This window comes from Brevundimonas sp. CEF1 (assembly GCF_051353055.1).
Taxonomy (GTDB): Bacteria; Pseudomonadota; Alphaproteobacteria; order Caulobacterales; family Caulobacteraceae; genus Brevundimonas.
On record NZ_CP195593.1, the window covers coordinates 403941 to 513519 of the forward strand.

113 protein-coding genes and 3 tRNA genes (2 of these 116 only partly in view) are annotated in these 109579 nt (G+C 66.7%); 52 read left to right on the forward strand and 64 right to left on the reverse strand.

Features of this window, described 5'->3' with window-relative positions:
* Positions 1-2162 carry the 5' portion of a WD40/YVTN/BNR-like repeat-containing protein gene (locus ACR9FL_RS02020; protein WP_436356898.1) on the reverse strand. 115 nt of this gene lie to the left of the window's left edge, so only the first 2162 of its 2277 coding nucleotides appear in the window; the start codon lies at positions 2160-2162; its stop codon lies off the left edge, out of view.
* 288 nt (positions 2163-2450) lie between these two features.
* Here ACR9FL_RS02020 and ACR9FL_RS02025 point away from each other — a divergent pair, with 288 nt between their 5' ends.
* The 10 genes from ACR9FL_RS02025 to ACR9FL_RS02070 all read left to right on the forward strand — a co-directional run bounded on the left by ACR9FL_RS02025 (position 2451) and on the right by ACR9FL_RS02070 (position 14253).
* Complete coding sequence (locus ACR9FL_RS02025; RefSeq protein WP_436356899.1) at positions 2451-5009, forward strand: glycoside hydrolase family 3 protein; 2559 nt, start codon at positions 2451-2453, stop codon at positions 5007-5009.
* Entirely contained in the window at positions 5006-5881 is an 876-nt protein-coding gene (locus ACR9FL_RS02030; RefSeq protein WP_436356900.1) for a 2-dehydro-3-deoxygalactonokinase, read from the forward strand. Before ACR9FL_RS02025 ends, ACR9FL_RS02030 begins: the two co-directional genes overlap by 4 nt.
* Positions 5878-6522 (forward strand): 2-dehydro-3-deoxy-6-phosphogalactonate aldolase, encoded by a 645-nt coding sequence (locus tag ACR9FL_RS02035; protein ID WP_436356901.1) that lies wholly within the window; start codon positions 5878-5880, stop codon positions 6520-6522. Before ACR9FL_RS02030 ends, ACR9FL_RS02035 begins: the two co-directional genes overlap by 4 nt.
* Positions 6523-6561: 39 nt before the next feature.
* Positions 6562-8142 carry a GH39 family glycosyl hydrolase gene (locus tag ACR9FL_RS02040; RefSeq protein ID WP_436356902.1) on the forward strand — a complete coding sequence of 527 codons (1581 nt, stop codon included), beginning with the start codon at positions 6562-6564 and terminating at the stop codon, positions 8140-8142.
* The gene (locus tag ACR9FL_RS02045; protein ID WP_436356903.1) at positions 8139-9776 is read left to right on the forward strand and encodes a family 43 glycosylhydrolase; all 1638 of its coding nucleotides are present in this window, start codon (positions 8139-8141) and stop codon (positions 9774-9776) included. The genes ACR9FL_RS02040 and ACR9FL_RS02045 overlap by 4 nt, the downstream gene beginning before the upstream one ends.
* A 237-nt stretch (positions 9777-10013) precedes the next feature.
* Positions 10014-10757, forward strand: coding sequence for a hypothetical protein (locus ACR9FL_RS02050; protein ID WP_436356904.1), 744 nt, complete (start codon positions 10014-10016; stop codon positions 10755-10757).
* Positions 10758-10790: 33 nt separating this feature from the next.
* Complete coding sequence (locus ACR9FL_RS02055; RefSeq protein WP_436356905.1) at positions 10791-11291, forward strand: hypothetical protein; 501 nt, start codon at positions 10791-10793, stop codon at positions 11289-11291.
* Positions 11292-11352: 61 nt separating this feature from the next.
* On the forward strand, positions 11353-11907 hold the full coding sequence (locus ACR9FL_RS02060) for a hypothetical protein (protein ID WP_436356906.1): 555 nt from the start codon (positions 11353-11355) through the stop codon (positions 11905-11907).
* A 25-nt stretch (positions 11908-11932) separates the two neighbouring features.
* On the forward strand, positions 11933-12445 hold the full coding sequence (locus ACR9FL_RS02065; RefSeq protein ID WP_436356907.1) for a hypothetical protein: 513 nt from the start codon (positions 11933-11935) through the stop codon (positions 12443-12445).
* A gap of 218 nt (positions 12446-12663) precedes the next feature.
* A complete protein-coding gene (locus ACR9FL_RS02070; RefSeq protein ID WP_436356908.1) occupies positions 12664-14253 on the forward strand; it encodes a hypothetical protein in 1590 nt (529 codons plus the stop codon).
* Here the strand turns inward: ACR9FL_RS02070 and ACR9FL_RS02075 are convergent, their stop codons facing one another.
* From ACR9FL_RS02075 to ACR9FL_RS02095, 5 genes are read right to left on the reverse strand one after another with little or no spacing between them, the layout of a single operon-like run.
* A complete protein-coding gene (locus ACR9FL_RS02075) occupies positions 14254-15219 on the reverse strand; it encodes a hypothetical protein (RefSeq protein ID WP_436356909.1) in 966 nt (321 codons plus the stop codon).
* Complete coding sequence (locus ACR9FL_RS02080; RefSeq protein WP_436356910.1) at positions 15216-16340, reverse strand: GNAT family N-acetyltransferase; 1125 nt, start codon at positions 16338-16340, stop codon at positions 15216-15218. The genes ACR9FL_RS02075 and ACR9FL_RS02080 overlap by 4 nt, the downstream gene beginning before the upstream one ends.
* Positions 16337-17539 carry a hypothetical protein gene (locus ACR9FL_RS02085; RefSeq protein WP_436356911.1) on the reverse strand — a complete coding sequence of 401 codons (1203 nt, stop codon included), beginning with the start codon at positions 17537-17539 and terminating at the stop codon, positions 16337-16339. Before ACR9FL_RS02085 ends, ACR9FL_RS02080 begins: the two co-directional genes overlap by 4 nt.
* On the reverse strand, positions 17536-18408 hold the full coding sequence (locus ACR9FL_RS02090; RefSeq protein WP_436356912.1) for a HesA/MoeB/ThiF family protein: 873 nt from the start codon (positions 18406-18408) through the stop codon (positions 17536-17538). The genes ACR9FL_RS02085 and ACR9FL_RS02090 overlap by 4 nt, the downstream gene beginning before the upstream one ends.
* On the reverse strand, positions 18405-19331 hold the full coding sequence (locus tag ACR9FL_RS02095) for a hypothetical protein (protein ID WP_436356913.1): 927 nt from the start codon (positions 19329-19331) through the stop codon (positions 18405-18407). Before ACR9FL_RS02095 ends, ACR9FL_RS02090 begins: the two co-directional genes overlap by 4 nt.
* Positions 19332-19501: 170 nt before the next feature.
* Here ACR9FL_RS02095 and ACR9FL_RS02100 point away from each other — a divergent pair, with 170 nt between their 5' ends.
* Positions 19502-20110 carry a TetR/AcrR family transcriptional regulator gene (locus ACR9FL_RS02100; RefSeq protein ID WP_436356914.1) on the forward strand — a complete coding sequence of 203 codons (609 nt, stop codon included), beginning with the start codon at positions 19502-19504 and terminating at the stop codon, positions 20108-20110.
* A gap of 28 nt (positions 20111-20138) precedes the next feature.
* Here ACR9FL_RS02100 and ACR9FL_RS02105 read toward each other — a convergent pair whose 3' ends face one another.
* Both ACR9FL_RS02105 and ACR9FL_RS02110 read right to left on the reverse strand, forming a co-directional pair.
* The gene (locus tag ACR9FL_RS02105) at positions 20139-20684 is read right to left on the reverse strand and encodes a class GN sortase (RefSeq protein WP_436356916.1); all 546 of its coding nucleotides are present in this window, start codon (positions 20682-20684) and stop codon (positions 20139-20141) included.
* A 65-nt stretch (positions 20685-20749) separates the two neighbouring features.
* Entirely contained in the window at positions 20750-22885 is a 2136-nt protein-coding gene (locus ACR9FL_RS02110; RefSeq protein ID WP_436356917.1) for a marine proteobacterial sortase target protein, read from the reverse strand.
* 167 nt (positions 22886-23052) lie between these two features.
* Between ACR9FL_RS02110 and ACR9FL_RS02115 the strand changes: the two genes are divergently transcribed.
* Positions 23053-23781 (forward strand): helix-turn-helix domain-containing protein, encoded by a 729-nt coding sequence (locus ACR9FL_RS02115; RefSeq protein ID WP_436356918.1) that lies wholly within the window; start codon positions 23053-23055, stop codon positions 23779-23781.
* Between the two features lie 12 nt (positions 23782-23793).
* On the opposite strand, the gene ACR9FL_RS02120 is transcribed toward ACR9FL_RS02115, so the two are convergent.
* Positions 23794-25500, reverse strand: a complete 1707-nt coding sequence (locus ACR9FL_RS02120) for a M1 family metallopeptidase (RefSeq protein WP_436356919.1) — start codon at positions 25498-25500, stop codon at positions 23794-23796.
* Between the two features lie 283 nt (positions 25501-25783).
* A complete protein-coding gene (gene rpmB / locus ACR9FL_RS02125) occupies positions 25784-26080 on the reverse strand; it encodes a 50S ribosomal protein L28 (protein ID WP_105564371.1) in 297 nt (98 codons plus the stop codon).
* Positions 26081-26296: 216 nt separating this feature from the next.
* On the opposite strand from rpmB, the gene ACR9FL_RS02130 reads away from it, so the two are divergent.
* Positions 26297-26812: a DUF3617 domain-containing protein gene (locus tag ACR9FL_RS02130; RefSeq protein ID WP_296172358.1), complete on the forward strand. Its 516-nt coding sequence runs from the start codon at positions 26297-26299 to the stop codon at positions 26810-26812.
* A gap of 28 nt (positions 26813-26840) precedes the next feature.
* On the opposite strand, the gene ACR9FL_RS02135 is transcribed toward ACR9FL_RS02130, so the two are convergent.
* From ACR9FL_RS02135 to fdxA, 5 genes are all read right to left on the reverse strand, one after another.
* Positions 26841-27245 carry a MerR family transcriptional regulator gene (locus tag ACR9FL_RS02135; RefSeq protein ID WP_436356920.1) on the reverse strand — a complete coding sequence of 135 codons (405 nt, stop codon included), beginning with the start codon at positions 27243-27245 and terminating at the stop codon, positions 26841-26843.
* Between the two features lie 16 nt (positions 27246-27261).
* The gene (locus ACR9FL_RS02140) at positions 27262-29247 is read right to left on the reverse strand and encodes a TonB-dependent receptor plug domain-containing protein (RefSeq protein ID WP_436356921.1); all 1986 of its coding nucleotides are present in this window, start codon (positions 29245-29247) and stop codon (positions 27262-27264) included.
* A 42-nt stretch (positions 29248-29289) separates the two neighbouring features.
* Entirely contained in the window at positions 29290-29964 is a 675-nt protein-coding gene (locus tag ACR9FL_RS02145) for a cation transporter (protein WP_436356922.1), read from the reverse strand.
* Positions 29965-30074: 110 nt separating this feature from the next.
* Positions 30075-30635, reverse strand: coding sequence for a CarD family transcriptional regulator (locus ACR9FL_RS02150; RefSeq protein WP_105564399.1), 561 nt, complete (start codon positions 30633-30635; stop codon positions 30075-30077).
* Positions 30636-30947: 312 nt separating this feature from the next.
* Complete coding sequence (gene fdxA, locus ACR9FL_RS02155) at positions 30948-31289, reverse strand: ferredoxin FdxA (protein ID WP_184270003.1); 342 nt, start codon at positions 31287-31289, stop codon at positions 30948-30950.
* A 169-nt stretch (positions 31290-31458) separates the two neighbouring features.
* On the opposite strand from fdxA, the gene ACR9FL_RS02160 reads away from it, so the two are divergent.
* Entirely contained in the window at positions 31459-32082 is a 624-nt protein-coding gene (locus tag ACR9FL_RS02160; RefSeq protein ID WP_436356924.1) for a YceI family protein, read from the forward strand.
* Between the two features lie 44 nt (positions 32083-32126).
* Here ACR9FL_RS02160 and ACR9FL_RS02165 read toward each other — a convergent pair whose 3' ends face one another.
* Entirely contained in the window at positions 32127-32417 is a 291-nt protein-coding gene (locus tag ACR9FL_RS02165) for an RNA-binding S4 domain-containing protein (RefSeq protein WP_436356925.1), read from the reverse strand.
* Complete coding sequence (locus ACR9FL_RS02170) at positions 32414-34912, reverse strand: helicase-related protein (RefSeq protein ID WP_436356926.1); 2499 nt, start codon at positions 34910-34912, stop codon at positions 32414-32416. The genes ACR9FL_RS02165 and ACR9FL_RS02170 overlap by 4 nt, the downstream gene beginning before the upstream one ends.
* A 262-nt stretch (positions 34913-35174) precedes the next feature.
* Between ACR9FL_RS02170 and ACR9FL_RS02175 the strand changes: the two genes are divergently transcribed.
* The 5 genes from ACR9FL_RS02175 to ACR9FL_RS02195 all read left to right on the forward strand — a co-directional run bounded on the left by ACR9FL_RS02175 (position 35175) and on the right by ACR9FL_RS02195 (position 36361).
* Positions 35175-35251, forward strand: a tRNA-Arg gene (locus ACR9FL_RS02175).
* 147 nt (positions 35252-35398) lie between these two features.
* Positions 35399-35563, forward strand: a complete 165-nt coding sequence (locus ACR9FL_RS02180; protein ID WP_436356927.1) for a hypothetical protein — start codon at positions 35399-35401, stop codon at positions 35561-35563.
* Positions 35560-35745: a hypothetical protein gene (locus ACR9FL_RS02185; protein ID WP_436356928.1), complete on the forward strand. Its 186-nt coding sequence runs from the start codon at positions 35560-35562 to the stop codon at positions 35743-35745. Before ACR9FL_RS02180 ends, ACR9FL_RS02185 begins: the two co-directional genes overlap by 4 nt.
* Positions 35742-36092 carry a hypothetical protein gene (locus ACR9FL_RS02190; RefSeq protein WP_436356929.1) on the forward strand — a complete coding sequence of 117 codons (351 nt, stop codon included), beginning with the start codon at positions 35742-35744 and terminating at the stop codon, positions 36090-36092. The genes ACR9FL_RS02185 and ACR9FL_RS02190 overlap by 4 nt, the downstream gene beginning before the upstream one ends.
* Positions 36089-36361, forward strand: a complete 273-nt coding sequence (locus ACR9FL_RS02195; protein ID WP_436356930.1) for a hypothetical protein — start codon at positions 36089-36091, stop codon at positions 36359-36361. Before ACR9FL_RS02190 ends, ACR9FL_RS02195 begins: the two co-directional genes overlap by 4 nt.
* Positions 36362-36789: 428 nt before the next feature.
* On the opposite strand, the gene ACR9FL_RS02200 is transcribed toward ACR9FL_RS02195, so the two are convergent.
* From ACR9FL_RS02200 to rhmD, 10 genes are all read right to left on the reverse strand, one after another.
* A complete protein-coding gene (locus ACR9FL_RS02200; RefSeq protein WP_436356931.1) occupies positions 36790-37164 on the reverse strand; it encodes a hypothetical protein in 375 nt (124 codons plus the stop codon).
* Complete coding sequence (locus ACR9FL_RS02205) at positions 37161-37700, reverse strand: glycoside hydrolase family protein (protein WP_436356932.1); 540 nt, start codon at positions 37698-37700, stop codon at positions 37161-37163. Before ACR9FL_RS02205 ends, ACR9FL_RS02200 begins: the two co-directional genes overlap by 4 nt.
* 291 nt (positions 37701-37991) lie before the next feature.
* Positions 37992-38312: a hypothetical protein gene (locus ACR9FL_RS02210; RefSeq protein ID WP_436356933.1), complete on the reverse strand. Its 321-nt coding sequence runs from the start codon at positions 38310-38312 to the stop codon at positions 37992-37994.
* A complete protein-coding gene (locus ACR9FL_RS02215) occupies positions 38309-38752 on the reverse strand; it encodes a hypothetical protein (protein WP_436356934.1) in 444 nt (147 codons plus the stop codon). Before ACR9FL_RS02215 ends, ACR9FL_RS02210 begins: the two co-directional genes overlap by 4 nt.
* Positions 38753-38805: 53 nt before the next feature.
* Positions 38806-39153 (reverse strand): hypothetical protein, encoded by a 348-nt coding sequence (locus ACR9FL_RS02220; protein WP_436356935.1) that lies wholly within the window; start codon positions 39151-39153, stop codon positions 38806-38808.
* 26 nt (positions 39154-39179) lie between these two features.
* Complete coding sequence (locus ACR9FL_RS02225; protein WP_436356936.1) at positions 39180-40016, reverse strand: hypothetical protein; 837 nt, start codon at positions 40014-40016, stop codon at positions 39180-39182.
* Positions 40016-40453, reverse strand: a complete 438-nt coding sequence (locus tag ACR9FL_RS02230; protein WP_436356937.1) for a hypothetical protein — start codon at positions 40451-40453, stop codon at positions 40016-40018. Before ACR9FL_RS02230 ends, ACR9FL_RS02225 begins: the two co-directional genes overlap by 1 nt.
* Positions 40454-40527: 74 nt before the next feature.
* Positions 40528-41283 carry an SDR family NAD(P)-dependent oxidoreductase gene (locus ACR9FL_RS02235; protein WP_436356938.1) on the reverse strand — a complete coding sequence of 252 codons (756 nt, stop codon included), beginning with the start codon at positions 41281-41283 and terminating at the stop codon, positions 40528-40530.
* Positions 41280-42143 carry a fumarylacetoacetate hydrolase family protein gene (locus ACR9FL_RS02240; RefSeq protein ID WP_296172412.1) on the reverse strand — a complete coding sequence of 288 codons (864 nt, stop codon included), beginning with the start codon at positions 42141-42143 and terminating at the stop codon, positions 41280-41282. The genes ACR9FL_RS02235 and ACR9FL_RS02240 overlap by 4 nt, the downstream gene beginning before the upstream one ends.
* Positions 42144-42155: 12 nt before the next feature.
* Positions 42156-43349: an L-rhamnonate dehydratase gene (gene rhmD / locus ACR9FL_RS02245; RefSeq protein WP_436356940.1), complete on the reverse strand. Its 1194-nt coding sequence runs from the start codon at positions 43347-43349 to the stop codon at positions 42156-42158.
* 150 nt (positions 43350-43499) lie between these two features.
* On the opposite strand from rhmD, the gene ACR9FL_RS02250 reads away from it, so the two are divergent.
* Genes ACR9FL_RS02250 through lldD form a run of 3 tightly spaced genes read left to right on the forward strand, consistent with a single transcriptional unit; the run spans position 43500 to position 46250 of the window.
* Positions 43500-44297, forward strand: a complete 798-nt coding sequence (locus ACR9FL_RS02250) for an IclR family transcriptional regulator (protein ID WP_436356941.1) — start codon at positions 43500-43502, stop codon at positions 44295-44297.
* Positions 44298-44323: 26 nt separating this feature from the next.
* Positions 44324-45100 carry an SDR family NAD(P)-dependent oxidoreductase gene (locus ACR9FL_RS02255; protein WP_436356943.1) on the forward strand — a complete coding sequence of 259 codons (777 nt, stop codon included), beginning with the start codon at positions 44324-44326 and terminating at the stop codon, positions 45098-45100.
* A gap of 10 nt (positions 45101-45110) precedes the next feature.
* Positions 45111-46250 carry an FMN-dependent L-lactate dehydrogenase LldD gene (lldD, locus tag ACR9FL_RS02260; protein WP_436356944.1) on the forward strand — a complete coding sequence of 380 codons (1140 nt, stop codon included), beginning with the start codon at positions 45111-45113 and terminating at the stop codon, positions 46248-46250.
* 10 nt (positions 46251-46260) lie between these two features.
* Here lldD and ACR9FL_RS02265 read toward each other — a convergent pair whose 3' ends face one another.
* The 4 genes from ACR9FL_RS02265 to ACR9FL_RS02280 all read right to left on the reverse strand — a co-directional run bounded on the left by ACR9FL_RS02265 (position 46261) and on the right by ACR9FL_RS02280 (position 50806).
* On the reverse strand, positions 46261-47676 hold the full coding sequence (locus ACR9FL_RS02265) for an amino acid permease (RefSeq protein ID WP_436356946.1): 1416 nt from the start codon (positions 47674-47676) through the stop codon (positions 46261-46263).
* Between the two features lie 111 nt (positions 47677-47787).
* The gene (locus tag ACR9FL_RS02270; protein ID WP_296172427.1) at positions 47788-48321 is read right to left on the reverse strand and encodes a PadR family transcriptional regulator; all 534 of its coding nucleotides are present in this window, start codon (positions 48319-48321) and stop codon (positions 47788-47790) included.
* A gap of 20 nt (positions 48322-48341) precedes the next feature.
* On the reverse strand, positions 48342-48773 hold the full coding sequence (locus ACR9FL_RS02275) for a nuclear transport factor 2 family protein (protein ID WP_436356948.1): 432 nt from the start codon (positions 48771-48773) through the stop codon (positions 48342-48344).
* A 20-nt stretch (positions 48774-48793) separates the two neighbouring features.
* Positions 48794-50806: an FAD-dependent oxidoreductase gene (locus tag ACR9FL_RS02280; RefSeq protein ID WP_436356949.1), complete on the reverse strand. Its 2013-nt coding sequence runs from the start codon at positions 50804-50806 to the stop codon at positions 48794-48796.
* Between the two features lie 306 nt (positions 50807-51112).
* Here ACR9FL_RS02280 and ACR9FL_RS02285 point away from each other — a divergent pair, with 306 nt between their 5' ends.
* Positions 51113-52378, forward strand: coding sequence for a dicarboxylate/amino acid:cation symporter (locus ACR9FL_RS02285; RefSeq protein ID WP_436356950.1), 1266 nt, complete (start codon positions 51113-51115; stop codon positions 52376-52378).
* A 228-nt stretch (positions 52379-52606) separates the two neighbouring features.
* Here the strand turns inward: ACR9FL_RS02285 and ACR9FL_RS02290 are convergent, their stop codons facing one another.
* Entirely contained in the window at positions 52607-55429 is a 2823-nt protein-coding gene (locus ACR9FL_RS02290; protein WP_436356951.1) for a M14 family metallopeptidase, read from the reverse strand.
* Between the two features lie 306 nt (positions 55430-55735).
* Between ACR9FL_RS02290 and ACR9FL_RS02295 the strand changes: the two genes are divergently transcribed.
* A protein-coding gene (locus ACR9FL_RS02295) for an IS3 family transposase (protein WP_134581407.1) occupies positions 55736-56925 on the forward strand; the annotation gives its coding sequence in 2 pieces (ribosomal slippage) (positions 55736-55988 and positions 55988-56925; 1191 coding nt in all).
* Positions 56926-56977: 52 nt separating this feature from the next.
* Complete coding sequence (locus ACR9FL_RS02300; RefSeq protein WP_436356952.1) at positions 56978-57778, forward strand: tyrosine-type recombinase/integrase; 801 nt, start codon at positions 56978-56980, stop codon at positions 57776-57778.
* Between the two features lie 94 nt (positions 57779-57872).
* Here the strand turns inward: ACR9FL_RS02300 and ACR9FL_RS02305 are convergent.
* Positions 57873-57962: transfer RNA gene (locus ACR9FL_RS02305), tRNA-Ser, on the reverse strand.
* Between the two features lie 147 nt (positions 57963-58109).
* Between ACR9FL_RS02305 and msrA the strand changes: the two genes are divergently transcribed.
* The 3 genes from msrA to ACR9FL_RS02320 all read left to right on the forward strand — a co-directional run bounded on the left by msrA (position 58110) and on the right by ACR9FL_RS02320 (position 59935).
* Positions 58110-58760: a peptide-methionine (S)-S-oxide reductase MsrA gene (gene msrA, locus ACR9FL_RS02310; RefSeq protein WP_296177630.1), complete on the forward strand. Its 651-nt coding sequence runs from the start codon at positions 58110-58112 to the stop codon at positions 58758-58760.
* Positions 58760-59101 carry an MmcQ/YjbR family DNA-binding protein gene (locus ACR9FL_RS02315; RefSeq protein WP_436356954.1) on the forward strand — a complete coding sequence of 114 codons (342 nt, stop codon included), beginning with the start codon at positions 58760-58762 and terminating at the stop codon, positions 59099-59101. The genes msrA and ACR9FL_RS02315 overlap by 1 nt, the downstream gene beginning before the upstream one ends.
* A gap of 384 nt (positions 59102-59485) precedes the next feature.
* A complete protein-coding gene (locus ACR9FL_RS02320) occupies positions 59486-59935 on the forward strand; it encodes a hypothetical protein (protein ID WP_436355898.1) in 450 nt (149 codons plus the stop codon).
* A 234-nt stretch (positions 59936-60169) separates the two neighbouring features.
* Here ACR9FL_RS02320 and ACR9FL_RS02325 read toward each other — a convergent pair whose 3' ends face one another.
* The 8 genes from ACR9FL_RS02325 to flgF all read right to left on the reverse strand — a co-directional run bounded on the left by ACR9FL_RS02325 (position 60170) and on the right by flgF (position 66697).
* Positions 60170-61987 (reverse strand): DUF885 domain-containing protein, encoded by a 1818-nt coding sequence (locus ACR9FL_RS02325; protein ID WP_436356955.1) that lies wholly within the window; start codon positions 61985-61987, stop codon positions 60170-60172.
* A 69-nt stretch (positions 61988-62056) separates the two neighbouring features.
* Complete coding sequence (locus ACR9FL_RS02330) at positions 62057-62557, reverse strand: hypothetical protein (RefSeq protein WP_296177913.1); 501 nt, start codon at positions 62555-62557, stop codon at positions 62057-62059.
* A gap of 8 nt (positions 62558-62565) precedes the next feature.
* Positions 62566-63003 (reverse strand): hypothetical protein, encoded by a 438-nt coding sequence (locus ACR9FL_RS02335; protein ID WP_436356956.1) that lies wholly within the window; start codon positions 63001-63003, stop codon positions 62566-62568.
* Positions 63004-63040: 37 nt separating this feature from the next.
* On the reverse strand, positions 63041-63508 hold the full coding sequence (locus ACR9FL_RS02340; RefSeq protein WP_296177910.1) for a hypothetical protein: 468 nt from the start codon (positions 63506-63508) through the stop codon (positions 63041-63043).
* Between the two features lie 122 nt (positions 63509-63630).
* A complete protein-coding gene (gene flgH / locus ACR9FL_RS02345; protein WP_436356957.1) occupies positions 63631-64353 on the reverse strand; it encodes a flagellar basal body L-ring protein FlgH in 723 nt (240 codons plus the stop codon).
* Positions 64354-64364: 11 nt separating this feature from the next.
* A complete protein-coding gene (gene flgA, locus ACR9FL_RS02350) occupies positions 64365-65138 on the reverse strand; it encodes a flagellar basal body P-ring formation chaperone FlgA (protein WP_436356958.1) in 774 nt (257 codons plus the stop codon).
* Between the two features lie 15 nt (positions 65139-65153).
* Entirely contained in the window at positions 65154-65942 is a 789-nt protein-coding gene (gene flgG, locus ACR9FL_RS02355) for a flagellar basal-body rod protein FlgG (RefSeq protein ID WP_105564639.1), read from the reverse strand.
* A 17-nt stretch (positions 65943-65959) separates the two neighbouring features.
* Positions 65960-66697, reverse strand: a complete 738-nt coding sequence (gene flgF, locus ACR9FL_RS02360) for a flagellar basal-body rod protein FlgF (protein WP_436356959.1) — start codon at positions 66695-66697, stop codon at positions 65960-65962.
* Between the two features lie 179 nt (positions 66698-66876).
* Here flgF and ACR9FL_RS02365 point away from each other — a divergent pair, with 179 nt between their 5' ends.
* The 13 genes from ACR9FL_RS02365 to ACR9FL_RS02425 all read left to right on the forward strand — a co-directional run bounded on the left by ACR9FL_RS02365 (position 66877) and on the right by ACR9FL_RS02425 (position 77485).
* A complete protein-coding gene (locus ACR9FL_RS02365) occupies positions 66877-67527 on the forward strand; it encodes a flagellar basal body-associated FliL family protein (protein ID WP_296177915.1) in 651 nt (216 codons plus the stop codon).
* 2 nt (positions 67528-67529) lie between these two features.
* Positions 67530-68588 carry a flagellar motor switch protein FliM gene (gene fliM / locus ACR9FL_RS02370; RefSeq protein WP_436356960.1) on the forward strand — a complete coding sequence of 353 codons (1059 nt, stop codon included), beginning with the start codon at positions 67530-67532 and terminating at the stop codon, positions 68586-68588.
* 1 nt (position 68589) lies between these two features.
* Positions 68590-69174 (forward strand): DUF6468 domain-containing protein, encoded by a 585-nt coding sequence (locus ACR9FL_RS02375; protein WP_436356961.1) that lies wholly within the window; start codon positions 68590-68592, stop codon positions 69172-69174.
* A gap of 111 nt (positions 69175-69285) precedes the next feature.
* Positions 69286-70233 carry a MotE family protein gene (locus ACR9FL_RS02380; protein WP_436356962.1) on the forward strand — a complete coding sequence of 316 codons (948 nt, stop codon included), beginning with the start codon at positions 69286-69288 and terminating at the stop codon, positions 70231-70233.
* Positions 70234-70362: 129 nt separating this feature from the next.
* On the forward strand, positions 70363-70602 hold the full coding sequence (locus ACR9FL_RS02385; RefSeq protein WP_296174412.1) for a DUF3297 family protein: 240 nt from the start codon (positions 70363-70365) through the stop codon (positions 70600-70602).
* 265 nt (positions 70603-70867) lie between these two features.
* Positions 70868-72283, forward strand: a complete 1416-nt coding sequence (locus tag ACR9FL_RS02390) for a M28 family peptidase (RefSeq protein WP_436358107.1) — start codon at positions 70868-70870, stop codon at positions 72281-72283.
* 12 nt (positions 72284-72295) lie between these two features.
* Positions 72296-72380: transfer RNA gene (locus ACR9FL_RS02395), tRNA-Leu, on the forward strand.
* A 28-nt stretch (positions 72381-72408) separates the two neighbouring features.
* A complete protein-coding gene (locus ACR9FL_RS02400; protein WP_296174380.1) occupies positions 72409-72717 on the forward strand; it encodes a hypothetical protein in 309 nt (102 codons plus the stop codon).
* A gap of 22 nt (positions 72718-72739) precedes the next feature.
* Positions 72740-72871 (forward strand): hypothetical protein, encoded by a 132-nt coding sequence (locus ACR9FL_RS02405; protein ID WP_296174377.1) that lies wholly within the window; start codon positions 72740-72742, stop codon positions 72869-72871.
* A gap of 77 nt (positions 72872-72948) precedes the next feature.
* Positions 72949-74643 (forward strand): alkaline phosphatase family protein, encoded by a 1695-nt coding sequence (locus ACR9FL_RS02410; RefSeq protein WP_436356963.1) that lies wholly within the window; start codon positions 72949-72951, stop codon positions 74641-74643.
* A gap of 150 nt (positions 74644-74793) precedes the next feature.
* Positions 74794-76248, forward strand: coding sequence for a pyruvate kinase (pyk, locus tag ACR9FL_RS02415; protein WP_296174373.1), 1455 nt, complete (start codon positions 74794-74796; stop codon positions 76246-76248).
* A gap of 9 nt (positions 76249-76257) precedes the next feature.
* On the forward strand, positions 76258-77298 hold the full coding sequence (locus ACR9FL_RS02420; protein WP_436356964.1) for a DNA adenine methylase: 1041 nt from the start codon (positions 76258-76260) through the stop codon (positions 77296-77298).
* Between the two features lie 37 nt (positions 77299-77335).
* Positions 77336-77485, forward strand: coding sequence for a hypothetical protein (locus ACR9FL_RS02425; protein ID WP_436356965.1), 150 nt, complete (start codon positions 77336-77338; stop codon positions 77483-77485).
* Between the two features lie 129 nt (positions 77486-77614).
* Here ACR9FL_RS02425 and ACR9FL_RS02430 read toward each other — a convergent pair whose 3' ends face one another.
* From ACR9FL_RS02430 to ACR9FL_RS02475, 10 genes are all read right to left on the reverse strand, one after another.
* Complete coding sequence (locus ACR9FL_RS02430; RefSeq protein WP_436356966.1) at positions 77615-78265, reverse strand: ribonuclease HII; 651 nt, start codon at positions 78263-78265, stop codon at positions 77615-77617.
* Positions 78266-78342: 77 nt separating this feature from the next.
* The gene (locus ACR9FL_RS02435; RefSeq protein ID WP_436356967.1) at positions 78343-78948 is read right to left on the reverse strand and encodes a hypothetical protein; all 606 of its coding nucleotides are present in this window, start codon (positions 78946-78948) and stop codon (positions 78343-78345) included.
* 67 nt (positions 78949-79015) lie between these two features.
* The gene (locus tag ACR9FL_RS02440; protein ID WP_436356968.1) at positions 79016-79633 is read right to left on the reverse strand and encodes a DNA-3-methyladenine glycosylase I; all 618 of its coding nucleotides are present in this window, start codon (positions 79631-79633) and stop codon (positions 79016-79018) included.
* Between the two features lie 235 nt (positions 79634-79868).
* Entirely contained in the window at positions 79869-80837 is a 969-nt protein-coding gene (locus ACR9FL_RS02445; RefSeq protein WP_436356970.1) for a TraB/GumN family protein, read from the reverse strand.
* Between the two features lie 82 nt (positions 80838-80919).
* Complete coding sequence (locus ACR9FL_RS02450) at positions 80920-81078, reverse strand: hypothetical protein (RefSeq protein WP_296174360.1); 159 nt, start codon at positions 81076-81078, stop codon at positions 80920-80922.
* A 29-nt stretch (positions 81079-81107) separates the two neighbouring features.
* Positions 81108-81269: a hypothetical protein gene (locus ACR9FL_RS02455; protein WP_436356972.1), complete on the reverse strand. Its 162-nt coding sequence runs from the start codon at positions 81267-81269 to the stop codon at positions 81108-81110.
* Between the two features lie 61 nt (positions 81270-81330).
* Entirely contained in the window at positions 81331-81531 is a 201-nt protein-coding gene (locus ACR9FL_RS02460; RefSeq protein ID WP_292033751.1) for a helix-turn-helix transcriptional regulator, read from the reverse strand.
* Positions 81528-81980, reverse strand: a complete 453-nt coding sequence (locus tag ACR9FL_RS02465) for a hypothetical protein (RefSeq protein ID WP_436356974.1) — start codon at positions 81978-81980, stop codon at positions 81528-81530. The genes ACR9FL_RS02460 and ACR9FL_RS02465 overlap by 4 nt, the downstream gene beginning before the upstream one ends.
* Before the next feature lie 102 nt (positions 81981-82082).
* Entirely contained in the window at positions 82083-82874 is a 792-nt protein-coding gene (gene ygfZ, locus ACR9FL_RS02470; protein WP_436356975.1) for a CAF17-like 4Fe-4S cluster assembly/insertion protein YgfZ, read from the reverse strand.
* Positions 82875-82953: 79 nt separating this feature from the next.
* Positions 82954-83499: a hypothetical protein gene (locus ACR9FL_RS02475; protein ID WP_436356976.1), complete on the reverse strand. Its 546-nt coding sequence runs from the start codon at positions 83497-83499 to the stop codon at positions 82954-82956.
* Positions 83500-83638: 139 nt separating this feature from the next.
* Here ACR9FL_RS02475 and pelA point away from each other — a divergent pair, with 139 nt between their 5' ends.
* The 4 genes from pelA (at position 83639) to ACR9FL_RS02495 (ending at position 88121) form a co-directional block, all read left to right on the forward strand.
* On the forward strand, positions 83639-84940 hold the full coding sequence (gene pelA, locus ACR9FL_RS02480; RefSeq protein ID WP_436356977.1) for a pectate lyase: 1302 nt from the start codon (positions 83639-83641) through the stop codon (positions 84938-84940).
* 90 nt (positions 84941-85030) lie between these two features.
* Positions 85031-85987, forward strand: coding sequence for a glycosyltransferase family 9 protein (locus ACR9FL_RS02485; protein WP_436356978.1), 957 nt, complete (start codon positions 85031-85033; stop codon positions 85985-85987).
* 65 nt (positions 85988-86052) lie between these two features.
* On the forward strand, positions 86053-87390 hold the full coding sequence (locus tag ACR9FL_RS02490; protein ID WP_436356979.1) for a dihydroorotase: 1338 nt from the start codon (positions 86053-86055) through the stop codon (positions 87388-87390).
* Positions 87387-88121: a prephenate dehydrogenase/arogenate dehydrogenase family protein gene (locus ACR9FL_RS02495; RefSeq protein WP_436356980.1), complete on the forward strand. Its 735-nt coding sequence runs from the start codon at positions 87387-87389 to the stop codon at positions 88119-88121. Before ACR9FL_RS02490 ends, ACR9FL_RS02495 begins: the two co-directional genes overlap by 4 nt.
* A gap of 39 nt (positions 88122-88160) precedes the next feature.
* Here the strand turns inward: ACR9FL_RS02495 and ACR9FL_RS02500 are convergent, their stop codons facing one another.
* The 3 genes from ACR9FL_RS02500 to ACR9FL_RS02510 are packed head-to-tail and all read right to left on the reverse strand — an operon-like array spanning position 88161 to position 90077.
* Positions 88161-89081 carry an alpha/beta hydrolase gene (locus ACR9FL_RS02500; protein WP_436356981.1) on the reverse strand — a complete coding sequence of 307 codons (921 nt, stop codon included), beginning with the start codon at positions 89079-89081 and terminating at the stop codon, positions 88161-88163.
* A 31-nt stretch (positions 89082-89112) separates the two neighbouring features.
* Positions 89113-89793, reverse strand: a complete 681-nt coding sequence (locus ACR9FL_RS02505; RefSeq protein WP_436356982.1) for an SdpI family protein — start codon at positions 89791-89793, stop codon at positions 89113-89115.
* Positions 89790-90077: a metalloregulator ArsR/SmtB family transcription factor gene (locus ACR9FL_RS02510; protein ID WP_436356983.1), complete on the reverse strand. Its 288-nt coding sequence runs from the start codon at positions 90075-90077 to the stop codon at positions 89790-89792. Before ACR9FL_RS02510 ends, ACR9FL_RS02505 begins: the two co-directional genes overlap by 4 nt.
* Positions 90078-90196: 119 nt before the next feature.
* Between ACR9FL_RS02510 and ACR9FL_RS02515 the strand changes: the two genes are divergently transcribed.
* The gene (locus ACR9FL_RS02515) at positions 90197-90955 is read left to right on the forward strand and encodes a 3-oxoacyl-ACP reductase (protein WP_296177221.1); all 759 of its coding nucleotides are present in this window, start codon (positions 90197-90199) and stop codon (positions 90953-90955) included.
* A gap of 83 nt (positions 90956-91038) precedes the next feature.
* Here ACR9FL_RS02515 and ACR9FL_RS02520 read toward each other — a convergent pair whose 3' ends face one another.
* From ACR9FL_RS02520 to ACR9FL_RS02535, 4 genes are all read right to left on the reverse strand, one after another.
* Positions 91039-93057, reverse strand: a complete 2019-nt coding sequence (locus ACR9FL_RS02520) for a recombinase family protein (protein WP_436356984.1) — start codon at positions 93055-93057, stop codon at positions 91039-91041.
* A gap of 336 nt (positions 93058-93393) precedes the next feature.
* A complete protein-coding gene (locus ACR9FL_RS02525; protein ID WP_436356985.1) occupies positions 93394-93645 on the reverse strand; it encodes a sigma factor-like helix-turn-helix DNA-binding protein in 252 nt (83 codons plus the stop codon).
* On the reverse strand, positions 93642-94082 hold the full coding sequence (locus tag ACR9FL_RS02530) for a hypothetical protein (protein WP_436356986.1): 441 nt from the start codon (positions 94080-94082) through the stop codon (positions 93642-93644). The genes ACR9FL_RS02525 and ACR9FL_RS02530 overlap by 4 nt, the downstream gene beginning before the upstream one ends.
* Complete coding sequence (locus ACR9FL_RS02535) at positions 94079-94459, reverse strand: hypothetical protein (RefSeq protein WP_436356987.1); 381 nt, start codon at positions 94457-94459, stop codon at positions 94079-94081. The genes ACR9FL_RS02530 and ACR9FL_RS02535 overlap by 4 nt, the downstream gene beginning before the upstream one ends.
* 138 nt (positions 94460-94597) lie before the next feature.
* On the opposite strand from ACR9FL_RS02535, the gene ACR9FL_RS02540 reads away from it, so the two are divergent.
* Complete coding sequence (locus tag ACR9FL_RS02540) at positions 94598-94828, forward strand: helix-turn-helix domain-containing protein (RefSeq protein WP_289647897.1); 231 nt, start codon at positions 94598-94600, stop codon at positions 94826-94828.
* Positions 94829-95531: 703 nt separating this feature from the next.
* Here the strand turns inward: ACR9FL_RS02540 and ACR9FL_RS02545 are convergent.
* Entirely contained in the window at positions 95532-96614 is a 1083-nt protein-coding gene (locus ACR9FL_RS02545) for an IS110 family transposase (RefSeq protein WP_436356235.1), read from the reverse strand.
* A gap of 324 nt (positions 96615-96938) precedes the next feature.
* On the opposite strand from ACR9FL_RS02545, the gene ACR9FL_RS02550 reads away from it, so the two are divergent.
* Both ACR9FL_RS02550 and ACR9FL_RS02555 read left to right on the forward strand, forming a co-directional pair.
* Positions 96939-97730, forward strand: a complete 792-nt coding sequence (locus tag ACR9FL_RS02550; RefSeq protein ID WP_436356988.1) for a DNA adenine methylase — start codon at positions 96939-96941, stop codon at positions 97728-97730.
* A 30-nt stretch (positions 97731-97760) separates the two neighbouring features.
* Complete coding sequence (locus ACR9FL_RS02555; RefSeq protein WP_436356989.1) at positions 97761-100115, forward strand: DGQHR domain-containing protein; 2355 nt, start codon at positions 97761-97763, stop codon at positions 100113-100115.
* 105 nt (positions 100116-100220) lie between these two features.
* Here the strand turns inward: ACR9FL_RS02555 and ACR9FL_RS02560 are convergent, their stop codons facing one another.
* On the reverse strand, positions 100221-100940 hold the full coding sequence (locus tag ACR9FL_RS02560; RefSeq protein WP_436356990.1) for a hypothetical protein: 720 nt from the start codon (positions 100938-100940) through the stop codon (positions 100221-100223).
* A gap of 109 nt (positions 100941-101049) precedes the next feature.
* Positions 101050-101220, reverse strand: coding sequence for a hypothetical protein (locus tag ACR9FL_RS02565; protein ID WP_436356991.1), 171 nt, complete (start codon positions 101218-101220; stop codon positions 101050-101052).
* Between the two features lie 123 nt (positions 101221-101343).
* Here ACR9FL_RS02565 and ACR9FL_RS02570 point away from each other — a divergent pair, with 123 nt between their 5' ends.
* The 3 genes from ACR9FL_RS02570 to ACR9FL_RS02580 all read left to right on the forward strand — a co-directional run bounded on the left by ACR9FL_RS02570 (position 101344) and on the right by ACR9FL_RS02580 (position 104592).
* A complete protein-coding gene (locus tag ACR9FL_RS02570) occupies positions 101344-103113 on the forward strand; it encodes a hypothetical protein (RefSeq protein ID WP_436356992.1) in 1770 nt (589 codons plus the stop codon).
* A gap of 265 nt (positions 103114-103378) precedes the next feature.
* Entirely contained in the window at positions 103379-104095 is a 717-nt protein-coding gene (gene parS, locus ACR9FL_RS02575) for a type II RES/Xre toxin-antitoxin system antitoxin (protein WP_436356993.1), read from the forward strand.
* Positions 104092-104592 carry an RES family NAD+ phosphorylase gene (locus ACR9FL_RS02580; protein ID WP_436356995.1) on the forward strand — a complete coding sequence of 167 codons (501 nt, stop codon included), beginning with the start codon at positions 104092-104094 and terminating at the stop codon, positions 104590-104592. Before parS ends, ACR9FL_RS02580 begins: the two co-directional genes overlap by 4 nt.
* A 15-nt stretch (positions 104593-104607) precedes the next feature.
* Here the strand turns inward: ACR9FL_RS02580 and ACR9FL_RS02585 are convergent.
* The 3 genes from ACR9FL_RS02585 to ACR9FL_RS02595 form a co-directional block, all read right to left on the reverse strand.
* Positions 104608-105794, reverse strand: a protein-coding gene (locus ACR9FL_RS02585) for an IS3 family transposase (protein ID WP_138141362.1) whose coding sequence is annotated in 2 segments (ribosomal slippage) — positions 104608-105533 and positions 105533-105794 — 1188 coding nt in all. Because the reading frame shifts where the segments join, the coding sequence is not laid out codon by codon here.
* A 171-nt stretch (positions 105795-105965) separates the two neighbouring features.
* Positions 105966-108629 (reverse strand): AAA family ATPase, encoded by a 2664-nt coding sequence (locus tag ACR9FL_RS02590; RefSeq protein WP_436356996.1) that lies wholly within the window; start codon positions 108627-108629, stop codon positions 105966-105968.
* Between the two features lie 786 nt (positions 108630-109415).
* Positions 109416-109579, reverse strand: partial view of a TraB/GumN family protein gene (locus tag ACR9FL_RS02595; protein ID WP_436356997.1) — the end only. Its footprint extends 739 nt past the window's final position; only the last 164 of its 903 coding nucleotides appear in the window; the start codon falls outside the window, past its right edge; the stop codon is at positions 109416-109418.

The following is a 109579-nucleotide window of genomic DNA, read 5'->3' on the forward strand; positions in this document are numbered from 1 at the left end:
TCATTGACCCTGATCCAGGTGCGCCCGCGATCATCGGAACGGAAGACGCCACGCACCGCGTCGCGCGTGCCGATGGCGAACAGGGCGGGATAGGTCTGGCCGGACGGCGCCATGCCGAAGTCCAGCATCTCGATCGCCAGGTCGCCGTCGACGCGCTCGAAGGTCTGCCCCCCGTCGCGGCTGTTGTAGAGACCCGCGCGCGACACATACCACAGGTCCCCGTCGTGGCTGGGCGTGGCCTTCAGCGGGAAGGCCTGTTCGCGCCAGGTCGGGCGGTCGGCGGCGCTGGCGGCGGGCAGGCCGCGCGAGGGCACGCGGGCGAAGCTCTCGGCGCCGTCCACGCTGACGAACCATTGGCCGGTGCGAAAATCGAAGGCGTAGAAGAGTTGGGCGTCCCGGCGATCGGCCACGGGTCGGAGCAGGGGCGGCAGCCCGACGCAGGGCTTCCAGCTGAGGCCGCGATCGCGCGACCAGACCACCTGGGGCGTGGCCAGGACGAAGGTCGCGCCGTCGGCGGAGACCGTGATCGGCGCGTCGCGATAGAGGTCCATGCGCGGATTGTCGGCGATGATCGGGGTTTCGCCGGAGGCGGGGCGCGGACGCCCCAGCGGCTTCCAGCGGCGTCCCCCGTCATCGGACCAGGCCAGGGTCGAGCCGTCATGTCCCTCGGAGCCGACGCCCTCGTGCGGCGTGCCGCTGCGGACCACGATGGCGGGGGCCGCGCCCGCATAGTCGATCTGATTGGTGTTGGCGAAGACCGGCGTGGTGAACTGCAGGTCCGGTGAACGGGTCAGGTCCTCGTGGGCGAAGCCCGAGATGTCGCCGAAGCCCGTCAGCAGGCGCGGCCCCTCGGGCGGGCTGGTCAGGGTGATGACGGCGGTCTGTTCGATGCCGTCGACCCAGGGCGTCCAGTCGGTTGGACGGTTGGCGTCGGCGGCGGACAGGTTTTGGGTCTGATAGACGGTTGCCCCGGTCGCATAGATCAATCGATCAGGATCGAATGGGTCCAGCGCCAGGGCGGCGATCCACCAGCCGAACTCCGGCGCGTCATTGCCCCAGTAGAGATAGGGGGTGGCGCGGACGTCGCGGCGCGAGCCTTCGCGCAGGCTGGTCCAGGAACGGCCGTCGTCGGTGCTGCGCCAGATGGTGTCGCCCGGCGCCCAGCGGTTCATGCTCGAAACCATGATGACGCCGGGCCGGGTCCTGTCCAGCGCCAGCCCCATGAAGCCGCCGGCGCGATCATTGTCAGGGCGGGGCGGTGAAATGTCGGTCCAATGATCGGTGCGGGTATCCAGCCGCCAGACCGCGCCGTCCGTGATCCCGTTGGGACCTATGCCCAGGGTGCAGGTGACATAGAGCCGGCCGCGCGGGTCCAGTTCGGCCTTGGCCGCCGACAGCTCGGATCGCGGCCCGCCCGTGACGGGACGCCAGGTCCGTCCCGCATCATCCGAGCGATAGAGGGCGTGATCATGCGGATCGGCGACGCCGACGAACAGGGTCTGGGACGCCTGGCCGCGCACGCCGCTGCGGGGATCGAAAACGACGAAGCTGAGGCCGCCGTGCGTGCCGCGCCCGGTCGGGGTTCCCAGTCCCTTGAGCGGAAAGGATGCGACCTTGGTCCAACTGACGCCGCCGTCGGTCGAGCGCTGCAGGCCGTCGTGGCGCGAGCCGAAATAGAGGATGCGGTTGTCGTTGGGGTCGATGGCCAGGCGCTCGCCCAGCCCGCGTCCGTCCTCATTGCCGCCCATGCGGAAAGGAACTTCGGTCCGGGTCCAGGTCTCGCCCCGGTCGCTGGAGCGCAGCATGGCGCCGGGATCGTCGCGATGGACGCCGACAGCGGCGTGGACCACGTCCGCGTCCACAGGGTCTGCGGCGATGCTCTCGACGCCGAAGTCGGACGAGCGCGGGCTGGCGTCCTGCAGGGGCCGCCACTGATTTTGCTCGGCGTCGAAGCGATAGGCGCCCCCCATGTCGGAGCGGGCGTAGGCCAGGCCGCGCTCGACAGGGCTGAAGACGATGCCGGGGATGAAGCCGCCCGCGCCCACCGCGACGCTGCGCCAGCTGTACGGCGTCGCCTCGGCCCTGGCGGCCCGCGCCGTCGTCAGGGCGCCGAGCGCCAGCGTCAGGGTTGCGGCGGCTCTGCGGGTGATCTCTGCCGTCATGCCGTCTTTCCTCCCCAGGACCGGAGACGTGCGACGTCTCTCGTTGATAGCGCTAACGTTGGCAGTTGACATGATTGTCACAGGTGCATCAAGTTGCGTCTGTAAAAATCAGGGCGTCGGTCAACGATGTCTCGGGAGCGAACTTCGGGTTCAGTCGGATGGTCGCGGCGTGATGGCGTCGGCGCCCTGGTCTTTTGCATTATCCTGAGCGAACTGCCGGCGCGGTCGTCCTGATCGCGCCGGGCTTTTCGTCCTATCCTTGGCCTGACAGACCGGACGGACCTGCCCATGACCTCGCGCTTTCTGATTTCACGCCCCGGCGCCGTGTCCGCCCTGGCCCTGAGTCTGGCGCTGTCGTCCGGCGCTTGCGCCGCCACGGCCTCGACGACGCCGCGTGCCGCGCCCGTGAACCATGTCTCGGCTGAAGCGACCATCGTCACCGAGGCGTCCCGCGCCCACCCCGACCTGTGGCCCCGTGCGGCGTCGCCTGCCGCCATGTCCGATGCCGCGACCGAGGCCTTCGTCACCGATCTGATGAGCCGGATGACGCTGGAGGAGAAGGTCGGCCAGACCATTCAGGCGGACATTGCCTCGATCAAGCCGGAAGACCTGCTGCGCTATCCCCTGGGTTCGATCCTGGCCGGCGGCAATTCCTCGCCGGGCGGCGACGAGCGCGCTTCGGCGCAGAAGTGGGTGGAGCTGGCCCAGGCCTTCCGCCGCGCCACGGCCGAGCGGCCGGGCGCCAGAATCCCGATGATCTACGGCATCGACGCCGTGCACGGGCATAACAACATCGTCGGCGCCACCATCTTTCCGCACAACATTGGTCTGGGCGCCGCGCGTGATCCCGATCTGATCCGCCGCATTGGTCAGGCGACCGCGCTGGAAGTCGCCGTCACCGGGGCCGACTGGACCTTCGGCCCGACGCTGGCCGTGCCGCGCGACGACCGCTGGGGTCGGGCCTATGAAGGCTATGCCGAGAACCCGGAGGTGGCGCAGAGCTACGCCGGACCGATGACCCTGGGTCTGCAAGGCGCCCTGTCGGCCGATCATCCGCTGACGGCGGGCCATATCGCCGGTTCGGCCAAGCATTTCCTGGCCGACGGCGGCACCACGGGCGGCAAGGATCAGGGCGACTTCGCCGGGACGGAACGCGAACTGATCGACACCCATCTGTCCGGCTACCCCCAGGCCATCGACGCCGGGGTCCTGTCGATCATGGCCAGCTTCTCCAGCTGGAACGGGGTCAAGCACAGCGGCAATGAGACCATCCTCAATGACGTGCTGCGCGGCCCGTTGGGCTTCGACGGCTTCGTCGTCTCGGACTGGAACGCCCACGGCCAGTTGCCGGGTTGCTCGAACGAGAGCTGCGCCCTGGCGATCAACGCGGGCATTGACATGCTGATGGCGCCCGACAGCTGGAAGCCGCTCTATGAAAACACCCTGGCCCAGGCGCGTTCGGGCGAGATTCCGATGGCGCGTCTGGACGAGGCGGTGCGCCGCATCCTGCGGGTCAAGGTCAAGACGGGCCTGTTCAACGACGCCCGTCCGGTCGAGGGACGGTTGAACGCGCTGGGCTCGCCCGCTCATCGGGCGCTGGCGCGAGAGGCCGTGCGCAAGTCGCTGGTCCTGCTGAAGAATGAGAACGCGGTCCTGCCGATCCGGGCCGGGGCGCGGGTTCTGGTGGCGGGACAGGCCGATGACATCGGCCAGGCCTCGGGCGGCTGGACCCTGACCTGGCAGGGCACGGGCAACAGCAACGCCGACTTCCCCAACGGCCAGTCGATCTGGAGCGGCCTCGACGAGGCGGTGAAGGCGGCGGGCGGCCAGGCTGTGCTCAGCCTCGACGGCGCCTTCACCCAGAAGCCGGACGTGGCCATCGTCGTCTTCGGCGAGACCCCCTATGCCGAATTCCAGGGCGACGTGGACACGCTGGACTACGTGCCGACAGGACCGCTGGAGACTTTGAGGCGGCTGAAGGCGGCGGGCGTGCCGACGGTGTCTGTCTTCCTGTCAGGACGGCCGATGTGGACCAATCCCGAGATCAATGCGTCTGACGCCTTCTTGGCTGCATGGCTGCCGGGGACAGAAGGCGGCGGCGTCGCTGACGTCCTGATCGGCGACGCGGCGGGCAAGCCGCGCCATGACTTTTCAGGCACGCTGTCCTTCAGCTGGCCCAAGGACGCGACGGGCGAGCCGCTGAACGTCGGCCAGCCCGGCTATGATCCGCAGTTCGCCTATGGCTACGGCCTGACCTATGCGCGGGGCGGTCGTGTCGGCGCCCTGTCCGAGGCCAGCGGCGTGGTCGGGTCGACCAGCAGCCTGGATCGCTACTTCGTCGACGGGCGTTTCGTGGCGCCCTGGTCGCTGATGCTGCGCGATGACGGCGGCGAGTTCCGCCTGGGGAGCGAGAGCGTCGGCTCCAGTCCGCGTGGCGGCGTCAGCGTCCGCTCGACGGACGGCGCCGGGCAGGAATCGGCCCGCGCCCTGAGCTTCGGCGGCGCGGGCGGCCACGCCGTCATCTCGGCCAGCCCGGTGGACCTGACGCGGCAGTCCAACGGCGAGATGGCGGTGGCCTTCCGCTATCGCATCGACAGCCGTCCGCAGGCCCCGGTTCTGCTGACGCTGGGCACCGGACGCGTGGACGTCACCGCCATCTTCAACGCGGCGCCCCTGGGCGAGTGGCGGACCTTGAAGGTCCGCCTGTCCTGCCTGCGCGACCACGGCGCTGACATCGCCGCCGTCGATCAGCCCTGGGGGCTGCGGACTGCGTCGGCTTTCGGCGTGACGGTCGAGGACATTCGCCTCGGCTCGAATGAGGGCGACACGGTGTGCCCGGCCCCATGACCGCCCTGATCGGCGTCGACTGGGGCACCACTCGATTGCGGGTGATACGGATCGACGCCGAGGGACGCGTGCAGGATCGTCGCGTCGATCCGCGCGGCGCCGGAACCCTGTCGAGCGAGGACTTTCCGTCTGTTCTGGCCGAGGTCGGCGGCGACTGGCTGGAGGCCGCGCCTGTCTTGATCTGCGGCATGGCCGGGGCGCGGCAGGGCTGGACGGACGCGGGCTATCTGCCCTGTCCCGCCCGGATCGAGGATGTGGCGCGGCATGTCGTCTGGCCTGAACCGGGCCGTCGCATCGGCATCGTGCCGGGCCTGGCCCTGCGCCTGCCGGAACTCGACGACGTCATGCGCGGCGAGGAGACCCAGGCGCTGGGTCTGTTCGGAGCGGGCGAGGGCGGCCTTCTGATCGCGCCGGGCACCCACAGCAAGTGGATCGAGGTCGCAAACGGCGCCGTCACGGCCTTCCGCACCTTCCTGACCGGAGAGCTGTTCGCCGCCGTCCGCGCCGCCACCTTGCTGGGACGGGGCATGGGCGACCCAGGTCAGGACGAGGCCGCTTTCGACCAGGGCGTGCTCAAGGCCCTGGCCGATCCGGCGGTGACGGCCAATCTGTTTTCGGTTCGCGTTCGACATCTGTCAGGCGCCCTGGGGGACGAGGCCACGGCCGACTATCTGTCGGGCCTGCTGATCGGCGCGGAGGTCGCCGCCGGACGCGGTCATAGGGGGCGCAGCGTCATGGTCGTCGGCGAGGATCATCTGGCGGAACGCTATCGCCGCGCCCTGGGGCTGGCGGGCTTCACAAACATCGGTCTGGCGTCGGCGGAAGCCGCGACGGCGGCGGGCCTGCATCGTATCTGGAAGGCGATCCCATGAGCACAGCTATTTCCGCCGCCCTGTCGGCCATGCCTCTGGTCGCCATCCTGCGCGGTCTGACGCCGGACGAGGCGGTGGATGTCGGCGAAGCCCTGGTCGGCGCCGGTTTCACCTGTCTGGAGGTGCCGCTCAACTCGCCCGATCCCCTGGTCAGCATCCGTCGGATGCGCGACGCCCTGCAGGGGCGCGCCTTCGTCGGGGCGGGGACGGTGCTGAACGTGGAGGCGGTGAAGGCGGTCGCCGACGCCGGCGGGCAACTGGTCATCTCTCCCAACACCAACGCCGAGGTGATCGGCGCAACCAAGACCGCGGGCCTCTTCTCCATGCCCGGCTTCTTCACCCCGAGCGAAGCCTTCGCCGCGCTCGACGCCGGTGCGGACGTGCTCAAGCTCTTTCCGGCGGAGCTGGCGGGCCCGGCGGGACTGCGCGCGGTTCGGGCGGTCCTGCCGTCGACGGCCGCCGTCTATGCCGTCGGCGGGGTCGAGCCGGGCAATGTTCGGACCTGGCTGGACGCGGGCGCCGCCGGCTTCGGCATCGGTTCGGCCCTGTTCAAACCGGGACGATCCGCTCGCGACGTCGCCGAAGCGGCCGAGGCCTTCGTCGCGGCGATGCGCTCGCAAATGGCCGACCGGGGGGCCTGAGGGGCGATGTCGTCGAAGTCAGGCTGGAGGCGAGCGGTCATGGGCGCGATGGGCGGCGCGCTCGTTCTGGGCGGCATGGTCGGTCCGGCCGGGGCCGAGGCGCGTCGCGCCATCACCATAGACGCCGCCGGCCCGACGAAACCGCGCGACCGGATGGCGACCTTCTCGGTCGGCTCCGACTATCCCGGCGTCCTGATCCGCGACGACAGTCTGGCGCAACTGCGGCTGGCGCGGGCCGAGCTCGGCTTTCGCTACATCCGCTTTCACGACATCTTTCACGATGAGCTGGGGACCTATCGAGAAGTGGACGGTCGACCTGTCTATGACTGGAGCCGGATCGACTACCTGTATGATCAGCTTCTGGGCATGGGGCTGAAGCCCTTCATCGAACTGGGCTTCACGCCCGACGCCATGAAGACCTCGGATCAGACCCTCTTCTACTGGAAGGGCAATACTTCTCACCCCGAACCAGAGAAGTGGACGGCGCTGGTCGACGCCTTCACCCGCCACCTGATCGCGCGCTACGGTATCGAGGAGGTGCGGACCTGGTATTTCGAGTTCTGGAACGAGCCGAACCTGGACGGCTTCTGGGAAAGGGCTGATCAGGCGGCCTATTTCGATTACTATGCTCGCACGGTTCGCGCGATCAAGGCGATCGACCCGGCGTTGCGAGTGGGCGGTCCCGCCACCGCCGGAGCCGCCTGGGTTCCCGAGTTCCTGACCTATGCGGATCAGCATGACCTGGCGGTCGATTTCGTCACCACCCATACCTATGGCGTCGAAGGCGGTTTCCTGGATGAGAAGGGCGAGGGCGACAACAGGCTGTCGCGTGATCCCGACGCCGTAGTCGCCGACGTGCGCAAGGTGCGCGGGCAGATCGAGGCCTCGTCGCGTCCGGGCCTGCCGCTGTTCTTCACCGAGTGGAGCAGCAGCTACAATCCGCGCGACCCGATCCACGACGACTATCTGAGCGCGGCCTACATCCTGACCAAGCTGCGTCAGAGCGAGGGTCTGGCGCAGGGGATGAGCTATTGGGCCTATTCGGATCTGTTCGAGGAACCGGGGCCGCAAACACGGCCGTTCGACGGCGGATTCGGCCTGATGAACCCGCAAGCTATCCGCAAGCCGGCCTGGTTCGCCTTCAAATATCTGAACGCTCTGGGCGAACGCGAACTCGATACGGGCGACGCCCAGAGCATAGCGACGCTGAAACAGGATGCGATCCAGGTGCTGGCCTGGCACTGGGTCTTGCCCGAGCAGTCCGTCAGCAACCGGCCCTTCTTCCGCCAGGTGCGGCCGGCGGCGCAGGCGGCGCCGCTGCATGTTTCGGTGACGGGACTGACGCCCGGCCGCCATGTCGTCAGCATTCGTCGGACGGGCTTCAGATCCAATGACGCCTATACGGCCTATCTGGAGATGGGGCGGCCGGACAGCCTCGCCCCCGCCCAGGTCGAGGCGTTGCAGGCCCTGTCCGCCGACACGCCCCTGTTGCAGGCGGTCGAGGCGGACGCCGAGGGCCGCGCATCCCTGATCGTGCCGATGCGCGAACAGGACGTGGTGCTGATCGAAGTGGACGCCCGGTCCTCGTCGGTAGAATCTCGCCAGGGGGCGGTGCGATGAGTCTGGGTCGACGCAGCCTGTTCAAGGGCGCCTTCGCGGGCGCGGTGGCGTCGGGTCTCGCGCCGGCGACGGTAAATGCGGCTCAATCCGCCAGCCTCCCCGCCGTCCGCTGGGGGCGGGGCGTCGAAGGGCGGCGCATCGCCGATCTGGGCGACGGCTTCTTCCAGAACCCGATCGTCGCCGGGGACCATCCCGATCCCACCATCCTGAAGGATGGCGACGACTACTACATGACCTTCTCGTCCTTTCTGTCCTATCCCGGCCTGGTGATCTGGCATTCGACGGATCTGGTGAACTGGGCGCCGATCGGCCCGGCCCTGCACAGGCGTCTGGGCGTCATCTGGGCGGTGGACCTGGTCAAGCATGACGGTCGCTACTTCATCTATATTCCCGCCGACCCTTCGAACGAGGGGTGGAGCATTTTCGTCATCTGGGCCGACGACATTCGCGGCCCCTGGAGCGATCCCATCGATCTGGGCGTCAAGGACTGCAATGATCCGGGTCACGTGGTTGGCGAGGACGGGCGGCGCTATCTGTTCACCAACGGCATCCGCAAGATCCGGCTGACCGACGACGGCCTCGCCACCGATGGGGATCTGGAGCAGGCCTATGCGCCGTGGCGCTATCCCGACGACTGGGTGGTGGAGAATTTCGCGCCGGAGGGACCCAAGCTGCTCCGGCGCGGGGACTGGTTCTATCTGGTCACGGCAGTCGGGGGCACGGCGGGGCCGGCGACCGGGCACATGGTGATCGCGGCGCGCTCGCGCTCGGTCCACGGCCCGTGGGAAGACTGCCCACACAATCCCCTGGTGCGCACGGCCGACGCGGCCGAGCCGTGGTGGTCGCGCGGCCACGCCACCTTGGTCGAGGGTCCGGGCGGCGACTGGTGGATGGTCTATCACGGCTATGAAAACGGTCGGCGAACCCTGGGGCGTCAGACCTTGCTGGAGCCGATCGTCTGGACACCCGACGGCTGGTTCCAGGCCATGGGCGGTGATCTGTCCCGTCCTCTGCCCAAGCCCCGAGGCGGTCGTGCGGGTCCCGCCGCGCCGGCGCTGAGCGATGACTTCTCGACGAACCGCATGGGGGTGCAGTGGGCCTTCCATGCCGAAGCGGCCGACGTGGGGGATCGCGCCGCCTATGGGCCGGACGGCCTCTGTCTGCAGGGGCAGGGGGCGTCGCCGGCCGATTCGTCGCCGCTGGTCTGCATTGTGGGGGACCCCGTCTATGAGGCGGAACTGTCCATAGAACTGCGCGGCGACGCGGAGGCGGGGCTGCTGCTGTTCTATAATCACAAGGCCTTCGTCGGCGTTGGCTTCACGCCGCGCACCCTGAAGACCTTCCAATTTTCCGAAGAGTTGCAGTGGATGCGGGCGCCGCATGAGGCGCGCCGGATACGCTTCAAGGTTTCAAACGTCGACAATGTGGTGACCTGGTTCCACTCCTACGACGACGGCGCGACCTGGACCCGCAACGAGATGCGGATGGAGGTCTCGGGCCTTCATCACAATGTCTTCGGCGGCTTCCTCAGTCTGCGTGTGGGAGCCTATGTCGCCGGAACAGGCGAGGCGATCCTTCGGGATTTCCGCTATCGCGCGACCGGCGGGCAAACGGCGTCGGCCTCGCCCGCCTGATCGCCGAGCGGCTCAGTCCTGTAGTCATCCCATGACGAGAGGCGACAACGGCGTTCCCGCCGCGATGGAACGCGGCTGGCATCGGCTGGGAGGAAAGGTCGCATAGAGAAGCTCGGGGCGGAGTTGATCAACCGGGTTGCCATCGATTGTGAACAGTGTTTAATTTGTCGTGCGTCCGGTACGCCATGAGCGTCAGAGGCGGTCGATCCCTGTTCCTGCCTTCGGAGTGAACCTCGCATGCAAGCTTCCAAGACGGTCATTACGCTGTGCCTGGCGGCCGCCGTTTCGGTCTCCGTCGTCGTGCCGGCTTCGGCCCAGTCACTGATCGAGATCCAGGACGTGGATCGTGACGCGGTTCCGACCGGGACGCCGGCCGCCTTCACCGTCGCCTTCCCGGACGCCCAGCGCAACGAAGCGACGCGGGAGATCGGCGAGGACTCCTACAGCTTCGTGCCGCTGGGCTTCATTCCCTTGTCCGACACGCGGGTCGCCTTGGTCAGCACGGGCACCAATGCGTGCACAGGGCAGGCCTGCACCGGTCTGAACGCGGTCCACTATCTGTCCCATGACGCCGGGGCGCCGCGTCACCCCTACAGCCTGCAGGGCGAGTGGCTGGATGTCGGCGCTGTCGGGGTGGTGGGCAATCCCGCCTTGCAGTGGGGCTGGACCAGGGCGATCGCCGATAATCCGGTGCTCTTTACCGAGGCCGGCGGCGTCTGGCAGGGGCGGGTTTGCGGCTATGCGGTTCTGACCGAGCTGACCCCGTCCGGCCCCAGGGACATCGCGCGCATCCAGACCTCCTTCTCGGACGCCAGCAGCGATGACGGCGATCCGGGCGTCGAGGGGGTGATCACCTCGGCGGACAAGGGGCGCAGCTTCACGGTGTCCTACAGCGGCTCCGCCCGTTTCGACGAAACCTACAAGCGCGGCGCCGACGGCCAATACCGGCTCGAGGGTCAGAGCCGGGTGACGGCCTGCTGAACGACCTCGTCGTCGAGCACCAAGGAGATTTCCATGCGTATATTGATGACCAGTCTGGCAGCCGCTGTTTCTGTGACGGCCACGGGGGCTTTCGCCGCAGACGTCTGCACTTCGCTGGACAAGGGCGAGCTGTCGGTCGGACAGACGATTTCCCAGCAGCGTCAGCAGCAGTTGATGGCGGATGCCCCGGTCGGGACGCTGCATTGCGGCCGCACCGGTTGCACGGCCCTGGCCGAGGACGGGGTGAGCTACAGCTGGCGTCGCGACGGTCGCATCGTCGGCAAGAAGATCGAGCTGTCCGATCCGTCCGATCTTCCCGGATGGCGCGGCCAGATCGATCAGGGGCTCGCCGATCGTCTGGGACAGGCGACCTGCACAGCCTTCACGCTTCAGGAGGAGGAACTCGATGGCGGCTACTCGCTGAAGAGCGCGCCGCTGTCGACGGCGCAGGGCCAGACCATCGTCGCCACCCTCTTCGGACGCGGCGAGGGCGATGATCCGCTGACGATCGAGATGCGCGCCGTCGAGCCCTGATCTTCGCCGAAGTCCGCCTGGATCGGGGCGGATCGGCGGCCCTTAGATCGAAGGAATTGGAATGATCCGAAAAACCGCCTGCGCCGCTGTCGGCGCTTTTTCGCTGGCTGCGTCGCTCGCAGCCTGTTCACAGGCTGAAGAGGCCGGGCGCGCCGAGGCGGCCCCGGCGGCGGCGAACGCGCCGGCCAAGGACGCCGAGGCGCCGCCCCTGTCGGCCTATGTCGGCAAGCATCCGACCGAACCGGTCCAGGGCGTCACCTTCTTCCAGCATCCGGCCGTTCGCGCCGCGATCGTGGCGTCGGGCGCGGACCGCGACATACAGAAGGCCATTGTGTTCGACGACAATGTCGTGGGCGTGGTGACGGAGACGCGCGGACGTCTGCTGCTGCACGGCTATGATCCGGCGGGCGCGGGCGCGACCAACTGGGCCATCCTGATGATCCCGGACGGCAGCAAGGCGGCGGTCTGCTATTCCACGGGCATCGTCGGCTATGAGAAGGGCGCCGACTGGTATTTCGAAGGCGATCTGGCCTTCACCCTCTATACGCCCTGTCCCGCCGAGGAAGGCGACATGGAGACCCTGAGCAACTGGCCGATCGGCCCCATTCCGGGCTGATGCCCGGCGACTGGAGACCTATCGGATGGGGGCTCGTTCCTTTGGCGGCGGACTGATTGCGGCCCTGGCTCTTGGCGCGGCCCCTGTCGTGGTCGCTCAGACCCCAGGCGGCGATGAGGCGAGCGCGAGGGCCCTGATGCGGGAGTGGGTGAGCGCCAGTCCCGAGCATGCGAGGCTGCAGTTCGACCTGGTCAAGGCGCAGGCGGGGCTGGCGGTTCGGATCGAGCGGCTGGTCGTGATCGGCGCGCGGTGCGACCTCCTGACCGAGGAGGATGGGCAACTGATCATCGCCAACGCCCGCGCCGAAATGGAGTTCGACCAGTCCGTCCTGCTCGAGGACCAACAGAGGGCGTTTGCTCTCTATCACGAAGGTCTGCGGCAGGGCGCGCTCGTGGCCGCCGATCCGGGCCTGCCTCGACCGGACGAGTGCGAGGAATTCGCCAAACCGGGCGGCGCCCTGATCAAGCTGCTGACCTGGACCGGGCGGCGGCAATTCATCAGTCCTGGCGTTGTCGCCAGTCCCAGAACCATTCCCTGAGGCGGCGGCGCGTGCAGCGCCTTTTGCTGAAATCCGAGCCGCGGCCGTCGGGCGCGTTGGCTATGATTTTCGGTGATGTCGTGCATTATTGATCGATGTCTAATTCTTTATCGTTCTTGATGGAGGTTTGTGTGCCGGGGCGTCGGCGGACGAAAAAGGCGAACAGGGTCGCGGCTGTGCTGCTGGCGGCGGCGTGGGGGCTGACCGGATGCAGTGGGGTGGGACAGTCCGTCTGGGACATGGCGCGAGGCCATGTCGGGGCCGACGCGACCCTTCTTGAGACGCCGCTGTTGTCCGAGGAGGCGCGCGCACGAGGGGCCTTGTTGTTCGCCTTTGGCGACTATGGCGGGCTCGACACCGACGCCATGCGGACGGTGGCCGTGCCGTGGAAGCTGGCCGCGGCGGCCCTGGTCATGGACCAGGCGCCGGAGGATGTTTCACAGGCGTCGTTGCGACGCATCCTGGCCAACTACGGCTTCCTGTATCCGGCCGAAATCGTCAACTGGCCCGAAGGGGCGGGCGCACCGCCGAAGCCCGAGGCGGTGCTGGGGATCGCCCTAGGCATGGGCCGGCGTAGCCTGCCGCCCATTGAGCTGCAGATCGGCAACATCGGCTGTGCGGCCTGTCATGCGGCGCCGACCTATGGCGCGGACGGACGCCCGGCGCCGGATCGGGTCTGGCTCGGCGCCCCCAATCCGTCACTGGATCTGGAGGCCTATACCCAGGGCCTCTATGCGGCGCTGCAAGGCGGCGTGGCCGAACCCGAACGCCTGATGGCGACCGTGCGTCGGCTCTATCCGGACTTGAGCGAACGGGAGGCGGCGACACTGCGGTCCTTCGTCTTGCCGCGCGTGCGCGAGCGGATGGCGGCCATCGCGGCGACGGGGCAGGGGGTTCTACCCTTCTCCAACGGCCTGCCGGGGGCGACCAACGGGGTGGCGGCGCTGAAGCTGCAGCACGGCCTGCTGGCGGATGATCCGGACGCCATGACGCGCGAGACGGGCTTTACCTCCATCCCCCATCTGGCCGATCGCGCCTGGCGCAGCGCCCTGCTGTGGGACGGCGCCTACGCCCCGCCGGGACAGGACAGGTTCCGGGTCATGCAGGAGGCGGACCTGACGGACGCCCATCGTGATCAACTGGCGGCGATCACCGCCTATTTCACGGTCCCCAGCATGGGCGTGTCGGGCGCGCAGGCCCGGCGGCATGTTCCCGATGTGGAGACGGCCTGGGCCTATCTGCAGACGGTGCGCCCCCAGCCCTTCCCTGGGCGGATCGACCCGACGCGCGCCGTCGCGGGACGGGAGGTCTTCCAACGCATCTGCGTCGCGTGTCACGGGACCTATGCCGAGACGGCGCAGGGGCCGCGACTGGTCCGTTTCCCCAACTGGGCGGGCCTGGTCGGCACGGACCGGACGCGCGCGGATGCGATCACCGAGACCCTGGTGGCGCGGGTCAACGCTTCGCCGATGGGGGGCTCGATCTCGACGGCGGCGACCGGCCTCTATGCCGCGCCGCCCCTGACGGGTTTGTGGCAAAGCGCGCCCTATTTGCACAACGGTTCGGTCCCCAGCCTGGCCGCCCTTCTGGGCTTGGAGGAGAGACCGGCGCGGTTCCGCCTCGGGGGGCACGCCATGGATCTGGAACGCGTGGGGATCGCCTATCCAGACGGCTATCAGCCTTATGCGCAGTCCGTCTGGGTGGACACCCGCAAGCCTGGGCTGAACCGTCAGGGCCATGAGGCGCCGTTCGCCGACCTTAGCCGCGAAGACCGCCTGGCCCTGCTGGAATACCTGAAGCGGCTGTGATCAGACGATGAGGTCGGCGACCGCCCGGCGTGCAGGCGGCGCCAAGGCGTCGTCGGCGACCCGGCCGATACGGAAGGCGGTGATCAGACGGGCGCCGGGGGGCTGTCCGAACCACGCCGCCAGAGCAGAGGCCGCCGCCTCGTCGTCGGCCAGAACCGTCATGGGCGCTGCCGACAGGCCCTGCCGCGTCATCTCCAGCCAGACGCGATGCCAGCGACGACCGGTTTCGAACGGGGGCTCGTCGACGGGGCGATGGAACAGGGCGACTGCGGCGCTGGACTTCACTACGGCGGCCTCGCCGGTCAGGGCGCCCGCCAGACCCAGCCGATCCAGAAGCTCGAACAGGCCCGGCCTCAGCACAAGGCTCGCGCCGAGGGCTTCGAGGCCGGACATCTGCATGGCCCGAGCGTTCAGTCCGTCAACAGACCACAGGGGATGGCGCGGCGACAACCGCATCCAGGCCAGAAGCTCGGCGCGGAACCCGCCGTGGCGAAAGGCCCTCAGACTGGCCTGATCATTGAGGCGCGCGATCTGTTCGATAGCGGCGCGGTCGCGCAGCAGGGTCAGGTCGGGCGCGGCCAGGACCAGGGCGTCCAGCGCCGTTTCGGCGCGGTCGGCGGTGAACGGGCCGCGATAGGTGCGGCGTCGGGTCAGGAAGGGCGCGAGCGGGTCCGGCCCCGCCGCCTCGCCTACGGTCAGGCGGGCGACCTCGCCGTCCGCAGGGGGCGCCAGCTCCATGCCCAGTCCGTGCCGGCCGGCGGCCAGGATGAAGCCCTCGACCGCCGCGCCATGACTGGCGGCGACATCGCGGCCGCTGGGGTCGCCGACCGGCAGGGTGCGGTCCGGCGCCTGTATCGCTGCGACCGTGGCGTCGTCGATGCGGCGCCACTGGGTGGGCTGGATGTTGTGGACATTGGGTGACAGGGCGGCGTCCGCGACGATGGCGGCGAAGGTTTCGGGGGTCATGCCGCTGCGTCGTCCAGAACCTTGCGGAACAGGTGGGTGCGGTGCAGCCGCTCGCCGCCGATGCGTTCGAACTGGCGCAGGCTGGCGCCGTTGACGTCGGCGATCCAGGTGCCGCCGCACTCGCGATAGCCGCGCTTCTGCAAGGCGCCGATGACGCGCCACAGCATGGCGGGATTGACGCCCTGGCCCTGGGCCTCGGGCATGACCGAATAGAGGATCAGCACCGCACGGCGGGGCCGGAACTGCATCTTCAACCAGGCCCACAGGGCGCGCGGGCCATAGGCGGCGCCCGCATCGCGCACGAAGGGGTTGAGGTCGGGAATGCAGATGACCACCCCCATGGGGCGCCCCTTGTAGTGGATGACAGAGGACAGAGCGGGGTCCAGAACCCACATCATCTCGCCGGCCTGGAACTGGAACTCCTCGGCGGTCAGGGGAACGAACATGGGGTTGGCGTCAAAGCCGCCGTTCAGGCACAGGCGCGCCTCTTCCATCCGTGGCTTGAAGCGCCGTCGGTCGATAGGGGCGAAGGACCAGTCGTCGGACGCCAGAATGGCGCGCGCGCCGGGGTTGAGCAGGCGATCGCGGTCCACTTCGCCAGGGCGGAAGCGGAAGGTCGACATGGGAAACTCGGCCGCATAGCCCATGGCCTCCAGCCGGCCGGCCAGATAGGGCGGCGACCAGACCATGTCGGTGAAGGGGGCGTGCTCGAACCCCTCTGTCACCAGGCCGATCTGCTGCATGGCGGTCAGGTTGAACGGCCCCGCGATCTCGGCGTCGCCATGTCGGCGGGCGAAGGCCTCGACGCCGTCGAACAGCAGGCGCAGAGCCTCGGAGTCGTCGGCGGCGTCCAGGAAGCCGAAATAGCTGCGCGACAGGCCGTGGCGTTGGTTCGACGCCGGGTGCCGATGCGCCGTGGCCCTCGCGACCGGCTTTCCGTCGCGCAGCACGACCAGAGCTTCGAGGTCGCCGCCGTCCTTCAGCAGAGGATTCCTGCGCGGGTCGAGATAGCGCTGCAGGTCCGACCGCATCGGCGAGACGTAGGGCGTGTCCTTTGGATAGACGACGAAGGGCGTGCGGAAGAAGGCGTCGAAGTCGCCTCGGACCAGGGTCAGGCTCATGCGGGGGCTCCGGCGCGGCGGGCGGCGACCAGGGCCGCCATCTTCTGGAACAGGGCCATGGCCCGTTCGTCCTCCTCGGCGCGAGTGGAACCGCCCAGGGCGATCAGGGCGATGCGCAAGGGCGCGACGCTGATCAGGACAGCGTGGGTCGAGGCGTGGCGCCGCAGCAGATCGCGAAGCTGCTCATGGGCGTCGCGTTCTGTTCCAGAGGGGGCGTGGCCCAGACGGGTCAGGTCCATCACCACGTCATCCGCAAAGGCGACGCGCAGCAGGGCGGGATCATAGGCGGACAGGTCCGCGCCCTCGGCCAGCACCAGGCCCTGCAGGGGCGCGGCGCGCGACGCCGTGTCGATGAAGCGCCCCAGGTCATTGGTGTCGGCCGCCGCCAGGGTCTGTTCGAACAGACGGCGTTGCTGGTCGCCGCCGCCGGATTGCAGGCGCAGCAGGACCGACAGGGCCAGCAGGGCCGCGACGGTCACCGCCAGCACGCCTTCGGCCTCCAGCAGAGAGCCGGGCGGGCGAAGGCGCAGCAGGGCGCCGGCGAGCAGGACGGAGGTGGCGGCGGCCAGGGCCAATTCCTTGAGGGCGTCGATCCAGCGCCGCGGGGCGCTGGCCCCGGCGGCGGCGGCATAGGCCAGACCCAGCATGCCCAGGGCGCTGAGGCCGAAGGGCGATACCAGGCCGAAATCCGTCAGCGCCAGCAGGCCCGTCGCCATCAGGGCGCGGCCGTAGGAATCCAGCGCCGCGTTCTCCATCGGGGCCAGGCCGGAGCGGTCGCGGAACAGGATCAGGCCCAGAACCAGGGCCAGGGCCAGGGGCACATAGAGGGCCAGGTTGAAAGCGCGCTCCAGCCCCGATCCGGCCAGAACGGCGGCGATCACGCCCAGGACGGTCCCGCCCGCAATGACCAGCTTGATCGGCAAGGGCGCGTGGCGCCGCAACAGGTTCTCGGCCAGCAGGAGCGCGCCCAGCGGCAGGGCGCAGGCCAGGATCAGGCTGGCCAGACCAAAGCCCTCGAGGCCCGTCGCCTTGGCCAAGGCGCGGCAGGCGTAGAACAGCCCCGCCAGACCGAAGACCAGCATCAGCACGTTCTGGACCGTGGTGCGGCCCTTGCGGCTGGCCAGCACCAGAGCCACGGCCAGCGCCCCCAGGGCGCCGAAGCCGTCGACCAGCATCTGGATGTCGGCGGCGGCGATCATGCCAGCAGACGCCGCATCATCCGGCGCACCAGCCAGCCCTTGGCCCAGGCCGCCGGGCCGGGCAGGGGCCGCTCGACCCGCGCCTCACGCACGTTGAGGAACCAGCCGCGGCAGTCGGTGCGCGTGCGACGTCCCATGATCAGCGACAGGGCTTCGCCGGCCATCAGGGCGCCGGCGGTGACGACCATGGGGGCGAAGCTCATGCGCTTGCGCTTGCCCGCCGCCATGTCGGCGGCGGCTTGCAGGTCGACATGGGCGTGGGATGAAGAATGGGTCAGCACCCATTCGATCTCCTTCAGAAAGGCGTCGCCGGCCTGGTCCGACGTGATCTCGCGCCACGGCGTGCCGCGGGTGGGATAGCCGAGCCGGTCTTCGGGGCGGGGATCGTCGGGCCGCACCAGGATGACCGAGGGCAGGGGCGAGGCGTAGGCGTCGATGACGCTGGCGCCGCACCCTTCGGCCACGCGATACAGCTCGACCGTCGCCGCCACGTCGTCACAGCCGTTGACGATGACGGGATAGTCGCGCGCCAGCGTCTCCAACTGATCGGTCCATTCGGCGCCCAGAACCGTCAGCTGCAGGTTCGGATTGATCTTCAGCAGGGCCTCGGCCGTGACCTCGGCCTTGGGGCGGTCCACCGTGTCGGTGAAGGCGAAGACCTGGCGGTTCAGGTTGGAGACCTCGAAGGTGTCCAGGTCGGCGATGGCGATGCGCCCGACCCCGGCGCGCACCAGCATCTGCACGCAGGCCCCGCCCATGCCGCCGACCCCGGCGACGAAGACGGCGCTGTCCCTTAGGCGCGCCTGTTCCTGCTCGCTGACGAAGCCCAGGTTGCGGGTGGTCATTTCGGCATAGAAGTCGTCGGTCATCGGGCCTCTTTCCAGGGTCTGAGGACGCCCCAGGGGCGGCTGGCCGAAAGCCAGTAGATCAGCGGCAGGACGGCCATGCGCGCCGCCATGATGACGACCAGACCGCCCAGCCCCATGGCGGTCGTCGGCGGGGCCACCTTGCGCAGATAGCGGCCGGCCGCCGTCATATCGATGCGGCCGATCTGGATCAGGTCGTCGCCCCGGCCATAGTCCAACTGATCGCGGCAGAAGGCGTTGTAGGCCTCCATGCGGTGCGGCGCGGCCTGCGCGAAGGTCTTCTTCAGGGCGTCGGAGCCGCCGGTGTAGGCGTCGGTGATGACGAAGCGCGCCTCGTCGAAGCCCGCCTCGGGCCCGACGCCGAAGGCCGCCCTGTGCCGGGTCATGATCTGCCGCGCCAGGGTCAGGTGATCGAAGCTGCGGCGCACGCCGGGGCGCGGCGAAGGGAAGACGTCGGAAAAGGTCTCGGCCACCATGCCGACGACGGCGGGCACCTGGCTGACGTTGGAAATCCACAGGGGGCGGCCTTGCCCAGCCAGAAACATCAGGACGCAGGTCAGGCCGTAAAGGGTGGCCGACATGCCGCGTCCCCGGAACGAGGGATCGACCATGACCAGGCCCAGATGCATGACCTGGGTCGAGCGGCCTTCCAGTTCGGCCTCGAGCAGAGACAGGATGTTGAAGGCGACGGGACGGGCCGCCGCGCCCCTGCCCTGATAGACGAGGGTGACGACGCAATTTCGCAGGCGTTCGGCGTCGCCGCCCAGCACGCCGTAGCTCAAGGAGGCCTGATCCAGCGTCGTGGCGGCCACTGTTCGCAGGTCCGCCGTCAGGGTCTCGATCTCTGGTCCCGACAGGGCCAGGCCGGGGCGCTCGACGATGTGCGTCGTCAGATCCCGACCCGAGCGCCAATGAAGATTGATCATGCCACCGTCATTCGAGGGACGGCCCGCGCACGTCCGCCAACTTTACTGGAAGGGTCGCCCGCACCGCGTCAAGGCGAACGAGCATAGCTGCAACTGAACGTCGATCAATAAAATATGAAAACAGATGTTTCTTCAGCTTTCCCAAAGCGGGATTCTGCTATGCACGGTCGATGGGCAGACGTTCGGATCATACGCGGCAAGAGCTGGAGCACCTGTTTGTGGTCGAGGGCCACAAGCACATGGCCGAGGTCGGCTTCGCGCGCTTTTCCGCGCGGGAGGTGGCCAAGCGGATCGGCTACTCGATCGGCACCCTGTACAATGTCTTCGGCACCTTGGATCAGTTGCTGATCGCCATCAATACGCGGACCTTTCAGCTTTGGGCCGAGGAGGTGCGAGAGGCGCTGGAGCGGAGCGGGCCGGATCGAATCCGGTCTCTGGTCGAGGCTTATTTCGGCTTCGCGCGCGCCAATCCTCACAGTTGGACGGCGATCTATGATCATCACCTGCCGCCCGATCTCGCCCTGTCCGACGCGCAAAACCTGCTGCGCGGGGGGCTGACCCAGATCATCGTGGACGAGGTGGCCGCTGTTCTGCCGCCTGGAGCGCAGGCCGATGCGCCGCGTCTGGCGCGCTCGCTGATCGCGGTGGTTCACGGGCATTGCGTCTATGATCTGAACGGCAGCTTCGCCCTGATGGGGATCGAGCAGCCGATGGAGTTGGCGCTGGAACGGGTTCGCGAAAGCCTGGCCCATGCGGGCGCGTCGCTGGCGTCGGACTGAGGTCAGTCGCCGGGTAGGCCCATCAGCGTCATCCTTGCGAATCCGCCTGTGCGATGGCGACGTAGCGCCAAGGGCCGCGCGTGCTCGCCTCAAAGGGCCAGCAGGTGCTCAGAACCAGGGTGGGGGCGACGGCGTGGGGGGCGACGGCGAACCGGTCGTTGCGGACCACATAGCCCCCCTGCAGACGGAATGAGACGCGGTGGCCGTCGGTGGTTTCGACGATCACGACATCGCCTGGCTGGAGCGCCTGCATGAAGCTGAAGTGGGTGTCGCGATGGGCCGCGACGACGGCGGTTCCGGTCTGACCCAGGGCCGCGCTGCCGGGGACGAGGGTCGGTCCGAAGGCCAGGGCCTCGCCCGAACCGCCGGACAGGATGACCTGGGAGACCCCCAATCGCGGCACGCTGATCCGCGCGACCGGGACGGTGTCGGCCCAGGGCCAGGCCTTGACCGGAGCGCCGGTCGATTGCGATCGGGCGAATGCGCGTTCCAGCAGCACCTGAGCCAGAAGCGCCTTGACGGGAATGACGGCGCCCTGACCGGCCAGGCACAGGCCGGCGATCGACAAGGCCATGAGGGCGGCCGTCGGGAGGGCGCGCCAGCGGCGCCCTCCCTTGGCTGAGGCGAGAGGGGTCGGTTTCACGACCGCGCCCGCCGACGGCGCAGGACCATCAGTCCCAGACCGCCGATCAGCGCCAGCCCCAGACCGCTCCACATGGACAGAGCCCATGCGGTCGCCGTTTGCGGCAGGTCGAAGGGGACGCCGGGATCGTCGGTCGAAGCTTCGGTCGACCGATCACTGTCCGGCGCCGGGGCGCCGAATATGCGGTCGAAATCCCAACCCGCCGGCAGGTTCAGCGGCAGTTCTTCCTCGGTCAGGCGTGCGCCTTGGGGTCGCGAGGGCGTGCGATCAACGGCGACCAGGCTGGTCTCACGAGTCACGATCGAGAAGTCGAGACCCAGTTGGGCGATGGTCTGGGCGGCCTCCTCGGCGCTGATCTGATCCAGGCGCTGGCCGACCTCGGCGTCGGTGATGCGGCGCCGGGCCCAGAGCTTGGCGACGCCCACGCCTTCTACGGCCTGGTTGAGATGGACGCGGCGGCTCCAGGGACGTCCGTCCAGCAGGCCGGAGACGGTGATCGATCCGCGCAGGTTCGAGGCGCGGGCCAGCAGGACCAGCGGCTCGCCTTCGTAGAGATCGGGCAGATCGGCGGGGGCGAACTGGGCGTCGCCGCCGTGGGTGACCACCCGCAGGTCGGTCAGGACCGGGCGGGTCAGGCGATCCAGCAGAGCCGTCATGCGCGCGATGACCTCGCGGGTGTCGCCGATGTGGGTGTAGGTCCCGCGCCCGACCTCGGCCATGCGGTTCATCAGGAAGGTGTTGGGCGCGCTGCCGATGCCGACCATGAAGACGCGGCTGCGACCCCGGTTCGAGCCGAGCGCGGCGAGCATCTGGTCTTCATTGCTGATCGAGCCGTCGGTCAGAAAGATCACCTGGCGCACGCGCCCCACGTCCTCGGGCGTGTCGTCCACCAGGGCGGCTCTCAGCGCCGGCAGCATTTCGGTGCCGCCGCTGGCCTCAAGCTGATCGGCGTAGCGCAGGGCCAGAGCGATCTGGTCGCGCGTCGCCAGGACCGGCTTGTCGAACAGCTCGGTCATGCTGTCGTCAAAGCGAATGACGTTGAACCGGTCGGTGGGGGAGAGGCTGCGCAGGGCCAGCTTCAGGCTCTCCTTGGCCTGGCGCATGGAGTCGCCCGACATCGAACCGCTGTTGTCGATGACGAAGACCAGTTCGCGCACCGGCGGGGTCCGGCGACGGTTGCTTTCCGGCGGTGAAATCAGCGCCATCAGATAGTCGTCCGACCGCACGCGTTGCCGGAACAGCTCCACGCCGGGGGCGGTTTCGGCGGAACGCCACCTCAGCTCGAAGTCGCGATTGGACGGCGCTGATCCGTCCTTGAGGGTGATGGTCCGCGTCGATCCCGCGCCTTCGACGATCTGGATGGCATGATAGGGGCTGACGACGCCGGTCGTGGCGAAGCCGGGGTTGAGGCGAACGGTGATGGAGACCGGATTGACGTCCGCATGGCGGCGTGGGTCCAGCACGGGGGCGCGGGTCGCGGCCGCGTCGGCCGCCGACGTGCCGGGCGGGGCGTAGCGCGGTCCCACGACCAGAGGCAGGCGGAAGCTGTACTCCCCCGAAAGGCGGCGCACCGGAGCCTGGTATTCGATCTCGATCAGGACGGTTTCGCCCGGACCGATGTTGGCGACCCGGTTGGTGAACATATTGGGGCGCTGCTGTTCGACCAGACCGGCGGCGCGGCCTTCGGCCTTGGCCTGTTCATAGATTTCGCGGGCGGCGGCGCGGCGGTTGATCTCGCCGATGATCACCCTCTGGCCGACGACCATCTTCAGGCTGTCGACGGCGCCGTCTTCGGGCAGGGGATAGAGATAGATGGCCTCGACCCAGTCGCGACTGGTGTTGCGGAAGGCCTGGACCACTTTGACGCGCGCGGTCAGGCCGGTGACGGTCACGTCCATGTCCGTGCCCAACTGCACGGCGGAGGGCGTCGCCCCGTCCCTGGTCCGCAATAGAAGGGCGCCGGAGGTGATTTCGTCGTCCGGCGCGAGCTGTCGCGCGTGGGCGAGCGAGGCGAAGCTGAACATCATCACCGACAGGACGACGGCTGACAGCCCGGCGATCAGGGAGGCGCGACCTCGGCGGCGCCGGGAGGGAGGGCCAGGGCGGCGCCTGGCGGCGGGGGACGGGATCATGGGAATGCTCCTTGATGGAGCCTTTTCACTAGGTAGTCGGCGGTGCGGACAGCCACGCGAAATCGAGGCAAATCTCCGCCGTGGTCCGCACGCGCGGGCGCGCTCGGACCTTCAATTGACGCCATGTGCGGAAATGTGCGTATTTTGGCGTCAGTCAGGGGAGAGCCATGGACGACGCCGAAGCGCAGATGATCGCCCGCCGGGTTCGCGAGGAACTGGCGCGGCGGCGGCTGTCTCGCCAGGCCCTGGCGGACATGGCGAGGGTCAGCATCTCGACGCTGGAAAAGGCGCTGTCGGGGCGTCGCGCCTTCACCCTGGCCACGGTGGTTCGGCTCGAGCAGGCGCTGGGCGTCCCGCTGCAGAAGACCTCGACGCCTTCGGTCGATCCGCTGGCCGCCTCTCCGGACAGTCTGGGGGCCTATTCGCAGAATGCCGTGCGTTGGCTGGAGGGCCGCTATCTGACGCTGAGGCCGTCTTTCGGGACGCCCGGCGACATCTACGCCTATGCGACGATCATCCAGTGGGATGCGGAGCAGGGTTGCCTGATGTTTTCAGAGTCCGAACGCCTGGACAGTTCGTTTTCGCAGAACGGCAAGGTCTCGCTGCCGCACCTGTCCGGCCACATCTATCTGGTGACCAATGTGGAGGGGCAGTATCGCCTGGCCGTCCTGGGCCGCCCCACGATCCAGGGCGCCCTCTACGGCATCCTGACGACCCTGATGGTCGGCCACGGATCACAACTAATACCCGCCGCCGCGCCTTTTGTTCTGTCGCGCCTGAAGACGGAAACCGAGATCGCGTTCGGCCGCATCACGCCGGAGCATCCGGACTATGTGCGATACCGTGCGGAACTGGATCTGGTTACCGCCGACGGGTTCGCGCATTTCCCCAAATGATCAACGCCGCGGTCATGAGGCGGGGGCGGATTGCGACGCCTTCCAGACCTCGAGGTATTCAAGACGGCGCAGCACCTTGGAGCCGGGGTCCAGCAGCACGTGGGCGCGGGCGGGCGCGGTGAAGCTGGCGCGGCCGTTGGTCATCGGCAGGGTGCGGGTCTGGCCGTCCACCTCGACCTCGACGGGCAGGGGGAAGGGGCGGCCGTTCCCGGTCTTCCATTCCAGGCTGACGCGCTCGCCGTCGCGGGTCATGACCAGATCGGGCAGGGCGGCGTGATAGAGGTAGGCGTCGAAGAACCAGCCGAGGTCGCGGCCGGTCACCTGATTGACGATGGCGATGAACTCCGGCGTCGTGGCGTAGCGGGGCGCGAAGTTGCCGGGTTTCGGATCGGGGCGGCCATAGACCAGCCGGCGCAGGCTCTCATAGAAGGCCTCGTCGCCGATGTAGAGGCGCAGGGTGTGGGCGATCAGGGCGCCCTTGTAATAGAGGTCTAGCCCCGGCCCGGTCTCGCCATTGTAGACCGTGCCCGCGTCCTGCGACTTGCCTGAGACGACGGGGAAGCGGTTGGCCAGCGTCAGCCGCATGGTCTGCAGTTCGGACTGCATGGCGCGCTCGCCATTCAGCCAGCGGGCGTAGAGGGGCTGCATATAGGTGCCGAAGCCCTCGTGCAGCCACATGTCGTCCCAGTCGGCGTTGGTCAACTGATTGCCGAACCATTCGTGCGCCAACTCGTGCTGAAGCAGCCAGTCGTAGCCCTTGCCGTCCAGCTTGTAGCCGTTGCCGTAGGCGTTGATGGTCTGGTGCTCCATGCCCAGGTGCGGGGTCTCGACCACGCCCATCTTCTCGTCGCCGAAGGGGAAGGGGCCGATGGTGGCTTCATAAAAGTCGAGCTGTTTGGGGAACTCGGCGAACAGGGCGGCGGCCTTGGCCGGATCGGTCGAGGCCAGACGCCAGAAGCGCAGCGGAATCACATTGCCGAAGCGGCTGGGGTAGTCGGCGGCCATCTCCACGAAGGGACCGACGTTCAGGCTGATGGCGTAGGTGTCGGGCTGGCGCGCGGTCCAGTTCCAAGTGGTCGTGCCGTCGCCGTTGTCGGTCTTGCCCAGGAAGCGGCCGTTGGCGGGGGCGCTGAGGCTGGACGGGATGGTGATGTGCAGATTCACCCGGTCCGGCTCGCCCTGCGGATGGTCGATGCAGGGCCAGAACAGGTCGCAGCCCTCGCCCTGAACCGCGCTGGCGATCCAGGGCTGGCCGTCGGGCGTCTTGGCCCAGACGAAGCCGCCGTCCCAGGGGGCGCGCTGGGCCTGATGCGGGCGACCGGAATAGGCGATGCGGACAGAAGCCGTCTGGCCCGCCGTCAGGGGCTGGGCCAGGCGGATGGTCAGGCGACCGTCGGGGTTGGACCAGCCCGTGATCGTTTGGCCGTCCACGGTGACGGAGGCGATGGTGAACAACGCATCCAGTTCGACCACGACGGCGGCAGCAGGGGCTGTGGCGGTGAAGTCGAGGACGGCGAGGCCCTCGATCGACTGGGTTTCGGGCAGGAGCTTGAACGACAGGTCCGCCTTGTCGAAGCGCAGGGCCAGTTGTTCCGGCGTGCGCGCCGTGCCGCTGGACAGGGTGAAGGGCGTCGAATCGCGGGCCTGGGCGGCTTCCTGGGCGAGAGCAGGCGCCGACAGCAGGGCGGTGGTCAGGCAGAGGGCGGCGGTCAGGCGCAAGGCGGTGGCTCCGGCAGATGTCGACATGACCGTAGCGGGGGAGCGCTACGCTGCAACCTTTTGTCAGCGCCGTCTTTCCTTTCAGTCATTCCGGGGCGCGAAGCGAACCCGGAACCCAGGCGGCGGATATTTCACTGTCCATGTCGCTGGGGCAGGCGTCTGGGCCCCGGATCGTCCCTCCGGGCCGTCCGGGGTGACGGCGGTGGGGGAGGGGCAAGCAGGCGCGCAAAGAAAAAGGCCGGTGTTTCCACCGGCCTCTTCAAATCTGGTCAGACGACGCTGCTTAGGCGGCGGTCTGTTCAGCCAGCTTGGCCTTGACCTGACGCTTGATGCGCAGGGCGGCGACCGACAGCTTTTCGTCGCGAGCCTTGACGATGAAGGCGTCCAGGCCGCCCTTGTAGTCGAGGGTGCGCAGCGCGGCGTTCGAGATGCGCAGCGAGAAGGTTTGGCCCAGCGACTCGGAAGCCACCTTGACCGTCTTCAGCGACGGCAGGAAGCGGCGCTTGGTCTTGATGTTCGAGTGGCTCACATTGTGGCCGACCATCGGGCCGATACCCGTGAGTTCGCAACGACGCGACATCTTAAGATCCTCAAGGTCACATCCGCGAACGTGTGCGGACGCATGAAACAGGTGCACGCAGCGGGCGGACCCCTGCGAGAGAGGGGGCCGTATAGAGGAATGACTCGGAGGCCGTCAAGGCTGGAGTCGAGTCAGGCTGGGGATTGAGGCGAGGATGACCGCCGAGGATCGTCATTGTTCAGCCCGCGTTCAACGACCTGCTATAGAGAGGATCGCATGAAGACCTATCGGAAGCTGCTTACCATGAAGACGCTGCCTGTTTCGTTCGTTCGCGTTCTGGCCCGTGTCGCGGCCGTGGCCGCCCCCGTTGTCGCCGGCGCCGTCATGCTGGGCGCGCCGGCCGCCGCGCCTCAGGCTCAGACGGCGGCCCCGGCTCAGCCGGTCCTGCCCGGCTATTGGGAATACACCACCAGCGCCCTGGGCAGCCGCGACACCGAGCAAAAGTGCGTGCGCCCCAGCGAGATCAACCGCTTCTTCGGCGGGCTGTCGACCAACCGCTGGAAATGCACCTATCCGACGCGTCAGGTCGGCGACGGCCGCGCTCGGTTTGAAGGCACCTGCCAGGACAAGAAGGGCCGTCGCGTCAATGTGCGCCTGAACGGCACCTATCAGACCGAGAGCTTCACCTTTAACGGCGGCGCGCAACTGATGCGCGGCACCCCCTATATCCCGGCCAGCATCACCGCGCGCCGACTGGCCGCCCAGTGCCCGGCAGGGGCGGAGTATTTCTGAGGCTGTCGCGCGGGGCTGACGGGGCGGTCTAGCGCCGTTCCCTCGGCCCGAGGGCCTCGATGATCAGGCAGTCCGAGATCGTGCCCTTGCGGCATTGCGTCAGCAGGGCAGAGAGTTCACGCCTGAGGGCTTCCAGATCAGCGATCTTGCGTTCGACCTCGGTCAGATGGGCGCGCGTCAGTTCGTCGACCGTGGCGCAAGACTGATCGCGACGATCCGACAGGGCCAAAAGATCGCGCACCTGCTCGATCGAGAAGCCCAGGTCGCGGGCGCGGCGGATGAAGGAGAGGCGGTTCAGCTCTGCCTCGCCATAGGCGCGGTAATTGCCCTCGGTGCGGGCGGGCGCAGCCAGCAGACCGATGCGCTCGTAATAGCGGATGGTCTCGACCTTGGTCTCGGTCCGCCATCCCAGTTCGCCGATGCTCAGCGTCACGCCCGCCTCCGTATGGTCAGTGCCCACCGCCGAAGCGGATGCGCACCCCGCCGTTGACGGTGAAGCCGTCGGTAGGACCCCAGGCCTCCGTCGTCCAGCGGCCGTCGTTGGCGCGCTGGGGCAGCAGCAGGGGGTGATGCTTCGTCACCCGTTCATTCAGAAGGTTCTCGGCGTTCACGAAGAGGCTGTACCGCCCCAGGATGATCTCGCCCAGCAGTCCGACCTCCAGATAGGAGGGGCTTTCACTGCGCCAGGGGTTGTCCTCCAGCGCCTGCTTGCCGGTGTAGTAGACCTCCAGCCCCAGTCGGCCCTTGTCGTGCTCCTCCCACATGGCGACGAAGCCGGCGGTGTGGCGCGGGGTGACAGGGGTGTCGCGGCGCGACAGGCCGTCGTCCTCGGGCTCGCTTGCATCGACGAAGACATAGCTGCCGGTCAGGGTGAAGGGGGCGCGGCGATACCGCAGCAGAGCCTCAACCCCGCGCGTGCGGGTCACGCCGTCGACATTGATCAGGCGGATGCGTTCTGGCCCGTCGTCCACGGCGCGGACGGCGTCGTCCAGATCGGAACCGAACAGGGTCAGGTTGGCCTCGATCGGCCCCTGGCGATAGCCGACGTCCAGCGAGGCGGTGCGGGCGACCTCCTCCTTCAGGCCCTCCAGTGGCCGCAGGCGCGACAGGCCGGTCGCCTCGGTCACGTCAACGAAAGGCGTCGGGGCGAAGAAGCCCTGACCTGCCGAGGCCCGCACGGTCCAGCGGCCGGGGCGATAGAGAACCGGCAGGCGCGGGCTGAATTGGCCGCCGTATTCACTGTGCTGATCGAAACGGGCGCTGCCGGCCAGCGTTAGTTTGGGCGTCACCTCATGTTCTACCTGGGCGAAGACGCCGGGGACCGTGTGGGTGTAGTCGAAGCCGGAGAAGGTCCGGCTGTCATAGCTGTCGGCCTGAACCGCCGCCCCGGCCAGCCAGGTGGTGGCGCTGATCTCTGAGCCATAGGCGGCTTCCAGGAAGCCGGTGTCGTGACGGTCCTCTTCGAAGACCTCGCCGAACTGATGGTCATGGGCCTGGGTCATGGCCGAGGCGCGCAGGTGAAGCGTGCCGGGGCCGACTGGCCGGCTGGCGACCAGACCGGCGTCGAAGCGGTCGGTGTCTTGGGCCTGAACAAAGGGGCGGCCGTCGGGCGCGGTGCGGCCCGGCTCGGTTCCGCCGCTGCGGGTTTCGGCCATGGCGCCGAGGGTCAGGAAGGCCTCGCCGCCGTTCTCGCCCTGCCAGAACAGGCGCGGCCGCAGGGACCAGCGCTCATAGGCGGCGATGTCGCTCCAGCCGTCGCCGTTTAGGTCCTGACGGCTTTGGCGATGATAGCCCCCGACCAGCGACCGACCCCAGGCTCCGTTGAAGGGCGCCGAGGCGTAGGCTGTCAGGTCCTGTCCATCGCGGCTGGTGATGTTGGCGAGGACTTCCGCCTCGGCCTCGTCGCCCGGACGGCGCGACACCAGGTTGATGACCCCGCCGAGCGCCGAGGGGCCATAGAGGGCCGAGGCCGCGCCCTTGATCACCTCGACCTGACCCAGGTCAGTCGGCGGAATCTGCAGCACGCCCAGCGACGACGCCTGACCGCCGTACAGGGGCAGTCCATCGGCCAGAAGCTGGGTGTAGCGGCCGCTCATTCCCTGCATGCGGATGTTGGCGGCGCCCAGAGCCGGCGAGGTCGTCTGCACCCGCACCCCGCCGGTCTCATTGACCAGCATGGCGATGTTGCCAGGCGTCATCAGCAGCTTTTCCTCGATCTCCTCGCGGCCGATGACCTCGACGCGGATCGGCTCGTCCTGGATGCGTCGGCCGGATCGGGTGGCCTGGACGATGACGTCCTCCACCTCGGTCGCCTCGTCATGATGGTCGTCGTGATGTTCCTGCGCCAGGGTCGGAGAGGCAGCGGCAGACAGAACGGCGGCGACCGCCGCAGGGATCAGATGGCGGCCACGAAGTGAGACGAAGGAAGGGGACACGCAGGCTCCGAAGCGATCAGGAAGCGGGAAAGGAAATGGGGATCAGGCGACCGGTTTGTGCCGGGATGCGACCTTGAACGAGCGGGGCGCCGGCGTCGCACGCACGGTCTTCAACTCGGCGCGGGCGTGGCGGATCACCTGCCAGCCGCCTTGTAGGGCCAGCCCCGCCATGACGGCGGCGACCAGCAGGTCGGGCCAACGCGTACCGGTGCCGAAAACGCCCCACGCCGCCAGTATGACCGCCAGATTACCGATGGCGTCGTTGCGTGAGCAGATCCACACCGAACGCATGTTGGCGTCGCCCTTGCGGAAGCCGAACAGCATGACGGCGGTTACGAGATTGGCGATCAGGGCCGCCAGACCGATCACGCCCATGACCTCGGCCGCCGGCGTCTCGCCGCGCCAGACGCCCCACAGGGTCGCGCCCGCCACCCAGCCGCCGAAGACCAGCATGGTCGCGCCCTTTACCAAGGCCACACGCGCTCGCCAGACGAGGGCCAGACCCACGACGCCCAGACTGATGCCGTAGTTTGCGGCGTCGCCCAGAAAATCGAGCGCGTCCGCCTGCAAGGCCGCCGAGCCTGACAGCAGGCCTGCCACGCCCTCGACCGCGAACATCCCAGCGTTGATCGCCAGCGCCAGCCAAAGCGCCAGCCGCCACCGTCCCTCGGGAGGCCGGTCCGTCTCGCACAGGGTGTCCCCGCAGCAGTTCGCCATGCGCGCGTCATGCACCCTGTAGCGGCTACAGGGTCAAGGCTGCGCATCGCCCATAGAAAAAGGCCCGGCGTTTCCACCGGGCCTTGATCGTCTCAGCTCGTCGCCGTGGGTCAGGCGGCTTCGGCCTCGGCCTCGGCGGCGGCCAGTTCAGCGGCGGTCGGGACCGGCTTCTTGGCGCTCAGCGACTTGGCGAGAAGGGCGACGGCGGCGTCCTTGTCGATGCGGTTGGCGGCGGCGACTTCGCGGGCCATGCGGTCCAGGGCCGATTCGTAGAGCTGACGCTCCGAATAGGACTGTTCCGGCTGGGTGTCGGCGCGGTGTAGGTCGCGAACCACTTCGGCGATCGAGATCAGGTCGCCGGAGTTGATCTTGGCTTCGTATTCCTGGGCGCGGCGCGACCACATGGTGCGCTTGACGCGAGCGCGGCCCTTGAGGGTCGTCAGGGCCTTGGTGACGGTGTCGTCGGCGGCCAGGGTGCGCAGACCGGCGGTCTTGGCCTTCTTGGTCGGGACGCGCAGGGTCATCTTTTCATGGTCGAAGGTCACGACATAGACCTCCAGCGACATGCCGGCGACTTCCTGAGTCTCGATGGCGGCCACCTTGCCGACGCCGTGCGCGGGATAGACCACCGCATCGCCAACCTTGAATTCCAGACCGGTCTTGCTCGTCATGTCATTCCTTTCCCGGAACAGGAGCCAGGCGAGGCGCTGAGCGCGGCCGATGGGCGAAAACAACCCCGCCGCCGGAAACTGGTCCCGTCGGTTGGGCGGTCAGGTCACACATCAGAAGCGAAAGCGGATCACCGAACCTCTGGCCGACCCCGTCTGTTCGGCGGGGGACTGTCGCAAACGCGGGCGGCGCGCATGACTGCGGAACCGCCCGTTTCGAATAGGGAGGAACCTATCATAAAATTAGGAAATCTCAAAACATCCACAGGACGACTGAGCGGTTCCGGCACTTTGTGACCGGATTGTGTTCAGGACTTAGGAGCCCTTGCCGGGCTTGGTGCTGAAGTATTTCTCGAACTTGCCGGTCTCGCGCTCATATTGCTCGCGGTCGGCGGGGGGCGTGCCCTTGACCGTGATGTTGGGCCAGACCTTGGCGTATTCCGCGTTGACCTGCAGCCACTTGCCGTCGGGCTCGTCCTCGGTGTCGGGGACGATGGCGTCGACGGGGCATTCCGGTTCGCAGACGCCGCAGTCGATGCATTCGTCGGGGGCGATGACCAGGAAGTTCTCGCCCTCGTAGAAGCAGTCCACGGGGCAGACCTCGACACAGTCCATGAACTTACATTTCACGCAGGCGTCGGTGACGATGTAGGTCATGGCGGTCGGGCGGGCTCTTTGGCGCAATCAGGGTCGAGGGCGGGCAAATGGCCCCCTCGGAACCAACTGTCAACCGAAGGCGCTGTCGCGGTCATGCCGCCTCGGCTTGACGGCGGGGTCCCTATTCGCATCTGGTCGGATTACAGATCAGCCCTGAAAGGACGTCTTCATGCGTTTCGCCCCTCGCACCGCTCTCGTCGGCGCTCTCGCTTTCAGCCTGCTGGCAGGCGGCGCCGTGGTCGCCCAGTCGGCCATGACCCGCGTCCCTGCCGAGGTTCAGGCGGGCGCCTACAAGCTGGACCCCAGCCACGGCAAGATCACCTGGTCGGTCGATCACCTGGGCTTCTCGAAATACTATGGCCAGTTCGTCAATGTGTCGGCGGAGCTGACGCTGGACCCGGCCAATCCCTCGGCTTCGACCCTGACGGCGACCATTCCGCTGACCGATGTGGCCCCGAACGACGACGGGTTGAAGCGCCACCTGCAGACGGCGGACTTCTTCGATACCGCCAATCACCCGGTCGCCACCTTCCGCTCAGTCCATATCATGATCGACCCGAGCGAGCCGAACGAGGCTGTGGTGCACGGCGAACTGTCCCTGCGCGGCGTGACCAAGCCCGTGACCATGGAGGTTGAGTTCAACCAGGCGGGCCAGACGCGCGGCGGTTACAAGGCCGGCTTCGACGGTGAGGCGACCATCAAACGTTCCGACTTCGGCATCACCTATGCCCTGCCGGGCGTGTCGGACGAGGTGGAACTGCATATCGAAGGCGAGTTCGTGAAGCAGGGCTAAGGCATTGCCTTGGGTGAATGCGCTTCGCGCGGCTTGAGCCCAGTTCAGTCTATGAGAACGTAGAGGGCGCGGGCTTCCTCGGGAGGGCCGCGCCTTTCGCCCAATTGCAGCACGCGCACGGCGATCAGCCGCCCGCCCTGGGCGAACAGGATGTCGTCGCCGGGGTGGACGCTGCGGCTGGGCTTGTCGAGGCGGGTCTGGACGCCGTGATGGGTCAGGCGGATGGCGCCGCGCTCGACCATGTCGGCGGCCAGACCGCGGGTCTTGGCGAAGCGGGCGCGCCACAGCCACAGGTCGATGCGGCAGCTCTGCACGGCCTCGTGCGTAGGGGTCACGTGGAGGCGGCCTTGCGTCTCGGACGGCGCTTGCGGCGCGGGGGTGCGGGCGGTTGGGTCAACTGGGCCAGGGCGGCGAAGGGCGAATCCTTGGGCGGCGGCGCGGGCTTGCCCGGACGCGGAGCCTTGTCGGCGCGGGGAACGCGAAGGGCCGCTTGAACCTGCTTCGTCTGTTCGGCGGTCCAGCCGAGTTCAGTCAGGGCCTCCTGCGGCAGCGGGGTCTTGCCTGCCGCGCGTGACAGCTCGGCGAAGCGTTCCAGTGTTTCGACCGGCGCGGTCCATGATCCGACGGCGCGACGACCAAAGGCGGCCAGCGCGCGGGGCGACGGCGCGGAGGCGGGCAGGGGCGACAGGGCCTCGCCGCCGGGGCGGAAGGGCTCGGTCACAAAGGCCTGGGCCAGCAGCCGGGCGCGGGGCTTGAGCGCGCCGGGCAGCCAGACGGAATGGGCGCCGATGCGGATGGCGAAGGTCTTGACCGTGCGCCGCTCGTGCTGGCTCAGGGCGGCCAGATCCCGTTCCACGTCTACGCGCGGAATGACGCCGCCCGCCTCGATCAGGCGAAACGCCAGACCGCGCGGCAGGCCGGTCAGGGCGCCGCTGTCCACCGCCTGACGCAGGCGACGCAGCTCGCGCAGGGCGCGGCCCGCCTCGGACGCCAGCCAGGCCTCTATGCGCCGCTGCGCCCGTTCACGCGCCGGAACCGGGCCGAGGTCGCCCAACAGCCGCACGCGCGGGGCGAAGGGATCGTCGTTGAGGATGCGGGCCGTCAAAGCGCCCTTCCACAGCACGTCGCCGCCGCCTGAACGCGGATTGGGAATGACGCTGAAGGCCTCGTCGGCCTCCGCCGCCAGCTTGCCGAGGCGCCGCGCGATCTCTGGTCCGACGGCGCGCGTCGCGGCTTGACGCAGGGCGCGATCGGCCAGCGCCGAGCCGCCGGCGTCGGGGGTGAAGCACACGCCCTCCAGATGACCGACGACCTCGCCCTCGACCGTGACCTCGCCGTCGTCGGCCACGCCCGCCAGGGTGTCCGAACGCACGTTCAGCGCCCGCATCAGGGCCGTGGTGCGCCGGTCGACGAAACGCGCCGTCAGCCGTTCGTGCAGGACGTCGGACAGGCGCTCCTCCAGCGCCTTGGTCTTGTCGCGCCAGCCTTGCGCCTGATCCATCCAGTCGGGGCGGTTGGCGATATAGGCCAGGGTCCGCACGCCCGCGAGGCGCGCCGACAGCTGGTCGATCTGGCCGTCGTCGCGGTCCAGATCATTGAAGCGCGGGGCGACCCAGTCCTCGGTCAGGCGCCCGCGACGGCTGGTCAAGGCGGTGAAAATTTCCTTCGACAGGCGCGCGTGTTCGTCCAGGGTGGTCTTTTGGAAGTCCGGCAGTTGGCAGGTCTCCCATAGCCGCATCAGGGCGCCGCGCGACCGGGCGACCTTCTTGACGTCCTCATCGACCGCGAAGCGCCGCAGCAGGGTTTCGTCCAGGGCCTGGGCCGTCAGCCGCAGCCCGAAGCGTTCAGGGCTGACGGTCAGCGAGCGCAGTAGGTCGGGCAGGGTGTCGAAATCCAGTCGCCCGTGGCGCCACTCGGCGGCCTCGACCGGATCGAAACGATGGCTGACCACCTGTTCGAGGATGTCCTCGTCCAGGTCCTCGGCCTCGCCGGTGACGCCGAAGGTGCCGTCGCGCAGGTGGCGCCCGGCGCGCCCGGCGATCTGGCCGATCTCGGACGCGTGCAGCCAGCGGGTGCGCGTGCCGTCGAACTTCCTGAGCCCTGCGAAGGCGACGTGGTCGACGTCCATGTTCAGCCCCATGCCGATGGCGTCGGTGGCGACCAGGAAGTCCACCTCACCCGACTGGAACAGCTCGACCTGGGCGTTGCGGGTGCGCGGCGACAGGCTGCCCATGACCACGGCGGCCCCGCCTCTCTGGCGGCGCAGCAGTTCGGCGATGGCGTAGACTCGTTCCGTTGAAAAGGCGACGACGGCGCTGCGGCGGGGCAGGCGGGTCAGCTTTTTCGACCCGGCATAGGAGAGGGTGGACAGGCGCTCGCGCGTGACGATCTCGGCCTCGGGGACCAGGACGCGGATCAGCGGGGCCATGGTCCCGGCCCCCAGGAACATGGTCTCGAACCGGCCGCGCGCGTGCAGCAGGCGCTGGGTGAAGACGTGGCCGCGTTCCGGGTCGGCGACCAGCTGGATTTCGTCGACCGCCAGAAACTCGACCTGGCGCTCCAGCGGCATGGCCTCGACGGTGCAGACGAAATAGGCCGGGCGCGGCGGGACGATCTTCTCCTCGCCGGTGATCAGGGCGACGGCGGCGGCCCCCCGCTGCTTGACGATCCGCTCATAGATCTCGCGCGCCAGCAGGCGCAGCGGCAGGCCGATCATGCCCGAGGCGTGACCCAGCATCCGCTCGACCGCCAGATGGGTCTTGCCGGTGTTGGTGGGGCCCAGGATCGCCGTGACGCGCGATGGGGCCAGACCTGCGGAACGATCACTCATGTCAGCTTCAAGGTGGAGAAGCACGGCGGGTTTCTCAAGCGAAACCGCGCGACGAGGAAAGAATGAACAGAAGCTTTCCAGCGCCTGGAACGGGCGCGAAACGAATCATGACCGAATCAGCGACACGGCCCGATTCAGGATTTGTTCTCCACAACATATTGTAGCTTAACGGGGATTAATCGCTAGGAGTTTCTTGCCGGGTGGATAACTGCGGCGCGGCGTCTTTCCCTGACCGCCGCGACCCGCTAGGGACGACGGCAACGGCCCCGTAGCTCAGCTGCATAGAGCAAGGCTTTCCTAAAGCCGAGGTCGCAGGTTGGAGTCCTGCCGGGGTCGCCATGTATTTGGCGCATGTCGTTGAAATTACTAGACTAATTCGGTGCCGATGATGTTCAACCCCACAGCGGACCCCATGCAGTGATGGGCTTGTTCTCTTTACGTTCTCAATTGTAGGAGTCCCTCGGGTCGGCAACCTCGGAGGATGACATGGACACGCAACCCTGCGGCCCAGACGAAGCGTTTGCCCGCGAGCTGGCTGAACTGGACCGGGAGCTTGAAGCCCGATCCGAACCTCAGATGCCCGAGAAAACCGTCAGCCTTCTAGCGGGCCTGATCGCGGGCATGACCCATGTCGGGAGGCCGGCGCGATGACCGGTGCCAACGACGCCTACCTGGCGGACTTGATGTTGCAGTTGGTCGGCCTCGACCTGACCAGCGCCGACGGGCGGGCCGGGGCAGGGGCCATCCTGCGCGAGATCGAGACCCTGGCGCCGGGGTCGATAGCGAGGATGCAGGCCGGACTGGAACGTCGGCGCGGCGTCCAGTTGCAATGACCCCCAAGACTGTTAGCGATCTGGTCGATGGCGGTGTCCGCGTCACCCGATCATGCCAATGGTGCACCGATTTCGGAGAGGTGGACCTCCAGCGCATCGCGCGTGAGAAGGGGCCAGACTACCCCATGCTCGACCACCTACCGCTCTGCACCAATGGCGACTGTAAGGGGATGATCCGCTTTCAGGCTCACCGGGGCATGCGCGCAGATTGGCTGATGACTCCGGAAGGCTATGCGAAGTTTCAGACGCATAGCGACTGGCTGTTCCAGACCAAGACCATCGAAACGCGGAGAGCTGCCCTGAAACAGCGCAGGTCGGCGCCGACTCAGATAGACGACCGGGCATGACCCCCGACGAACTGACCGCCGCCATCGACGCTATGGCGGCCGCTGCAGGCGACAATCCCGACCTACTGCCAGGACTGATCGAGGCCAACAGCACCGACTGGTGCGAGACCATTTATCAGATCGAGCGCACCGCCAAGACGCTCGACGAGGGCATCCGGCATCGCGGCGTCAAGGTCGCTGTATCGTCCCTGTTCGAAACGAAGGTGCTGGCCCGCGCCGAGGCGGGCGACCGAGGCGCGCCGTATCGCGATCTGACATCCAGGATCTAAAATCGAGACGCCCCCGCCGGCTTAGGGACGACGGGGGCGCTTAGTCCCCTCCCAGGGACTACACAGACAGCAAAGCGGCCAGCCCTGCCTGTCTGCAAGGGGTGAACAACCCGGAGGCCGTTCGGTTCCAAACACAGGAAAGCCCGCCCCGGTGGACCGGAGCGGGCCTGATAGCGGAGCCTTCCGGCTCGACGCTAATGGACGGTAATGGAGCCTAATGGAGCTAGCCTGGCAGCAATCGTCGCCACCACGGCCGTTTGATCCGTCTAACCGCAGCCGCATCCCGCGCTTCGCAGGCCGTCACGATCTCCACCACGTCCGACGTCCGGCCGTTGGCGCGGGCGAGCTGACCGGTTTGCTCGATCCCGAACACCTGCCAGTCGGTCTCGACGGCGTCGGCCGGCGGCAGGGCTGCGGACGGAACAGGCTCAGTCCACCCGCTCGGGATCAGCGAGGAGCACCCGACAGTCGGGCCCAGCACTTGGGTTGACCCGGCACACCCCGAGGCGAGTAGCGCGATTGGCAGAAGAGCGATCAGGGGATTGGCGAACATCGGAGGCTCCTTGGTTGACGGCGTTGGTGATTTGGTCGTCGCGGTCGTCGGCGCGGTCACGGACGGCGCTGGCGTCCTGCGCAGCGGCTGTGCGGCCCTCGGCCATGGTCTGGCCCGCGTCGGCCTTGCGAACGGCGTGTGCGGCGTCCTGACGGGCATCCAGCGCGCACCACCCAAGCAGAACGAGAGTGAGGGCCAGAATGGCGGCAATCAGCCAGCCGGTGGCGGTCAGGGTGCGGAGGACGTTCATCGCCCGGTCCTCATCTGCTCAGCCAAGCGGACAGCGCGGCCTTTGACCTGCTTGGCCCAGAGCGAGGCGAGCATCCCGCGAGAGGCACCCGCGTAGTCCCCGGCCTGGACCATGGCGAGCGTGTTCTTGAAGCCTAGCAGGCCCTTCACGCCGAGGTTGAACGCCATGTTCTGCAGGACGCGCCGACGCACCGGGTCCAGCCCGGCTATCCAGGGCAGGGCGGCGGCCAGTTCGGCGTTGTGCTCCAGGACATCCTGTCTCAGCGCAGTATCAGCCTGGGCTTCGGTCCAGACCGTGCCCGGTTGCACGTGGGCGTGGCCGTAGCCGATCGTCCAGACGCCTACGGTGTCCTTGTAGGCCTTCAGGCGCAGGCCCTCGTCGCGCTTCAGGTCGGCGATCAGTTGGGAGTCGACCTCGATCTGACCGCCGAGGCCGAACGCATCAGCGACAGCGTCGATCAGGGGAACGTGGGCGGGCAGCAGCTTTCCACCGGGCGCAAACGGGCGCACGGCGTCGAACAGGGCCTTACGGTCCATGTCGGTCTCCAGTTCAGATTGTGGGGATAGGTGATTTTACGTATGATGAACGTCGGTCGTCATGAAACCGGCTCAGGGAGGGGCTGCGCCAATGAAGAACGCCGTCATTCTACGCATGCTATCCGATGCTCCGGGAGGAGGCCTTCGGACTTGGTTCGAGTTCGCGCCGCTGGTGAACGGCCGTCCTCGTCGCCGTCCCGATCATATGATGGCGTCGGCTGAGAGCGCGGCTCGGCGGGCACGAGCCCACGGGTTTGAGACCGATGACGAAGTCATCGACTACCGAGTGCGCTAGCCGACCTCGGACTTCGCCTTGGCGATCTCGACCTCGGACACGGGCTGGGAAGCGGCCGCCGCATCGATCGCGCGGTTCGCCATGTCCTGCTGGCCGGCATTGACCACCTTGGCGAAGTAGAAGCCGAGGATCAGCAGCATCCCGTCCTTGAACAGGCCGACGATGGTCTGGACGCTTTCTCGGTAATCGGCAGGGATATGTGGACCCACCCAGGCGATCATGGGCGTGTAGAGCAGGCAGCCAGCAAGAAATCCCAATGCCAAAATGGTGGTCGTCTGCGGCATGGGAGGGAAGCGGATGATGATGGGGAGGTTCATGATACAGCCCTCGCGTGGGCGTCGATCACGGCTTTGAGCTGCCGGATCTCGCCCTCTTGTTGGACGGTCTTCTCGATGGCGGCGTCACGCTCTGCACGGACCCGGTCGAGGTCGGCTTGCATCTGCTTCACCTGGCCCTCGAACGTGACGGTTCGGTCGTGCGCGGCGGCGAGGTCCGCCTCGAAACGCACGGCGACCTGCTGGAGCCGCTCGATCTCCTCCCGCAGGCCGCTTGTCACTTCGGTAAAGGCAGTCGCGGTGGCTGCGATCACCGCCGCTTCACCGGTCGCATGGGCGTTAGCGGCGGTAGCGTCCACGGCGCGGCGCGACGGACGTTGAGCCCAAGCGGTCAGCACCCCGCCGAGCCCGAGGGCCGTCAAAAGTGCGGCTATCCCTTCCCATGAAGCGAAGGGCATGCCGATGTGATGGCCTGCAGACATGCGGGCTCCTACGCGATGGTTTGTGGTGGATGGCCCAGCGCAAACCGGGTTCGTCAGCCGGCGACGAGGGTCGAGGCGCTGACCGTTCCGACTGCATCCTCATCGACCTGCGCCTGAATGCGCTGAACTTCGGCCTCCATCACTGTCAGCGCGTAACCGATCTGCGAAACCAGATTGTTGATCACCGCCTGCATGTTGTCGGTCAGGTTCGCGGCGAGATCCGGCAGCAGAACGCCGGCCTCGACCACGGTCTTGGTCTGAAGGACTGAGGCGACCTCGGCGGCAATGGGCAGTTGAAGGGCCTCGATGCGGCGGATGCGTTTCCGGCGCGCTTCGTCATCTTGACGCAGAGCGGCAATCTCGGCCTGCAGGACTTCCGCAGGCGATTGGGTCTTGGCCATCTTGGCCTCCTCGGTTGTGAAGTGGATTACGCCGCCGTCAGGGCGGCGACCTCGGCCTCAAGGGCCTCGATGCGGGAAAGGGCCTGCTCATGGCGGGCTTCCAGATAGCCGGTGTCGTTGGCCAACTGGCGGACGGCCGCGAACAGGGAACTGATCATGGCCATTGGATCGACCGCCAAAGGACGGCGGAAGGTCACGCCGTCTTCATCGACGACCGCGCCTTCCAAGTCCTCGACCGGCCCCTCGGGGTCCAGAGCTTCGCCGCCGACCGTCCACAGCGGGTTGATCTCCCGCAAAGCCTGGGCGCTGAAGCCGAGCGCATGGACGCCGTCCTGAACCCGATCATACTGGATCTGACCCGCGCTCAGGACGTCGCGAACAGCGGCGGGGTCGTTGCTGACGGCCTCGATGTTTTCCTTCAGGTCCAGGTCGCACGTGGGGGTAAAAGCGGGGGCGAAAAGGGTTACGTTGAAGCTGAAGTTCGCGCCATTGATCCCCATTTCTCGGGAGCCAATAGCGAAGCCGCCTGTTCCGTCGCCGCTTGCCAGATATTTGCGAGCAGAGACATGACCGCTCGCGTCGCGTTGAACCAGAGTGCTAGGCGTCCATGCCGCTCCAGTGGCGGTGATCGTGGCGCTGTTGGCCAGGCCAGTGATCGTGCCCACCGCCTGAGTGCCGGTGTGGTTGGCGCGGTTCAGCAAGGTGGCGTCGGGACTATTCGCTTGAGGGTGGACATGGTCGGCGCGAGCACTCTGGGCTGACGAGCCTCGGGACGCAGACCCCAGCGCGGCCGGCGCCCCGGTCGTCGCAAGCGAGCCGTAACCAAGGCCGTTGATAATGGTCGTCGAAAGCGGAATGGCCATCAGCGGTCTCCGAATATCGGCCGAACGGCCGGCGTGGCGGTGTTGAAGATCAACGAGGCGCGACGCGTCATCGTGTCGAACACCCGGTCATGACAGGGCTTCCAGTCAGAGCCGCCGGCGCTCAGCCAGAAGTCGAGATCTCGATCGTTCTTCTCGGCGTGAGGCCCAGCCACCCGGCAATAGGCGGCCTTCAGCGCAATCTGGGACATGATGCTGATGCAGGCCGACGGCAGGCCCAGCGCCACGGTCGGCGTGTTGTCGTCGCAGGCCCACAGAGCGTCTGATGTTTCGTCCCAAGGAAAGAAGCTGACCCTCAGCCCCCTGCCGTCCAGAAAGTGAACCCCGCCGATGGCGTCGTCAGCGCGCTCATAACCCGGGTGGCGTGAGGCGAAGGCCTCGACCACATCACGATCAGCGTGAATGTCCCAGTCGATCATCTGCCCTCCGCGCCACGGCGGCAGCGCTCCGCGAAGATCGGCGGCGCGACTGCCCACAAGAATGGCCCGGCCCGTCATGCAGCCCAGATCAGGTCATCGCCCGTCGTCGGGTCCAGAAGCTGCTCCAGCGTGGTCGGATGGACGAGCCAGTCATACCCGGCCGGCGGACCCGACCCTGCATAACCCGACACATCCACAAGGAGAGGCGTCATGGGTCCGCCAGTCTGTGCGTGCGGCCACGGGATCGTCGGCCCGCTGAAGCTCTCTCCCCCGGCGATGAAGCCCGACATGGCGGCGGCGCCGGGATAGGTCGCCACCGCATCAGCGTAGAGCGACCAGTTGACGCGGTCCTGCTGGGCCGTCGTGTCCCACCACCAGCTCTCGTTGTAGAGAAACGGCGCGTAGTAGACGGCGGCGTAAGTGCGACCGGTCGCCATCGCCGTGGGGGTCACGGCGCGGCAGCAGTAGAAGACGCCGTTCAGATTGATGTCGACGACGCGTTTCCAGCTGTCGAGCGGGAACTCGTGCACCGGCACGGTGGCGCCGGTGATGCCGGCCGAGGCGACCAGGATGTCGATCCGACCGCCCAGGGCCTGGTGCGACTCGGCGGCGGCGGCGGCGACCGCGTCGGGGTCGGCCACGTCCAGTGCGACGGTGGCCACGGCGCCGACTTCCTCGGCGGCGGCCTTCAGTGTCTCGGAATTGAGGTCCCACAGAACGACCTTGCCGCCCTCGGCGACGATGCGGGCGGCCGAGGCCTTGCCCAGGCCCGAGGCGCCGCCGGTGACGACGGCGGTGCGGCCGGTGAAACGTCCCTGATAGGCGCTCATGCCACCAGGTCCTTGGACCAGGCGACGACCGATTGACGCTGGCTGCCCAGCTTCTCGATCCCCAGCTCCATGACGTCGCCGGCCTTGAGGTAGAAGGGCTCGGGTTTCTGGCCCAGGCCGACGCCGGGCGGGGTGCCGGTGGTGATCAGGTCGCCGGGCTCCAGGGTCATGAACTGGCTGACGTAGGACACGATCTCGGCCACGCCGAAGATCATGGTCTGGGTATTGCCGGTCTGCATGCGCTTGCCGTTGAGGTCCAGCCACATGTCGAGCTTCTGAACATCGCCGACCTCATCCGTGGTGACGATCCAGGGACCGACCGGGCCGAAGGTGTCGCAACCCTTGCCCTTGTCCCAGGTGCCGCCGCGCTCGGTCTGGAAGGCGCGCTCGGACACGTCGTTGATCAGGACGTAGCCGGCGACGTGGTCCAGGGCGTCGGCCTGTTCGACGTAGGAGGCGCGTTGGCCGATGACGATGCCGAGCTCGACCTCCCAGTCGGTCTTTTCAGAGCCGCGCGGGATGACAACGGTGTCGTTCGGACCTGTCAGGCAGGAGACCGCCTTGGTGAAAACCACGGGCTCAGCCGGGATCGGCAGGTTGGACTCGGCGGCGTGGTCGGCGAAGTTCAGGCCGATGGCGATGAATTTGCGCACGCCGTTGACCGGTACGCCGTAGCGCGGCTGGCCTTCGACCAGGGGCAGGCTCTCAGGATCAATGGCCTTCAGCGCGGCGAGACCTTCGCCCCACAACTGGTCCGGGGTGATGTCGGCGACGACGCCGGACAGGTCGCGGATGCGACCCTCGGCGTCGAGCGTGCCGGGCTTTTCCTGGCCCTTGGGGCCGTAACGCAACAGTTTCATTTGGGGCTCTTTTTAGCGTGCGTAGGGGCGATGCAGGGCGATGTCGCGGTTCAGCTCGACGCCGAAGCCGGGCGTGTCGGGAACCTTCAGCTTGCCGTTCACCGGAACGGGCTCGCCGATCAGTTGCGGATGGAACATGGGCACGACCTCGTCGGCGCCGGGAGCCATCATCAGGAACTCGGCGAACGGGCTGTTATGGCGCGTCACGACGAAGTGGTAGGAATAGACGGACGATCCGTGCGGGATCATCAGCACGCCCTTGGCGTCGGCCATGGCGGAGATCTTGATCAGCTCGGTGACGCCGCCGCACCAGCCCACGTCGGGCTGGATGATGTCGCAGCATTCCATTTCCAGCAGCATGCGGAAGCCCCAGCGGGTGGCCTCATGCTCGCCGGTGGTGACCAGCATCCCCTTGGGCGCGTTCTTCTTCAGCGCCTGATAGCCCCAGTAGTCGTCGGGGCTGAGGGCCTCTTCGATCCACTTCAGACCCATCTTGTGGGCCTCAACGGCCAGGCGGGTGGCGTAGTTGAGGTCCAGCGCCATCCAGCAGTCGAACATCAGCCAGAAGTCGTCGCCGCAGGCGTTGCGCATGGCCTCCAGCTCGGCCAGGTTCTTGCGCAGGCCCTCTTCACCCTCGGCGGGGCCGTGGTGCAGGGGCATCTTGCCGCCGATGAAGCCAAGCTCCTTGGCTTTGTCGGGGCGTGCGCCGGTGGCGTAGAAGGTCAGTTCGTCGCGCACAGGTCCGCCCAGCATGGCGAAGACCGGCTCCTGACGCAGGCGGCCCAGCAGGTCCCATAGGGCCAGATCGACGCCGGAGATGGCGTTCACCACCAGACCCTTGCGGCCATAATACTGGGTCGAGAAATACATCTGATCCCAGATCTTCTCGACCTCGGACGGATCGCGGCCTTCCAGGAAGCGGGCCAGGTGCTTTTCGACGATATAGGCGGCCGGTTCGCCGCCGGTCGTCACCGCGAAACCAACGACGCCGTTCTCGGCCTCGATCTCCACGACCAGGGTGCCCAGCACATTGATGCCGAAGCTGCGACGGCTCTGACGATATTCCGGATATTTCGCCATCGGCGTGGCGATGTGGTCGTCGATCCAGTGGCCGTCGCCCTGGTCGTGATAGTCGGCGCCGCCCCCGGTCCCGTCGTTTTTCACAACAAATGCGCGGACGTGTTTGATTTTCGGCAGTCGGCTCATTGGCAAATCACCGAAATACGGTAATCGGCTCCCATCATGCGGGATTTCACTGGCGTTCCTCCGTGCGACCCGTCAAACTTGCCAACCATTTGAGCGGCCCGCTTGCGTGTTTTGCTACATTCTGGGAATGAGGATTACGAGATGGGACGAATGACGTCAATCAAGACCGAGCAAGTCGAGGGCGAAGAGGAAACCGGGGTCAAGGCCTCCGGCAGCCAGACCCTGCTGCGTGGCCTGGATGTCATCGACGCGTTGATCGAGGGTTCGCTGCCGCTGGCCGAGCTGTCGGAGAAGCTGGAGCTGACCCGCAGCACCACCCACCGCCTGGCCTCGGCCCTGGTGGATCGGCGTCTGCTGTCCTTCCGCCCGCGCGAGGGTTACTCGCTCGGTCCCAAGCTGCTGGAGCTGGGTCACGCCGCCAGCCAGCAGATGCACCTGCCGCGCGTGGCGCGCCCCTGGCTGGAGCATCTGTCGGCGGTGACCGACGATACCGTGCACCTGGGCGTGCTGGACGGCCGCTTCGCTCTTTATCTGGACAAGGTGCCTGGACGTCGCCGCGTCAATATCGGTTCGCGCCTTGGGGAGCGTCACCCCATCGCCTCGACCGGCCTGGGCAAGGCCCTGATCCTCGACAAGTCCGAGCCGGAGTGGAGCGACTTCTACGCCCCCGAGGGCGCGCCGGTTGATTCCGCCGCCCGCGCCGTCTGGATGGAACGGATGCGCGGCTATGCCGAAAAGGGCTACGCCTTCGACCTTGAGGAAAACGAGGATCAGGTCCGCTGCGTCGCCGCGCCGATCCGTTCGGTCGATGGCCATGTGGTGGCCGCGATCAGCGTCTCTTCCGCCGCACAATACATGTCCGACGCCCGGATGGCCGAGTTGACCAAGACGGTCACCGACGCCGCCAACGCCATCAGCGGCGACCTGGGCTGGACCCCCAAACCCTGAACTCATTGAGACTGTACGGAGCCTCCATGCTGCTTAAAGACAAGGTCGTCCTCATTACCGGAGGATCGCGAGGCATCGGGGCCGCCGTGGCCGTGGAAATGGCCAAACAGGGCGCGGACGTGGCGATCAACAGCTACGCCGGCGGCGAGGCTGCGGCTGAAGTCATCGCCGCCGTCGAGGCCCATGGTCGGCGCTGCCTCTTTGTCGAGGGCGACGTGGCCCTGCCGGAAACGGCGACGGCTTTCGTGAACGCGGCGGTGGAGGCCTTCGGCAAGGTGGACGTCTTTGTCTCCAACGCCGGCATCTGCCCCTTCCACGCCTTCCTCGACATGCCCGCCGAGACGCTGAAGCGGACGATGGAGGTCAACCTGCACGGGGCCTACTTCATGACCCAGGCGGCGGCGAACCAGATGGTCAAGCAGGGCCCAGATTCACAAGGGAGGGGCGGGGCGATCGTCGCCATCAGCTCGATCTCGGCCCTGGTCGGCGGCGAGTTCCAGACCCACTACACCCCGACCAAGGCGGGCGTGCACAGCCTGATGCAGTCCTGCGCCATCGCCCTGGGCAAGCACGGGATCCGCTGCAACTCGGTGCTGCCGGGCACCATCCTGACCGACATCAACAAGGACGACCTGTCCGATCCGAAGAAGCGCGAATACATGGAAGGCCGCATCCCGCTGGGCCGTCTGGGGCAGCCCGAAGACATCGGCGGCGCGGTCGCCTTCCTGGCCTCGGACATGGCGGCCTATGTCACCGGCGCGGCCCTGCTGGTCGACGGCGGCGCCTTCGTGAACCTGCAATAGGGCGCTTGGCGTGAAGGCGGCCTCCATCACCGACTATCGCGAGCTGGCTCGTCGGCGCCTGCCGCGTTTCCTGTTCGAATACATCGACGGCGGCTCCTACGCCGAGACGACGCTGGGGCGGAACATCTCCGACCTGCGCGACGTGGCCCTGCGTCAGAGGGTGCTGCGCGACGTGTCGGACATCGACCTGTCGGCGACCCTGTTCGGGCAGAAGCAAAGCCTGCCGGTGGCCCTGGCGCCGGTCGGGCTAGCCGGGATGAACGCGCGGCGCGGGGAGGTTCAGGCCGCCCGCGCCGCCGCCGCCTTCGGCGTGCCCTTCACCCTGTCCACGGTCGGGGCCTGTTCGATCGGCGAGGTGGCGGCGGGCAGTTCGGCGCTCTTCTGGTTCCAGCTCTACATGATCCGCGACCGCGCCTTCATGGCCGACCTGTTGGATCTGGCCGAGGCGGCCAAATGTCCGGCCTTGATCTTCACCGTCGACATGCCTGTGCCGGGCTCGCGCTATCGCGACTATCACTCAGGGTTGGCGGGGGCGTCAGGCTTCGTCGGCGACATGCGTCGGGCCATGCAGGCAGTCAGCCATCCGGGCTGGGCCTGGGACGTGGGCGTCAGGGGCGGTCCGCATTCGTTGGGCAATGTCGCCCCGGTGCTGAAGGGCAAGACCGGCATCGACGACTTCTTCGCCTGGATGCGCGACAACTTCGATCCCACCGTGACCTGGGACGACCTCGCCTGGGTGCGCGAGCGCTGGAAGGGGCCGTTGATCATCAAGGGCGTGCTGGACGCCGATGACGCCAAGCGTGTCGCCGATCTGGGCGCGGACGGCCTAGTGGTGTCGAACCATGGCGGGCGTCAGCTGGACGGGGTCCTGTCCTCGACCCGCGCCCTGCCGCCCATCGCCGACGCCGTTGAAGGTCGGCTGACCATCCTGGCCGATGGCGGGATTCGCTCCGGCCTGGACGTGGTGCGGATGCTGGCCCTGGGCGCCGACGGCGTGCTGATCGGCCGGGCCTGGGCCTATGCCCTGGCCGCGCGCGGCGAGGCGGGCGTCAGCCATGTGCTGAACCTGATGGCCGCCGAGATGAAGGTGGCCATGGCCCTGACCGGGGTGACGCGCGTCGATCAACTGGACCGCAACGCCCTGGCTTGATCCGCCGGGCCTAGGCGGGCGGCTTGCCCGCCAGGCTGTGGCGACGGCCATAGGCCAGATAGACGGCGATCCCGGCCAGGTTCCAGAACAGGAACCACAGGTGGGTCTTCTGCGGCAGGCTGGCCAACAGATAGAGACAGCCGGCGATGGCGATGGGGCCGATCACCCAGGCCAGGGGCGTGCGGAAGCCGCGCGGCGCCTCGGGCGCGCGGCGGCGCATGATCAGCATGCAGACCGCTACCGCCGTAAAGGCGACCAGCGACCCGGCGTTGGCCAGGGCGACGATCTCGTCCAGCGGCAGGAAGAGGCTGATGGCGCCGACGATGGCGACGGTGAACAGGGTGATGCGGATCGGCCGTCCGCCCTTCGAGACCCTGGACAGGCCGTGGGGCAGCAGGCCGTCGCGCGCCATGACGAAGAAGATGCGGCTCTGGCCATAGAAGAAGGCCATGATCACGGTGGGCAGGGTGATGACGGCGGTCACCGCCAGGAAGCGGGCGGCGCCGGGTTGGTTGATCTCGCGCAGGATCAGGGCCAGGGGCTCGGGGCTGTTGGCGAAGGCGGTGAAGGGCGTGGCGCCCAGGGCCGCCAGGGCGATGATGGTATAGATGGCGGCGCAGGCGAACATGGAGCCGATGATGCCGATAGCCAGGTCGCGCTTGGGATTGCGGGTTTCCTCGGCGGCGGTGGCGATGGCGTCGAAGCCGTAGAAGGCCGAGAAGATGATGGCGGCGGCGGCCATGACGCCGCGCTCCACGCCGTCCGGCCCCATGTTGCGGGCGAAACCATAGGGGCTGAAGGGCTCCAGGTTGGCGGCGTCGAAATGGGGCAGGGCGAACCAGACGAAGATCGCCAGGGCCGACAGCTTCACCGCCACCAGGATCATGGTCAGGCTGGCGCTCTTGCGGGTGCCGGCGATCAGCAGGGCGGCGACGACGGCGATGATGAAGAGGGCGGGCAGGTTGGCGACCCCACCCGCGTGCGGCGCCTGCATCAGGGCCATGGGCACGCCCGCCCAGCCGTTCAGCAGGGGCGCGGCATAGCCCGACCAACTGACCGCTACGGCGCTGACCACCAGACTGTACTCCAGGATCAGGCTCCAGCCGATGATCCAGGCGAAGACCTCGCCCATGACCACATAGGAATAGGTATAGGCGCTGCCCGAGGCCGGGATCATCGAGGCCATCTCGGCATAGGCCAGGGCGGCGCAGGCGCAGACGAAACCGGCGATCAGGAAGGACAGCAGGACGGCGGGCCCGGCCTTGTCGGCGCCGATGCCGATCAGGGTCAGGATGCCGGTGCCGACGATGGCGCCCACGCCCATGGCGATCAGATGCGGCCAGCTCAGGGTGCGCGGCAGGGCCTGCCCGTCATGCGTATTCTGAGTGTCGGCGTCGATGCGCTTGCGTGCGTTCCAGCGGCCCATATGGCGATCCTAGGGGGAGGGGGCGCACCTCTTCGCACGGATCATGGGCGGGACAAAACCGAGGTGACGGCAGGAAAGGCGACAATGGGCGTTTTTGCAGGCGCAAGCCGCCTAGCGTGGGGACCGCAGGATGACGAGGGCTTCTTCGCAGAAGGCGATGCGGTGACGCTCGAACGCCATCCCCGCCTTCAGGACCAGATGCTGAAGCCGCCGTTCGGGCGAGGCGGGCTCTTGAGGAAAGTCCCGCGCCTCGATCTCCAGATAGGCCGCCAGTTTCTGGCGATGGCGTTCGGCGACGACGGCCAGTTCCTCACTGAGGTCCGTCGGGCCGACGACGGCCTCGGCGCGGATGCGCACCATCAGTTCGTCACGGATGGCGGGCGGCTCCTGACGATCATTGACCCAGCGCCGCAGTTCCTCGCGGCCGGGCGGCAGGATGCGAAAGCGGCGCTTGCCCCCGCGCGCGCCCTCGACCGGTTCCGCCTCGACCCAGCCCGCCGCTTCCAGGCGGGCCAGCTCGCGATAGATCTGCTGGTGCGTCGCCTGCCAGAAATAGCCGATCGAGCGGTCGAAGCGGCCGGCCAGCTCGGACCCGGAACCGGGGCGTTCGGCCAGAGACGTCAGAAGGGCGTGGGGCAGGGACATGGCGCCTGAATAGCGGAACCTCAGGAGGCCTTGAAGGCGGGTAGAAGCGCGCCGAGGCGGGCGCCCATTTCGGCGGCCAGGGCCTGAACCCCGTTCATGGGGCGCATCATGACCTCGAAGTCCGTGATCAGGCCGTCTTCGTCAAAGCGGATGAAGTCGATGCCCTTGACGCCCTTGTCGCCGACGCGGGCGCTGAACTCGAGCACCGCGTTCAGGCCGTCGGCGGTCGCCGCCTTGCGGTGATAGGCGAAGTCCTGAAACACCGTGATGACCGTGCCGAGCGCCAGGATCAGGGCGTCGGCGCTGTGATAGGCCTTGAAGGCCACCGGCGAGCGGAAGGTCGCGTCCGCGTGAACAATGGCGCGCAGATCGCTCACGTCGGCCCGCGTCACCATGTCGTGCCACTTGGCGAGCGAAGCGGCGGCGGCGGGTTTCAGGTTCAGCGTCGTCATGGGCGTTTCTCCTGTGAGGGTCAGATGGCGGCGGCCAGGCGCACGCCCTGGTCGATGGCGCGTTTGGCGTCCAGTTCGGCGGCGACGTCGGCCCCGCCGATCAGGTGAACCGAGCAGCCGCGCGCGATCAGATCGTCCTGAAGATCACGCAGGGGTTCCTGCCCGGCGCAGATGACGACGTGATCGACGGGCAGGGTCTTGTCGGTCCCGTCGATGACGACATGCAGGCCGTCGTCGTCGATGCGGCGATAGGCGACGCCGCTGGCGGTGACGACGCCGTGCATCTTGAGTGCAGCACGGTGAATCCAGCCGGTGGTGCGGCCCAGACGCTCGCCGACCTTGCCGGTCGAGCGCTGCATCAGAAAGACCTGACGCTCGGCCGGTTCGACCTGCGGCGCGGTGCGGCCCCCGGCGGTCTTGTAGTCGGGATCGACGCCCCAGGTGCGGAAGAAGCGCTCGGCCGAAGGGGCTTCATGGCGCTCGACCAGATATTCGCTGACGTCGTGGCCGATACCGCCGGCGCCGACGACGGCGACAGACTTTCCGACCGGAACCTCGTCGCGCAGGACGTCGAGATAGGACAGGGTCTTGGGGTGGTCCACGCCGTCGATTTTGGGCGTGCGCGGGCTGACCCCGGTGGCCAGGACGATGTCGTCGAAGCCCTCGTCGGCCAGACCTTGCGCCTCGGCGCGGGTGTTCAGGCGGACGGCGACGCCGGTCAGGTCCAGCTGCTTGCGGAAGTAGCGGATGGTCTCGTTGAACTCTTCCTTGCCGGGGATCTTCCTGGCGATGTTGAACTGACCGCCGACCTCGCCGGAGGCCTCGATCAGGGTGACGTCGTGGCCGCGTTCGGCGGCGGTGACGGCGAAGCTGAGGCCTGCGGGGCCGGCGCCGACGACGGCGATCTTCCTGGGCGTTTCAGCCGGGGCGATGACCAGCTCGGTCTCGTGGCAGGCGCGGGGATTGACGAGGCAGGAGGTGATCTTGCCGGCAAACGTATGGTCCAGGCAGGCCTGGTTGCAGCCGATGCAGGTGTTGATCTCGTCGGCGCGGTTCTCGCGCGCCTTCTGCACAAAGGCGGCGTCGGCCAGCAGGGGGCGGGCCATCGACACCATGTCGCAATAGCCCTCGGCCAGGAGGCTCTCGGCCACCTCGGGGGTGTTGATGCGGTTGGTGGCGACGAGGGGGATGGAGACCTCGCCCTTCAGCCGCTTGGTCACCCAGGCGAAGGCGGCGCGCGGGACGCTGGTGGCGATGGTGGGGATGCGCGCCTCGTGCCAGCCGATGCCGGTGTTGAGGATGGTGGCGCCCGCCGCCTCGATGGCCTTGGCCAGTTGCACCACTTCGTCGGCGGTCGAACCGCCCTCGACCAGATCAAGCATCGACAGGCGGTAGATGATGATGAAGTTGGGGCCGACCTTCTCACGCGTGCGGCGCACGATCTCGAGCGGCAGGCGGATGCGGTTTTCATAGGAGCCGCCCCATTCGTCGTCGCGCTGGTTGGTGCGGGCGGCGATGAATTCGTTGATCAGATAGCCCTCGGACCCCATGACCTCGACGCCGTCATAGCCGGCGGACTGGGCCAGGGCGGCGCAGTTGACGAAGTCCTCGATGGTCTGCTCGACCTCCTCGCCGGTCAGGGCGTGGGGGGCGAAGGGCGTGATCGGGGCCTGGATGGCCGAGGGCGCGACCAGGTCCGGGTGGTAGGCGTAGCGACCGAAATGCAGGATCTGCAGGGCGATCTTGCCGCCCTCGGCGTGGACGGCGGCGGTGATCTGGCGGTGATGCGCCGCCTCTTCCTCGGTGTTCAGCTTGGCGCCCCAGGGCATGGGACGGCCGCGTTCATTCGGGGAAATGCCGCCGGTGACGATCAGCCCGACCTCGCCCCGCGCCCGCTCGGCGTAGAAGGCGGCCATGCGCTCGAAGCCGTTCTCGACCTCCTCCAGCCCGACGTGCATCGACCCCATCAGCACCCGGTTCTTGAGGGTGGTGAAACCCAGGTCGAGGGGCTTCAGCAGTTCGGGGTAGGGCATGGCGACGGCCTGTTATGCAATCCGTTTCATAAACTCTACCGCTCCCGTTTTATTTTGCAATGGGTTGCAATATCTGCGCTTCGCGTGGCCGACAGCCACCCGTCAGGGGCGGCGAACTGCGATGCCGCGCGCGTCATTCTGATCTGGTCTGGCGGGTCGATAGGCTTTAGCTAAAGGCGAGAAGTAGGCGGGGCGGCGGGTGTTTCGGACGTCCGCCGCCCTGCTTTTGCGTGGACGGACAAGGCTCGTGCGGTCGGGGGGACGGTGTTCCGACGGGGTGGGTCGAGTGCAGTTGGAACATTGAAAATGAACCGAATATTCGCCTACCTCATCATCGGCGCCATGATCCTGGGCGTGCTGGTCGGCTGGGGCGTGAACCAGTATCTGAGCGCCGATCAGGCGGCGGCTGCGGCGACGAATCTGTCGCTGATCACCGACGTCTTCCTGCGCCTGATCAAGATGATCATCGCGCCGCTGGTGTTTACGACCCTGGTGGCGGGCATCGCCCACATGGAGGACGCGGCCTCGGTGGGCCGCATCGGCGTCAAGACCATGACCTGGTTCATCGGCGCCTCGGTGGTGTCGCTGCTGCTGGGCCTGGTCATGGTGCAACTGCTGCAGCCGGGCGCGGGCATGCACCTGCCGCAGGCGGCGCTGGCGACGGCCCCGGCCGCTTCGACCGACGCCTTCTCGCTGCATGGCTTCGTGACCCATCTGGTGCCGACCTCGATCTTCGACGCCATGGCCAGGAACGAGATCCTGCAGATCGTGGTCTTCTCCCTGTTCGTCGGCACGGCGGTCGCGGCCCTGGACGACAAGGCCCCGGCGGTGCTGAACCTGGTCGAACAGGCCGCCAGCATCATGCTGAAGGTGACCGAGTTCGTGATGAAGCTGGCCCCCCTGGCCATCTTCGCGGCCCTGGCCTCGACCATCGCCACCCAAGGCCTGGAGATGCTGGCCGTCTACGCCAAGTTCGTTCTGGGCTTCTACGGCTCCATGGCCCTGCTGTGGGGCCTGCTGTTCGTGGCCGCCGCCATCGTCCTGGGGCGTCGCGTCCTGCCGCTGTTCAAGGTGATCCGGACCCCGGCCCTGCTGGCCTTCTCGACCGCCAGCTCGGAAGCCGCCTATCCGCGCATCCTCGACGCCCTGCCGACCGTGGGCGTGCGTCGCCGCATCGTCAGCTTCGTCCTGCCGTTGGGCTATTCGTTCAACCTCGACGGCTCGATGCTCTACTGCACCTTCGCCACCATGTTCATCATGCAGGCGCACGGCGTGCATCTCAGCGTCTCGCAGCAGGTCTTCATGCTGCTGCTGCTGATGGTGACGTCCAAGGGCATAGCCGGCATCCCGCGCGCCTCCCTGGTGGTCATCATGGCGACCCTGACCTACTTCGGTCTGCCCGAAGCCTGGATCGCCATCGTGCTCGGCGTCGATCACCTGCTCGACATGGGCCGCTCGGCCACCAACGTCGTCGGCAACTCCGTCGCCGCCGCCGTCGTCGCCAAGTGGGAAGGCGAGCTGGACGACATCCCGGAAGGTGGGACGGACGCGCCCAAGCCCGCCGCCGCCTGAGGCGTCCGGCGCTGAAAATGAAACGGCCGCCCCAGAAATGGGGCGGCCGTTTTGCTGTGGGGTTATTCACAATCCCGCTCATCCCCGCGGAGGCGGGGACCCAGTGAGAGCGCCGCTCTGAGCGCTATCCACCGATCGAAGCGCCTGAAAGCCAAAGCACTGGGTCCCCGCCTCCGCGGGGATGAGCGAATATTGAAATCGCCTGCGAGAAGCCCGCCGCCTTGGCCCCTACTCCTCCGCGCTGATCGCCGGCCCGTAGAAAAGGGCGTTGAACAGCAGGCGGACCGAGGACCGGGCCTGGGCGCGGTTGACCACGTCTGGGCCCAGCACGATCAGGCGACCGTCGCCGTGCGGCAGGTCCAGCACCGCGTCCGAACCCGACAACTTCTGTGCGCCGATGGCCCAGCCGCTGGAGACGCTGACCTGTTCGGGGTAGCGAGCGACGGGCGCGCCGTCGCCCGCGTGGCGGAAGCCGGCGTTGCGGTTGAAGAAGACGTTCATCTGGGCCGGGGCGCCGAAGGCCAGGGGCTGACGGTTGTCCACTTCGGTCTTCAGGATGGCGCCGGGGATGAAGAAGTCCGTCGAGGCCAGCGCCTTGCCGTCGTCGGTCCGCAGCACGTCCTCGACCTGGGCGCCCATGGCCGTGGCTAGGCGATGCGACGAGCCGATGGTCACGACGCTGCCGCCGCCACGCACGAAGGCGTCGATCTGCGGCACGGTCGTCTCGGTCGTGATGTGGCCCAGCCAGCCGCGGTACTCGGCCGGGATGGCTTCCGGCTCTGGCTGGTCGCGCTGCGCCGCCGCCGACAGGTCCGCCGGGATCATGTCCGAGGCGAAGACCAGGACGTCGAAGTCCTTGGCCAGATCGCCCGCGTCCAGACGCTGCGGATAGACCACCTCGAACGGATACTCGAACTGCTCCAGCATCCAGCGGGTCCAGCCCGAGGCCATGGAGCCGCCGTAGCGGTCGACCAGGCCGACGCGCACCGGCTTGAGCGCGATCCTGTCGCCGCCGGGCGCGTGGGCGACGGCGTGGGCGTTCAGGCCCAGATCGCGCACGGCGGCCTCGACGATCGGACGGGCCGCGTCGCCGGCCGGAATCCACAAGGCCCCGGGGGCCAGGGTGGCGCGGTCCGCGCGCGTCTCGCCTTCCTGCCAGAAGACCGGCACGCCCGCCTTCAACAGGCGGTTGGACAGGATATAACCGTTGACCGGGGCGTGATCGATCAGCCAGCCGGCGCGGCCGGAGCCGTCGATCTTGCCCGGCGGCGGAGCCATGACGTCGGCGACGCGCTCGGTCGGGGCTTCAAAGCCGTCGAGGATACGGTCGAACTTCACGCCCATCTGCAGCGCCAGGGTATAGCCGGTCGCGTCATAGGGCAGGGCGGGCGGGCCGCCCGGATACTGCAGGTCGTGCGGGTGGTCCTGCGGCTCGAACATGTCCAGCACGTGCGGGCGATAGGCCTGGGCCGTCTTCACCACATAGGAACCGGCCGGATAGGTCGTGCCGCCGACGGTGAAGGCGCGCGTGGCGCGGTCCACGTCCACGCCCGTCTTGATCAGGCTGTTGAGGAAGGCCACCGCGTTGGGCAGGTCGGCCTGATCCGCCGGGATGACATAGCCGCGCGGGTCGCGACGGGCCGGATCGCGCAGGACCTTGTCATAGAGGGTCGGATCGACCCCGCGACGGGCGTTGGCGTTCTCGCCCGCCGCTTCGACCAGAGCCTCGACGCCGGTCGGCGTGATGCGCCAGGTGTCGGTATTGCCCTTGTCGATGGCGTTCTGGCCCATCCGCCAGATGTTGAACAGCAGCCGGTCCTTGTTGCGCGAGGCGTAGTTCAGCACGGCGCGGTTGATCGACTGCGAGTAGTCGATCGACTGGGCGAAATGCCAGGTCTGGGGCGCGACCGGCATGGGCAGGTCGTTGCGGGCCAGCTGGTTCTGCGGGATCAGGCTGATCTGGCTCGGCGTCGGGTGGCCGGTGATCTCGGTCAGCAGGCCCACGGCGTTGTGGAAGTAGGTGATGGAGCGCTCCATCCCGTTGTTCCAGGTCGAGTAGTTGGCGCCGCTGCGCATGGTCGACCCGGGCTTGCCCTCTTCGATCAGGCGGCTGTGCATGGCCGCGCCGACTTCCGACAGCGTCCCCATGACCAGCGGGTCGTAGTTGTAGTTAAACGGGTCGCGGAAGGGCGGCATGAAGACCACGGTTCCGGCGGGCGCCGTCTGGTGGTGGTTGTAGATGATCTGCGGGAACCACTCGCGGAAGAACTGGCGGTTGACGTTGGTCGTCTCGGCCATGGCCGACAGGTAGTAGTCGCGGTTGTTATCGTGGCCGACGTACTTTTGGTACAGGACCGGGATCGAGGCGAACTCGCGCTTCAGCGGGTCCTCGTTGCGCATGTACCAGTTGGAGACCAACTCCATCCCGTCCGGGTTCAGCGGTGCGAACAGGATGATGGCATCGTTCAGGACGCGCAGGGCCTCGGGGTCTTCCGCCGTCAGCCATTCGTGCACGGCGGCGATCAGGGCTTGGGGAGGAACGGTCTCGGTCGCGTGCAGACCGCCGTCGATCCAGACCACGGCCTTGCCATCGGCGGACATGGCGCGGGCCTGTTCCTCGGTCACGCCCTCGGCCTTGGCCAGACGACGCGCGATCTCCTGATAGCGGTCCAGATGGGCCAGGTTCTCAGGGCTGGAGACGATGGCGATGTATTGGGTGCGGCCCTCGGAGGACTGGCCGATCTCGACCAGTTTCATCCGGTCCGATTGGCCGGCCAGGGTCTTCAGATAGGCTTCCCACTGGGTGTAGTTGACCAGGTGATAGTCGGCCCCGACCGCATGGCCGAAGGCTTCCTGCGGCGAGGTGATGCGCGCGGCCGTGGCCGTCGCCGCGACTGCCGCCGGCTGTTCCGCCAGCGCCGCCTCATAGGCCAGGGCGCTGGTGCTGCTCAGAGCCAGGGCGACGAAGCCGACACTCCAGGCCAGGCTCCGCAGAGGGCGGCGGCGCAGGGCGGGGGGGTGAGGCGCGGCGGGCGAAGTCGGTCTGATCATGGCGTTCCTGTCAAAAGCGGCGTCTCAACGCGTGATACATGCCCGGCGGCAACGTTGATTCCCCACGATGCCTCGCTCCGCAGCGAAGTCCATGGGCAAGGCGCAAATGCAGGGGAACCCGCCTCGGCTTAAGCCGAGAACGTCGGGTGATTTCAGGGAATTGGCCGGGGCCTTGGCGGGGTGGTGCTGTCAGTCTAACGCTAACTTGTCTCCACTTCAGGGCCGCCTAACGGTCTGATCGGTGACGTGACCCCCTGAAACTCCTCCAGGAATAGCTAGAGTCCGCCCTAACGAAGGACGGACAGAATGAAGCGATCAAGGTTCACGGAAGAGCAGATCATCGGGATCCTGCGGGAGCAGGAAGCCGGAGTGACGACGGCGGAGGTGTGTAGGCGTCACGGGGTCAGCTCGGCGACCTTTTACAAATGGAAGGCCAAGTTCGGCGGGCTCGACGTGTCGGAGGCTCGGCGGCTGAAGACGCTTGAAGACGAGAACGCCCGGCTCAAGCGAATGTTGGCGGACGCGATGCTGGACAACGTGGCCCTGAAGGACCTGCTGGGAAAAAAGTGGTGACGCCCGCCGGCTGGCGCGAGGCGGCTGGTCATCTGCAAGCCGCCTACGAGATGAGCGAAAGGCGGGCGTGCCGTGTTCTGGGCGTCGATCGGACGAGCGTGCGCTATCAGGCGACGCGCCCGGACGACGGCGCCCTGCGCGACCGGCTGAGGGCCCTCGCCCAGGAGCGTCGCCGGTTCGGCTACCGCCGCCTGCACGTCCTGCTGCGGCGCGAGGGCCATGCGGTCAACAAGAAGCGGGTTCAGCGGATCTATCGTGAGGAACGGCTGACGGTGCGCCGGCGCGGCGGGCGGAAGCGAGCAATGGGCACGCGGAGACCGCTGGACCTGCCGCTGGTGGCCAACCAGCGCTGGTCGCTGGACTTCGTCTCTGACCAGATGACGGACGGGCGGCGCTTCCGCATCCTGACGGTGATCGACAACTGCACCCGCGAGTGCCTGGCGTTGGTGGCCGACACCTCGCTGTCGGGCGCTCGGGTGGTGCGAGAGTTGGACGCCGTCATCCGGCAGCGGGGCCGACCCGACACCATCGTCAGCGACAACGGCACGGAATACACCTCGAACGCCGTCCTGGCGTGGGCCGACGACACCGGCGTCGGCTGGCATTACATCGCGCCGGGCAAGCCCCAGCAGAACGGCTTCAATGAGAGCTTCAACGGGCGCCTGCGTGACGAGCTGCTGAACGAGACGCTGTTTCGATCCCTGCCGCACGCGCGCGCGGTGCTCGAGGCCTGGCGGCGTGACTACAACGAACGGCGACCGCACTCGAAGCTCGGCTGGCTGACGCCGCAGGCCTACGCGCAAGCCCTTGCTGGAAACGCCGGGCGGCCTGCTGCGCTGGTTGACGGCTGCGCAGGCCGCCCTATTGCCAACCCAACCAATCTCTACCCAGATCAACCTCGGACTCTTGTTATGGCTGGATGAGAAACGGGGGTCACGTCACCGGGTCAAGCCAGGATCCATCCACGCGTTAGGCGTGGCCTACTATGGGTCGGGTGACTTTCTTGGACTCAAGCCGAACACCCAGCGCACCTACAAAGGCATCTTTGATCGCTACCGGGACAAGTACGGCGATAAGCCCGTAGCCATGCTCGAAGCGCGGCACATTCGCGGGCAAATGGATAAGATGGCGGCCACCCCGGCTGCGGCGAACAACATGCTCAAGGTGCTGCGTGCGGTCATGCGCTTCGCTGTGGACCGCGGATTTGCTCGTGCCGATCCGACTGTCGGCGTGCGGATGCTTCGATACAGGAGCGAGGGCTTCCACGCCTGGACTGAGCATGAGATCGAAGCGTTTGAGCTCAAATGGCCCGTCGGAACGAATGAGCGGCTAGGGTTCGACCTCCTTCTCTACACCGCCCAGCGGTCGGGCGATGTTCGGCAGATGACCGTTCATCAAATCCTGGATGGTCGGGTTCTCGTTCGTCAGGAAAAGACCGGGCAACTGGTCGACATCCCGCAGCATCCGAACCTCCAGGCGTCTCTAGCAGCGCGGAAGATCGAGCACCTAGCGCTGCTCACGACACGCCAAGGCAAACCTTTCACTGAGAAGGGTTTTGGAAATTGGGTGAGCAAGGCAGCCGAGCGTGCAGGATTGCCTCATTGCTCTGCTCATGGGCTGCGGAAAGCGGCGGCTCGGAGATTGGCGGAGGCCGGCTGTACGGCACACGAGATCATGTCGATCACGGGCCACCAAAGTTTGAAGGAGGTGGAGCGCTACACGCGCGAAGTCGCCCGGCGCGGGTTGGCCGATACAGCGATGAACCGCATCGCTTGATGCACGAAACCAGAACACTTCCGTCTAACTCTCAGCTTAAGGTTAGACGACTCTTAGGATAAGACAATGAATTATAACGATAAATTTCGGCGGGTGGCGGACAGAGAGGGATTCGAACCCTCGGTAGGCTTTCACCTACACACGCTTTCCAAGCGTGCGCGATCGACCACTCCGCCACCTGTCCGTTTCCACGACGTCGCCGTGTGCCCGCCGGACGGTCGATCCAGCGGAGCGAGGCTGATAGAACAGCCTGCCCCCCTCGGCAAGCGCTGTCTGAGGCCCCATATGGGGGGAAGTCGATTTTGCCGCTGATTTCCGCGAGATTTTTCCGATGCTGTTCCAAAAGACCGCCGAACTGCCGACCCCTGAGACGGCTCTGCCGGGGCGCGAGACGCCGCTGGCGACGGATGCGACTCATTTCGTCTTGGGCCATGCGCTGAAGGGGCCGCACCCGGAGGGGTTCGAGACGGCGATCTTCGCCATGGGCTGCTTCTGGGGCGTGGAGCGGGTGTTCTGGTCGCTGCCGGGGGTCTGGGTGACGTCGGCGGGCTATGCGGGCGGGATCACGCCCAATCCGACCTATGAGGAGGTCTGCTCGGGGCGGACGGGCCACACCGAAGTGGTGCAGGTGGTGTTCAACCCGCAGGTCGTCTCCTACAGCGATCTTCTGAAGACCTTCTGGGAGAACCACGACCCGACCCAGGGCATGCGCCAGGGCAATGACCAGGGCACGCAGTACCGGTCGGCTGTCTATACGTTGAACGCGGCGCAGCAGGCGGAGGCTGAAGCCTCGCGCGACGCCTATCAGGCGGCGTTGAGCGCGGCGGGGCGTGGGACGATCACGACCGAGATCGAACCGGCGGGGCCCTACTACTTCGCCGAGGACTATCACCAGGGCTATCTGGCCAAGAACCCGGCCGGATACTGCGGTATCGGCGGGACCGGCGTGGTCTGCCCGATCGGCGTCGGGATCGACGCCTGATGGACCGTGAGGGGGTAGGCAGGGTCTGTCTGGCGCTGCCGGGGGCGACGTTGGACCATCCGTTCGGCGACGACCACGACGCCTACAAGGTCGGCGGCAAGATGTTTGTCATGGTGGGCGCGACCGGCGGGGTGTCGTTCAAGGTCTCGGACATCGCCTATGAGGTGCTGACCGAGAGCGGTCATGCGCGGCCGGCGCCCTATATGGCGCGCGCCAAGTGGGTGAACCTGCCCCAGATCGACGACTGGGCGGACGAGGAGTTGGCGGACCATATCCGGTCGGCCCATGCCATCATCGTCGGCAAGCTGACGAAGAAGGCGCGGGCGGAATTGGGGCTGTAGGCGTCGGCCGCCTTCCTGCCTGTCGCGGAGCGATGGGGAGGCCTGGGCGCAAGGAGGGGTAGGGCGGCGTCGCCCCCTCCCCCACTTCGTGGTCCCCCTCCCCACAGAGCGGGGAGGAAAGAGGGGCGCGCAGCCTAACCGGGTTTGAACCAAGGTGAGCGAATGGCGTCCGGAGAACGATAATTCGTTGATATTCAATCGCTTGATGGGGGCATGCGACGGCTGGCGGCGGATCGCATTCGCGCGCACGCCATCATCGTCGGCAAGCCAGCTGCCTGGGTTGTAGAGCGTCGTCGCTGACGACCTGCTTGGCGTCATGGAGGCGGACCGGCTGCATGTCCGCTAAGGGTGGAAAGCGGACACTTCACGTGTAGGCTTCCGGCTATGACGAAGATACGCTTGATCCGGCGGGCCGCTGTTGTCGGGAGTGCAGCTTCCGCGATTGCCTACGTCGGCTTTCTGATGGCAGGCCTCAATGGTGGCGGACCACACCTTGATGATCTCTGGGGGGCTGTCTTTTTTGCACCTGCGCACGTGCTTGTTGCGTGGGCGATCTTCTGGGTATTGGGTGTCATTGCGTTCGCGTTTCGGAGCAAACTCGCGGACCACTTGCTCTTATTGTCCGCTGGGCTCGTTGGTTTGCCGTTCCTCTGGACGGTAGCTATGAGCTATCTGTATTACGATTGGCCACGGGAGATTTGGCCTAGTTTCCAAGACGATGCTTGGCGTTGGCATCTTACCTATATTTACGCTGAGTTCGCGCTAGGAATATTTCTGGGATTCATTGGCCTCGCCGCTACTGCCTTAACAATCAGCAAGCCGGCCGAGACGTAGAGGGTCCGCAATGGGTCGCAAGCGGTCGTTTGTGGTGGTCCCGAACTCGGAAACCTGAGACCTCTGGCGTGGAGGCCGGATGGGGCGCGGCTTGGCGGCCATGGCTTGAAGGTCGAGGGCGCGCAGGGCTGGATCCTCGGGTCAAGCCCGAGGATGACGGCAGGGAAAGAGGGGGACGGCGGGGCGTGGAGGCCTTCTTTCCTCCCGGCCGGGGCGGGGAGGAAAGGCAGCGGTCTATTTGGCCTTCTGCTCGGCGATCCAGCGGTCCATGCGGGCGTCGAGGAGGTCGAGCGGCAGGGGGCCGTCGACCAGGAGGGCGTCGTGGAAGGTGCGCACGTCGAAGCGGTCGCCCAGTTCGCGCTCGGCCTTCTGGCGAATCTGGCGCAGGCGGATCTCGCCGATCTTGTAGGCCGTGGCCTGACCCGGCCAGCCGATGTAGCGCTGCAGTTCGGTCTCGATGTTGTGCGGAGCCAGGGCGGAGTTGTCGCGGAAGCAGGCGCGGGCCTGTTCTTCGGTCCAGCCCAGCCAGTGCAGGCCGGTGTCCGCGACCAGGCGACAGGCGCGCCACATCTCATAGCTGAGGCGGCCGAAGCGCTCATAGGGTGTGCGATAGATACCCATCTCCTCGCCCAGGAACTCGGAATAGAGGCCCCAGCCCTCGGTGAAGGCGGTCACGTCGGCGCCACGACGATAATAGGGCTGATCCGCCGCCTCCTGCTGCAGGGCGATCTGCAGGTGGTGGCCGGGGACGGCCTCGTGGACGGTCAGGGCCGGCAGTTCATAGAGGGGCCGCTGATCCAGCTTGGACGTGTTGACCATATAGCCGCCTGCCACGCCGTTCTGCATCGAGCCGAGGTTGTAGCGGCCGGTGGTGTAGCTGTCCTCGATCTCACGCGGGACGGGACGCACGCCATAGGGCAGGCGCGGCAGGGTCCCGAACAGGGCGGGCAGGCCGTCGTCGGCGCGCTTGGCGATCTCGGAGGCCTTTTCCAGCAGTTGTTCGCGGCTGGTCGCGTAGAATTGCGGATCGGTGCGCAGGAAGTGGAGGAAGCCGGCGAAGTCGCCGGTCCAGCCGGCCGCGCGCATTTCGTCCTGCATCCGGGCGCGAATACGGGCGACTTCGTCCAGGCCGATCTGATGCACCTGATCCGGGGTCAGGTCGGTGGTGGTGTAGCTGCGCACGGCATAGGCGTAGAGGTCGCGGCCGCCGGGGCGGTGGGTCATGCCGGGCTCGACGGGGGCGCGCGGGAGGTAGTCGTTCTTGAGCATGTCGCGCCAGGCGAGGCGGCGCTGGGCGATGGGGCCGTCGATCAGGGCCTGGGCGCGGGCACGTAAACGCGCCTGTTCGGCGGCGGGGATGGTGGCGGGCAGGGCGTTGAAGGGCTGGATCAGGATGTCGCCGCCCTCGCGCGGCTTGACGTCGGTTTCGGCCAGCGCCAGGGCGCTGTCGACGACGGAACGGGCCTGGACCAGGCCGGTGTCGAGGCCGCGCCTGGCGTCGGCGATGGCGGCGTCATAGGCGGTGGGAATGGCGCTCATCCGCGAGAGCCAGGCCTCGGCGTCGGCGGTCGAGGTGATGCGGGTCGAACTGGCTAGATAGGCGACGCCCTGACCGGGGCCGCCTTCGGAGCTGAAGGCCAGGCGCCCGCCGTCCAGCGGAATGGCGTCCAGGTTGCGCCGGATCAGATAGGCGGCGAAGGATCGGTTCAACTGTTCGTCTTCGTTGAGCGCCGACGGGCTGATCGCCTCCAACCGGTTCAGCAGGGCGGTCAGGGGGGCGACGCGCGCCAGTTCGCCCGCGCGGGTGGGGTCGGGCAGGCGCGACAGGGCCTCGCGATCGCCCTCCATCCCGGCGCTGATCGGATCGACGCGGCGCAGATAGGCTTCGTAGTCGGTCAGGATCTTGGCGAGAGCGACGCTTGCGGCATCGGCCGGGGCGTGGGTTTCGGCATGGGCCGATGTCGAGGCCGTAGCGCGTGGCGCGTGGGCCAGGGTCGGCGTCGCCGCCATGAAGGCCGCCAGAGCCGCCCCGATCAGAAGTCGCTTGTCCATACTGTCCTCCCTCAAGCGGGAGGGAGGAGACAGGGGCGCGCGCCGACGGTCAAGCTGTGTCGACAGGTCCTAGCCGCAGAGGGCGAAGAAGCGGTCGATGCTCTGGTCCGAGCCGCGTTGCGCCACCAGGGGGGTGCGGTAGTCGGGGCCATAGGTGGCCAGCCAGCCCAGCTTGCGAAAACGCAGGAAGACCGGGTCCGAGGCGCGGGCCTCGGCCGTCAGGTCCAGGCCGCCGTGCAGGGCCGAGGGCTCGGCCTTGGCGGGATAGGTTTCTGTGTCACCGCCGGATTCCAGGGCGATGGCGCGCGGATGGCCCTCGGCGACGGCCTGCAGGATCTGCAGGGCGCCCGATCCGGGGCGGCACGACAGGTCGAGCGGCACGTCGTCGGTCTCGGCCATGCCGTAGGACAGGCTGGCCTCCTCGGCGTCCTCATTCAGGTGCCAGTCGTAGCCGGGCGTGGCGAGCGGGGCGCCGCTGGAGGCGCCGGCCAGCTCGGTCTTCAGCGTGGGGGCGCAGGCCGACAGGGCGAGCGCTGCGAGGGCAGGGGCGGTCCAGACGATCAGGCGCATAGAGGTCCTCAGCCGGTGCAGAGTTCGGCAAACCGGCGCAGCTTGGACAGATTCGCCCGGTCGATCTCTATCGGCGAGGACTGTTCGCCGACTGTGACGTCGAGCCTTCCATTGGCCTGGAAGGCGGTGAAGACGGGATGGTCGGCGCGCAGCATGGTCTGAAGCTGGTCGCGCCGGGGGCGGGCCTCGGCGTTGGCGGTGGCGGCGCCGGAGGCGATGACGGCGATGCCCTCGGCGGGGGCGGCGTCATAGAGGGTCAGACGCACGATGCTGGAGCCGGGCGTGCATTCCAAGGTGGCGCGCAGGCGCGGCGTGTCGGGAATCTCATTGGCCAGGACCAGAGGTCCGTTGTCGGCGTAGAGGGTCCAGGTCCAGGCTTCCGCCGGCGCGGTCTGAAGCGTCAAGGCCAGGGCCGTGGCTTGGGCGAGTCCCAGTAAGACAGTCATGGTTCAGCCCCCGCTGATGGGTTCGCGGGGACTTTGATCAGGCGTGGCTGGAAGCGCAATAGCTGAGGAAGCCCTGGACCATGCGGCGCTCGGCGCGGCTGGCGCGGATCTGCTGGGCGCCCGCCTCGCTCTGGACGGCCATGCGGCCGCCGCGCGCCAGGCCGGTGAGAGCGGCGTCGGACAGGGGCAGGCGGGCCTCAAAGGCTTCGCCGTCGGACAGGGGATCGATCGGCTGCGGCCCCATGGAGGCGAGGGTCAGAGCCGGGCTTTGCGGTTGGGTGTCGCCATAGACGACGACGGTCTGATCGCCGGGCGAACAGGTCAGCATCAGGGCCACCTGATCGGAATCCGCCAGGCCGTAGGCCAGCTTGGCCATCGGGCCTTCGTGCAGCAGATGCCAGCCCGCAGCGCCTTCGCCGGGGAGGGCGGGAGCGGTGGTCATGGCCTGACCGGCCAGGACGGCCAGGCCGAGGGCGGCGGCGGCGGGAAGCAGGGACTTCAACATTACAAATCACTCGCGTTCGACAGAACAAACGCGGGTCGCTTGTTAACGGTTCACCGCTCCGCTTGAGCGCGCGCGATTCCGTGATGGCGAGTCACTGGAAAAACACGCTCGTCGAACGCGGGTCAGAAGGGGCTGAAGCGCTCCACCAGGGACTGGGCCGCCGGGGTGGCCTGCATCCGGCTGATGTCGCCGCGACCGCCGTAGCTGATGCGGGCCTCGGCGATCTGGGTGTGGGCGATGGTGTTGGCCGAGGAGATGTCCTCGGGGCGCACGATGCCGGCCACGGTCAGTTCGCGGACCTCGCGGTTGGTGCGCACTTCTTGCCGACCCTGGATGACCATGTTGCCGTTGGGCATGACGGCGGTGACGACGGCGGCGACGGTCAGGCTGACGCGTTCCGAGCGGTTGACGCTGCCCGATCCGGCCGCATTGGCCTCGCCCTCGGTGCCGACCATCTTGGCGGGGTCGAAACCGCCGGGGAAGGCGCGGCCCAGGCTGTTTTCCAGGCCGAAGAAGTTGGTGACGCCGCCCGAGGCGCTGTTGGTGCGGGCGCGCTGGGTCGAGTTCTGGGTCTGGGCGCGGTCGTTGATGTCGATATTGACCGTCAGGATGTCGCCGACGCGGCGGGCGCGCTGGTCGCCGAAGAAGCTGCGGGCGCCGGTGCGCCACAGGCTGTTGGCCGACGCCGCCGTCGGCGGGGGCAGGTAGGCCTGCTCGACCGGCGCCAGGGCGGCAGGATAGCCGATGGGGGCCAGTTCGGGGCCCTTCACCGTCTCCGTGATGGTGGAGCAGGCGGCCAGAGACACGGCGGAAGCGGCGGCGGCGAGGATCAGGACTTTACGCATGACGGGATCTCTCAGCGAGCAGCGAACTGTTGGGGATTGGCGCGGGCCGTCTGGGCGGCGGGGCCGGCGACGGCCCGGCCCGGCGCCACGGCCACGGCGTCGATGGTGCGGCCCGACTGGACATTGAGCACGGGGACGGCCTCGCCCGCCGAGGCGTTGCGGGTGGCCTTGCCGGTGACGGTCAGCTCGACGCCGCCGGCCACATAGGCGACCTCGACCATGTCGTTGCGGGCGATGACCTGGGGCGAGGCCAGGTCGCGGCTGGCGACCGGGGCGCCGGCGCGCAGGGCGCGCTTGGCCGACAGGCCGACGACCTGATCGGCGTCCTGGGGACCGCCGGCCGGGGCCTGATGGGCCTGGACCGTGGACCAGATCACATCTTCCGGCTGGACGATGTCGCCGGCGGCCAGGCTGCGGGCGTAGGTCAGGACCTCGACCGTGGCGCCGGGGCGCGAGGCCACGGTGGCGGATGCAGGGCGGGCCGAGGCGTCGGCGGGCGCGGCGCCGCCTTCGCGGACGACGATGCGGCGCAGGCCTTGGGGGTTGGCCCAGTCCAGACCGGCGCGGCGGGCGGCGGCCTGGATCTGGCTGGCCTCGAAGACGGCGGTGGCCCCGGCGCGCTGGCCGACCACGACGTTGGCGGCGGCGCCCGCGTCGTCGAACAGCTCGCCCAGGGTGACGCGGCCGTCGTCATCGACGGGGTCGGACAGCAGATTGACCGGTCCGGCGAGGGCCGGGGCGGCGAAGGCGGCGAGGGCGGCGGCGAGGATCAGGGCGCGCTTCATGGCTCAGCTCTTTCCTTAGCTCTTCACCTGGGCCGAGACGGACAGCATCTCGTCGGCGGTGGTGATGACCTTGGAGTTCATCTCATAGGCGCGCTGGGCCACGATCAGGGCGGTGATTTCGCTGACCGCGTCGACGTTCGAGGCCTCGGTGTAGCCCTGGATCAGGTGGCCGTAGCCGACCTCGTTGGGGGCGCCGATGGTGGCCGCGCCCGAGGCGGCGGTTTCCAGCAGCAGGTTGTCGCCGATGGCTTCCAGACCCGCCTCGTTGAAGAAGGTCGCCAGCTCCAGCTGACCCACCACCTGGGGCGCGGTCTGGCCCTGTGTCGTGACCTGGACCTGGCCCGACTTGGAGATGGAGACGTCGATGGCGTCCTGGGGGATGGTGATGGCCGGTTCGACCGCATAGCCGTCTTCGGTGACCAGTTGGCCCTCGCCGTTCACCGCGAAGTTGCCGGCGCGGGTGTAGGCGATCTCGCCCGAAGGCATGGTGATCTGGAAGTAGCCCTTGCCGTCGATGGCGATGTCGTAGGGGTTGCCGGTGCGGGTCGGGCTGCCCTGTTCGGTGATGCGATAGACGCTGCCGGCCTTCACGCCGGCGCCGATCTGGATGCCGGTGGGGACGACGGTGCCCTGCGCCGAGGACTGCGCGCCCATGCGTTCGACGTTCTGATACAGCAGGTCCTGGAACTCGGCCCGCTGACGCTTGAAGCCGACCGTGTTCATGTTGGCGATGTTGTTGGAGATGACCTCGACGTTCAGCTGTTGAGCCAGCATGCCGGAGGTGGCGGTTCTGAGAGCGCGCATCGTTCAGGCCTTCCTTACTAGCCGACCCGGCCCAGCCGCTCGACCGAGCGGCGTGACAGGTCGTTGGCGTTTTCGATCATCTTGGTCACGCGCTCGTAGGCGCGGTTGATCTCGATCAGGTTGGTGATTTCCTGAAGCGTGTTGACGTTCGAGCCTTCCAGCATGCCCTGGCGGATCTGAACGTCCGGGGCGTCGACGGGCTGGGCGTTCGAGGCGTTGCGATAGAGGCCGTCGCCGCTCTTTTGCAGCACCGACAGGGCGTCGAAGCGGACGGCGTTCAGGCGGCCGACCGGCTGGCCTTCCTGGCTGATCGTGCCGTCCGGGCCGACGGTGACCGGGCCGCGCTCGGGGTCCAGGGTGATGGGGCCGCCGTCGCCCAAGACCGGCAGGCCCTGCTGGGTCATCAGCACGCCCTCGGCGTTGGTCGTGAAGGCGCCGTCGCGGGTATAGGCCTCGCCTGTCGCGGTCTGGACGCGGAAGAAGGCGCCTTCGCCCTCGATGCCGAAGTCCAGCGACCGGCCGGTCTGCTTCATCGAACCCTGACCGAAGTCGCGCCCGACGCCCTTGTCCAGCACGAAGCTGGCCGAGGGGCGAATGTTGTCGTTGCGGGCGCGCTGACCGACCTCGGTCCCGACCATCAGCTGTTCGACCTTGAACCCGGTGGTGTCGGCGTTGGCGACGTTGTTCGCCACGATGTCGAGCTCGCGGCGAAGCGTCATCTGACGGGACAATCCGATGTAGGCGGCGTTTTCCACGAGTGCGGCTCCTTCGCCCAACTCGTCGCAACGACCGTGCCAACAGGGTTAATCCAGGCGCAGCAAGGGTTTGAGCCAAATTGGCCCCTGTGGCGCCCGGCAGGATTTGCCGATCGTAAACGCCTCGTTAACCAAAATCGCCGCATCAGGAAGTCTGTGAGGATCGGGGCGACGTGCGGATGCTGAAGCTGAAGCTGGGCAAGAAGAAAGACGCGGCGCCGGGCGGCGACGACGCCAACCTGCCCGCCGTGACGGATGGCGAAGGCGGCGAGGGCGCGCCCGCCAAGAAGAAGCTGCCCCTGCTGTTCATCATCATCCCGGCGGCCCTGGTGGTGCTGGGCGGCGGCGGGGCGGCGGCCTTCCTGCTGATGAAGCCCAAGCCGGCCGAGGCCGAGGCGGGCGAACACGGCGCCGAGAAGAAGGCCGACGATCACGGCAAGAAGGAAGAGAAGAAGGGCGGCGGTCACGGCGGAGGCGGCGGCGAGGCCGATCCGGCGGCGGGCAAGATCGCGGCCGGTCCCGACGGCGTGACCTTCTACACCCTGCCCGACATGATCGTGAACATTCAGTCGGCGGACGGGCGCCCGACCTATCTGAAGCTGAAGCTGACGCTGGAGATGAAGGACGCCGACCTGGCGACCCATCTGCAGGGCGAGACGCCGAGGATGCAGGACATGTTCCAGGGCTTCCTGCGCGAGCTGCGGCCTGAGGATCTGGCCGGATCGGCTGGTTCCTATCAGCTGCGCGCCGAGATCCTGCGCCGGGTCAACCTGATCGCTGCGCCGGGCAAGGTGGACGCCGTGCTGATCGAAGAAATGCTGGTGTCCTAGGCATGACCGACACCTTGGCGGCCGAGAACGAACTGGACCCCTTCGGCGGCGAACCCGACATGGGCGCTGCCCTGTCCGAACGCGTGCTTAACCAGGACGAAATCGACAGCCTGCTGGGCTTCGACATGGGCGATGGCGACGACTCCGAACGGAGCGGCATCCGCGCCATCATCAACTCGGCCCTGGTCTCCTATGAGCGTCTGCCGATGCTCGAGATCGTCTTCGACCGCCTGGTGCGGTTGATGACGACCAGCCTGCGCAACTTCACCTCGGACAACGTCGAGGTCTCGCTCGACACCATCAGCTCGATCCGCTTCGGCGACTATCTGAACTCCATCCCGCTGCCGGCCATCCTGGCGGTGTTCCGGGCCGAGGAGCTGGACAACTACGGCCTGCTGACGGTCGACAGCAATCTGATCTACTCGATCGTCGACGTTTTGCTGGGCGGACGTCGCGGCACGGCGGCGCTGCGCATCGAGGGGCGGCCCTACACCACCATCGAGCGGGTGCTGGTGCAGCGCATGGTCGAGGTCATCCTGAACGATGCGCGCGCCGCCTTCGAACCGCTGACGCCCGTCCATTTCACCCTGGACCGGCTGGAGACCAATCCGCGCTTCGCCGCCATCGCGCGCCCGGCCAACGCCGCCATCCTGGTCAAGCTGCGCATCGACATGGAAGATCGCGGCGGGCGGGTCGAACTGCTGCTGCCCTATTCGACGCTGGAGCCCATCCGCAAGATGCTGCTGCAGCAGTTCATGGGCGAGAAGTTCGGCCGCGACAACATCTGGGAAGGCCACCTGGCCACCGAGCTGTGGACCACGGAGACCGAGGTCCGCTGCGTGCTGGACGAGCAGCAGATCCCCCTGTCGCAGGCGCTGAATTTCAAGGTCGGCGACACCCTGATGCTGAACGTGACGCCGGAGTCCGAAGTGTCGGTGCGGGCGGGCTCCATCCCCCTGACGACCGGTAGGATGGGCCGCAAGGGCCAGCATATCGCCGTGCGGGTCGAAGGCCCGATCAACCCCGACATCGCCGCCAATCTGAGCCGAGGGAAACGCTGACATGACCGGCATCATTCTCGATTCCATCCTGATGCTGCTGCTGGTCGCGGCCATCGGCTACGGCATCAAGCTGGAGAAGAAGCTCAAGGCTCTGCGCGACGGTCAACTGGCCTTCGCCGGCGCGGTGACCGAGCTGAACGCGGCCGCCGGTCGCGCCGAGCAGGCCCTGGCGACGTTGCGCGCCTCGGGCCATGAAACCGACCTGCTGCACGATCGCATCATCAAGGCCCGCGCCGTGAAGCAGGAGCTGGAGGTGCTGATCGCCCGCGCCCCCGCTGGTCTGCCGTCGCGCGCGCCCCAGGTCGAGGCGCCGGCCGAGACGCCGCTGGAGCTGAACGTCCCGGCCTCGCAGGTCGCGCCCCTGCTGGACGACGAGGCCCGCGCCCGTCGCATGGCCTCGCTGATGGAGCGGATCGAGGGCGCGCGCGCCGTGATGAAGGCGCCCGCCGCCCGTCCGGCTGTGCCGGCGCCCGCGCCCGCCGAAGCCTTCGCCCCGGTGCGTCAGGCCCTGGCCGCTAACCATGCTGCGCAACAGAGCCTAAACCGCGCTCGTCGTAGCCTGGACGAAGATCTTTTCGCTGCTTGATTCTTAAGAGCCCCTATGTCCGAGGCGCGGCCTCGGACGGCTTGAGGGGAAAAGTGTTGTTGCAGTCCCTATGCCTGAGCGGCGGTTGAACCGCCTTACCGAGTGCCACCGATGAGCAAGCTGCCCCGCCTTCTGCCCCTGATCGCCATCGCCATCGGCGGGGTCGTGGCCGTGCGCGCGGCGGGCGTGGCGCCGGAACTGTTCCAGGGCGCGACGGCCTGGGCCCAGGAAGCCGTGACGGCCGAGACGCCGGGCGAGGGCGGTGGCGCCGCCAAGCCCGCGCCCGCACCCGCCGTCTGCGCCCTGACGCCGGAGCAACTGGCGCAACAGGCGGGGATTTCGCCGGCTGAACTGCGCATCATCCAGTCCCTGTCCAAGCGCCGCGACGCCCTGGACGCGCGCGACGCCGACTTCGCCACCACCCTGCCGCTGATGGTCGCCGCCGAACAGAAGCTGGACGCCAAGCTGCAGGCGCTGGAAGCCCTCAAGGGCGAGATCGCGACCTTGGTCGGTCAGGTGGACGAGAAGGAAAAGGCCGAGACGGATCGTCTGGTCGCCGTCTATTCCGCCATGCGGCCCAAGGAGGCGGCGGCCGTTTTCAACACCCTGGACGACAGCGTGCGCCTGCCGGTCGCCGCCGCCATGCGGCCTCGGACCCTGGCCGCCATCATGGCCCAGATGCCGGCCCCGGCGGCGCGTGAGCTGACCGAAAAGCTGGCCAAGCGATTCCAGTCGCAACAGTTCGCCGCCCGCGCCGCCGCCGCAACGGCGGGAGCGACGCCCGCCGCGACCCCGGCAGCGGTTCCGGCGGCGACGCCTGCGCCGGCCCGCGCGGCCCAACCCGCCGCAGCCACGCCCGCCGCGACCCCCGCCGCGCAACCGGCGACCCAGCCCGCGCGTCGCCCCGCGCCGCGTCCGGCGGCCCAGCGTCCGGCCGCTCGCCCGGCCGCCCCGACCGCCAGCCCGGCGGCAGCCCCCGCCGAGGCCGGCCCGCGCCCCTATACGCCGCCTGCCGCCGAGACCGCCCGACCCGCCGCCGCGCGCCAGTCGGTCCAGTAGGCCGTCCTTCTCTCCCGCTCCGGAAGCGACGCAGTCGCTTCGGCCGGGATGACGGGGAGGCAAGGCGCCGGTTGTCGCCACGCCGCTACGCCGCTATTCAGCGCGCTTCGATTTTCGCGAGAGCCTCCCATGTCCGACGTCCTGCCTGACCGCCTTTCGGTCGATCCCGACAGCCCCTTCCACGACGCCGACCTTCTGGCGCGCGGCATCGGCATCCTGTTCAAGGGCGAGGAAAAGACCAACGTCGAGGAATACTGCGTCTCGGAAGGTTGGGTCCGCCTGGCCATCGGCAACCGCGTCGACCGTCGCGGCAAGGCCCTGACCGTCAAGCTGCAAGGCCCGGTCGAGCCCTTCCTCAAGGGCGAGTGATTTTGGGGCTGAGGGGAGGCGTCTCGCTTCTCCTCACCCGTCATCCTCGGGCTCGTCCCGAGGATCCAGACGCTCGACGCCGAATGTCTCGGCGTTGCGTCTAGGCGTCGAGCGCCGCGTTTCTGGATTCTCGGCACAAGGCCGAGAATGACGCAGGCAGGAGCGAGAGGCGAAGCTGAGGCTTTCGGTCGCAGGTCCCACCAGCTAGGGTCCGCGCCTTCTTTGTGAGTCCGGGAGGCGTTTCATGCCATTCAACACTCGTCTGATGGCCGCCAGCGCGATCGCGCTGGGCCTGATCGCCACGCCGGTTCTGGCGCAGGACGCCGCGACCATCCGCGCCGCCGAACAGGTCCGCGACACGGCGCTGCAGGGCAACATCGCCCTCGACTACGTCACCCAGATCACCACCCGCTTCGGCGCCCGCCCGGCGGGGTCGCGCTCGGAACAGGCCGCCGCCGACTGGGCCGCCGACTATATGCGCGCTCACGGCTTCCAGAACGTCCGCGTCGAACAATTCCCCCTGGTGGGCTGGGAGCGGGGCGAGGAGAGCGCTGAACTGCTGGGCGCCCGTCCGCAGAAGCTGGTCGCCGCCGCCCTGGGCCATTCCATCGCCACGCCCGCCGACGGCATTGAAGCCGACGTGGTCTTCTTCGACGGTCTGGACGCCCTGCTGGCCGCGCCGGTCGGGTCGCTGAACGGCAAGATCGCCGTGGTCGACGGCGGCCAGATGGTGCGGATGCAGGACGGGTCGGGCTATGGCTCGCTGTCGCGCATTCGCGGCGTCGGTCCGACCGAGGCGGCCAAGCGCGGCGCCGTGGCCTTCGTCATGCGTTCGGCCGGTTCGGACGAGCACCGTATGCCGCACACCGGCACCACCCGCTATGTCGAGGGCAAGGTGCCGCTGCCGGCCTTTGCGCTGAGCGCGCCGGACGCCGATCAGGTGGCGCGCCTGGTGAAGATGGGCGAGCCGGTGCGGCTGCGCCTGAAATCCACCGCCCACACCTATCAGACCCACAGCCAGAACGTGATCGGCGACATCGTCGGCGCGACGCGGCCGGACGAGATCATCGTCCTGGGCTCGCACATGGACAGCTGGGATCTGGGCACCGGGGCCATCGACGACGCGGCGGGCGGGGCCATCACCCTGGCGGCGGCCAAGCTGATCGCCGAGCAGGGCCGTCCGGGACGCACCGTGCGCGTGGTCCTGTATGGATCGGAAGAGGTGGCCCAGCCGACCGACACCGGCAACGGCGGCGGCGCCTATCTGCGCAACATCGGCGCGGCGGGCGTCGAGAAGCATGTCATCGCGGGCGAGAGCGACTTCGGCGCCGACCGCATCTACGCCCTGGGCCTGCCGCCCGGCGCGCAGGGCTCGGACTTCGCCAGGATCGCCGCGCGCGTGCTGCGTCCGATCGGCGTCCTGCCGACGAATGAGCCGGAACTGCACGGCGGCGTGGACATCGGTCCTCTGGCCGGGGCGGGCGTGCCGGTCTTCGGTCTGGCCCAGGACGGCACGCGCTACTTCGATCTGCACCACACCGCCGACGACACCCTGGACAAGATCGACCCGGCGCAGATGGCCCAGAACGTCGCCGCCTGGGCCGCCCTGGTGCGCCTGATCGCCGATTCCGATGTGGACTTCCGCGTCCTGCGTTCGGCGGCTACACAAGCCAGGCCGTAAGGGCCTGACAAGGCGAGCGTGGCGAAACTGGTAGACGCAGCAGACTTAAAATCTGCCGACCTCGGTCTTGCGGGTTCGACCCCCGCCGCTCGCACCAACTCTGATTGCTTCGTGAGAGGGTGAGAATGCGTAAGTTCGGTCTGGTGTTCGCCCTTCTGGCGCTGGTTCCCTCGGTCGTCGATGCTCAGGCGCGTCGCCCTCGGGTTGATCTGCATGAGCGGGCCACGGAATGGGCGCCGGTCCCCCAGTCGATGACCGAACTGCTCGACGCGGGCTGGAAAATCGTGGCCTTCAACAACTATCAGACCGAGATGTTCGAGCAGAACGAGAATTCGTTTTCGTTCATCCTGCAGAACGGAAGCAAGTACATCATCTGCATGCTGGACAACCCGTCCATCAACGACACCAACTCCAAGTGTCGGGCGCTGAACTGACGGACGGCTGCGGGCTGCAGGGATGAAGAGGCCTCCGCTCGGTGAAGTTCTTCTGTGGGCCATCCTGGTCATAGGCGCGATCGGCGCCGTGCTGTCGGCCCTGGCCATTTTCGCAGTCCTGGGTCTCAGCCTTTTCAGGGCTCTGCTGGGCTGATCGACCGGCTTGTCTTGGCGCCGTTACGCTAGGGGGGTAGTCACCCCGCACCCCCTGTCGTGTTTTCGGTGTTCAAGATGATCTTCAGCCGCGTTCTGGCCCCGACCCTGGCGCTTGCCCTTCTGGCCGGCGCGGCCCTTCCGGCCATGGCGCAGCAGGCGGCGCAACCCGTCACCACGGCGGCCTCGGCTCCGGCCCAGCGCGCGGCCCCGGCCCTGGTCGTGACCCTGGTGATCGACCAACTCAGCGCCAACCTGTTCAACCAGTATCGCAGCCAGTTCACCGGCGGGCTGAAGACCCTGGCCGATCAGGGGCTTGTCTCGATCAACGGCTATCAGACGCACGGCGTCACCGTAACCTGCGCCGGTCACTCGACCGTCCTGACCGGCGTCCATCCGGCGCACAGCGGCATTCCGGCCAACGACTGGATCGACACCACGACGGGCGAGGAGACCTATTGCCTGGCCGCGCCGCAGAACACGCTGGCGCACGGCAAGAACACCGACAACGGCCCGGTCGGCCCGGATCAGCTGAAGGCTTCGACCCTGGGCGACTGGCTGAAGACGGTCAGTCCCGATAGCCGCGTCTTCGGCATTTCCGGCAAGGATCGCGGAGCCATCAACCTGGCCGGGCACAAGGCCGACGGCGCCTTCTGGCTGACCGCGGACTTCGGCTTCACCACCTATGTCGAGCCGGGCCAGTCGGCCGAGGCCAGACTGGCGCCGGTGGCGGCGCTGAACGCGCGGATGATTGACCGCTTCACGCGTCAGATGCCGACCTGGACCTATACCCATGAGGCCTGCCGTCGTCTGGAAGGCCAGTGGGTGATCGGCGGGCAGACCTTCAACTCGACCTTGCCGCCGGCGCAGGACACCATCGACGGCTCGCCGGTGCTGGACGAACTGACGCTGGAAGGCGCCGCCGAGCTGCTGGACAATCAGCAACTGGGCCGTCGCGGCGTGACCGACATGCTGGGCGTCAGCCTTTCGGCCACCGACCGCATTGGTCACGGCTATGGCACGCAAGGCCCCGAGATGTGCGAGCAGATGCTGCGTCTCGACGCGGCCCTGGGCGTCTTCCTCGACAAGCTGGCGACCATTCCGGGCGGCGTGATCGTGACCCTGACCGCCGACCACGGCGGTTCGGACTTCCCTGAGCGCTCCTCGGTCGAGGGCTATCCGGCGGCGGGTCGCGTGGATCGCGCCCTGATGCCGCGCGTCAATGATGCGCTGAAGGCCCGGTTCAACCTGGACGCCAATCCTCTGGTCTCCTCGGCGGGCGGCCTGGTCGTGGTCGATGCGGACAAGAAGTCGCTGGCCGAGCCGCTGCGCAGCCAGGTCCTGGCCGCCGCCGTGGACCTGTTGAACGCCGAGCCCCAGGTGGCCCTGGCCGTGTCGCGCGATGAACTGCTGGCCGAGCCGCTGCCCGTCTCGGACAACCCCGAGGAGCTGAGCGTGCGCGAGCGTCTGCGTTTGTCGGCGGTGGCCGGGCGCTCGCCGGACATCATGCGGTCCTATCAGCCGGGCCTGACCGGATCTGGCCGCATCGGCGCGGCCATCTCCAGCCACGGCTCGCCGTGGGACTATGACCGCCGCGTGCCGATCATCTTCTGGTGGCCGGGCGCCAATGGTCAGGAGCGCTTCCTGCCGATGCGCACCATCGACATCGCCCCGACCCTGGCCCACCTGATCGGGGTCAAGCCGACGGATGAGGTGGACGGTCGCTGCATGGACCTGCCGCAGTTCGCCAACGGCCGTTGCGAGACGAAATAGGACGGTTTGGGCCGTAACGTCGTGTTTCAGGGCTCATAAACTCGTGTTTCCGGCCGGGGGCGTGGTCTTACGCCCCCGGCTTTTCGTTGGCACAAGGGATCAAGGCCTCTGAGGGGAGGTCATGGCCGTCAGAGCCGCCGAGGAAAGACCATGAACAGAGCCCGCCGCGCGCGCATCGTTGCGACCCTTGGACCCGCGAGCCGCGCGCCCGCGACCGTCAAGGCGCTGGCCCAGGCCGGCGTGGACGTCTTCCGCCTCAACTTCAGCCACGGCTCGCATGAGGATCACGCAGCGGCGCTGAAGGCCGTGCGCGGGGCCGAGATGGCGCTGAAGCGGCCGCTGGGCGTCCTGGCCGACCTGCAGGGGCCCAAGCTGCGGCTGGGCCGGTTCGCTGACGTCGAGATCGCCATCAAGCCGGGCCACAGGATGCGGTTCGACCTGAACCCGGCGCTCGGCGACGAGACGCGGGTGCAGATGCCCCACCCCGAAATCTTCAAGGCCCTGCGCCCCGGCATGCTGCTGCTGATCGACGACGGGCGCATCCGCTTGCGGGTCGGCGAGCGCACGGACGAATGGGCTGACGTCACGGTCGAGAGCGGCTCCAAGCTGTCGGACCGCAAGGGCGTGGCCGTGCCTGAGGCCGTCATCCCCGTCTCCGCCCTGACGCCCAAGGACCGCGAGGACCTGGCCTTCGCCCTTCGTCTCGGCGTCGACTGGGTGGCCCTCAGCTTCGTGCAGAAGGCCGAGGACATGGCCGAGCTGAAGCGCATCGTGAACGGTCAGGCGGCCTGTCTGGCCAAGATCGAAAAGCCCCAGGCCCTGAACGACCTGGAGAGCATCCTCGACTACTGCGACGGCGTCATGGTCGCGCGCGGCGATCTGGGCGTCGAGATGGACCCCGAAGAAGTGCCGGTGGCCCAGAAGAAGATCCTGCGCGCCGCCCGCCAGCGCGGCGTGCCCGCCATCGTCGCGACCCAGATGCTGGAGTCGATGACCAGTTCGCCTGCGCCGACGCGGGCGGAGGCCTCCGACGTGGCCAACGCCGTCTATGAGGGGGCGGACGCCCTGATGCTGTCGGCGGAGACGGCGTCCGGCGACTATCCGCTGGAGTCGGTTCAGATCATGAACCGCATCATGGAACGGGTGGAGCGTGATCCCCTGTGGCCCGGCCTGATGGACGCCGAGCACGCGGGCATGGACATTCACGACGTCGACGCCCTGGTGGCGGCGGCGAGGAAGGCGGCCGAAGCCGCCTCGACCGCCTGCATGGTGGTGTTCACGACGCTCGGCGGCACGGCGCGGCGCATGTCGCGCGAGCGGCCCTTGCAACCGGTGCTGGCCCTGACGCCCAAGCCGGAGACGGCGCGGCGTCTGGCCCTGGTCTGGGGGCTGGAACCGCGTCTGGGCGAACAGCCGTCGTCGCTGGAAGGCCTGACCGACGACGCGGTCGAGGCGGCCATGACCTATGGCCTGGCCGAGGCCGGACAACGCATCCTGATCCTGGCCGGAACGCCTTTCGGCGCGCCGGGAGCCGCGAATCTGTTGCGTCTGGCCCATGCTCCGGCCCATGCTCCCGAAAGGGCGAAGCGCGCCCGGAAGACCTGACGGGACGGAATGATCAAGTACATCGGCTCAAAGCGCGCGCTTCTGGGCCATGTCACGGGTGCGGTGCGCGCCGCCCTGCCGGAAGGCGGGACGGTGTGCGATCTGTTCTCCGGCTCCGCTCGCGTCGGCCACGCCCTGAAGGGGCAGGGGTTCCGCGTCTGGTCCAATGATCACAACGCCTATGCCCACACGCTCGCCACGGCCTATGTCCAGGCGGACCGCGAGCACTGGGCCGACAAGGCTGAGGCGGTTCTGGCCGAACTGCGGACGGTCACGCCCGAGGCCGGCTGGTTCACCCAGGCCTTCTGCGAGGACGCCCGCTTCTTCCATCCCGAAAACGGCGCCCGCATCGACGCCATGCGCACCCGCATCGAGGCTCTGGGGCTGGAGCCTGAGCTGAAGGCCGTGGTTCTGGTCGCCCTGATGGAGGCGGCGGACCGGGTGGATTCCACCGCGGGCCTGCAGATGGCCTATATGAAGCAGTGGGCGCCGCGGGCGTTGAAACCGCTGGAACTGCGGCTGCCGGACCTGCGGCCGGGCGTGGCGGCGGGGCCGTGCAAGGCCACCCAGGGCGACGCGGTCGAGATCGCCGATCAGGTCGAGGCCGACCTCGTCTATCTGGACCCGCCCTATAACCAGCACTCCTATCTGGCCAACTACCACTGCTGGGAGAGCCTGGTGCTGTGGGACAAGCCCGAGACTTACGGGATCGCCAACAAACGGGTGGATGTGAAGACCCGCAAGAGCCCGTTCAACAGCCGTCCCGGCATCGGTCCGGCGCTGCAATCCGTGGTCGAACGGCTGAAGACGCCCAACCTGATCGTCAGCTTCAATGACGAGGGTTATCTGAGCCGCGACGACCTGACGGCCATGCTGTCGGCGCGCGGCCATGTCCAAGTGGTCGAGATCGCGCGTCCCCGCTACGTCGGGGCTCGCATTGGCATCCATAACCGCAAGGGCGAGAAGGTCGGCGCCGTCGGGCGGCTGCGCAACGTCGAGCACCTGTTCGTCGTGACCGAAAAGCCACTGAGCCTGCCGGTCGCCGCCTGAGGCGGAACCAACGGGCGGGGTTCAGGTTACAGGCAGCATGAGTGCCTCGACCGATCGTTCGCCCGCCACGCCTTCCGAGCCGCGCCGTCGGTCGTCCAGCGGATTGCCCAACTGGCTGTTCTTCGTCCTGGTCGCGGCGGTGGTCGTGATCCTGGGCCTGCTGGTCGCGGGCGCGACGGGCGGTTAACCCCCATTTCGTCATCCCGGAAGCGACGCAGTGGCTACCGGGACCGAAGGACGCGCCGACCGTAGAGTGTGTGGCGGTCCCGGCTCTCTGCTTCGCGGTGCGAAGCTGCGGCCGGGATGACGGTCGCTTTTAAACCGCTTCCAGCAGAGCCTTGATCGGCGCCCAGCTGCGGCGATGCTCGGGGCAGGGGCCGAGGGTGTTCAGGGCCTGCTGGTGGATGGGGGCGTTGTAGCCCTTGTGGCTGGCGAAGCCGTAGCCCGGATAGGTCGCGTCCATTTCGATCATCAGCCGGTCGCGCGCCGTCTTGGCCAGGATGGAGGCGGCGGCGATGGACAGGGAGCGGCTGTCGCCCTTGACCACGGGGGTCACGGCGCAGGGCAGTTTGAAGCGGTAGTTGCCGTCTACCAGGGCGTGGACCGGCGGATGGGCCAGGGCCTCGACCGCGCGGCGCATGGCCAGGCCGGTGGCGTGCAGGATGTTCAGCGCGTCGATCTCCTCGACCGAGGCGAAGCCGACGCCCCAGGCCAGGGCGCGGGCCTTGATCTCGGGTTCAAGCAAGGCGCGGCGCTTCTCGGTCAGGGCCTTGGAGTCGTCGATGCCGGGCGGCAGGTCGTCAGGGTTCAGGATCACCGCCGCCGCCGACACCGGCCCGGCCCAGGGGCCGCGCCCGGCCTCGTCCACGCCGCAGACGTGACCGTTCCACGCCGCGCGAGCCTCAAGCTCCAGCATCAGGGTGGGGAAGGGGCGGTCGATCTTGGCGGCGGCTTTAGGCGGCTTCATCGCGCGTCAGTGCCACGAACGGGCGCGGGGCGGAAGGTGGTGTCATGGGGCGCCGCTTCGTCCGCAAGCGCTGTCTGTCAGGAGGCCCCGACGGAACTGGCGACCATGGCGGCGGGGTTCAAGATGCTGAGCCCGACCAGATAGAGATAGACGGCGATGTGCAGGCCCACGGTCAGCGCGAACACCCAGGCACGGCGTGTCAGGGCCGCTGGGATGACGAGGGCCAGATAGATGAACAGGTTGAACCCGTAGCTGATCGCCACTTCCATGCCGTTGCTCTTGGTCAGGTTCATCCAGACCGCGCCGGCAAGCATCATCAGGTTGGCCAGGATCAGCAGCAGCATGACGGCCCGCTTGTTGGCCCAGAAGTGCGAATCCAGATTTGGAGCTTCGTCTTCCGGCTCAGGAAAGATGAGGCTGGTGGCGACGAAATATATCATGGCCACCACAAGCCCCGCGATCAGCAGGCCATAGCTGTAGGGGGCGGTGCTGAAATTGGTCCACGCCGCGTCCCAGAAGGTGGCGATGTCCAGGGCCACGAAGGCGGCCAGCATGGGCGTTTTCCATCCAACAGGCACGGTCTTGCGGTGCTTGAAGGCGCGAGCGACGCCGGTGGCGATAACCGTCACCGACAGACCCAGCACCAGGCCATAGAAGCTGAAGAAGAATTCGAACGCGCTCATGCAGTCCCCCGGCCCAGGATTTTGAGAGGGTTATGGCTGAAGCTTGGGTGTTCGTCACGATGCGCCGTCAGGCCCTCGCGATAGCTCCCGACCCGCCCATCACACCCACCTCTCCATGCCGGAAACACGTCGTCTGGTGGTCGTTGACCATGCCGACCGCCTGCATGAAGGCGTAGGTGATGACCGGGCCGCAGAATTTTAAGCCGCGCGCCTTGAGCGCCTTGGCCATGGCGAGGCTTTGCGGCGTCTGGGTCGGGGCTTCGCGGAAGTCGGCCCACTGGTTCACCAGAGGTTTTCCATCGACGAAGGACCAGAGCCAGGCTGAGAAGTCCTCGCCGTTGTCGCTCATCTCCAGCCAGATGCGCGCGCCGTTGATGGCGGCGTCGATCTTGGCGCGTGAGCGGATGATGCGCGCGTCGGCCAGCAGGCGGGCGCGGTCGGCGTCGTCGTAGCGGGCGATGATCTCGGGATCGAAGCCGTGGAAGGCCTCGCGCATCCCCTCGCGCTTTCTCAGGATGGTGATCCAGGCCAGTCCGGCCTGAAACCCGTCCAGCACCAGCTTCTCCCACAGGGCGCGGGGATCGTACTCGGGCACGCCCCATTCGGCGTCATGATAGGCGATGTAGAGCGGGTCGGTCACGCCGCACCAGCCGCAGCGGCCTTCGGCTTTCTCGGATTCGGTCATGGGAGGATGTTGCGGGAATGTTCTGGGGTGGCAAGGGGGAACAATAATAACCTCCGTCATCCCGGAAGCGGCGCAGCCGCTATCCGGGACCGCAAGAAGTGCTGAGGGAGGCGTCTTGGACGGTCCCGCCTCTCCGCCTTGCTGCACAAGGCTGCGGCCGGGATGACGGACGGGGGCGGGCAAGCGAAAAGGCCCGGCGTTTCGGCTGGGCCTCTCGCGTGGCTGAAGCCGAAACCTAAAGTCGTTCGACCGTGAACCCACGCGCCTTCAGCATGTCGATGACGCTGTCCTGGTCGGCCAGGTGGGCGACACCGACGGCGACGAAGGCGCTGCCGGAGCCCTTCATCATCGTCTCGATCTGGTCGGTCCAGTCGGCGTTGCGGACGATCAGGGCGGCGCGGTGGACGTCCTCGTGGATGTCGCGGGTGTCGACGCGGTTGAGGCGTCCGACCTCTGCGGCGTCGCCCTTGAGCCAGGCGGCCACGGTCTGATCCAGTTTGGGCACGATCTGGCCGCCGTTGCGGACATAGTTGTTCAGATAGGCGATCTGGGCCTCCTCGCTCATGCCGGCGATCAGGCGCAACTGGCGGTCGGCGGTCTCGAATCCGTGGATGGCTTTGCCCTCGGCGCGGGCGCGTTCCATCAGGGTCTTGTCGACTCCGGCGTCGGGGCGATAGCCGGCCTGAAGCGGGGCCGTTCCGGCGACTATGAAGGCGGCCAGCCAGGGGCGATAGGCGTCGAGCGCCGCGCCGTTGGCGCCGACGCCCTGGGCGGCCTTGTCGAAGGCGGCGAAGTCCTCGGCCGACAGGATGGACGACAGGGGGCGCTCGGGGGTGACGCCATGCTGCTGGGCCACGGCGGCGGCGACGGTCGGGTCGTCCTGATCCGCGACCTCGACCCAGAACTGGTCGGCCCCGGCGAAGGCCGCATCGACCTTGTCGGAGCCCCAGGCCGTGCCGGGGCGCAGGTAGTGGATGGTGCCGAACAGATAGACGGTCGAGTCCGCGTCCCTGACCACCCACAGCGGCGGACCGGCGCCCTCGGCGCGGGGGATGGCGGCGGCGGCGGCCGGGGCGGCTTGTTCAGCGTGGGCGGCGCCGGGGAAGGCGGCCAGCACGGCGCTGGCGGCCAGGGCGGCGCAGACGCCGAGGGCCAGGCGCGAGACATGATTGGCCGCTTGGCCCATGCGGTTGGCGAGGGTCATTGGATCGTCCTTGGATTGTGTGGGGTGTTTCGAGGCGCCGATCAGGTCGGCGCTCGTGTCAGCCGGGAGGGCTGGAGGGTCGTCAGAAGGCGTTGGAAACGGCGGTGGCGATGACGGAGGCTGGCTGGGCCTGGCCGAAGGTCGGGACGGCCTCGATGGCCGTGGTGATCAGCAGGGCGCCGCAGAGGCCCAGGGCGAAGCCCGAGAAGCGGTCGACGATCGAGGAATAGAGATTGAACATGGGTCTGGTCCTGAAAATGAGCTGAGGGCTTAGCGAGCGGTGACGGCGGCGGGGGCGTCGAGCCAGTCGGCAGCCTGGCTGGGGCTGGGGATCAGCATGACGGCCAGGCTGATCAGCAGGGCGCCGCAGACGCCCAGGGCGAGGTCGGAGACGTGTTTGGCCGCTTGGCCCATGCGGTTGGCGCAGGTCATTGGTTAGTCCTTTGAATGTCGGTGTGTTTTGAAGGTTGGCGGGCGCGTGGCCTCGCCGAAATCACTGAACGAAGATGGCTTCGATCGGTCGGCCGAAGAGGCGGGAGATGCGGAAGGCCAGGGGCAGGGAGGGGTCGTAGCGGCCTTTCTCAAGCGCCTGGACGGTTTGACGGGAGACGCCGAGCTGTTCGGCGAGATCGGCCTGGGTCCAGTTGCGCTCGGCGCGGAAGACCTTGAGGCGGTTGACGAACTCGCTGGTCATCGGCGGGCCATCCACCAGCCGCACCAGGCGATGCCGTAGCCGACGGCCTGGGCCGCGAAGGCGGCGACGACGCCCAGGGCGATCAGGGCGGTGTCGGTGTGCGGCACGCGGGCCGGCAGCAGGTCGACCCCGTTCAGGGCGGCGATTACGACGGCGGCGCCGCCGACGATGAAGCCCAGGTTGCCGCCCCACCACCAGGCCCACTTGTGGGCTTCCTGGGCGGCCTCATCCAGGCTGCGCCACCAGTAGCGGGTATGCAGGGCCAGGAAGACCGCCAGACCGGCGGCCAGGACGACCACGCCGATCGACGGCGCCTGACCCCAGGTCGCGGGCCAGAAGGGGGTGGCGGCGGTGGCGCTGACGCCGACCACGGTGAGGGCGCACAGGCCGACCGTCAGGTCGTCCATCTTCTTCTTGTTGGCGGCGGTGGTCTTGGCTTCGGTGTTCATGACAAGCTCCCCTGTCGTTGTGACAAGTGAACTTTACCAACGTCGCGTTCTGCGTCAAGTGACTTTTACATCATGACAAGCAGATTTTCCGTATCGCCGAAATTAGCCTTGAAAATCAGGGATCCAGCTTGGCTTTTCGACGCGCACAGCGCGACCGTCGACGCTCAGATCGCCCTCCAGACGGTCCAGACGCATCAGGGCGATGGCGCGACCGTCGGCCCCGGTCATGACCTCGCCGGCGCGTAAGTCCCCGTTCAGCACCTCGGCGCCCCGCTCGGGGGCGGGGCCGTCGAAGGCGACGGCCATCATGCGGTTCTTGATCGTGCCGCGCCGCTTCATCCGCGAGGTGGTCTCCTGACCGATGAAGCAGCCCTTGTGGAAGTCGATGCCGTTCAGAAGGTCGAAATCCGCCTCGATGGGATAGGTCTTGTCCATCAGCGCATCCGCCGTCGGGTCCGGCACGCCGAGAGCCAGGCGGTGCGTCTGCCAGTCGGCCTCGGTGGCGTCGGTCTCGCACTGATCGCCCCAGCGGCGACCGCCCAGCGCGGGCAGGCGGGGATCGACGACGAAGCCCTCGGGCGTCTCGTTCCAGGCGACGAAGACGGCGTCGGGGATGGGCATGACCTCCACGTTGGAGCGCAGCCGATACATCGACAAACGCTGGACCAGGGCGTCGCGTCGCTCAGTGGCGACGTCCAGCACCACGCCGTTCTCCTCGCCCCAGATAAACAGGTCGAACAGCAGCCGGCCCGGCGGGGACAGAAGCGCGCCGAAGCGCAGGGCGCCGGACTCCAGCGTCTCCACGTCCTGCGTCAGCAGATTGTGCAGGAAGGGGCGGGCGTCAGGGCCGGTGACGCGGATCAGGGCGCGGCTGTCGAGGCGAGCGATGGACATGCGGCCAAGATAGGGAGCGGAAGGGGAGAGCGACAGTGCCTCTCGGCGCCTTGTCCTTCTCCCGCAAGGGGAGAAGGGACTAAACGACCGCGTATCGCGCCGTGACGCCGTCGGGCTGGAAGTCATGCTCGGCCAGCCTGTCCAGCGAGGCGACGACGCGGGCGACGAAGTCCTCGGGATCGCCCTCCTCGACGGCGGGGCGCAGCCAGTCGGTGACGACGGCGCGGGCCGGGTAGGTCCCGACCGGACCGGGCACGCTGAGCGCCACCTCGATCCCCTCGGCGATCCATCCGGCGACGGCGGCGAAGAAGTCCATGCCCGCCAGAAACTCGGAACGGCGCACGACATAGAGGGTGATCTCGCCGCGCTCGACCCCATCGGGGCGGATGATGACGCCGCTGCGGTCGGGCCGCCAGTCGTCCGACAACTCGACCGCACGCCACAGGCAGAACCAGACGCGGCAGGTCTGGGGCCGGACCTCATGCACCGAGCAGCCTGCCCCATCGACGCAATAGCCGCACAGCTCGCCCGTCGGCTTGGCCAGTTCGGGCAGATTCAGCGGGATCACGCGGCAGCACTCGACGCAGCCGCCGCAGGTCCGATCGGGCAGAAGGGGAAGGCTCATCGGCGGGGTCTAGCGCATCAGACGCGAAATGCGCAGTCGCATCGACAAGGCGTGACTTGCTGTCTGTGCCATTATGTAGAATGTTATCTGACATAGTGAAATCGACACCCAAGTCGAACGCAGTCGGGAAACGCATCCAGTGAGACACGCCTTCACCCTCTCCCTTCTCGCTCTGGCCGTCGCCACGGCGACTGGCGCCGGCGCCGCACGCGCCGAGGTCATTCGCGCCAACACTCCGGCGGTCGGCCTGACCATCGACCGGATCGGCGCCTTGCCGGACGCCGAGCGCGGCGCCTGGGCCGACTACCTGGCCCGCTCGCAGGCCCAGCATCTGGCCGATCGCGCCGCCCTGGCCGCCGAACTGCCGCCCGGCGCCGTCCCGCCGCCCCCGCCCCTGGCCATTCGCGGCAACAGCTCGCACATGCCGCTGGATCGTCCGGCCGCCTGGTATGGCTCGGCCGAGGCCCGCGCCGTGGCCGACGCCGTGGTCAGCTTCCAGACCCCGGCGGGCGGCTGGAGCAAGAACCAGGATCGCAGCCTCAAGCGTCTGCCGGGTCAGCGTTTCTCCAACGACGCCGAGACGATGGAGCAGAACCCGGCCAATTTCGACGCCCCGGCCGACCGGTTCTGGACCTTTGTCGGCACGCTCGACAACAACTCGACCTGGACCGAGATGCGCTATCTGGCCAAGGTCGCGGCCCAGGCGCCGGGTCGTGAAGGCGACGCCTGGCGCGCCAGCGTCATCCGGGGCGTCCACTATCTGCTGAACGCCCAGTATCCGAACGGTGGGTGGCCCCAGATCTGGCCGCTGGAAGGCGGTTTCCACGACTCCATCACCTTCAACGACAACGCCGTGGCCGAGGCCGCCATGGTGTTGCGCGACGTGGCCAACGGCGCCGAGGGCTTCGGCTTCGTGCCGCCGGAACTGGAAGTTCGCGCCGCCGAGGCGGTGAAGAAGGCCATCGACGTCACCCTGGCCGCCCAGGTCCGCAAGGGCGATCAGCTTCAGGGCTGGCCGCAGCAGGTCGAACCCATGCGTCTGGTCCCCACCAGCGCCCGAAACTATGAGCCGCGCTCGATCGCCAGCGGCGAAACGACGGACATCCTCGAATTCCTGATGGCCGAGCCCAACCCCTCGCCCGAGGTCAAGACGGCCATCCGCGGCGCCGTGGCCTGGCTGGAATCCGTGCGCGTCTATGACAAGTCGTTCGAGATGACCGACGACGGGCGCAAGCTGATCGACAAGCCGGGCGCCGGCCCCCTGTGGTCGCGCAACTATGATCTGGTCACCGGCCGCCCGATCTTCGGCGACAAGGATCAGTCCATCCACGACGACGTCAACGGCATCTCGATCGGGCGCCGCAACGGCTATTCCTGGTGGATGGCCGCGCCGCAACGGGCGCTGGATCTCTATTCCGCCTGGTCAGCAGCGAATCCGTAAAGTCGGGCCGCACGGGCCGCCGCTCCAGGCCGGACGGCGGCCCGTGTCGCATCTACTGAATTCCGTAGAGAATCCCTCTAGGGTCGGGCCATGCATGGGCGTTTCCCGATCCTCTATATCGCCGAGGCGGACGCTGAAGAGGCGGTCCTCTCGTCGGGGGCGCTCGCCCATCTGGTCGAAGCCATTCCGCAGGCCACCTTCACGGTCGTCGGATCGGCGGCCAGCGCGCCCCTGTTCGCGGACCTGCCGAGGCTGGAGCGGCTGATCGTTCTGGACCGCGACGGGCGCTGGGACTGGATCGCCCTGTGGAACCAGGTGCGCGAGACGAACTGGGGCCTGGTGATCGACATGCGCGGCTCGACCCTGTCGGGTAAGCTGCGGCGCCAGAAGCGCGCGGTGAAGGGCAAGGTCCTGCCTGACGTCCATCTGGTCGAACAGGCGGCGCGGGTGCTGCAACTGGACGAGATCCCGGCGCCGAAGCTGTTCGTCGGACGCGACACGCAGGAAGCCGCCGACGCCCTGATCCCGCCGGGCGAGGGTCCTATCTTGGCTATCGGGCCGGGCGTGGACTGGATCGGCAAGCGCTGGCCTGCCGACCGCTACGCCAAGGTGGCCCTGTCGCTGCTGGGCGAGGACGGGCCTCTGGCCGGGGGGCGGCTGATGATCGTCGGCGAGGAGGCCGACCGCGACGCAGCTCATTCGATCCGCTTCGCCGTCAAGCGCGAGCGGGTGATCGAACTGCAAGGCCGGCTGACGCGATTGCAGACGGTCGCGGCCCTGTCGCGGGCCGACTTCTATGTCGGCGGCGACTCGCTGTGGACCCAGCTGGCGGTCGCGGCGGGCGTGCCGGCGGTGGGGGTGTTCGGTCCGTCCGACGAGGTGCTGCGTCGTCCCTGGACCGGGGTGGCCGTGCGCGGGCCGCGCAGCCTGCAGGAGTTCATCGACCTGGATCCGCGCCTGAACCAGCACATCCAGCACATGATGGACCTGCCCTATGAACGGGTGTTGAAGGCGTCGAAGAAGCTGCTGGCGCAACTGGCGGGCTGAGCCTTCGGGGGTTGTCCCCTGGGGCGTCGGGCGCGCATAAGCGCTCGACCTCAGGAGATGCGCCCATGACCCAAACCTATGACCTGATCGTGCGGGGCGGCGAAGTCGCCAACCACGCCGGACGCGGCATGGCCGACGTCGGCGTCATCGACGGCCGCATCGCCTTCATCGGTGACCTGTCCCAGGCCTCGGCGGGCGAGGTGTTTGACGCCACTGGCCTGACGGTCCTGCCTGGCGTCATCGACACCCAGGTCCATTTCCGCGAGCCGGGTCTAGAATGGAAGGAAGACCTGGAGACCGGCAGCCGCGCGGCGGCCCTGGGCGGCGTCGTCGCCGTGTTCGAGATGCCGAACACCAACCCCAATACGACCGACCCTGAGACCATGGCCGACAAGCTGGTGCGGGCCAATAACCGGATGTGGACGGACCACGCCTTCTACGTCGGCGGCACGCATGAGAACGCCGAGCATCTGGCCGATCTGGAGCGCCTGCCGGGCTGCTGCGGGGTCAAGGTCTTCATGGGCGCCTCGACCGGCGACCTGCTGATCGCCGACGACGAGGGGGTGCGCAAGGTGCTGTCGAACGTGCGCCGCCGCGCCACCTTCCACTCCGAGGACGAATACCGACTGGTCGAGCGCCGCAGCCTGGCCCGCACCGGCGACTGGACCAGCCACCCCGAGGTCCGCGACGCCGAGAGCGCCATCATGTCCACCCGCCGTCTGGTCGGACTGGCCAAGGAGACCGGCGCCCGCATCCACGTCCTGCACGTCACGACGAAGGACGAGATGGAGTTCCTGCGCTTCCACAAGGACGTCGCCACGGTCGAGATCACGCCTCAGCACCTGACGCTGGTCGCGCCCGAAGCCTATGAACGCCTCGGCGCCTACGCCCAGATGAACCCGCCGATCCGGTCGCAGGAGCATGTCGACGCCCTGTGGCTGTGGGGGATGCAGCAGGGCGTGGCCGACGTGCTGGGCTCGGACCATGCGCCGCACACCAAGGAAGAAAAGTCCAAGCCCTATCCGGCCTCGCCGTCGGGCATGCCGGGGGTGCAGACCCTGGTGCCGCTGATGCTGACGCATGTGGCGAACGGGCGTCTGTCGCTGGAACGCTTCATCGACCTGACCTCAGGCGGGGCGCAGCGGGTGTTCGGCACGGCCAACAAGGGCCGGATGGCCGTCAGCTATGACGCCGATCTGACCATCGTCGATCTGAAAGCCAAGAAGACCATCACCCATGACCAGCAGGCCAGCCGCTGCGGCTGGACCCCCTTCGACGGCTTCGAGACGACGGGCTGGCCGGTGGCCACCATCGTGCGCGGCCGCGTGGTGATGAAGGACGGCGAACTGATCGGCCAAGCCCACGGCCAGCCGGTTCGCTTCCAGGAGACGCTGGCGGGGTGAGCAGTTCGCGGCCCCGGCTTGGCCTGATCGGCTTCGGCGCCTTCGGGCGGCTGACGGCCAGGCATCTGTCGCCCTGGTTCGACATCCTCGCCCATGACCCGGCGGTCAGCGACGGCGAGGGGCTGGCGCGGCTGACGACGCTGGAGGAGGCGGCGGCCTGTCCGGTCGTGGTGCTGGCCGTCCCGGTCGGCGTGCTGGCGGAAACGGTGGCGGCCATCGCGTCTCATGTGGCGCCGGGCGCCCTGATCCTCGACGTCGGCTCGGTGAAGGTGAAGCCGGCCAAAGTCATGCTGGACGGCCTGCCCGAGGGCGTGGGCATCGTCGGGACCCATCCCCTGTTCGGGCCCCAGAGTGGCAAGGACGGCATCGCCGGTCTGCGCATCGCCGTCTGTCCGGTGCGCGGCGACAAGGCGGCGTGGCGCGTGGCCGCCTTTTGTCGCAAGGCGTTGGGCCTCAAGGTCTTCGTCGTCACGCCCGAGGATCATGACCGCGAGGCGGCGACGGTTCAGGGCCTGACCCACTTGATCGCCAAGGTCCTGCTGGCCATGGAGCCCCTGCCGACGCGCATGACCACGACCAGTTTCGAGCGGGTCATGCAGGGCGTCGACATGGTCCGTCACGACAGCGCAGCCGTGTTCCGCGCCATCGAGCACGACAACCCTTACGCCGCCGAGGTCCGCCGCCGCTTCTTCGACCTGGCCGAAGAGGCAAGGGCGGAGCTGGACGGGTAGAGCATCGTCTTTCCTCCCCATTTCATGGGGAGGAAAGGCTTACTTCAGCACGAAATCCGCCACCGCCTCGACCACGCCGGGGGCCAGGGGCAGGGCCGGGTCCATATAGGAGGCGACATTGGCCGCGCGGTCGGCGGGGGCGGTCTTGAGCACATGATTGACGCCGTCCCAGAGGGCGAGCGTGGCGCGGGGCTGGGCCGCCTTGATCGCCTTGGCGTCGGCCACTGAGACTTGAATGTCGGTGGTGCCCTGACCGATGAAGATCGGACCGTCGTAGGTGGCGGCCAGCCTGGCCGGGTCCAGCGTCAGCCACGAGATCAGGTAGGGCTGGACGGAGGGGCGGAACATGGCGGCCAGTTCGGGCGGAGGGTTCGCGACCGTGCGGCCAGCCTCCAGCTCGGTCAGGATCTCATAGGCGCGGGTCTTCAGCGGCTCGGGCAGGCCCGCCGCCAGCTGTTCGCGCAGCACCGCGCCCGCCGGACGACCGGCGCCGGACAGCAGGACCAGGCCGCAGACCTTGTCATCCTCATTTGCCGCTGTGGCCAGGGCGACCAGAGCGCCTTCGCTGTGGCCGATCAGCCAAGCGCAGGGTTGGCCGGTCTTGGCCGCCGCCTCGGCGACCCAGGCGCGGGCGTCGTCGATATTGGCGGTGAAGCGCAGGTCGGCCTCGGCCCCGCCCGCGGCGGCGCTCTCGCCGATGCCGCGCTTGTCGATGCGGATCGTGGCGACGCCGCGCTCGGCCAGACCTTCGGCCAGCAGGCGGTAGGGGGCGGCGCGGATGCCGAACTGGGGGCTGTCGCCGTCGCGATCGGTCGGGCCGGAGCCGGGCAGGATGACGGCGGCGGCGCGCGTCTGTCCGTCCGGCGTCAGCAGGGTTCCGTGCAGGGGCGCGGGGGTGGAGGCCAGTTCGACGGGCGTCGAAACCGGCGAGAGCAGAAGAGCGGCGGCGAGGGTCAGCATGCTTGTCTCCGTCTTGAGGGCGGGCGTGAAATCAGAAGGGCTGGCGGTCGGGGTCGGCGCGCCAGACGCGCCAGCTCTCGAACACCGACCAGCCGGCGGCGATCAGGACCCCGACGATCAGTAGGGTGAAGCCCAGGGGTTGGGGCGTAAGCGGGGCGGTGATCAGGCCGAGCAGGCCGAGCCAGAAGAAGAGGCGACCCGCCAATCGGTTGGAGCGATCCCAGGCCAGGCGGCTCTTGTAGGCCCAGGGGGTGCGCACGCCGACAATGGGATTGGGCGCGACCCGTCCCATGAAGGCGCCCATGACCGCGAACAGCAGGCTCATCAGGGCGGCGCTCATGGTCAGGGACACGCCCGTTTGAGACGCGCCACGTCCGAGGATCATCCAGATCATGAAGGCGCTGGTCCCGACGATGGCCAGCAGGGACACCAGTTGCCCGATCTCCAGCCCCCGCCGCCGCGCCGCGTCCGGCGCGCGCTTGGCGTACCAGCTCATCGGCCCGGCGGTGATCGCCGCCATGAAGGCCATGAAGGCGATAAGGCCCGACAGTTCGCTGCGGTCGCCCCAGCGGTCGGGCTGGCCGTGAATGTCGAAATGCATGGGAATCGCGTCGGTCGGGCCGGCGACCTGAACGCCGATGGCGATCGCAATCAGACCGACGACGGTCAGGGCGGTGAAGGCGTCCAGCACCGTGAAGCGGGTCTTGGTCATTTCGGCGTCTCCTTCTCGTGCGTCCTGCCTGTTCCGCTCAGGTCCATCAGGAAGGCCAGGGCTTCCTCGACCGCCGAGATCTCCAGCCGATAGCGGATCGACTGGCCGTCCCGCTCGGGGCTGACGAGGCCAGCCTCCTTCAACGCATTGAGGTGGCCGGTGATGGTCGGCCAGCTCATGTCGAAGGCGGCGGCGATATCGCCGGACGCCAGCGGTCCCGCCCTAAGCATGGCGATGATGCGTCGCCGCACCGGATGGGACAGGGCTTTGAACAGGCTGTTCATAGGGATAAGGCTAATTAGGAAAAAACCTAAATTCAACCCGTGTTCGTTCAGGCGCGACTGGTCTTCGGCAAGGGGGCGGCCTATGGCTGAGGCTGCTTCATTCTCTGCGAGTCGTTCTCATGGAAATCCGCGATCAGATCGTTCTCGTCACCGGCGGCGCGCGTGGCGTCGGCGCCGCCGCCGTGCGGGCCTTCGCCGGGCAGGGCGCGCGGGTCGTGATCAACTGGCGCGCCAGCGGCGAGCAGGCGCAAGACTTGGCGACCGAGCTGGGCGATCGGGTCATCGCCATCCAGGCCGATGTGACCGACCGCGCGGCGGTCGAGGCCATGGTGGCTCAGGCACAGGCGCATTTCGGCGGCGCGATCAGCACCGTGGTCAACAACGCCCTGGACTACAGCTTCAACGGCGACGCCCGCGCCCAGATGGCCGACATTCCGTGGGAGGACATGGCGCGGCAGTTCTCGACCGTGATCCATGGGGCGCTGAACGTCATCCAGGCCACGGCGCCGGGCATGAGCGCCCAGAAGTTCGGCCGGGTGGTCAACATCGGCACCAACCTGTTCCAGAACCCGGTCGTGCCCTATCACGACTACACCGCCGCCAAGGCTGCCCTGCTCAGCCTGACGCGGACGGCGGCGGGCGACCTCGGTCCCTCGGGGATCACGGTCAACATGGTCTCGGGCGGCCTGCTGCGGACCACGGACGCCAGCGCGGCGACGCCGGACGCGGTGTTCGACCTGATCGCCGGGATGACGCCGCTGCGCTCGGTGACAACGCCGCAGGAGTTCGCCGACGCGGTCCTGTTCTTCGCCTCGCCGTGGAGCCGGGCGGTGACGGGACAGAACCTGGTGGTGGACGGCGGCCTGGTCCGCGACTGAGGGCTCGCGGCGCGCCGGTCGCGTTTTGGGCGCGATGCCTCTATAGGACGCGGCCATCGCCTGAACGCTCTCGCCCCTTGAGGTCATGACGCCACATCCGCCGCACAGACTGTCCGTCGCCCCGATGATGGAAGGGCTGGATAGCGACTTATTTTCAGTATCTTAGAGAGTATCGTGTGCAAAATTTGCACACGCAGTTCCGCTTTTCTTTCCTTTCCGTTCTCGCGAATAGGCCCGAATTTTCTCGTCGATGGCGTCGACTGCGGGAGGAAAACGCACTCCATGGCGACAAACTTCAATGACGTTCGCAAGCGTTCGCTACTTGTGCTCTCGCAACCGTTCCGAGCTCTCGACAAGGCAGCGTCAGCACCTGCGGGACCTCTTTGATCCCTATCAATCGAGTGCAGATCCACCCTGTCGATATAGAAGTTCGAATCCATTGGGGCGCGCCACTTCGGTTTAAAGCCGAGAACTCCGCCAACGGCGGCGAAATTCCCATCATCACTGGACGCCAAGGCCCGCAGAAGATCTGTCCGCGAGCCGATGATGCGTGCTTCGGTCTTGCTGACGACCTCCACACGTTGAGTCAGAGCGCGGAGATGATCACGGCGATACCCGCACTCCCGGTCCCTCAGTTTGCGGCGCGCCGCCGTCGCGAAGCGGTGAAGGCTGTCGGCGGTGATGGTCGGAGCGACACGCTCGATTGAGGAAACGATCCGCTCCGCGTCGATCCGAGCCTGATCCCGAATCCGGGTCAGTTCATCCACCCGGTCCTTCAACGAGCCATCGGACGGGGGCAGCATGCCGTTCTCAATAGCCTCGTAAAGTCGGTTAAGCTTGGCTTCCGCCTCGGTCGCCCGTTTGCGTAGTTCGGTGACATGGGCGCGTCTCTGGTCCGCCCATTCCTGCCGACGATCCAGAAGCTGCTCCATCAACCTCTCAAGCCTCTGCGGCTCCAAGAGCCGATCCTCGAGGTGGGCGATCACGGCCTCGTCCAGCTTGTCCATGGACACCGCCATGCCCTTGCAGCCCGCCGCGCCCATGCGCGCCTTGGTCGAGCAGGCGTAGTAGCGGTACTGGCCCCCCGCCTGTCCTCGCCCCGTCCGCAATGTCATCGCGCCGCCGCAGGCGGCGCAGAAGCAGATGCCGGTCAGAAGATTCGGGCCGCTCGATACGCCCGGCGGCGTCCACCTGGGATTGCGAGCCTTGAGCTTCGCTCTGACCGCTTCGAACTCCTCGCGCGAAATGATGGGCGGAACCTTCATGACGGTGTGTTCCGATTCCGGCTTAGGCTGACGGGTCTTGTGATCGCGCGTGTTGAACCGGTGTTCACCCATGTAGGTCGAGCGGGTCAGGATCAGATGAACGGCGGCGATGCCCCAACGCCCGCCGTCGCGCGTGCGGATGTTGCGGTCATTGAGCGTGGTTGCGAGGGTCTTGAGCCCCATCGGTCCGCTCTGGCCATCACCCCGCAGCGCCCAGCGATAGATGGTGCGAACCGTCTCAGCCTGAAGCGGGTCCACCTCCAGCGTCTTCTTGACCTTGGCGCCGCGCTGTCCGGCCTCGACAATCCGATAGCCGATGGGAGGCCGGGCGCCGTTCCAGAAGCCCTGCCGTGCGTTTTCATTCATGGCCCGGAGGGTGTGCTTGGCGTTCTCTCGCGACTGGTATTCGTCGAAGAGCGTCATGATCTGCCGCATCATGGTGCTCATCGGGTCGTCGCCGAGGTCCTGGGTGATGGAGACGAGTCTCACCCCATTCTTCGCCAGCTTGCGGACGTAGAACTCGAACTGGAACTGATCGCGGAAGAAGCGCGAGAAGCTGTGCACCACGATCACGTCGAAGGCTGCGGGCTTGGTAAGCGCCGCTTCGATCATGGACTGGAAGGAGGGACGCCGGTCGTCGGTCGCGGTATTGCCCGGCTCCACATACTCCGCCGCCGTCTCCCAGTCCTTGGACTGGCAGTAGGCTTCGAGCTGACGCCGCTGATCAGGGATCGACAGATCGCTGTCGGCCTGACGGCCGGTTGAAACCCGCAGATAGAGAGCGGCGCGAGTCTGGACGTTGGCCAGCGCCTCCAAAGAGATCAGCGCCTGCGTCATGCCGTCCTCCTGTGATGATTAGTCTTCCAGTCCCCACAACGCATCCAGAAGATTCCCGAACCACGCGTCGAGAACACGGACCTCTTCGTCAGTGACAGGGATATCGTGGGGAAGGTCGTCAGTAACGGCCAGCACCCCACGTTGCGTCTCGGGCCGACCTGGGCGTTCATCGTGCGGCGGGATCGGCATCCCGTCATGATCGAGCGCGTGAGCCCGATCTCACACAACCCAATCCTACGAGAGGGCACGCCTCGCGCTGCCGCGCGCAAAGACAGGAAGGCGGATAGTCTCGCCCGCAGGTGACAGCCCAAGCGTAGCTCTGACAGGGCGACCACGTCAGGTTTCGGAGGGTGGCGCCGCGCGAACTATCCGCGCCAAGGCTTCCGCCAGATAGGCCTGAACCACGGTGCGCTCGATGCCGAGTTGTTGGCCGATCTCTTCAAAGGACAGTCCCGCCATCCGGTGCAGCAGGAACACGTCCCGCAGATCGGCCGGGAGTTGCAGGATCGCCTTGGCTAGGGCGCGCTTCTGATCAGCGGCAGCCGAGCGCCTTAGAATGCGTCGGGGTGAGGCCTTCTGACGGTTCATGTGTCTGCCTGCCCGTTGTCGTCCATTGCGGCCGCCACAGCCGATAGGAGGCCGCTGACCACTTTGTCTGCGGCTTCCGGCGTCATCAGGAGTACGGGCCTGCCCTGGCCGAAGGACAACGCCCCGGAAGCATAGAGCGGGCTGAGGGCAGCAGTCAGTTGAGGAAGTCCGTCCGGCAGACGGCGCAAGCCTGCCATGCGAGCGCATCTCAGCGCCTTGTTCAGATCATGCCGCAGGTGAATGCGGTTCCAGTCGTCCGTGATCCCGCGCTGGAGAAGATAGGCCTTCAGAGACAGTTCGATGGCGATGGCCAGAAAGTAGGAGCGAGACCCGTTGATCCCCGAGCCTCCGGCTTGGGCCATTTCGTTGAAAGCTCGAGCATTCCCCGCAAGCGCCCGGGCCAAACGTCGGTCAGGGTCCCGACGAGCGCGGGTCATGACGTAGGCTTCAGACGTGAGAGATCGCGGGCGGCGCGGACGATCAGTCCATGCACAATGCGGTTTTCCTCCGGCGCCAGGAGGCGTTCGGCGACTTGGAGGTTCGCAACGACGCCCTCGATATCGATAGCCGGTGTCTTGGGCAGGAAGCGCAACCAGCGGCGCAGGCGGCGATCCATCAATCGCAGGCGGGTGTTCATGTCAGTAAGTCCGCTGGCCCGCTCCGCCCTATCGCGATCCGCGTCTGACATGGCGAACCAACCCCGCTGCCGCTCAAGGCGCGCCAAGGCCACCGCCCAAATGTCTAGCTGCCGGGCATACTCGTCATTGAGCGCCAGCCATTGTCGGTGCCAGGATACCCTCTGGAAATCAGGCATGCGGAACCTCCCGCGCAAACGCTCGGTAGCCCAGTCAGCACTGAGCGGTGGAGTTTCGGAGTATTTCGATTAGAGTTCAGCGGAATTCACCGACTGAGTCAACAGAATTCTACAACTAGTCGGAGATTTTCGCTAAAAATGATCACGCCCGCTCAAATCCGTATGGCACGTGCAGGACTTGGCATCAGCGTTCGAGTGCTCGCTGAGCGCTCGAGCGTTGCAGAATCCACAATCCACCGTTTCGAAGCCAACCGGGGCGGAATGCAGACGACCACGCTCGATCGCCTCCAAAGCACGCTTGAAGATGCAGGCGTCATCTTTCTGCATGCCGACGCCGCTGGCGGCCCTGGCGTTCGACTGAAGGCCTGATCCGCACCAACGTCGTTACGGCGGCCCCTCACCGGGCCGCGAGAGGACTGTCAGGGGTGAGCGCGGCACGCGCTCATCGCTCCGCGACGGCGCAGCCGCCCTTGACCGGCCGGAGGCGGTCCGGTCCGCTTAGCCAGCCAAGACGCATCGAAAAGGCGCGATTTGCCCCGCAGATTCAGAGACATGACCGCCAAGCCAAAGTGCGCGCCTAGCGCACACCTTGTCATATCAGTTTGAAATATGACGAGGAATCGCCGCCCCACCCCCGCCGCACCTTGTGGCTTTTATCTTGCCCTCTTAATCGGGGACATTCTGGGGCTCGTTTTCATGACGTTCTCCTGATGGATATTGTATTCCCTTGATGGACCGAGGTGAAGACGCGCCCGCCCCCGGCGAGATCGGGTCCGCGCGGCCTGCGGGGAGATCGGTCCGGACATCGAGTCCTGATGCGCCGTGCACTCTTCCGCGCTCATCGACGGCGGGGTCTCGACCGACTGAGCGGTTCTGGATCCGTCGCGGCGCATGTCGGCATCGGTCTCGCGGGGCAGCATCACAGGCACTCCGGCGTGGTCCGGATTGCTCCGGCCACAGGCAAGATATCGTGCTTCCCGCTTTCCTGGTCTGCATCAGTCCTCATCCGCCGGGGCGGATCTCAATCGCGGTCAGGCGGACCTGGCGGCGGGGTTTCAGTCAGGGCGCCGCATCATGCGTAGACGCCCAGCAGTTTGCATTCCTTGGCGGTCGCCCCGCCGTCGGCGACGCCGGTCTCGACCGCATCAGCGTAGACCGTGCCGTCGCGCCACATGGCGTGCATGATCACGGCGAGCTTGCGGGCCACGGCGACGACCGCCTTCTTATGGCAGCGTTTGGCGATGGTCTCGCCCCAGCTCTTGAGCGCGCTGCGCCCTTTGTAGCGGGTCAGCATCGCCGAGGCCGCCTCGTAGAGGGCGCGTCGGACATCAGGATCGCCCGCCTTACTGATGCGGCCCTGGATGTCGATCGACGTGCCCGACTGCCAGCGCTTGGAGGTCAGGCCGAAGTAGGCGCCGACGTCGCGGGATCGTTTGAACCGCATCGGATCATCGACCGCCGTGCGGAAAGTCAGCGCCGCGATCGGCCCCACCCCGGGGATGGCCATGAAGCGCCGGCACACCTCGTCCTGGGCTACGACCCGCACCGTCAGGGCGTGCAGCTTGAGGTACTGGGTCCACAGGGCCGCGCGCGCGATCAGCATGCAGTCCATCAGCTCGGCGGTCAGCGGATCGTCGGCGCAAGCGTCGCGAACGGCTTGGTCGAACGCGCCCCGGCCGACCTTGGCGAGCTTGACGCCGAAGCTCTTGAGCGAGTGACGGATGCTGTTTTCCAGGTCGAGGAATTTGCGCTTCAGGTTGCGGCGCTGGATCAGCAGCAGCCGCAGCCGGTAGGCCGCCTCGGTTTTCACATGGGCGGTCCGGTACCAGCCGGTGCGCATCAGGTGGGCCAGCCCCAGGGCGTCGGTCGCGTCGGTCTTGTTGCGCTGGGCCGCCAACGCCGCCCGCACATGGCGGGTCTCCAGGCAGGTCGCCGGCACGCCCAGGTCTTTCAGCGCCGGCTGCAGCCACGGCGACAGCGCCCCGGCCTCGTGCCCGGCCCGTCGCAGCGTGGCGCGCCACGGCGCCAGAGCCTGAGCGATGACGTCCGGCTCGGTCGCCACCGTCGTCTCCAGCCGCACCTCGCCTTTCAGATCGACGATGCAGATCGCCGTCTCGGCCACGCCCACGTCCAGGCCCGCATAGTGTTCCGTCATCGTCCCTCTCCGCCGTTGAGCGGGTCGCGGCGGTGCGCCCGCAACGGCGACAACGTCCACGGACGGGATGCGGTGTCTGGGCGAGGCTTCAGGCGAGAGACGAGCCGGCCCGATTACACCGGCACTCTCCTCAGTTCTTCGTCGGAGCAAGCAAGACGTCAGCAGTTATTCCTAGCCCACAGCGAACGCTTACCGTCCAAACACTACGGGCGCTGGGTTGTCCACAAAGCCAGAAGACAACCGGCGCGATGGGAACTACCATGTGCTTCGACAGAAATTTAATGCGCCCGGCAAGAGGCGTATGAACGAGAAACGGGCGTCGAATTGAAGCCATTTATAAAATGGGCGGGTGGCAAGCGTTGGCTTTTGGGCAACCCAAACTTCTCCCTTCCGAGCTTCTCAGGGCGGTACATCGAACCTTTCTTGGGTGGTGGGGCGGTCTTCTTTCACTTGGCCCCCTCAAACGCGATCTTATCTGACGCGAATGAGCGACTCATCGCGACCTACCGCTCGATTCGGGATGAATGGCAGTTGGTGCAGTCGAGCCTCGCCGTCTTCCAAACGAAGCATTCGAAGGAGTTCTATTATGAGGAACGAGGGCGATGCCACACTGCTTCTCATCTTCGTGCAGCTCAGTTCCTCTACCTGAATAGAACCTGCTTCAATGGCCTCTATCGTGAGAATCTGAAGGGGGAGTTCAACGTGCCCATCGGCACAAAGACGCAGGTAGTGCTTCCTGACGACGATTTCGAAAAAGCCAGCGAACTTCTGGCTACGGCCGATCTTAGAAGTGGCGATTTCGAGCCCGTGATCGCCGAAGCCCAGGACGGCGATCTCGTTTTCGTGGACCCGCCGTATACGACGGCCCACAACGTAAACGGCTTCGTCAAATACAACCAAAAGATCTTCACTTGGGACGATCAAAAACGTCTGATGAACTCAATCGGTAGCGCAAAGCGGCGTGGCGCGAAGGTTGTGCTGACCAATGCAGATCACGAAAGCATTCATACTCTGTACGCTGATCTAGGCGAAGCGACGGTGGTCTCGCGTCCGTCTGTGATTTCGGGAACGGTAGGCTCCCGGCGGGGCACCACCGAGACGCTATTCATTTTTTAACTCTGCATTTAACCCTGAGGGGAGGGGGCTATGCCGTTTATCGATCCCGCAGAAGCGACCACGCTTCGAAACAAGGTCAGCTCAGATAAGTCGCAACTAGGCAAAATCTACGCCGCGAAATCGACCAAGTTTCACACCCGAAATGTCGATCACAGTTTGGCTGAAGGTCTGGTTGCAGAAGGTTGGGAGGAGTACGGAACCCCCCTCAAAACTAAGACACGCCTCCGGAGGGCGAAGAGCCACAGCGTCCAGTTCGAGGACGACATCTGGTGCCAGCTTTATCGACTCGGTTATCGCACGCTTAACGTAGACGAGACGTTTTGCCTTCCCTTTGGCCCGAACAAAGAGGATAAAAAGCAGATCGATGTGATAGCTATCGACGGCGACTCGGTATTGCTGGTCGAGTGCAAATCGAGCGAAATTCCTTCAAAACCGCCGTCCTATAAATCAGAGTTTGAGAGTCTCCGTCTTCGGCTAGACGGGTTCCGTAAGTCCATAGACCAAGCTTTCGGCCCAGGACGGCGAATCAAATACATTTTTGCGACGAGAAACCTCCGAGTCCGCCGTGACTCGGCTGATATGGCTAGGCTTCTTGATGCTGGCGGTTTCCTCTATAATGACAACACATTTGAGTATGTCGATAGCTTAATAAAATCCTACAAAGGTGCGGCCCACTATCAGTTCATGGGGCTGATAATGAGGGGGCAGCTTATAAATAAAGACAAGATTGCCGTTCCTGCAATCGAAGGAGTTATGGGCGACAAAACATACTACATGTTTTCCTTAGAGCCCCATACCCTTCTGAAGATCGGATTTGTCCTTCATAGAACTCGCGCGAACGAGGCGGAAATGCCGACGTATCAGCGCCTCTTATTGCCTGCTCGACTAAAAGGCATATCGAAATTTATTGATGGCGGAGGGTTTTTCCCTAACTCAGCAATTCTGAACTTCAACGAACGTGAAGCAAAACTCGATTTTCAAGGGCAGACCAGATCGAAAGATTCCGCCTCACGCACAGGCGTTCTAAATATCCCGAACGCCTTTGCGATTGCTTACATAATCGATGGACAGCATCGCATTTACGGCTATGCGAATTCCAAGTTCAAAAAAAGCAACACAATTCCTGTCGTAGCTTTCAAAAATCTCGATCCGGGCGATCAGCTTGAGTTATTCATGCAGATCAATGAAAATCAGAAGGCGGTTAGCCCGACTCTCAGGATTACTCTTGAAGAGGACTTGTATTGGCATTCTGCGCGGTTAGATTCGCGCCTCAAGGCGCTACGCTCTTCGGTTATCCGCGCACTAGGCGGCGATTCATCCGGTCCGCTCTACGGGAAAATCTCCCTCGGAGAAGACAAGGCGGCATTGCAAGCGAAGCCGTTCGCGGACGCGCTTCTTCGATGCAAGTTGCTTCCTGAAGCCAAGGGCAACAAGTTCGTTGACGGATCGGCCGCAGCGTCCGTGTATGACGCTTCGAATGTGGATCATAATGAGGAGATGAAGGCGTCGCGGGATCGCGCGGTCGGCTTGATCAATGCGGCTTACGAGCTAGCAGAAGACGCGTTTAAAGAGCATCGAGAATCTTTGAACACTTACATTCTCTCGAACCGTGGCAGTTTCGCCTTTGTTTCGCTCTTGGGCGATTTACATGCTTTTGAAGTTGCCCAGGGCGGGATCTCTGTCAAATCGACTACCGATCAGCGGATAGAAGCTCTCGACAAGTACCTGACCACGCTCTTCAAGGCGCTGTGCTCGATCTCCCCGGAGGATGCAGAAGCGCTGACGGGCAAGCTAGGCAGCGGTGCAGAAACGAAGTGGTTGAGGATCTTCCAGAGCTACGTCCACGCGCGTTTCAGCGACTACAATCCGCCAGAGCTTCAAGACTGGAGGGAGCGCCAAGACAAGGCGCTTCAGACGGAAGGGCGGGAGTTAGGCACCAGCATCGAACGCCACATGAAGCACTTCATCATCGACCAACTGAAGGCTCTTTTCGGCGAGAACTGGGACATAGAGATCGGCTCGATCCAGCGCGATTGCGAGAGCCGTGCCAAGGAGCAGATGGAGAAGAATTACAAGGAAGGACTCGGAAGGCAGGAGATTCCTTGGACGGATCAGTTCTATATCAAAGACTACAAAACGATCATCGAGAAATACTGGGCCAAGAAACCCGAAGGTGACCCTAAGTCGGAGACGTTTGAGAATCACTTCTCAATCGATGTCGGGCATGGCTTCAGCAGCAAACCTGACAGAATAAAGTGGATCTCGCTCTTTAATACGCTTCGAAATAACTGGGCACATGAGGGGACTAAGGAGAAAGGATTGAACAAAGGTGATGTCGATCTTCTGTCAAAGATCCATAGTTCTCTCGGACTTCAACGAGCCTAGCCCCATGGGGCGAGCCGCATACGTTATCACTGCATCGGCGACCGTGTTTTATGGGCTGAGGTCCGCGCGGGTGGCGAACGGAGTAAGGCGTGCGGACCGAGGCGGTCAGCGGGTGAAGCCTGGCCATATGATGCTGATAGATCTGAGGCCATCTTTCGGTAATCTTTTCATCCAGCGCTTAATCCGGCGCCACCTGTAGAGGTTCGCTCGATTATCGAGTTCATCGACTCGGCTTTTAAGAGCTTCACGATGATTGATCCCGTGTGGCGGATATTCGAACGGCTTGACCCCGATCTCACGCCGAATATCGTCAGCCACCCTAAAGGCTTCTAAGCCGATGCGAGCAGCACCATCTGCGAAAATTTCACGCGCATCGTGTTCGGAAGACGCGCTGTAGTGAAGGTTCCCATCGATGGTTTGTTGACGGATTTTTACGCGCAACTCGATGTCGCGACCTTTGATCATCTCGGAAGCCCCGATCAACGTCCAGTCAATCTGGTCTGGCCAGTTGGGGAAGTCCGGCGGATTTAAAGCTCCGTCGCCCTGAGTTTCGTCATCGTTGTTGTGCCAAACCGTCTCAGCGCAGCTTCTGGCATATTCCTCCAAATGCTGAGCCATTAAGGCCTTAGTGTAATTGATCTCAGCCTGGCGGACGGTCTGCTTTCTTTTCTGCTTTGCTTTAGCTTGTCCGTTGCGTTCGACCATCCCCACGATGGCGACGCCGAATGTGCCAAGGCCGGTGATAAGTGCGACGATGATGACGCCGACACCGGCTGCCAAGGCTATGGAGACTTTCTCGAAAAATTCTGGGGACACGTCGGGCATGGCTAACGCTAATGCCATCGAGCCGTTTGGGAAACCCGTGCATTCTTGGCTCTCCCATGATGTCGTGCGTCAAGCAAACGGCCTGTACCGGGCGTCGCGTGTGAAGCGCTTACGCCCGAGTTGTTTGGCTCTTATTCGGATCAGACCGCTGGCCTGGAGCGAGATCTACGAGGGCGATCACAAAGGCCAACACGGCCGCCGTCAGGTCGAGATCGGCACCGAAGCACGATGCGAGTGTCAGGGCGGCCACGACCATGGAGCCCAGCTTGATGGTCTTCATTGAGCAATCTTTCTTCAGAATGATTGCCGCCCGGACGGCCTATTTGCGCACAATCAGAATGCCGCTTTCGCCGGCTGGCGAAATGCGGATGAAATGCGCGGACGATGCGGATTAAATGCGGAAATGACCCAACGGACATTTGGACGCGCCCTCGGCGAACTGATCTACCAAAAGCGGATGGCCGCTGGGCTTAGCCAGATCCAATTGTCGGAGGATGCATTTGGATCCGCAGCCAAGACCCGGCGCATCAGTGAACTGGAAACTGGGTCTGTCGCAAACCCGCATATGAAGACAATTGATCCGATCATCGTGACGCTCGGTATTACCGAAGCCGAAGTCGAGGCCTGCGCTCGGCAAGCGATGCGCCCGGCAGATTCGGATCTCGACCGCGCGTTACGCGAAGCGCGCAATCTTCTTGATGCTCTTGCCTTACAGTTCGACCTCGCCCAGCCCGATGCGACCCTCTCCCAACTAGAGGACTTTCTCCGCGCCAAAGCCAAGGAGTGGCGCGCACTCCGTGATCGCATTCACGAGATCGACGCGGATGACCACAGCCTTTCCGAAGTGCTTGAGCAAGCGAATATCGCCCTAGGCGAAGGGCGCTTCAATCAAGTCGATGTACTTCTGGCCGAGGCTGAAGCGAAACATCAGGACCTTCATACGTTAAAAGCCGTTCGGACCCAGGCCATGATCCGTATTAGTAGAGGAGACAATGCGCTTCTCTCGAACGATCAGGCCGGAGCTCTCGCGTTCTATCGGTCGGCCGTAAGGTTCTTTGCGCCCTTCGATGAAGCGGAGATGGTGGAAACGGCTCAGGCGCTTGCAGCACGTATCTACGAACGGTCTCGCCGATCCCTCGAACCGGCCTTTGCTGTTGCATCGACATTGCTTGAGGACGTTTGGTCGATCGAGGCGGTGCAAACTGATCCTTCCCTTCGCGCATCGATAGCCTACCGGCTGGGTCTAATTCTGCGTAATCACGCACTTGCGCAGACCGGGGCGGCTGATCTTCTGGACCGAGCGATCGCCTATTCGCGCGACGCCGTGAAAGCCGAAGCCGCAGTCGAAGATCGATTCGGCGCCGTCTCGATGAAAATCGGCCTTGCGAACTGCCTGCTCGACAAGGCCAAGGCGGAGAAGGACGCGGACAGCATGAACGAGTCCATCGCTCTTTTACGATCTACTCGGTCGAATCTAGAAGCGGTGGGCGACTGTACGGAACTGCTCGCCCACGTCTGCAACAGCCTGGGGTCTGCCTTGCTGTCCTCGATTTGGGCCTTACCCGCAGCTGAAGCGTTGCCAAGCGACAGATCAGCAGAAGCACTGGCTGCATTTCAGCAAGCCCTTGTCGCTAGCGAGGCAGTTAGCGATGTCGAAACTTGGGGAGCCGCAAAAGCAAATATCGGCGGCCTTCTCGCCGAACGATCCAAGCAGGCCGATTTGCAGCCTTTCGAAAGCGCTTTCCTGCAGGTCCGCGCTATTGCCGAGTTTTGCGGTGCCTTGGAAACCTACCCGGCGACAGCTTTCCCATTCAAATTTGCCGAGATCCACATTCAACTTGGCCGCGTGCTTGTCGATCACGCCTCTCGGGGCGGCGAAGGGCTAGTCGATTTCTACCTGATGCGCGGCCTGCAATCCTTCGAGGCTGCCACGGCAGTCTACGAGGAAAAGACCCACCCTAAACGCTGGGCGGAATTACAGAGCTATATCGGCGCAGTAATCTTGTATCACGCGCGCCTAGAGGGCTCTGAAACGCAGGAGCATGACTACCCGAAAGCGCTTGAGCATTTTCGCGAGGCTCACCGCGTCGCCTTGGATACAGCAGACACGGCGCTAGCTGCATACTGCGAGAAAACCATGAGCCAGATCGAGGCCGAGATGGCTCCGACCTGATGTCACCCTCGAGGCATGCTCCAAGCTCTCCCTTGGCACGCTCCAAACATTATTCGAACCCGACGCTCAGGGAGCCAGCCGATGGTCTCGCCATCGATGTGCAATACCGTTCCTGACGAAATTTATGGATTCTGCGGCGCTGGGGTTGAAACGTTGACGGACACTTGTCACTTCTGTTGATGACAAGTGGCGCGCAGCCACGGAGATGGTTTTGGTCGAGCGAGCCACAAAGAGAGCCTCTGGTCCTTCCTCAGGGTCCTGGAGTGTGACGGGAATTGATCCCAAGGCGCGGGAAATCGCTGCTGATCTGGCGCGTCGATCTGGGTTGAGCTTGGGTGAATGGCTCAACTCCATGATTGTGGAGGCCGAGGAGCCCGTATCGTCCGGAGGTTCTCGTATAAGCCGTGGCGCCGTCTTGCATGGCAGACGGCCGTCCTACGCCGAGATGGCTTTCATAGAAGAGGACAGCCGCGAGACCGAGCGGACAGGCTGGTCGCTGTTCGGAAGGAAAACGCGAGCGCCGGACACCCCTCTGCTTATTACGTTGGACTTCACGTTCGATCTTCTAGGCGGGCGGGCCGTCATCAATCGGGAGATACGGAACCCGCTCGACGCCCATGAAATGCTGCAAGCCGGCCTGCCGGCGCGTTCTCTGATACATCTAGTGGACCGCGTTCATCTGCTACAGGCACCTGCTAATTTTGAACGGGCAGTAGGTATGAGCCAGCGCACCTTGCTGCGGCGTCGTGAGGAGCCCAAACGACCTCTCAATCCCGAGCAAAGCGGCCGGACCTGGAAGTTCGCGGAACTTCTGGCTAAGGCGACTAATGTCCTCGGCTCGCAGGAACGGGCGGAAGACTGGCTCGTGGAACCTGCCATCGGTCTCAATCAGCATGCGCCTCTGGACCTATTGTCTACGGCAGCAGGTCTGGAAGCAGTCGAGGAGTATCTGGGTCGACTTGAATACGGCGTCTACGCGTGACCCCGTTGCCGGCCGCCCTCGGCGGGGCGGAATTGCTAGCTTGGCGTCTGGATGCCGAACGTTTCGCGGGAAGTTGGGACAGCGGCGAAGGTGCCAGGCTGTATGGCGGGCGCTGGAATAGCAAGGGTAGACAGGCAGTCTATTGCGCCCTCGACCCAGCTACCGCCATTCTCGAAGTTGCCGTCCACAAAGGCTTCAAGGTTCTCGACACAACGCCCAACGTTCTCACATCTCTTCGAATACGGGACTCCGCCGATGTAATTGTGATCATGCCGAACGATGTCCCCAATCCGAACTGGCTGCGCCCCGGCATGCCGAGTGCAGGTCAACAGGGATTCGGGGACCTGCTCTTGGACGCCAACCCATTCGTCGTGATCCCCAGTGCTGTGTCGTCACTCAGTTGGAACCTAATATTTGATCCCGCGGTGGCCGCTGGGCGTTTTGAACTAGTCACGCAAGAGCGTTTCGGCCTTGATCCTCGGCTTCATCCGCCCTGACGTGCCCCTGAATTTTCATCCAGCGGCGACCAGAGTCCTTGGGTTAGTTACGCCTCGCAGCGTGGGATGAGCAACAGGCCGGACCGCGCAGCTTTCATCCTGCGCAGCGGGTCGGCCTGTTGCGGTCAGACTGGCGGCAAAAGCCTCCGGGGTGAGGTAGCCGATCGATGAATGCGGCCGGCGGGTGTTGTAGTCCAGCGCCCAGGCGGCGACCTTCTGGCGGGCGTGGTCGAGGCCGAAGAACAGGCTTTCGTTCAACAGTTCGTCGCGCATCCGCCCGTTGAAGGATTCCACAAACCCGTTCTGGGTCGGCTTGCCCGGCGCGATGTAGTGCCAGTCGACGCCTTGATCCTGCGCCCAGGCCAGGATGGCCGTGGACGTAAACTCCGTGCCGTTGTCGCTGACGATCATGGCAGGACGGCCCCGCCGAGAGATCAGCGCTGTCAGCTCTCGCGCGACGCGGCGTCCCGAGATCGAGGTGTCGGGGATCGCCGCCAGGCACTCGCGGGTGACGTCGTCGACCACGTTGAGAATGCGGAAGCGGCGGCCCGTGGCGAACTGGTCGTGCACAAAGTCCAGCGACCAGCGGGCGTTCGGCCTGGCCTCGACCAGGATCGGCGCCCGCGTGCCTATGGCGCGACGACGTGAGCGGCGCTTGCGCACCGTCAGGCCTTCCTCGCGATAGAGCCGGTAGATCCGGTTCTTGCCCGAGGCCTCACCCTCACGTCGCAGCAGCACGAACAGCCGCCGATAGCCGAACCGTCGCCGCTCCACAGCCAGCGCGCGTAGCCGCTCCCGCAGCGCCGTGTCCGGCTGACGGCAGGAGCGATAGCGCACCGATTTGCGATCGGCCTTGATGATGGAGCAGGCCCGCCGCTCGCTGACGCCGAACGCCGCCTTCAGATGGGCGACGGCCTGGCGCATCGCCGCGGGCCTTACCACTTTTTTGAGAGCAGATCATTCAGCGCCGCCTTGTCGAGCATGGCGTCGGCCAGCAGACGTTTCAGCCGGCCGTTCTCGTCTTCCAGGGCGCGCAGGCGCTGGGCGTCCGACACGCTCATCCCGCCGAACTTGGCCTTCCAGGCGTAGATCGTGCCCTCCGACACGCCGTGCTTGCGCGCCAGCTCGCCCGCTTTGGCGCCGGCCTCGTTCTCCCGCAGGATCCCGATGATCTGCTCTTCCGTGAATCTCGCTCGTTTCATTCCGTCCGTCCTTTCAAGGGCCGGACTCTAGCTCCGCGTGGAGGAAATTCTCAGGGGCACGTCAGGGTCTGTTGGGGCGAGCATGACCATCAAGGTCGTGATCGACGGCGCGTGCCGCAATAAAGTTACGGCTCTCGTGGAAACTCGGGCGTTGGCCGCTACGCAGGGGCGTCAGCTCGCTGTTAGCCGCATCATGGCCCATTGCGCCTCAAACAGGCTGCGCTCGTAATCGGGCATGTCGTAAGCGCCGAGGGTCGCCATCTCGGTAAGGCCGGCGGTGGCATCGCCGGTCTCCGCCAGAAGCAGGGCATACATCCGGCGAACTGGCACGACCATATTCGCAACGGCCGGCAAGTTCGGCAGGACCATCCCTTCCATAAACTGACGCGCCTGGCCGTGCTGGCCCATTTCGCGCATGTCGTCGACGAACTGCAGCGCCGTCTTCATGTAGGACCTGTGAGCGTTACCCAGAACATAGAACTTCAGTGCGAACATTCGATGCAACGGCTGGAGCCGCCGTAGCGCTTCGAGGGCATGACACTCCAGATCCAGCGCATCGCCGATATGGCGGAAATCGTCGTCCATATCCTCGTAGGGTGTGATCAAAGCGAGGATATCAGGCGGGTTCAGGCCGAGGATCCGGGCCTCGCTCAGGCCGAGGCGCCGGTAATAGCCGCGGATCACGCCGCCGACGGTCTTGGCCGCGTCGCCCGGTCGCTTCGCCTTCAATTGGGAGAAGGCGAGGCTGTAGTTGAGGACCAGGGTCTGCACCTCGGTCAGGTCCGGCAGGCGGGCGGCGCGGTCGTAGGCGGCGCGCACGGCCTTCATGTTGCCGGCCTCGCCCTGTGCGGCCATGACCTTCATCACCGCAGCCAGGGTCGCGACCTTGCCGAGGACGCCGGAGGCGAGGATCGGTTCGATGGCGGCGACCCGGGTTGCGAAGGTCTCCCAGCGCTCATAGCGCTGGTCCCAGAAGGCCAGGGCGTCGAGCGCCCAGAACCGTTCTTCCGGGTCCTCCACCGTCGCGGCATAGGTTTCGAGGACGGCGTAGAGCTCGACCGGATCGCCGCGCTCGTGGAACATCTCGAAGGTCGCCAGATCGACGAGGGTGTCGATCTGGCCGGTGCGGGCCAGCAGCCGCATCCAGACCGCGAAGCGCCCGAACCGGGCGGTCCCGACGAGGGACTCGCCGATCAGGTCGCGCAGGTTTTCGAGCAACGTCTGCTCGACCGCCGGGGTCTGGGCGAGTGCGGCGGCGGCCGGGATGCGGAATGCATCGTGCAGCCGCACGCCGTCTCCGCCGACGATCTGCACCAGGCCCGCGCGAATGAGCGATTTGACCGCCGGCTGGACACGCGCCGGCTCCCCGAGCTGGGCGCCGGCCCACGCTTTCACCTCCTCTCGCGTCAGGGGCGCGTCCAGCAGGCTCAAGGCGGAGGCGACCAGTTGTTCCGCCTCGCCCAGGTCTTCGAAGGCCCGTCGCAGGATGATTTCGGGGGCGGTCTCGACGGCCTGATCGCTGGCCTCGACCGCCGCGCAGAACGCGGCCGCATCGCCGCTGTAGTGATCGACCGCCAGGCGCGCGGCGCTCTGGATCAGCAAGGGCAGGGCCGACGTCAGGCGGACCAGTCGCGTGATGGTGGCCGCATCAATCCGTGCGCCGGCCGCATCGAACTCGGCCGCGATCGTGTCAGCGCTCCAGCCGGCGAGTTCTTGCCGCTGGATCGGCAACAGGAGGGCGAGCTCGTCGGTGCCTGGCCAGGGCTGCGCGATCATCACGAACCGGAGCGCGGGCGCCGCCGTCAGCAACTGGCGCAGCGCGCCGACATCCATCCGTTGCACATTGTCGAGCACGACCACGACCGGAATGTTCTGTTGGGCCAACAGGGCGGCCAGATGCCTGAACAGGTCCAGACCGAACGCCTCCGGCAATGCCGCGATTGCCCGGGCGCTTTCGGGCTGCGTCAGAAATCGGGCCGCGAGCTCGCGGCCGAGGCTGTTGGCCACCGCCGCCGCCGGCAGGTCGCCGACGTCGAAATAGGCCAGCGGCGCCGCCGAATGACGGGCCGCGTGTGAGGCCCAGGCCGTCTTGCCTGCGCCGGAGAACCCCGTCAGCAGCCGCAGACGGTCGCCGTCGTCCAGGCGCGGCTCGTCCGGCTGCGGCCGGTAAGGCTGGGGCGGTTGCGGGAACGTCTGCAGCTGAACGACGAACTGCTCATAGAGGGCGGGGAGCTGATCGACCGTCACGCGACGGTCGCCCGCCCCGGTGGCGGCGTACTGGGCGACGGCCGCCAGTTTCCAGACCAGGGCCTCAGGCGGCAGTCCGGCGAAGGCCACGCCGGCCGCGGCCGCCTGGCAGGCGGCCAGCCCCGCCTCCAGGTCCGGCCAGGCGTCGGGCACGGGCAGATCGCTGGACTGCCCCGGCCAGGCGATCTGCACGTCGGCCGGCCAGTCGGCGGCGGCGAGGGCCTCGGCCAGCGGTCCGTTCGGCACGACGTTGCTGACAATTAGGAACCGCGGCGCGCCCGGACGATCACCGCGGGCATGGGCGTCGCGCAGGTCGGCGAACCGCGCGAGCGCGCCGTCGACATCCCCGGAGGCGAGGGGGGCGGAGCGCGTCTTGACCTGGATGTAGAGGCGGCCCGTCGCCTGTACGAGTTCAACGTCCTCGTCGCGCTCCATCACCACGGCCGTGGCACCGGAGTTGGCCATGTTGAGCACGCAGGCGGCCGCATAGAGGTGCTGGTAGAGGAAGCCCCTGTGCAGGGCGCTGATCCGCACGAGTTGGCGGGGCTCGAGAACGTCTACATCGGCATCCTCAATCAGTTGGGGCATGGGGCGCGGTCATCGTCAAAGGGGTGAGGACCCGAGTGAGGTCCGTAGGGAGATGAAGCAGATTTTGCGCGAGGCGCCTGAGGCTGTCTTCGGGTGACAGGCCGCCCGGGTCGAGGACACGCAGAATGGTCGCGAGCGCCGCCCGCGTATCGCCGGTCTGCATCCTCTGGTCAACGCATTGATGACCGCTGCTCACTTCCGCATCAAGTGTCGCTGCCCCCTCGGCTGGTCTCCAGGCACGCATATGCGGCGACGAATTCCCAACAACTTGCGGCCCGCCAGGAAAGCTCGATTTCGCGAATCCGGACACCGGCGGCGACCAGACGTCGCGAGCCAGACATCGCGAGTATGTCGAAGGCCCGCAGGCCATCGGCCGGGAACCAGACACTCGGGCGTACACCTAACGTCGCCTTTCCGGCCGACAAGGAATGACCGCATCTGGCGCTGACCGGACACGGTCTGCTGCCGGCTTGCGCCACATCGACATCCACGGACCAGACTCCCGATATCCGCCGCAGATGAGCTACTGGCGCTTGCCAAACATCAGCCGGTCACCGCGACTAGTGCGGAATAGTTCTCGGCTTCGTCCAAGGCGGCGCACCGCCGCCGTTGCTACGAAATGGTGCGCTGGTGTTCGACCTATAGCCAGTCTCACGCCCTGCACGAGACCTTCCGAGTGTGTCTGGAATTGGCGCTTCTTAGACTTTAAGGCGGCACAGCCGTTCGTGGCGCGAAGCGGCGACGCCAGCGACGACCAGGGCGTTCGGTTGCGACGCGATTCCGTCCTCACTGGAGGCGTACCACCGAAATCCCGGCCTCATTCAAAAGTCGCTGGACGCTATCGTCACCCGCGAGATGAAGCGCGCCAACGGCGATGAAGGTAGTTCCTGGGGCGTTGAGCATGCCTGCGACCTGCTCGGCCCAGCGCCGGTTCCGCGCCACGATCGTGG

Excerpts from the sequence above, each read along its gene's own strand:
- ACR9FL_RS02025 (WP_436356899.1), top strand. The coding sequence starts at position 2,451 with ATGACCTCGCGCTTTCTGATTTCACGCCCCGGCGCCGTGTCCGCCCTG.
- ACR9FL_RS02030 (WP_436356900.1), top strand. The coding sequence starts at position 5,006 with ATGACCGCCCTGATCGGCGTCGACTGGGGCACCACTCGATTGCGGGTG.
- ACR9FL_RS02035 (WP_436356901.1), top strand. The coding sequence starts at position 5,878 with ATGAGCACAGCTATTTCCGCCGCCCTGTCGGCCATGCCTCTGGTCGCC.
- ACR9FL_RS02040 (WP_436356902.1), top strand. The coding sequence starts at position 6,562 with ATGGGCGCGATGGGCGGCGCGCTCGTTCTGGGCGGCATGGTCGGTCCG.
- ACR9FL_RS02045 (WP_436356903.1), top strand. The coding sequence starts at position 8,139 with ATGAGTCTGGGTCGACGCAGCCTGTTCAAGGGCGCCTTCGCGGGCGCG.
- ACR9FL_RS02050 (WP_436356904.1), top strand. The coding sequence starts at position 10,014 with ATGCAAGCTTCCAAGACGGTCATTACGCTGTGCCTGGCGGCCGCCGTT.
- ACR9FL_RS02055 (WP_436356905.1), top strand. The coding sequence starts at position 10,791 with ATGCGTATATTGATGACCAGTCTGGCAGCCGCTGTTTCTGTGACGGCC.
- ACR9FL_RS02060 (WP_436356906.1), top strand. The coding sequence starts at position 11,353 with ATGATCCGAAAAACCGCCTGCGCCGCTGTCGGCGCTTTTTCGCTGGCT.
- ACR9FL_RS02065 (WP_436356907.1), top strand. The coding sequence starts at position 11,933 with ATGGGGGCTCGTTCCTTTGGCGGCGGACTGATTGCGGCCCTGGCTCTT.
- ACR9FL_RS02075 (WP_436356909.1), bottom strand. The coding sequence starts at position 15,219 with ATGACCCCCGAAACCTTCGCCGCCATCGTCGCGGACGCCGCCCTGTCA.
- ACR9FL_RS02080 (WP_436356910.1), bottom strand. The coding sequence starts at position 16,340 with ATGAGCCTGACCCTGGTCCGAGGCGACTTCGACGCCTTCTTCCGCACG.
- ACR9FL_RS02085 (WP_436356911.1), bottom strand. The coding sequence starts at position 17,539 with ATGATCGCCGCCGCCGACATCCAGATGCTGGTCGACGGCTTCGGCGCC.
- ACR9FL_RS02090 (WP_436356912.1), bottom strand. The coding sequence starts at position 18,408 with ATGACCGACGACTTCTATGCCGAAATGACCACCCGCAACCTGGGCTTC.
- ACR9FL_RS02095 (WP_436356913.1), bottom strand. The coding sequence starts at position 19,331 with ATGATCAATCTTCATTGGCGCTCGGGTCGGGATCTGACGACGCACATC.
- ACR9FL_RS02100 (WP_436356914.1), top strand. The coding sequence starts at position 19,502 with ATGGGCAGACGTTCGGATCATACGCGGCAAGAGCTGGAGCACCTGTTT.
- ACR9FL_RS02105 (WP_436356916.1), bottom strand. The coding sequence starts at position 20,684 with ATGGCCTTGTCGATCGCCGGCCTGTGCCTGGCCGGTCAGGGCGCCGTC.
- ACR9FL_RS02110 (WP_436356917.1), bottom strand. The coding sequence starts at position 22,885 with ATGATCCCGTCCCCCGCCGCCAGGCGCCGCCCTGGCCCTCCCTCCCGG.
- ACR9FL_RS02115 (WP_436356918.1), top strand. The coding sequence starts at position 23,053 with ATGGACGACGCCGAAGCGCAGATGATCGCCCGCCGGGTTCGCGAGGAA.
- rpmB (WP_105564371.1), bottom strand. The coding sequence starts at position 26,080 with ATGTCGCGTCGTTGCGAACTCACGGGTATCGGCCCGATGGTCGGCCAC.
- ACR9FL_RS02130 (WP_296172358.1), top strand. The coding sequence starts at position 26,297 with ATGAAGACCTATCGGAAGCTGCTTACCATGAAGACGCTGCCTGTTTCG.
- ACR9FL_RS02145 (WP_436356922.1), bottom strand. The coding sequence starts at position 29,964 with ATGGCGAACTGCTGCGGGGACACCCTGTGCGAGACGGACCGGCCTCCC.
- ACR9FL_RS02150 (WP_105564399.1), bottom strand. The coding sequence starts at position 30,635 with ATGACGAGCAAGACCGGTCTGGAATTCAAGGTTGGCGATGCGGTGGTC.
- fdxA (WP_184270003.1), bottom strand. The coding sequence starts at position 31,289 with ATGACCTACATCGTCACCGACGCCTGCGTGAAATGTAAGTTCATGGAC.
- ACR9FL_RS02160 (WP_436356924.1), top strand. The coding sequence starts at position 31,459 with ATGCGTTTCGCCCCTCGCACCGCTCTCGTCGGCGCTCTCGCTTTCAGC.
- ACR9FL_RS02170 (WP_436356926.1), bottom strand. The coding sequence starts at position 34,912 with ATGAGTGATCGTTCCGCAGGTCTGGCCCCATCGCGCGTCACGGCGATC.
- ACR9FL_RS02180 (WP_436356927.1), top strand. The coding sequence starts at position 35,399 with ATGGACACGCAACCCTGCGGCCCAGACGAAGCGTTTGCCCGCGAGCTG.
- ACR9FL_RS02185 (WP_436356928.1), top strand. The coding sequence starts at position 35,560 with ATGACCGGTGCCAACGACGCCTACCTGGCGGACTTGATGTTGCAGTTG.
- ACR9FL_RS02190 (WP_436356929.1), top strand. The coding sequence starts at position 35,742 with ATGACCCCCAAGACTGTTAGCGATCTGGTCGATGGCGGTGTCCGCGTC.
- ACR9FL_RS02195 (WP_436356930.1), top strand. The coding sequence starts at position 36,089 with ATGACCCCCGACGAACTGACCGCCGCCATCGACGCTATGGCGGCCGCT.
- ACR9FL_RS02200 (WP_436356931.1), bottom strand. The coding sequence starts at position 37,164 with ATGAACGTCCTCCGCACCCTGACCGCCACCGGCTGGCTGATTGCCGCC.
- ACR9FL_RS02205 (WP_436356932.1), bottom strand. The coding sequence starts at position 37,700 with ATGGACCGTAAGGCCCTGTTCGACGCCGTGCGCCCGTTTGCGCCCGGT.
- ACR9FL_RS02210 (WP_436356933.1), bottom strand. The coding sequence starts at position 38,312 with ATGAACCTCCCCATCATCATCCGCTTCCCTCCCATGCCGCAGACGACC.
- ACR9FL_RS02215 (WP_436356934.1), bottom strand. The coding sequence starts at position 38,752 with ATGTCTGCAGGCCATCACATCGGCATGCCCTTCGCTTCATGGGAAGGG.
- ACR9FL_RS02220 (WP_436356935.1), bottom strand. The coding sequence starts at position 39,153 with ATGGCCAAGACCCAATCGCCTGCGGAAGTCCTGCAGGCCGAGATTGCC.
- ACR9FL_RS02225 (WP_436356936.1), bottom strand. The coding sequence starts at position 40,016 with ATGGCCATTCCGCTTTCGACGACCATTATCAACGGCCTTGGTTACGGC.
- ACR9FL_RS02230 (WP_436356937.1), bottom strand. The coding sequence starts at position 40,453 with ATGATCGACTGGGACATTCACGCTGATCGTGATGTGGTCGAGGCCTTC.
- ACR9FL_RS02235 (WP_436356938.1), bottom strand. The coding sequence starts at position 41,283 with ATGAGCGCCTATCAGGGACGTTTCACCGGCCGCACCGCCGTCGTCACC.
- ACR9FL_RS02240 (WP_296172412.1), bottom strand. The coding sequence starts at position 42,143 with ATGAAACTGTTGCGTTACGGCCCCAAGGGCCAGGAAAAGCCCGGCACG.
- rhmD (WP_436356940.1), bottom strand. The coding sequence starts at position 43,349 with ATGAGCCGACTGCCGAAAATCAAACACGTCCGCGCATTTGTTGTGAAA.
- ACR9FL_RS02250 (WP_436356941.1), top strand. The coding sequence starts at position 43,500 with ATGACGTCAATCAAGACCGAGCAAGTCGAGGGCGAAGAGGAAACCGGG.
- ACR9FL_RS02255 (WP_436356943.1), top strand. The coding sequence starts at position 44,324 with ATGCTGCTTAAAGACAAGGTCGTCCTCATTACCGGAGGATCGCGAGGC.
- ACR9FL_RS02265 (WP_436356946.1), bottom strand. The coding sequence starts at position 47,676 with ATGGGCCGCTGGAACGCACGCAAGCGCATCGACGCCGACACTCAGAAT.
- ACR9FL_RS02270 (WP_296172427.1), bottom strand. The coding sequence starts at position 48,321 with ATGTCCCTGCCCCACGCCCTTCTGACGTCTCTGGCCGAACGCCCCGGT.
- ACR9FL_RS02275 (WP_436356948.1), bottom strand. The coding sequence starts at position 48,773 with ATGACGACGCTGAACCTGAAACCCGCCGCCGCCGCTTCGCTCGCCAAG.
- ACR9FL_RS02280 (WP_436356949.1), bottom strand. The coding sequence starts at position 50,806 with ATGCCCTACCCCGAACTGCTGAAGCCCCTCGACCTGGGTTTCACCACC.
- ACR9FL_RS02285 (WP_436356950.1), top strand. The coding sequence starts at position 51,113 with ATGAACCGAATATTCGCCTACCTCATCATCGGCGCCATGATCCTGGGC.
- ACR9FL_RS02290 (WP_436356951.1), bottom strand. The coding sequence starts at position 55,429 with ATGATCAGACCGACTTCGCCCGCCGCGCCTCACCCCCCCGCCCTGCGC.
- msrA (WP_296177630.1), top strand. The coding sequence starts at position 58,110 with ATGCTGTTCCAAAAGACCGCCGAACTGCCGACCCCTGAGACGGCTCTG.
- ACR9FL_RS02315 (WP_436356954.1), top strand. The coding sequence starts at position 58,760 with ATGGACCGTGAGGGGGTAGGCAGGGTCTGTCTGGCGCTGCCGGGGGCG.
- ACR9FL_RS02320 (WP_436355898.1), top strand. The coding sequence starts at position 59,486 with ATGACGAAGATACGCTTGATCCGGCGGGCCGCTGTTGTCGGGAGTGCA.
- ACR9FL_RS02325 (WP_436356955.1), bottom strand. The coding sequence starts at position 61,987 with ATGGACAAGCGACTTCTGATCGGGGCGGCTCTGGCGGCCTTCATGGCG.
- ACR9FL_RS02330 (WP_296177913.1), bottom strand. The coding sequence starts at position 62,557 with ATGCGCCTGATCGTCTGGACCGCCCCTGCCCTCGCAGCGCTCGCCCTG.
- ACR9FL_RS02335 (WP_436356956.1), bottom strand. The coding sequence starts at position 63,003 with ATGACTGTCTTACTGGGACTCGCCCAAGCCACGGCCCTGGCCTTGACG.
- ACR9FL_RS02340 (WP_296177910.1), bottom strand. The coding sequence starts at position 63,508 with ATGTTGAAGTCCCTGCTTCCCGCCGCCGCCGCCCTCGGCCTGGCCGTC.
- flgH (WP_436356957.1), bottom strand. The coding sequence starts at position 64,353 with ATGCGTAAAGTCCTGATCCTCGCCGCCGCCGCTTCCGCCGTGTCTCTG.
- flgA (WP_436356958.1), bottom strand. The coding sequence starts at position 65,138 with ATGAAGCGCGCCCTGATCCTCGCCGCCGCCCTCGCCGCCTTCGCCGCC.
- flgG (WP_105564639.1), bottom strand. The coding sequence starts at position 65,942 with ATGCGCGCTCTCAGAACCGCCACCTCCGGCATGCTGGCTCAACAGCTG.
- ACR9FL_RS02365 (WP_296177915.1), top strand. The coding sequence starts at position 66,877 with ATGCTGAAGCTGAAGCTGGGCAAGAAGAAAGACGCGGCGCCGGGCGGC.
- fliM (WP_436356960.1), top strand. The coding sequence starts at position 67,530 with ATGACCGACACCTTGGCGGCCGAGAACGAACTGGACCCCTTCGGCGGC.
- ACR9FL_RS02375 (WP_436356961.1), top strand. The coding sequence starts at position 68,590 with ATGACCGGCATCATTCTCGATTCCATCCTGATGCTGCTGCTGGTCGCG.
- ACR9FL_RS02380 (WP_436356962.1), top strand. The coding sequence starts at position 69,286 with ATGAGCAAGCTGCCCCGCCTTCTGCCCCTGATCGCCATCGCCATCGGC.
- ACR9FL_RS02385 (WP_296174412.1), top strand. The coding sequence starts at position 70,363 with ATGTCCGACGTCCTGCCTGACCGCCTTTCGGTCGATCCCGACAGCCCC.
- ACR9FL_RS02390 (WP_436358107.1), top strand. The coding sequence starts at position 70,868 with ATGGCCGCCAGCGCGATCGCGCTGGGCCTGATCGCCACGCCGGTTCTG.
- ACR9FL_RS02400 (WP_296174380.1), top strand. The coding sequence starts at position 72,409 with ATGCGTAAGTTCGGTCTGGTGTTCGCCCTTCTGGCGCTGGTTCCCTCG.
- ACR9FL_RS02405 (WP_296174377.1), top strand. The coding sequence starts at position 72,740 with ATGAAGAGGCCTCCGCTCGGTGAAGTTCTTCTGTGGGCCATCCTGGTC.
- ACR9FL_RS02410 (WP_436356963.1), top strand. The coding sequence starts at position 72,949 with ATGATCTTCAGCCGCGTTCTGGCCCCGACCCTGGCGCTTGCCCTTCTG.
- pyk (WP_296174373.1), top strand. The coding sequence starts at position 74,794 with ATGAACAGAGCCCGCCGCGCGCGCATCGTTGCGACCCTTGGACCCGCG.
- ACR9FL_RS02420 (WP_436356964.1), top strand. The coding sequence starts at position 76,258 with ATGATCAAGTACATCGGCTCAAAGCGCGCGCTTCTGGGCCATGTCACG.
- ACR9FL_RS02425 (WP_436356965.1), top strand. The coding sequence starts at position 77,336 with ATGAGTGCCTCGACCGATCGTTCGCCCGCCACGCCTTCCGAGCCGCGC.
- ACR9FL_RS02430 (WP_436356966.1), bottom strand. The coding sequence starts at position 78,265 with ATGAAGCCGCCTAAAGCCGCCGCCAAGATCGACCGCCCCTTCCCCACC.
- ACR9FL_RS02435 (WP_436356967.1), bottom strand. The coding sequence starts at position 78,948 with ATGAGCGCGTTCGAATTCTTCTTCAGCTTCTATGGCCTGGTGCTGGGT.
- ACR9FL_RS02440 (WP_436356968.1), bottom strand. The coding sequence starts at position 79,633 with ATGACCGAATCCGAGAAAGCCGAAGGCCGCTGCGGCTGGTGCGGCGTG.
- ACR9FL_RS02445 (WP_436356970.1), bottom strand. The coding sequence starts at position 80,837 with ATGACCCTCGCCAACCGCATGGGCCAAGCGGCCAATCATGTCTCGCGC.
- ACR9FL_RS02450 (WP_296174360.1), bottom strand. The coding sequence starts at position 81,078 with ATGTTCAATCTCTATTCCTCGATCGTCGACCGCTTCTCGGGCTTCGCC.
- ACR9FL_RS02455 (WP_436356972.1), bottom strand. The coding sequence starts at position 81,269 with ATGACCTGCGCCAACCGCATGGGCCAAGCGGCCAAACACGTCTCCGAC.
- ACR9FL_RS02460 (WP_292033751.1), bottom strand. The coding sequence starts at position 81,531 with ATGACCAGCGAGTTCGTCAACCGCCTCAAGGTCTTCCGCGCCGAGCGC.
- ACR9FL_RS02465 (WP_436356974.1), bottom strand. The coding sequence starts at position 81,980 with ATGAACACCGAAGCCAAGACCACCGCCGCCAACAAGAAGAAGATGGAC.
- ygfZ (WP_436356975.1), bottom strand. The coding sequence starts at position 82,874 with ATGTCCATCGCTCGCCTCGACAGCCGCGCCCTGATCCGCGTCACCGGC.
- ACR9FL_RS02475 (WP_436356976.1), bottom strand. The coding sequence starts at position 83,499 with ATGAGCCTTCCCCTTCTGCCCGATCGGACCTGCGGCGGCTGCGTCGAG.
- ACR9FL_RS02485 (WP_436356978.1), top strand. The coding sequence starts at position 85,031 with ATGCATGGGCGTTTCCCGATCCTCTATATCGCCGAGGCGGACGCTGAA.
- ACR9FL_RS02490 (WP_436356979.1), top strand. The coding sequence starts at position 86,053 with ATGACCCAAACCTATGACCTGATCGTGCGGGGCGGCGAAGTCGCCAAC.
- ACR9FL_RS02500 (WP_436356981.1), bottom strand. The coding sequence starts at position 89,081 with ATGCTGACCCTCGCCGCCGCTCTTCTGCTCTCGCCGGTTTCGACGCCC.
- ACR9FL_RS02505 (WP_436356982.1), bottom strand. The coding sequence starts at position 89,793 with ATGACCAAGACCCGCTTCACGGTGCTGGACGCCTTCACCGCCCTGACC.
- ACR9FL_RS02510 (WP_436356983.1), bottom strand. The coding sequence starts at position 90,077 with ATGAACAGCCTGTTCAAAGCCCTGTCCCATCCGGTGCGGCGACGCATC.
- ACR9FL_RS02515 (WP_296177221.1), top strand. The coding sequence starts at position 90,197 with ATGGAAATCCGCGATCAGATCGTTCTCGTCACCGGCGGCGCGCGTGGC.
- ACR9FL_RS02520 (WP_436356984.1), bottom strand. The coding sequence starts at position 93,057 with ATGACGCAGGCGCTGATCTCTTTGGAGGCGCTGGCCAACGTCCAGACT.
- ACR9FL_RS02525 (WP_436356985.1), bottom strand. The coding sequence starts at position 93,645 with ATGAACCGTCAGAAGGCCTCACCCCGACGCATTCTAAGGCGCTCGGCT.
- ACR9FL_RS02530 (WP_436356986.1), bottom strand. The coding sequence starts at position 94,082 with ATGACCCGCGCTCGTCGGGACCCTGACCGACGTTTGGCCCGGGCGCTT.
- ACR9FL_RS02535 (WP_436356987.1), bottom strand. The coding sequence starts at position 94,459 with ATGCCTGATTTCCAGAGGGTATCCTGGCACCGACAATGGCTGGCGCTC.
- ACR9FL_RS02540 (WP_289647897.1), top strand. The coding sequence starts at position 94,598 with ATGATCACGCCCGCTCAAATCCGTATGGCACGTGCAGGACTTGGCATC.
- ACR9FL_RS02545 (WP_436356235.1), bottom strand. The coding sequence starts at position 96,614 with ATGACGGAACACTATGCGGGCCTGGACGTGGGCGTGGCCGAGACGGCG.
- ACR9FL_RS02555 (WP_436356989.1), top strand. The coding sequence starts at position 97,761 with ATGCCGTTTATCGATCCCGCAGAAGCGACCACGCTTCGAAACAAGGTC.
- ACR9FL_RS02560 (WP_436356990.1), bottom strand. The coding sequence starts at position 100,940 with ATGCCCGACGTGTCCCCAGAATTTTTCGAGAAAGTCTCCATAGCCTTG.
- ACR9FL_RS02565 (WP_436356991.1), bottom strand. The coding sequence starts at position 101,220 with ATGAAGACCATCAAGCTGGGCTCCATGGTCGTGGCCGCCCTGACACTC.
- ACR9FL_RS02570 (WP_436356992.1), top strand. The coding sequence starts at position 101,344 with ATGACCCAACGGACATTTGGACGCGCCCTCGGCGAACTGATCTACCAA.
- ACR9FL_RS02590 (WP_436356996.1), bottom strand. The coding sequence starts at position 108,629 with ATGCCCCAACTGATTGAGGATGCCGATGTAGACGTTCTCGAGCCCCGC.